This is a genomic window from Rathayibacter sp. Leaf299, assembly GCF_001423055.1.
Lineage (GTDB): Bacteria > Actinomycetota > Actinomycetes > Actinomycetales > Microbacteriaceae > Rathayibacter > Rathayibacter caricis.
In genome coordinates this window covers 628,399-736,853 of sequence record NZ_LMNT01000001.1, presented here as the reverse complement: position 1 = coordinate 736,853, position 108,455 = coordinate 628,399, and the positions used below count along the sequence as shown (strand labels likewise).

Sequence of the window (108,455 nt, the reverse complement as noted above, 5' to 3'; positions counted from 1 at the left end):
GTGACGGCCGCGGCGGCGGCGAAGAACGCGGCGCCGGCGGCGGCGACGTCGAGGGCGACGGAGTACTCGGTGCGCTGCTCGGGCGTCTCGGGCTCCGCCGTCTTCGAGGCCTTCGCGGGCTTCGGGGTCTTCGCCGCTTTCGCCGTCGAGCGCGGGCTCAGCGCGAAGAGGGCGAGCACGAGCGCGCCGATCATGGCGGCCGCGCCGAGGTTGACCGCGAGCTTCGCGATCGGGAGGCCGTAGCGGACGACGGGCCCCGGATCGTTCAGCAGCGGCGCGGCGGCTCCGCGGCCGAAGGCGAGGGCCGCGAGGAGGGCGACGAGCGCGGCTGCGACGAGCAGCAGCGCGGGCCCCGCGATCCGGACGGTTCGATTCACCCGTCAAGCCTACGTTCCCCGGCTGATCGGCAGCCGCGGGGACGACGAAGGCCCCGGCGCGGACGCCGGGGCCTTCGTCGGAGGACCGGTGCTACTTCGCAGCGGCCTTGAGCTTGGTGCCGGCCGAGACCTTGACCGAGTGGCCGGCCGCGATCTGGATGGTCTCACCGGTCTGCGGGTTGCGGCCGGTGCGCGCGGCGCGGGAGGTGCGCTCGACGGCGATCCAGCCGGGGATGGTGACCTTCACGTCGTTGGAGACGGAGTCGGCGAGGGTCGAGAAGAGCGAGTCGAGGACGCCGTTGACGGCGGCCTGGCTCTGGCCGGAGTCCGCGGCGATCTTCGCGACGAGCTCGGTGCGGTTGAGCGACTTGTCAGCCATTGGAGTGTCCTCCCAGGACGTTCGCGCTGTTGAGAACAGCTGGTGGTTGTGGATCGTCCTCGGCCGGGGACGGACTCCCTCTAACCGGTCGGACCGTCGGTAACCTACCAGCACGACCCGCCAAAGCACGTGATTCCGGGGCGCAGAAGCCCGGAATGACGCTGATCCGGGCCGTCCGGAGGCCCCTGGTGCCCCTCCAGCCCTCCCCAGGCGCGGATCGGGGCGCTCCTCCACCGATGCGCGGACAGGCGGTCCACCCGACCGTCCGGGTGGTCAGGATCGGCGCATGTCGATCACCCTCCTCCCCCTCGTTCCCTCCTCCGCGACCTCCTCGGCGCCCGCCCGGCCGTCCTTCCTCCGCTCCGCGGTGCTCGCCCGGCGCCTCCGGTCACCGCGCGAGCCCGGCCTGACCGCGGTCGCGGTCGGCCTGCTCGCTCTGACCTCGGCCGTCCACCCGGTGTGGGCGCTCCCATCGGTGGGAGTGGCCGCGGCGGCGCTCGTCGTCGCGGTCGCCGCCCTCCTCCGGCCCGGGGAGCGCCGCCTCGGAGCGGCGGGCGCGGCGGCGGCCGTGCTCGCGCTCGCGGTGGCGACGGTCACCGTGCCCGCGACCCTCCGTGGTGCGGGTGATCTGCTCGGCTGGATCGCGGGACTGCGCTCATGAGCGAGGCGGCGGTCGGCCGCAAGCCCTCGGGCACGACCGGTCCGTCTCACTACACTCGGCCCGACGCGTGCCCGAGCGCGCAGGGAAGGCGGCCGGGATGGCGCACACGACGGACGGCTGGATCACGACGGCGATCTGGTGGCAGGTGTACCCGCTGGGGTTCACCGGCGCCGAGACCTCGGCGGCCGACGCGCCAGGGGAGGTGCAGCACCGGCTGCCCGCGCTCCTCCCCTGGCTGGACGACCTGCTCGCGCTGGGCTGCAACGGCCTCCTGCTGGGCCCGGTGTTCGCCTCGAGCACGCACGGCTACGACACGGTCGACCACTTCCGGGTCGACCCGCGGCTGGGCGACGAGGGCGACCTCGACGCCCTCATCGCCGCCTGCCGCGAGCGCGGGATCCGGGTGCTGTTCGACGGCGTGTTCAACCACGTCGGACGCGAGCACCCGTGGTGGCGCGAGGCGGTGGCGGCGGGCCCCGGGTCCGCGGCGGCCGCGCGGTTCTCGCGCAGCGACTCCGCCCGCGAGGTCGACGGGCTCCGTGTCGACGTCTTCGAGGGGCACGAGGCGCTCGTCGAGCTCGACCTCGCGAATCCCGAGGTGTCCGCCTACGTCTCCTCCGTCCTCGCCCACTGGCTCGAGCGCGGGATCGACGGGTGGCGGCTCGACGCCGCCTATGCGGTCGCGCCCGCCTCCTGGCGCGCGGCGATCGATCCGGTGCGCGAGCGGTTCCCCGAGGCGTGGTTCGTCGGCGAGGTCATCCACGGCGACTACGCCGGCTACGTGCGCGACTCGGGCCTCGACTCCGTCACCCAGTACGAGCTGTGGAAGGCGGTGCGCAACTCGCTCGAGGAGCGCAACCTGTTCGAGCTCGCCTGGTCGCTGACGCGGCACGGCGAGTTCCTCGACTCCTTCCTCCCGCTCACCTTCATCGGCAACCACGACGTGACCCGCCTCGCCAGCGCGGTGTCGGACGAGCGGCACCACGGCCACGCCGTGGCGGTGCTCGGCTTCGTGGGCGGCGTGCCCAGCATCTACTCCGGCGACGAGCGGGGCCTGCGCGGAGTGAAGGAGGAGCGCGTCGGCGGCGACGACGCGATCCGTCCGGCGTTCCCGGCGGATCCCTCCGACCTGCCGGGCGGAGAGGCGTACCGCGCGCACCAGGAGGTGATCGCGTTCCGGCGCAGGCACCCGTGGCTCGCGCAGGCGCGGACGAGCGCGGTCGACCTGGCCAACACCTCGGTGCTGCTGATCGCCGAGGGACCGGGCGGCGAATCGGCCCGGCTGGCCCTCAACATCGGCGACGAGCCGGCGACCGTGGGCGGCGTGCAGGTCGACGGCCACACCTGGCTGCTCCTCGACTGATCGGCGCACCGCGTCCTATCCTCGTCGCAGGACGGAGCGCGCCCGGAGATCGGAGCGCCCGAGGCAGGAGCGAGCGGTGCAGGACACGACATCGGGGCCCGGTTCATCCGGGCCCGACGCACCGGAGGGCAGGACCACGGGACTCGACGAAGCTCTCGACGCACCGATCGACCCCCGGGGCGACCCGGGCCCGGGCGAGCGCAGCGGGCTGTCGAGCAGGATCGCCGAGGAGCTGCTCGACGGGAGCCCCGAAGATCTCGCGGGCGCCGGAGCCGGACCGGCCGCGGCCGCCCCGGACCTCGCGCGCGCGGTCGAGATCGACGATCCGTCGCGTGCGGTCGGCGACGACCCCGCCCGGCCGATCCACGGCTCCTTCGCCGAGGAGTTCGAGCGCAGCTGAGCCTCCCCGGGGTCGCGGACCCGCCCGGCCTCAGCTCGCGGCGGTCGCGAGCGGTTCTCCCGCCGGCACCAGCGAGGAGTGCAGGAAGCGCAGGAGCGACAGCAGCAGCAGCTCCTTCGAGTCGGCGCGGCGGTACTCGTGCCCCTCGCCGTCGAGCTGGAGGAACGACACCGGACGGTCCAGCGCCTCCAGGGCGGCGACGATCTGCGTCGCCTCGCCCAGCGGCACGTTCGTGTCGAGCTCGCCGTGCACGACGAGGAGCGGCACGTCGATCGCGAAGGCGCGGCCCAGCGGCGACAGCTCCTCGAGCAGCTCCGCGTCGTGCTCCGGGTGCCCGTACTTCGTCACCGCGGCCGAGGCGATCCACGGCTCGGTGTCGCGGTAGAAGGTGAGCAGGTGCGACATGCCGCAGATGTCGACGCCGGCCGCGAAGACGCCCGGGGAGAACGCGAGCGACGCCAGCGTCAGGTAGCCGCCGTAGGAGCGGCCGGTGACGGCGATGCGCGAGCGGTCGGCGACTCCGGACTCGACCAGGAACTCGGCGGCGGCGAGCACGTCGTCGAACGCGCCGTACCGGCGCTCGACGTCGTCGGCGTGCACGAAGTCGCGGCCGAAGCCGGAGGAGCCGCGGACGTTCGGCGCGAAGACCGAGACCCCGGAGGCGGCCACGGCCTGGTGCTGCGCCGAGAAGGTCGGCCGCTCCTGCGACTCCGGCCCGCCGTGCAGGCTGAGCATCGCCGGCCCGGGGCCCTCCACGCCCGGAGCCCGGTACAGCCAGCCCGAGAGCGCCAGACCGTCGCGGCCCGTGAAGCGCTCGAGCGTGGGCACGACGAGCGGGGCGGCCGGCAGGACAGGCACCTGCGTGATGCGCGACCACTCGTGGGTCGCGGTGTCCATCCGCCACAGCTCGCGCGGCCGCTCCGGGCCCTCGACGCCGAGCACCACCGAGCTGCCGTCGCGGGAGAGGACGGGGGTCGTGGCGACGAGGCCGGGCAGCCCGGTGACGGGGACGCGCTCGCCGGTCAGGGTGTCGAAGAGCTCGATCTCGCTCGAGCCGGCCACGTTCCAGACCAGCATCAGCAGGTGCCCCGCGTCGTCCGCGTCCAGGCCCTCGAGCTCGGCGTCGTCGCGGGCGGCGAGACGGCGGATGCGCCCGCGCCAGCCGTCGGGGCCCAGCGGCATCGCGACGAGCTGGCGCCGGGGCAGGTCGACGTCGGTCGCGAGGTAGGCGACGATCGGGCTCTCGTTGTCGTTCAACGGTGCGGGCCGCAGGAACGCGACGTCCGTCGATCCGGTGCCCGAATCGGGCAGGAGGGCGTGGTTCTCGTCGGTCAGGCGGTCGACCACCGAGCAGTACTGGTGACCGCGCTGGCCGTCGCGGACCACGACGAGGCGCTCCTCCGTCGACAGGTCGAGCACCGAGATGAGGTCGCCGTCGACGAGCGGGCGCCGCTCGGCGGTGACCGGATCGACGAGGAACGACCGGGTGGGCTGCTCCGGCTCGGCCGACGGCACGGTGACCACGACGTGGTGGCCGCTGCGGGTCCACGGCCCGAGCTCGGCGTGCGCGTCGCGCGAGCCGGCGATGCGCTTGGCGTCGGAGCCGTCGGGCCGGACCACCCAGACCTGCGTGCGCACGCCGCCGTCGGTCGCGACCAAGCAGGCGAGCCACGCGGAGTCGGCCGACCACGAGACCGAGAGCACCGGATCCTCCGTGAAGCGGATGCAGTGCGCCTCGGGCAGCTCGCCGTCGACGACGACGTCCTGCACCCAGACCTCGGGAGCGCCTCCGCGATCGCTGATGAAGGCGGCTCGGGCGGCGTCGGGAGTCATCGACGGGCCCCAGCTGCCCCAGGCGTGCACGAGGTCGAGACCGAGCTGCTCGGCGGCGAGGAGCCCGGAGGTCGCGGTGGAGGTCATGGTCTCCATCCTCCGGCACCGGTCGGGGCCGGTGTTCCGCGGGACGCGAACGCGGGACGAACGTCAGCCGACGCCGTGCTCCTGCAGCCACATCTCGAGCAGGGCCAGCTGCCACAGCTCGTTCGAGCCCAGTCGCGTGCGGGTCTCGTTGGGCGAGGCGAGCAGGGAGTCGACCAGGGCGGGGTCGAAGATCCCGCGCTCCCGGGCCGACGGGTCCGTCAGAGCTGCACGGACGCGCTCGAGGTACGGGCCATCGAGCTGGCGGATCGCGGGCACCGGGAAGTAGCCCTTCGTGCGGTCGATCACCTCGTCGGGCACGATGCCGCGGACCGCGCGCTTGAGCACTCCCTTGCCGCCGTCGGCGAGCTTGAGCTCGGGAGGGATCCGCCCGACCAGCTCGACGAACTCGTGGTCGAGGAACGGCACGCGGGCCTCGAGCCCCCACGCCATCGTCATGTTGTCGACGCGCTTCACCGGGTCGTCCACGAGCATCACCGTGGTGTCGTTGCGCAGCGCGGCGTCGACGGAGGTGTCGGCGCCGGGCCGGGCGAAGCGCTCGGCGATGAAGGCGGTCGCCGCGTCCTCGCCGCGCCACTCCGGTCGCAGCAGCGCCTGCAGCTCGGGGAAGCCCCGGTCGAAGAACACGGACGCGTACGCCTGGGGCGCCCGCTCTCGCGGCACCCCGGCCAGCGGCGGGTACCAGTCGTAGCCGCCGAGCACCTCGTCGGCGCCCTGGCCGGACTGCACCACCTTCACGTGCTGCGAGACGTCCTGGCTCAGCAGGTAGAAGGCGACGGCGTCGTGCGAGACCATCGGCTCGCTCATCGCTCCGATCGCGCCGTCGATGCCGGGGAGCAGCCGCGAGGAGTCGATCCGGATGCGGTGGTGGTCGGTGCCGAAGCGCTCGGCGACCAGGGTCGAGTACTCGAACTCGTCGCCCGACTCTCCGCCCGCGGAGTCGAAGCCGATCGAGAAGGTCTGCAGTCCGGTCTGACCGGCCTCGGCCAGGAGCGCCACCACGAGGCTCGAGTCGATGCCGCCGGACAGCAGCACGCCGACCGGCACGTCGGCGACCATCCGTCGCTCGACCGCGGTGCGGAACGAGGCGATGAGCGCCTCCTGCCAGTCCTTCTCGGACCAGTCGGCGCGCGCGGGGTCGCGGGTGAAGACGGGCTCCCAGTAGACGCGCTCGCGGCTCGTGCCGTCGGGCTCGATCACGCGGACGGTCGCCGGGGGCAGCTTCGTCACGCCGGCCAGGATCGTCCGCGGCGCGGGGACGACGGAGTGGAAGCTCAGGTAGAACATCAGGGCGGTGCGGTCGATCGAGGTGTCGGCGACACCGCCGGCCAGCAGCGCCTGCACGGTCGAGGCGAAGCGGATCCGCTCGCGCGTCTCGTCGAGGTACAGCGGCTTGATGCCGAGCCGGTCGCGGGCCATCACCACGCGCCCCGACTCGTGCTCGACGATCACGAAGGCGAACATGCCGAGGAAGCGGTCGACGCAGTCCTCGCCCCACTGGGCGTACGCCTTGCCGATCACCTCGGTGTCGGAGTGGGAGAAGAAGCGGTGGCCCTTGCCCTCCAGCTCCGTCCGCAGCTGCTCGTAGTTGTAGATGCAGCCGTTGAAGACGATCGAGAGGCCGAGCGCGGAGTCGATCATGGGCTGGGAGCCGGCGACGGACAGGTCGATGATCGAGAGCCGGCGGTGGGCCAGCGCGACCGGGCCGCGCGCCCACAGACCGTCGCCGTCCGGGCCGCGGTGCGTCTGGCAGCCGCTCATCCGATCGACCGCCTCCACGTCGGCCCGGCGGCCGTCGAGTCGGATCTCCCCCGCCACTCCGCACATCTCAGGCCCTCACGATCCAGGTGTCCTTCGCGCCGCCGCCGCGCGAGGAGTTGACGATCATGCTGCCCTCGGCGGCGACGCGGGTCAGCGCGAGAGGCGCGAGGCGCACGTCGGCGGCTCCGGTGCCGGTGACGAAGACGAAGGCGCGCAGGTCGACGTGCCGCGGCTGCAGCTCGGTGCCCGAGAACGACGGGAGCGACGACAGGCGCACGACCTCCTGAGCGACCCAGCCCTCCGGCTCGGCGGCGATCGCCGCGCGGCGCTCGGCCACGCGGGCGGCGGGAGCGGACGGGCCGATCATGACGCCGCGGCCGCCGTAGCCGTCCACCGGCTTGGTCACCAGCTCGCCGACCCGCTCGAGGACGATGCGGCGCTCGGCCTCGTCCTCGGGCCGGTAGGTGGGGACGGACTCGAGCAGCGGGCGCTCGTCGAGGTAGTAGCCGATCAGCTCGGGGACGGCGCAGTAGAGCGCCTTGTCGTCGGCGATGCCGTTGCCCGGCGCGTTGGCGAGGAACACCCCTCCGGAGGCGGCGACGTCGACGATCTCGCGACCCAGCGGCCGGTCGCCGACGCCGAGCTCGGCCAGCTCGTCGTCCAGGCGCAGGTAGAGCACGTCGATCTGCGTGCCGGAGGCGAGGACGCGCCCGCCCTCGACCTCGAGGTCGCCGAGGTCGAGCAGCAGCAGTCCCGCGCCCTCGGCCAGGCGGCGGTGCTCGAACCAGGCCGAGCTGTCCGCTCCGCTCGAGAGCAGTGCGAGCACGGGCTCGCGGCCGTCGGTGCGCCGGGCGCCCGCCGCGAGGGTGCGGCGGAGCGCGTCGAGGGTGTCGGAGGGGTCGAGCAGCCCGGTCGGCCGGGGCAGGTCGGGCAGGACGTCGTCGAGCAGGGAGCGGATGCCCATGGCGTACGCCATTCCGCTGGGGTTCCGGAGGTTGTCCTCCAGCACGCGCCAGCCGCCGAACTCGTTGCGCACGAGGTCGAAGCCCATGACCGGTCCGCGCACGACGCCGCGCGGCAGGCGGGTCGCCTCCTCGCGCCAGCCCGCGGTGCCCGCCGGACGACGGACGACTCCGTCGCGGACGGCGCGGCCCTCGCCGTAGACGTCCTGCAGGAAGCACTCGAGGGCGCGGGCGCGCTGCTCGAGCCCGGCGGCGAGTTCGCTCCACTCGTGCGCCTGCAGCACCCGCGGCACGAGGTCGACCGGGAACGGGCGGTCCTCTCCGTCGAGTCGGAAGGAGATGCCCGCGTCGAGCACCGTCGCATCGCGCGCGGCGTGCAGCTCGCCCAGCCGCTCGGGGCCGAGGCCGCGGAAGTGCTCGAGGATCGGCTGGTAGGCGGTGCGCGGCCGTCCACCGGTCGCCACCGCCTCGTCGCCCGCGCGCACGCGGTAGGTGCGCAGGCTCGGCGCCGGCAGGATCGGCCCGCTCGCCGGCCCGTGGGTCTCGGCGACGACCGCGTCGACCACGGCGTCGAGGGTGCCGTGCTCGGCGAACACCGCGCGCTGGCGGTCGGCCGAGTTGCCCCGGGCGATCAGCGCCTCGGCCAGCTCGCGCACCTGCTCGAGGTCGCCGAGCTCCTCGAGCGCCGGCTGGAGGCGCGCGATCATGCTGCGCAGCGCCTCGGCCGCCGGGACGGGCCGCGGATGCTCGGTGTGGTCCAGGAGCGACCCGGCGAGCCCGCCGCGCGCGGCCTGCCAGGTGGCCGCGCGCTGGATCGGCGGCGGGGTGGAGCGGAAGGGACGCCCCGCCTCGATGTCGAGCTCGGCCGAGCGCACGAGCCCGCGGAACAGTCCCGCCACCAGGACGGCGTCGTCGACGATCGGCATCGCGTCGCAGACGCGCAGCTCGAGCGTGGGCGCGTGGGAGGAGGGACGGACGTCGAAGTAGGCCATCTTGGAGTCGGCGATGACCCCCGTGGCGATCAGGTCGTCGAGGAGGCGGTCGTACTCGGCCGCGGAGGCGAGCGGACCGGTGGCCCCGGCGCTCGGCCAGCGCTGCCAGATGATCGTGCGGATGCTCGCGTAGCCCGTGTCCTGGCCGTTCCAGTAGGGACTGCTCGCGCTCGCCGAGAGAAGGACGGGGAGGTCGCGCGCGATCCGCTGGGCGATCTGGACCGCGAGCTCGCGATCGGAGACACCGACGTGGATCTGCGTGCCGCAGATCAGCTGCTCGTCCACGAGCATCCGGTACTGCTCCTGCATGCGGCCGTAGCGGCCGGTGCTGGTGAGCTCGAAGTCCTTGTGCTCGGATCGCGGGGCCGTGCCGACCGCGGCGATGCCGATGCCGTCGGGCGCCGCGGCGTCGATGACGGCCTTGCGGAGGGTGATGAGCTGCTCCCGCAGACCGTCGAGCGAGTCGACGACCGGCGTGTTCGTCTCGACCGTGGTCCGCTGCAGCTCGGCCGAGAAGTTGTCCTTCGGCAACCGCGCCAGCACCTGGGGTGCGTGCGCGGCGAGCTGCTTCGTCTCGAGATCGATCAGGTGGAGCTCTTCCTCCGCGCCGAGTGTGAGTTCTGCGCGCATGCGCCCACCGTACGGCGCTCATGTTTCGGGGAGGTACGGGTTGCCCGGGCGGATCGTGAGTGCAGGGGCACGGCCACCTCGCCTCAGAGGGACGTCGGCAGCCCGAGGCCCTCGACGATCTCGACGCCCGCGAGGCGCTCGAGCGCGGAGCCGGGCAGCACGATCTTGGAGCGGCGCACCCCGCTGCCGATCACGACGAGCGGGCGCAGGAGCACGCGGGCGTCGACGAGCAGGCGCCAGCCGGAGGGCAGTCCGATCGGGGTGATGCCGCCGTACTCCATCCCCGACTCGGCGACCGCGCGGTCCATCGGCAGGAACGAGGCCTTCCGCACGTCGAGGAGGCGGCGGACGGCGCCGTTGACGTCGGCGCGGGAGTCGGCGAGCACGACGCACGCGGCGATCCGCTCCTCCCCTCCGCGCGAGCCGGCGACGACGACGCAGTTGGCGAGGTCCGCGTCGTCGAGGCCGTAGTGCTCCTTCGTCGCCGCGGTGTCCGAGAGGGCGGGATCGAGGTCGACGACACCGAGGTCGGCGAGCACGCCGTCGCGCTCGGCGGCGGCGAGGACCGCCTCGGGGAGCAGCTCCGGGTGCTCCGAGGCGGGAACGGGGACGAGCGAGCCGAGCGAGGCGGTCATGGGGGCTCCGGAGGGTCGGGAACGGGTGGGATCCATCGTTCCAGGAACACGGGAGCGGGAGGGCGGCGCGGCGCCGTCCCGGGCCGGTCAGTGCGAGGCGGACTCCCCGCGAGCGGCGGCGCGCTGGGACTCCTCCCGCGCCAGGACCTCGGGGTCGGGCACGACGCGGCCGCGGTGCACGTCGGTGAAGAACTCCTCGCTCAGCACCCGCGTCTCGATCTCGTACCAGCCGGTGCTCCAGCCCGAGCCCAGCGGGTGCTCGGCGTCGAGGAGGACGTGGCCGGGCGTCGCGCCGCGACCGAGCAGCGCCGCGACCGAGCGGTCGGGATCGTAGAGCGCGTGCTCGACCAGCGGGGCGAACACCTCGTGCACGGCGAAGTCCTCGGGCCGGCCCAGGAGGACCGGGACGAGGTCCTCGCCCGCGCGCAGGCCGTTCGGCCACCAGCGGAACCGGTCGACGAGCTCGTGGCACGAGATGCACGAGGGCGAGAAGAAGACGAGGTGGGTCGGCGGCTCGGTGAACTCGGCGAGCGCGATGCGGTCGCCCGAGGCGGTGAGGAGGACGGGCCCGGAGGAGGGTGCGGGAGCGGACGTCGATGCGGGAGCGGAGGGAGGTGCCGCACGGCGCTGCAGGCGGTCGCGCACGAGCACCAGGACGAGGGCGAGCAGCACCGCGGCGAGCGCCGGGAGCCCGGGCGCCAGCGCGGCGGGCGGCACGGGACCCGCGAGCCCGGCGACCGCGAGGGCGACGAGAACGCTGTTGCGCAGGACCGTGCGGCCGCTCATCCGTGCCTCGCCGAGACCGCCGAAGCACTCGCAGTCGACGGGCTCCGGCGCCCGGGCCGCGCCGATCGCGACCACCAGGAAGACCACGAGCACGGCGAGCGCCGCCAGCAGGGCGAGCCGGTGCAGCGGAGCCGGAGCGAGGAGCACGGCGAGGCCGAGCACGATCTCGACGACGGGGAACGAGCGGGCGAAGAGGGTGCCGCGAGCGACCACGGCGGGGAGGCCGAGGGCGCCGAGCGACTCGCGGAACCGCTCCGTGCGGCCGAGCTTCAGCGCCCCGCTCACGACGAGGACGGCGCCGGTGGCCCAGCCTGCGATCGCGAGCAGAACCTCGAGCATCCTTCCCCCTCGTGCACCGGCGGCGGGTGCTCCGCACCGGACGCTACCCGAGGCGCCGCGCGACGCGGGGTCGCCGGCGCGGAACGAGACGCGGTCAGGAGTCGAAGCCGAGGCCCAGCGCGTCGAGGGTGCGCAGGAGCAGGTTGCGCCGCCCGCCGTCGTGGTCGGCGCGGTCGAGCGACCAGCGGGTGGCCTGGATCCCCGCGGTGGCGAAGGGCTCCGGCGGGAAGGGCAGCGGGCGCGAGCGCACCATCTCGAGCTCGGTGCGCTCGGTCCGCTCGCCTGACAGCAGGTCGAGGACGACGTCCGCCGCGAACGCCGTCGTGCCGACTCCGAGCCCCGTGTAGCCCGCGGCATAGGCGACGCGGCCTGAGAGGGCGGTGCCGTAGAACGCGGCGAACCGCGTGCTGGTGTCGATCACTCCGGCCCAGCGGTGGCTGAAGCGCACGCCCTCGAGCTGCGGGAACGTGGTGAGGAAGTGCGAGGCCAGCGCGCGGTAGGTCTCGGGCCGCTCCTCGTAGCGCGAGCGGATACGGCCACCGGGGTGGTAGACCGCGTCGTAGCCGCCCCACAGGATCCGGTCGTCGGCGGTCCGGCGGTAGTAGTGGAACTGGTTCGCCGTGTCGTTGACGCCCTCCCTCCCCCGCCAGCCGATCGACTCGAGCTGCCCGGCGTCGAGCGGCTCGGTCATCAGGACGTAGTCGTAGACGGGCACGGTCATCAGCCGGGTGCGGGCGAGGAGGGAGGGGAAGGCGCTCGTGCCGAGGATCGCGTGCGACGCCTCCACGGCTCCCCGGGCCGTGCGCACGAGCACCCCGGATGCCGTCGACTCGAGACCGAGCACCCGGCTGTCCTCGTGGATCTCGACGCCGAGCTCCTCGGCGACGCGGGCGAGCTCGCGCACGAGCTCGCCGGGGTGCACGAGCGCGCACTGCTCGGCGGGCACGACGAGTCCGGCGAGGTAGGTGGGCGAGTCGACGAGGGCGCGGATGCCGTCGGCGTCGAGGAAGCGCGCGCCCGCTACCCCGTCGCCCTCGGCGAGCTGCGCGATCTGGTGCTCCTCGACGGCCACCGCGAGCGAGCCTGTGCGCTCGAAGCCGCAGTCCATGCCGTAGCCGGCGATCGTCTCCTGGATGCCGTCGAGGTTCTCGACCCCCATGCGCTCGAGTCGGTCGCTCTCCTCCGGCCAGCGGGCGAGGCCGTTCTCGCGGCCGTGGGTGAGGCTCGACTCGACGAAGCCGCCGTTGCGTCCGGAGGCCGCCCAGCCGATCGAGCGGGCCTCGAGGAGGACCACGCGGCGGCCGGGATCGCGCTCCTTCGCGCGCAGGGCGCTCCACAGGCCGGTGTAGCCGCCGCCCACGATCACGAGGTCGGCGCGGACGGAGCCGACCAGCGGCGACCGCGGGGCCGGTGCGTGCTCGAGCCAGAAGACACCGCGCCGGGAGTCGGCGAGGGAGGCGTCGACGGCCGCGGAGGACGGGGCGAGACGTTCGAAAACAGTGGCGTGGGTCGGCATGATGTCTCCATTACGCCAGTGTTCTGATGATTCGGCAACCGGATCCGTCGTCGACGGCGCCCGTGACCGCTCTCGGTGCGCTCCCTGCCCCGGCCGCGCGCCCCGCCGTACACTGCGAGGGAACGGGGAGGGGTCATGCGAGGACGCCGGACGCAGGAGCGACTGCGGGGAACCGCGGCGACCGCTCCCGTTGTCGTGCTCGAAGAGCCCGAGGCCGACGACGTCTCGCCGGGCATGCGCATCGCGGCCGCGTGGTCGTGGCGGGTGCTCGCGGTCGCCGCGATCCTCTGGCTCATCGTGCAGCTGGTCTCGATGGTGCCGGTCGTGGTCGTGCCGGTGCTCGTCGCGCTGCTGCTGACCGCGCTGCTGACTCCGCTGCGCGACCGGCTCGAGGCCTGGCGCCTGCCCCGCGGACTCGCGGTGCTCGTCTCGATCCTGACCCTGCTGCTCGCGATCAGCGGCCTCGTCGCTCTGGTCGTCGTGCAGACCCGGGCCGGGTTCGGCGGCATCGGGCAGCGCACGCTCGACGCGGTCGACGACGTGGAGGAGTGGATCCAGGGCCTCGGCTTCACCCAGGTGCAGCTCACCGACTGGGCGCAGAGCGCGATCACGTGGGCCGACGCGCAGGCCGCGACGATCGCCTCCGGAGCGCTCGCGGTGGGCTCGCAGGTCGCCGAGGTCGTCGCCGGCACGCTGCTCACCCTCTTCTCGCTGATCTTCCTGCTGCTGGACGGGCGGCGGATCTGGTCGTGGTTCCTCCGCCTGCTGCCGCTGCCCGCCCGGGCGCCGCTGCTCACAGGTGCGGCGGCGGGCTTCGAGGCGCTCACGCAGTTCGTGCGGGCGCAGCTCGGAGTGGCGGCCATCAACGCCACGGGCATCGGCATCGGGGCGCTCGCCCTGCAGCTCCCGCTGGTCGTGCCGATCATGGTCACGGTGTTCCTGGGCTCCTTCGTGCCGTTCCTCGGCGCGATCGTCACCGGGGCGCTCGCGGCGCTGATCGCCCTGCTGTTCATCGGGCCGGTGGCGGCGCTGATCATGGTGGGCGTGGTGATCGTCGTGCACCTGCTCGAGGGGCACGTGCTGCAGCCGCTGATCCTCGGATCAGCGGTGAAGGTGCATCCGCTCGCCGTCGTGCTGGGCGTGGCGATCGGCCTCGAGGTCGCGGGCCTCGCCGGCGCGCTGTTCGCGGTGCCCGTGATCGCCACGGTCAACTCCGGAGTCACGGCGATGAGGGACCGCTCGGCCGCCCTGCACGACCGGACCGCCGCGTGAGCGCGCACCCCCTCGATCCGTCGGAGGTGCCCGGATCGAGGGTGCTGCCGGCGCTCGCCTGCCCCGTCTGCGGCGCCGCACTCGCTCCGGACGCGCTGCCGCGGCCCTCGCTCCTGCGCTGCCCGAACGGGCACAGCGCCGACGTCGCGAGGCAGGGCTACGTGTCGCTGCTGCGCGGGCGGCACGCGACCTCCGGCGACACCGCGGCGATGGTGCAGGCGCGCGAGGAGCTGCTCGGCTCGGGGCACTACCGCCCGATCCAGGACGCGGTGGCCGCGGCGGTGCCCGCGGACGCCCGGCTCGTCGTCGACCTGGGCTGCGGCACGGGCGCGTACCTCACGGCGGTGCTCGACGCGCATCCTGAGGCCGCGGGTCTCGGACTCGACCTCTCGGCCCCGGCCGCTCGGCGCGCCGCCCGCGCGCACCCCCGTGCCGCGATCGCGACGGCGGACCTCTGGCAGCCGCTGCCGCTGGCCGACGGCTGCGCCGACGCGCTGCTGACCGTGTTCGCCCCGCGGAACGCCCCCGAGATGCTGCGCGTGCTGCGGCCCGGCGGGACCGCCGTGGTCGTGACGCCGCGGGAGCGGCACCTGCACGAGATCCGCCCGGTCTTCGGCATGCTCGGGATCGACGCGGGCAAGGCGGAACGCCTCGACGAGCAGCTCGCCGGCTTCGCGCTGACCGAGCGGCGGGAGCTCGACTACGCGGTCGCGATGACGCCCGCGGAGCTGCGCGCGGAGGTGCTGATGGGTCCCAGCGCGCACCACGTCGACGCCGGGGCGCTGGTCGCGGTCCTGGCGGAGCGCGAGGGGACGACCGACGTGACCGTCGCGGTGACGGTGTCGGTGTTCACCCGCGCCTGACGCGCGGTGCTCAGTACGACTCCCGGTTCCGCTCCTGGTCGACCACGGCCGCGCGGTCCGAGAGGCGCCGCAGCCCGGCGAGCGGCTGCGCCATGCGGTGGTTCGTGCGCAGCACCGGCTCCACGCGGTCCAGGAACGCCCAGTAGCCGGCCGTCACCGGGCAGGCGTTCTCGCCCAGGCGCACCTTCGGATCGAAGCGGCAGCCGCCGCAGTAGTCCGACATCCGGTTGATGTAGGCGCCGCCGGACGCGTACGGCTTGGTCGCCACGACGCCGCCGTCGGCGTGCTGCGACATGCCGATCACGTTCGCCGGCATCACCCACTCGGTGCCGTCGACGAAGACGTCCACGAACCAGTCGTTGAGCTCGGCCGGATCCCAGCCGCGCTGCAGGCCCCAGTTGCCCAGCACCATCAGGCGCTGGATGTGGTGCGCCCAGCCGTGGCGCCGGACGTCGTCAAGGGTCTCGTGCAGGCAGTTCGCCTCGATGCCCGAGGAGTCGAGCTCGAGCAGCGCCGAGGGCAGCGGGGCGGAGGCGCCGAGCGCGCGGCTGCGCGTGCGGTACTCCGGCCCCAGGTGCCAGTAGAGGTGCCAGACGTAGTCGCGCCAGCCCATGATCTGCCGGACGAAGCCCTCGACGCCCGCGAGCGGAGCGCCTCCGGACGCGTGCTCGGCGACGACGGTGTCGATCACCTCGCGCGGGTCGAGCAGGCCGAGGTTCATCGGAGCGCTCAGGAGCGAGTGCGCCATGGTCCAGTCGCCCGAGAGCATGGCGTCCTCGTAGGGGCCGAAGTCCTGCAGGCGCGAGGACGCGAAGTCGGCGAGCGCCTCCTGCGCCTCGGCGGGAGTGGCGGCGAAGCGCCGCGGACCGTCCTCGCCGACGAGGTGCACGGCTCCCTCGCGCTCCCAGCGGGCGAGGTCCGCGCGGACCTCCTCGTCGATGTCGTCCTCCACCGGCCACCACGGATCCGGCAGCCCCAGCCGGGCCGCACCCTTGGGCGGCGGCTGGCGGTTGTCGTGGTCGTAGTTCCACCTGCCGCCCTCGGGCTGGTCGCCGCGCATCAGCACGCCGGTGCGCTCGCGGCTCCAGCGGTAGAAGTCCTCGAGCAGGAGCCGGGAGCCGGCCCGCGCGAGCGCCCACTCGCGGAAGTCCTCCTCCTCCGTCACGAAACCGCGGCTGGGCAGCACGCTCATGCCCAGGCGCCGGGCGAGGCGGCGGCCGCCGCGGGTGGGCGGATCGATCACCTCGAGGTCGTCGCGGCCCTCGAGCGCTTCGGCGAAGGTCTCGGTGCGGACGTACTCGACGCGGTCGCCCAGCTCGCGGGCGCGGTGCCGCAGCGCCGAGAGCCACAGCTGCGCCTTCGCGCGGTGCATCGGCCGCCGCCCGAAGGCCGAGCGCGCCTCGACGAGCAGCATCGGTCCGCCGTCGTCGAACAGCGGGCCGAGCTGGCCGATGACGCTCCAGCGGGTGCGGGTGGGGATGCTCATGCCCGTCACGCTAGGCGGGAGCGGCCGGGCCGGGTAGGAGTTGCGCCGCGCGGGAGGAGGTGCGGGGAGCGGGAGGGACCGGCACGGATGTGCAGCCGCAACGCCTTGCACCGCGGGGCGTGATGCAGTTCTCTCGAGTGGGGGCCGCCGTTCGGCGTGCCCCGGAACCCGACGCGATGAAGCGAGGAACCCGCCATGGCACACGACGACGAGACTTCCCCCGGAACGACCTCCGACGGCGCGAGCGAGGCGCCGCGCCGCGGCCGCCACGCCGCCGAGACGACCACGACCGAGACCCCGGACGGCGAGTACACGTCGACCGACGGCGTCTCGCACACCGCCACCGACGAGCAGGGCAGCTACATCGACACCTCGGTCCACGAGGAGACCTCCACCGAGAAGGGGAGCTACGTCGACTCCGACTCCGCAGGACCCGACTCGGACGCCGAGGGCGAGTACACCGACCGCGACGAGTGAGCCGTGTGCGGCCGGGGGCTACTCCCCGGCCGCGCGGCCCCGCAGGCGGGCGAGCCGGTACACGGCTCCGACCGCGAAGACCGCGATGCCCGTCAGGATCGACGGCAGCGGCAGGGTGAGCACGAGCAGCACGCAGCCGATCACCCCGCCCATCGCGACGAACCGCGGGTACAGGCGGTAGTGCCGCTCCTGCTTGAGCGCCGACACGTTCGCGACCAGGTAGTAGAGCAGCACGCCGAACGACGAGAACCCGATCGCCGAGCGCAGGTCGGCCACGAGCACCAGCACGATCACGACGGCGCCCAGGGCGGTCTCGGCCCGGCGCGGGACCTGCCGCACCGGATCGACGTGCGCGAGCATCCGGGGCAGGTCGCCCTCGCGGGCCATGGCCAGGCTCGTCCGCCCGATGCCCGCGATGAGCGCGAGCAGAGCGCCGAGCGAGGCGGCGGCCGCTCCGATCCGGACGACCGGTCCGGTCCACGGCCACACCGCGGCCGCCTCGGCGAGGGGCTCGGTCGACGCCGCGAGCCGCTCCGGACCGAGCGCCACGAGGAGCGCCGCCCCGACCACGGCGTAGACGACGACCGCGAGCGCGAGGGCGCCGAGGATCGCGCGCGGGATCGCCCGGGACGGATCACGCACCTCCTCCCCCATCGTGGCGAGGCGGGCGTAGCCGGCGAAGGCGAAGAAGAGCAGCCCGGCCGACTGCAGCACGCCGAGCGGGCCGATGGTGCTGACGCCGCCCTCCGCGGAGGCGACGGCGGGACCGGAGGAGACCGCGGCGGCGACGACCAGCGCGAGCACCGCCAGGACGATCGTCACGATGACGCGGGTGGCGAGAGCGGTCCGGGTGACCCCGAGCGCGTTGACGCCGACGAGGGCCGCGACGGCGAGGACGGCGACGGGGCGCTCCCACCCGGAGGGGGCGGCGTAGGCCGCGAAGGTCAGCGCCATCGCCGCGCAGCTCGCGGTCTTGCCGACGACGAAGCCCCAGCCCGCGAGGAACCCGGGCCACTCGCCCAGGCGCTCGCGGCCGTACACGTAGGTGCCGCCCGAGCGCGGGTACTGCGCGGCGAGCTGCGCCGAGGAGGAGGCGTTGGCCCACGCGACGAGGGCGGCGACTGCGAGCCCGGCGAGGAGCCAGGGGCCCGCCGCGGCGGCCGCGGGCGCGAAGGCCGCGAAGACGCCGGCGCCGATCATCGAGCCGAGACCGATCACGACGGCGTCGCCGGTCCCGAGACGGCGGGCGAGGGAGGCGGGCGGAGTCACCCGACTCTTCTACCGCATCGAGGGGAACGGGCGGTGCTGCAGGGCTTCAGGGCGGCTTCAGCAGGATCGTCCTAGCCTGGGGCGAGCCGCGCTCGCCGCGGGAGGAGCCCGGGAGGACGCCATCCGCATCCTGGTCGTCGACGACGAGATCAACCTGCTGCGCGCCCTCGAGACGGGCCTGGAGGCCGAGGGCTTCGCCGTCGACACGGCCACCACGGGCACGGACGCGCTGTGGCTCGCCCAGGAGGCCGAGTACGCGGCGATCGTGCTCGACCTGATGCTCCCGGACCTCAGCGGCTTCCGCGTCTGCGAGCGCCTGCGCGCGGCCGAGGACTGGACGCCGATCCTGATGCTGACCGCGAAGGACGGCGATCTCGATCAGGTGGAGGCGCTGGACACCGGCGCCGACGACTACCTCACCAAGCCGTTCTCGTTCCCGGTGCTCATCGCCCGGCTGCGCGCACTGATCCGCCGCGGCGCGACGGAGCGGCCGGTCGTGCAGGTGGTCGGCGACCTCGTCCTCGACCCCGCGTCGCGCCGCGTGGAGCGGGGCGGGGTGCCGATCCCGCTGACGGCGCGGGAGTTCAGCGTGCTCGAGTACCTCGTGTCGCGGGCCGGCGACGTCGTCCCGAAGCGGGACGTGCTCGGCGCGGTCTGGGACTTCGACTTCGACGGCGACCCGAACATCGTCGAGGTCTACATCCGCACGCTCCGGAACAAGATCGACCGGCCGTTCGGCGTCGACACGATCCGCACGCAGCGCGGGGCGGGCTACTCGCTGGTGGCCGGATGAGCCGCCTGCGCACCCGGATCACGCTCGCGGCCGCCGCCGTGGTCGCCCTCGCCTCGGTGCTCGGCGGAGTCGGGTTCGTGCTGGTGCTCTCCTCCGTGCTCGCGGCGAGCGCCTCGAGCACCGCCGAGGCCGAGGCCGAGCGCCTCGGAGCGCTGGTCGAGTCGGGCGGTGCCGACGTGGTCCGCGCCTCGGAGGGGGTCGTGCAGCTCGTCGTCGACGGCCGCGTGGTCGCGGCGGGCGAGGACGCGGAGGACCTGCCGGCCCTGGCGCAGGAGGAGGGCGACGACCCCGTCACCGTGCAGGTCGAGGACGAGGGGCCCGTGGTCGTCGCCGCTCAGGAGCTCGACGACGGGTCGCTCCTCGTCGCAGGGATCCCCGACGAGGGGCGGGCGGAGGCGGTCGCGACGACCACGGCGCTCCTCGCCGTCGCGGTGCCGCTGCTCGTGGCCTTCGTCGCGGTGGTCTGCTGGGTGGTGGTCGGGCGGGCGCTGCGCCCCGTCGACCGGATGCGCGCCGAGGCCGACTCCGTCACCGCGGCCGCCCTGGACCGCCGGGTCGCGGAGCCCGGCTCGGGCGACGAGATCGACCGCCTCGCGCGCACGCTGAACCGCATGCTCGACCGGCTGCAGGACGCGCAGGAGCGGCAGCGCCGCTTCGTCTCGGATGCGTCGCACGAGCTGCGCTCCCCCGTCGCGGCCCTGCGGCAGACGGCCGAGGTGGCCCTCGCGCACCCGGACCGCCTCGACTCCGCCCGCCTGGCGCGGACGGTGGCCGAGGAGTCGGTGCGGATGGGCGGGCTGATCGAGGGACTGCTGCTGCTCGCGCGCGCCGACGAGGCGCGACTGGCGATCGCGGCGGCTCCGGTCGACCTCGACGACCTGGCGTTGCGCGAGGTGCGGCGGCTGCGCGACTCCGGGATCGAGGTCGACGCGAGCGGAGTCTCACCCGTGCAGGTCGTCGCCGACGAGGCGCTGCTCGCGCGGGCCGTGCGGAACCTGGTCGACAACGCGGTGCGGCACCGGTCGTCGCGCCTCGCCCTGGCCACCCGGGCCGACGGGGACGGGGCCGTGATCGTCGTCGACGACGACGGGCCGGGCATCGCGGCGGCCGACCGCTCGCGCGTGCTCGGGCGGTTCGTGCGGCTCGACGAGGGCCGCGCCCGCGACGCCGGAGGATCGGGGCTGGGCCTCGCGATCGTGGCCGAGATCGCGGCGGCGCACCACGGCGCGGTGTCGATCGAGGACGCTCCCCTGGGCGGCGCGCGCGTGGTGCTGCGGCTCCCGCTCTAGACGGGGGTCGTCGAGGCGTCCCGCTCCCGTCGAGACGTCCCGCTGCTGCTGGACGTCTCGACGATCCGAGGACGTCTCGCGGCCCGGAGCGCTTCAGGGTGGCTTCAGCGGCCGGACGCGAGAGTGGTCACGGCGTCGAGGACCGGCGCCGGAGTAGGAGCGGATCATGCAGAAGAAGACGAAGATCATCACCGCCGTCGCCGGAGTCGTCGTGCTCCTCGGAGCGGGCACCGGGATCGCCTACGCCGCGACCGACGGCTTCGAGGGATCCGACCGCCTGACCGGAGCGGACCTCGAGCGCGCGAGCGACGCGGCCCTCGAGGAGATCGGCGGGGGCACCGTGACCTCGGCCGAGCGCGACGACGACGGAGCCCCCGGCTACGAGCTGGAGCTGCGCGGCGAGGACGGACTCGAGTACGACGTGCGCCTCGACGACGCGTTCGCGGTGCTGTCGGTGGACGCCGACGACGACGGGCGCCCCGCGAGCGGATCCGCCGAGGGCGGAGCGTCCCAGGGCGGCGACGACACCTCGACCTCGGGGGTCGTCGACCCCGACGACCTGACCGGCGACGACCTGGCGCGCGCCTCGGAGGCGGCCCTCGCGGCGGTCGGCGGCGGCACGGTGACCGAGGCGGAGCGCAGCGACGACGCCGACCACGCCTTCGACGTGGAGGTCACGCGCGAGGACGGGACCGACGTGGACGTCGATCTCGACGCGGACTTCGCGGTGGTCGCGACGAACGACTGACGGCCGGACGCGGGAGCGGCTCAGCCGTTCCCGGAACCGTTGCCGTTGCCGCCGTTCCCGTTGCCGTTGTTCCCGTCGTTCCCGGTGCCGCTGTTCCCGTTGCCGCTGTTGCCGTTGCCGCTGTTCCCGTTGCCGTTGTTCCCGTTCGCGGGAGCCTCCTCGGCCGGCTCCGACTCCTCGGGCTCCGGAGCCTCCTCCTCGACGGGTGCCGTCTCCTCGGGACTCGGAGAGGGCGCCTCCTCCTCGGTCTCGACGGGAGCCGGAGTCTCCTCGACCGGGGCCTCCTCGACCGGGACCTCCTCGACCGGCTCCTCCTCGACGGGGGTCTCCTCGACGGGCTCCTCGGGATCCGGAGCCTCCTCGGTCTCGACGGGAGCGGGCTCCGGAGCCTCGCCGGCCGCGGTCGCCGCCTCGAGGTCGCCGCGCACCACGTCCACCTCGGCCTGGATCGACGCGGCCCGCTCCTGGGTCACGGAGCCGGACGTCAGGGCCGCGGCGAGGGCGGCCTGCAGGGCCTCGAGCTCGGTGAGGGCGCCGGCGAAGTCGTCGGCGGAGGCGCGCTCCGCGACCGCGACGACCGCGTCGTCGAGGGTCTGCGCGGTGGCGTCGTCGATCGACGGGTCGGCGGCGGAGCAGCCCGAGAGCAGGAGGACCGCGGTCACGACGGCGGCCGGCCAGGTGCGGCGCGTGATCACGAGCGGATGCTCTCGCGCAGGCGCTGCAGGTGCTCGCCGAGCTCGCCGTCGACGGCGGGCAGCGGCGTCTGCTGGTCGCCGCCGAGCAGGACGACGGCGAGTCCCACCGCGATCGCGACGAGCGCGAGCACCAGCACGAGCAGCCACGGGTTGGGCCCGCGGCGGCGCTCGGGCTCGCGCCGGAGAGCGGTCGTCGCAGTGGCGGGGGCGGTCGGAGCCACGGGAGCCGCCGCGGTCTCGGCCGGCAGGAGGGTGGTCGCCGCGGTGCCGTGCTCGGGGACGGGGTACACCGCCGTCGCCTCGGCGGTCGCGTCGAGCAGCTGCGTCCGGGCGGCCGTGAGGGGCACATCGGGCACGACGATCGCCGTCGGCGGTCCGTCGCGGCGCGGGTCGATCAGCTTGCGGGCGGACTCGGCGACCTCGAGCGCCGACGGGCGCTCCTCCGGCTCGCGCTGCGTCATCGAGCCCAGGAGCGCGGACCAGCCGCTGCCCAGCGACGCCGACACCTCGGGGTCGCGCAGCAGCCGCGCGAGGGTCACCTCGATCGCCGAGCCCGTGAACGGGCGCTTGCCGGTCAGCGACTCGAGCAGCACCAGGCCGAGGGAGTAGATGTCGCTCGCGGCGGTCAGCGGATCGCCGTGAGCCTGCTCGGGGCTGAGGTACGCGGCCGTGCCGATCAGCGTGCCGGGCGAGGTGATGCGGGTCGCGTCGATGAGGTAGGCGATGCCGAAGTCGGCGAGCTTGGGCCGGAACTCGCGGCTGGTCAGCGGACTCGGCACGAGCAGGACGTTCGACGGCTTCACGTCGCGGTGGACGACTCCGGCCGCGTGCACCGTGTGCAGGGCCTCGCCGAGATCGGCGGCCATCGACGCGACGTCGTTGGGGGCGACGGGCCCCGAGGCGAGTCGCTCCGACAGGCTCGGCCCCTCGGCGAGCTCCATCACCATGTACGCCTGGCCGCCGGTGTCGTCGCCGCCGTCGTGCGCGTCGTACAGCGTGACCAGGGCGGGGTGGTTGAGGGCCGCGAGCAGCCGGATCTCGGAGGACTTGCGCTGCAGGTCCTGCGCGTCGTCGATGCCGGCCGCGAACATCTTCAGCGCCACCGACCGGCCGAGGATCTCGTCGCGGGCCCGGTAGACGGTGGCCATGCCACCCCGGCCGATGAGCTCCTCGATCGTGTAGCGGTCGCCGACCGTCGAGCCGATGACTCGGGTCTCGCCCGTCCGGTGCGATGCCACGGGGTTCCTCCTCGCGCGGTGGGTGCTGCGGCGTGTGCCGCGCCCCCCGGTGCGACCGTCGCTCCAGGGTAGTACGTCGGGCGACCCCTCCGTAGGGGCCGAGAGGCGCTGTCAAGCGGGTGTCCCACCTCCGGGGCGCACGTAGCGTGGGGGCATTCCAACGGAGGGAACAGACATGACGGACCACGCGGATCAGGGATCGACTCTCGAGGACCAGGGCTCGACCATCGGGAAGCCCGACGGCGCTGCGGCGCCCACGTCGAGCGAGAGCGAGACGATCGAGAAGGACATGACGGAGTCGCCCGGCAGCGAGCGCGAGACCGCGGCGAAGCAGGACAGCGCCCCGGATGCGAGCGCGACCGAGGTCTCGGGCGACGCCGAGGTCAAGACGGTGCCCGGCACGGGCGGACCGGACGACGTCGGAGACGTCGAGGTGCCGCCGGGCGAGGTGCACCTGAACGGCAAGCCGTTCCCGGGACACGCAGGAACGGCGTAGTCGCCTGATGGCACGACCCCGTCGGGACTAGAGCTCCACAGGCTCCAGGACCGACGGGTCGCGCCGATCGACCGTGCGGGAGTTGTTGACGCGCCGGTCGACCGGGTACGCCGTGATCGTCGAGGCCATCGCGGCCGAGGCGCCGTCGAGCGTCGCGAGCATCTCCTCCGCGGAGTCGAGGGGCTCGGGCGACAGCCACACGTCGCGGACCTCGTCGGTGAGGAAGACGGGCATCCGGTCGTGCACCTCGCCCGAGGCGTCGCGCGCCTCGCGGGTGATGATCGTGAACGACACCCGCCAGGCCTCGCCGTCCTTCTTCGCCGTGTAGAGACCGGCGGCCGCGAGGATCGGCTCCTCGCCGTGCAGGAACCACGGCTGCTTGCCGTCGGCGAGCGTCTGCCACTCGTAGTAGCCGCGCATCGGGACGATCGCCCGCTGCTTCGCGAAGGCCCCGCGGAACAGGCCGTTCGAGGCGACCGTCTCGAGCCGGGCGTTGATCGGCGACGGCCCCTTGCCCTTCGCCCACGAGGGCGTGAAGCCCCACGAGGCCAGTTCGACCTCGCGTTCGACCGCTCCGTCGTGGAGGCGCTCGCGCACGATCGGCGCGGAGTCGGTGGGGGCGACGCTGAAGTCGGGCGCCCAGTCGGCGGCCCTCCCGCCTGCCGCGACGAACTCGCGGATCAGCTCATCGGTCTCGGAGTCCATCGCGAAGCGGCCGCACATGGGAGGAACGCTACGCCGGAGGACCGACAGCGGCCAGCAGCGGATCCGGACGCACCCGGCGGATCGTCGCGACGGCGAGTCCCGCGACCATCACCGCCCCTCCGACCAGCTCGCCGGCCGAGGGCGCCTCGCCCAGTAGCGCCCAGGCCGACAGGACGCCGACGACCGGCACCAGCAGAGTGAACGGCACGACCGACGCCGCCGGGTACCGGGCGAGCAGCGAGTTCCAGATGCCGTAGCCGACGAGCGAGGCGAACACCGCCGTGTAGAGGGTGCTGAGCACCGCCGCCGGAGTGAGGCCCGACAGTGCGCTCGCGACGGCGGGGCCTCCGTCGACGAGGAGCGAGAGCAGCAGCGCCGGCACCGGGACGACGAGCGCCGACCACACGACGAGCGAGAGTCCGGAGGCGCCCTTCGCGCGGCGGGTGAGCACGTTGCCGATCGCCCACGACAGCGCTCCGCCGAGGCAGACGACGAACGGCAGCCACGGCGCGGTCGTGCCGTGGGCGATGCCGACGATCACCAGGCCCGCCACCCCGACCCCGAGACCCGCGAGCTGGCGCGGCGTGGGCCGCTCGCGCAGGACGACGGCGGCGATCAGCACCGTCAGCACGATCTGCGCCTGGACCACGAGTGAGGCGAGACCCGCGGGCATGCCGAGGGCGAGCGCCAGGTAGAGAAGAGCGAACTGCCCCAGGCTCATGAAGGCGCCGATGACGAGGACGGTGCGCAGCGGAGCCTCGGGACGCGGCACGAAGAAGACGGCCGGCACCGCCACCACCGCGAAGCGCATCGCCAGGAACAGCAGGGGCGGCACGTCGGCGAGGCCGACGTCGATTACGACGAAGTTCAGCCCCCACAGCAGGACGACGACGAGGGCGAGGAGGCTGTGGCGACGGGACATGCCTCGAGACTGTCCGACGCGAACCGACAGCACCAGCGCAGGTCGCTACCGCCGACCCGGTAGCGTTCGTTCATGATCGAGCCCTCGGCCCTCCGCGCCCTGATCGCCGTGCGCGACTGCGGGACCGTCGCCGCGGCCGCCGAGGCGCTGGGCTTCACTCCGTCCGCCGTGTCGCAGCAGCTCAAGCGGCTCGAGCGCCAGTCCGGCGGGCCGGTGGCGCAGCGCGCGGGCCGCTCGGTGTTCCTCACCGAGCACGGGCGCACGCTCGCCGAGCGCGGCGAGCGCCTCCTGGCCGAACTCGAGGCGCTCGAGCACCTCGGAGCGGCGCCGGCGGAGGAGATCACCGGCACCCTGCGGGTCGCCGCGTTCTCGACGGCGATGCGCGGGCTGCTCGTGCCGGCCCTCGCCGTGCTGCGCGAGCGCGCGCCCCGACTCCGGATCACGCTCGACGAGCTCGACCCGTGGGAGGCGGCGCAGCGGCTCGAGCGCGGAGCGGCCGATCTGGCCGTGCTGCACGACTGGCCCGGCCTCTCGCTCGATCTGCCGTCGACGATCGAGACCGCGACGCTGCTCGAGGACCGCGCCGACATCCTGATCCACCGCGACCACCCCCTCGCGGGGAGCCCGACGCTCGCGCCGAGCCGGCTCGCCGACGAGACCTGGGTGAGCATCCCCGCCGGGGCGATCTGCCACGCCTGGCTCCTGCGCACCTTCGCCGGCACCGGGCGACAGCCCGTCATCGCCTACTACGACGAGGACTTCAGCACGCACATCGCGCTCGTCGAGGCGGGCGCGGCCGTGGCGCTCGTGCCCCGCCTGGGCCGCGAGCCGCTGCCGGAGCGGGTCGTCGCGGTGCCCGCGGTCGATCCGGTGTCGACGCGGGTCGTCTCGGCCGCCTGGCGCCGCTCGAGCCGCGGCAGCCCGGCGCGGACGGCGGTGCTGGGCGCGCTGCGCGCGGTGGTGTGAGCGGAGTGCGCTGCGCGCGGTGGTGCGAGCGGGACCTGTCAGACCGACGCGTGCTCCGGGCTCCGCACCCGGCTCTTCGCCGACCAGAAGCGCATGAGAGCGCCGGCCAGGATCGAGCCGAGGGCGCCCGCCGCCAGGTCGGCGAGGGTGTCCTCGTAGGCGACGAAGATCGCGCCGTCGATGAACGTGTGGCCGGCCCACTCGCCCCACTCCCACAGCACGCCGGCGGTGGTGCCGAAGCACGCGCAGAGCACGATCGCGGGGGCGAGCGGTCCGCGCTCCCCGGCGACCGTCGGTACGACTCCGGCGTGCGCGGCGACGACGTAGGCGACGGCCGCCGCGAGTCCGTTCAGGGTGAAGTGCACGACCAGGTCCCAGGCCGCCCAGGCCTGGTAGAGCTCGAGAACGCTGCTCCAGGAGGCGACCAGCAGCGAGACTCCGAACGCCGCGTCGAGCGCGGGGCGGACGCCGAGGAACCGGGTGAGGACGAGGCCGATCGACGAGAGGGCGAACACCGCGACGTCGACGAAGCCCCAGCCGATGCCGGCGGCGACGATGCTGGCGACTCCGAGCGCCCGGACGATGTCGGCGAACCACTCGCCCCGGGTGCGGGGCGGCTCGAGGAACGTCTCGACGAGGACGGCGGCGCTCACGGCGCCGTGAACCGCAGCACGGCCTGGACCGGCTCGTGGTCGGACGGGGCCGCTCCGTCGTAGCGGACCGCGTTGATCCCGGCCGAGACCACGTCGAAGGCTCCCGCGGTGACGGTCAGCCAGTCGATCCTCCGTCCGGAGCGCGGCGCGCGGTAGTTGGAGTAGGTGCCCCACGCGGGCGTGAGGGTGCGCTGCGCGACGACCCACGAGTCCGCGAGACCCCCGCCGTCGAGCAGGGCGCGGTAGGGATCGGATCCGACGTCGGTGTTCGCGTCGCCCATCACGATCGCGGGCCGGCCGAGCGCGGTGACCCGCTCGGCCAGGAGCTGCGCCGAGCGGAGCCGGCTGCTGCGCGAGAGGTGGTCGAAGTGGGTGGCGACCACGGTCAGCTCGCGGTTGACCGCGTGGTCGACGAGCTCGGCGATCACGGCCGTGCGCGGGATCCGGTTGCCCCAGCTGCGCGAGCCCGCGACGTCCGGAGTCTCGGACAGGGCGATCTGCGACCAGTGGCGCACCGCGAAGCGGCTGCGGTCGACGAAGAGCATCACGCGCTCGCCGCTGCGATCGGGGTCGCGGCCGAAGCCCATCCCCTCGAAGGAGGAGCCGAGCACCTCCTGCACGAACTCCGCCTGGTCGGGCATCGCCTCCTGCACCGCGAGGATCGACGGGCGCTCGGCCTCGAGCAGGCGGCGGATCAGGGGCTGCCTCCGGTCCCACAGGTCGACGGCGCGCGAGGTGAGGCGGGGCATGCGGCGACGGATGTTGTAGCTCATCACGTGCAGCTCGGGCGCCTCGGTCGGACCGATCAGGGGCGTCGGGTCGGTCATGCCCCCACCCTACGGCGCTCCCCCTGGACCGACCCGGAGGCGCCGCAGGCTTGCGGAGACTGGCCCGCGCGCACCTACTCTTCGAGGATGACCCTCTCCCCCGCACTCGCGGACCTCGCCGGTGCCTCGTTCGTCTCGCTCACCACCTTCCGCAGGACCGGGGTCGGGGTATCGACCCCGGTGTGGATCGCCCGCGACGGCGACGACCTGATCGTGACCACGCCCCGGAAGAGCGGGAAGGTCAAGCGCCTGCGCAACGACCCCCGCGTGACGCTCGTGCCGTGCGACCGCCGCGGCCGTGTGCAGGAGGGAGCGACCGTCGTCGAGGGCACGGCGCGCATCGTGTCCGACGAGGACACCGTCGAGCGGCTCGGGCGCGTGTTCCTCGGGAAGTACCGCCTCGAGTACCGGATCTTCATGGTGATCGAGCGCCTCGTCAGCCGCGGGGACCGGACCCGGGTGATGCTGAGGATCTCCTGAGTCCTACACCTCCGGGCTCGACACCGGAAGGCCCTCCGGACAGGACCCGCCGGGGTCTACCGTGGGGCGATCGCACGCCGGTGCCCTCGTGCGCCCCCGCGCCGACCGGCGGCACGCAGAAGGAGCACTCATGAGCATCGGAGCAGGGATCTTCCTCCTCGTCGTCGGAGCGGTACTCGCGTTCGCCGTCGACGTGCAGGTGTCGGGGATCGATCTGGCGCTGATCGGCTACATCCTGATGGCCGCCGGTGCAGTGGGGCTCGTCCTCGGGCTGGTCCTGATGACCCGCCGCCGCCAGGCGGTCTCGACGACGCGCTCGGCGGTCGACCCGGCCAGCGGCGAGCAGGTCACCCGCCGCACGAGCGAGAGCGACGGACCGCTGGTCTGACGCGGACCCTCGCGGAGACGACGAGAGGGGCGGGCCGGTGATCCGGCTCCGCCCCTCTTCCCGTTGAGGGATCGGTGCGACTACTCGTCGTCCGGCTCGCCGCCCGAGACGGTGTCGGTGTCGCCGCCGCCCTCGGAGGTGTCGGTGCCGGTTCCGTCGGGGAGGTCCTCGGTCTTCTCGGTGTCGTCACCGGTGGTGCGGTCGCTGCTCATGCTGCTCTCCCTTCGCCCGGCGCTCTGCCGGCCGATCTCACTCTGCTCCTGGAGCGCGCCGTCCGGCAGGGGGTAGCGGCGGCCTGCGGGGAGGTGACAGGAGCGGGCGTCAGGCCGGCTCGCTCCCACCGAGGTTGCCGGCGATGGTCTGCAGCGTGCGCACCGTGATCTCGTACTCCTCCTCCGCGACGCCCGCGGTCGCGCTCGCGCGCTGCGAAGCGACGACCTCCTCGAGCCGCGCGGTCGCCACCTCGCCGCGCTCCGTGAGCGCGTAGAGCTCGGACCGCGCCTCGACCCAGCCGCTCTCGAGGAGCTCCGCGAGCTGCTCCGCCGCCGACTCCCCGGCCGGGTCCGCCGCGGTGGGCGCCCGGAGGAACGGGGCGAGGGCCCGGTCGAGCTCGGCGAGCGGCGAGGGCCCGCGCTGCAGCTGCTGCAGCAGCTGCCACTGCCGCCGGGTCACTCCGTGCTCCTCGAGGGTGACCGAGAAGCGCTCGTCGACGAGGCGCTCCACGAGGGTCAGCCAGTATCCGATCGGTCGTTGATCAGCCATGGCGTCACGATACGCCCGGGCGCAGCAGGAGGCACCCGGTCCGCGGTCAAGGGCCTGAGATCCGACCCCGTCCTCCGGTTGACTGGGGTCACCGCTGAGAGACGGCGGGTTCTGGGGAGGTCACATGGCGAACCACCGTTTCGAGCTGCGGTCGGGCCGGGGCATCGGAGTCTCGGCGGCGGGCGATCCCGTCGCCGATCGGCTCGTCGTCTTCTGCCATCCCACGCCCGGAGCGGGCGGCTTCGACCCCGATCCGCTGGTGACCGGGCCCTGGGGCCTGCACCTGCTCATCCTCGACCGACCGGGGTACGGCGCCTCCGACCCCGTCGATCCGCGGCACGCCCGCGTGCAGGACCGGGCCGACGACCTCGCCGAGTACCTGCGCCGCTCCGAGCGGACCGCACGGGTCATCGACGGCGCCGAGTTCGGCAGCGTCGGCGTGGTCGGCTGGGGGTCCGGAGGCGCCTTCGCTCTCTCGCTCGCCGCCCGCCACCCCGATCTCGTCGACCGCATCGCGCTCGTCGGCACGCCCGCTCCTCCGCAGGCCGGCGTGCTCGTCCAGCGGACCGGAGCGTGGGAGCGCCGCGAGGTGCTGCCCGGCGAGGACGCGGGGACCCTCGCGGGCACGCTGCCGGAGGGTCCTCCCGGGCTCGACGCGCTCGGCATCGATCCCGAGGACCCCGTTCTCGCGGGCACCCGCGGACTGCGCAACCGGCTCGAGCGGATGCTCGGCGAGGGCTGGCGGCAGGGCCCACTGGGCGCCGCGACCGACCTCGCGGCCCTGCGCGACGGGAGCTGGGCCGACGAGCTCGACGCGGTGACCGCCTCGGTGCTCGTCGTGACCGGCGAGGACGACCCGGTCGCCGGCACGGAGGACGGCCGCTGGTACCGCGGTCGTCTCGCCGATGCGCGCACCGCGAGCGTCGCCGGGACGGGACGACTGGCCCTGGTGCGCGAGTGGCGGCGGATCCTCGACCACGTCGCTCCGCTCGAGCGCGGGGCGCAGGGCCGATGAGCCGCCCGGTGCCGCTCGGCGCGGGCCCGCGGATCCTGGTGGGAGCGATGGCGGTCTCGGGAGTCGTGCACCTCGTGCATCCGCGGACCTTCGACGCCGTGGTCCCCCGCGGGATGCCGGGCTCGGCGCGCGGGTGGGTCCTCGTCTCCGGAGTGGCGGAGCTGGCGTGCGCCGCGGCCACCGCCTGGCCGCCGACGCGCGCGATCGGTGGGATCGCCTCCGCCGCCCTGATGGCCGCCGTGTTCCCCGGCAACGTGCAGATGGCCCGCGACGCGCGGCGGCCGCGGACGCGCGCGATCACGCTCCTGCGCCTGCCGCTGCAGGTCCCGCTGGTGCTCTGGGGGCTGCAAGCGGCCCGGTCGCAGGGACGGTGACGCCCCTGCGCAAGCCCGCGCGCGTGCAGCTGACGTCCTGCTAGCTTCCGGGGATGAGCGACCAGACGGCGGACGATCGCCGAGACCAGCTGACCAGTGCCCCGCAGGCCACCGAGGCGGACGCGGCGCCGCGCATCGACGTGTCGACGACCGAGGCGGGCGACACGCGCATCGACATCCGCGAGGACGCCGCCGTGCGTCCCGGACGCGTCGAGGACGACGAGAGCGGCTCCGATGTCTGAGCCCCGCCGCGCCGCACTCGTCTACAACCCGGTCAAGGTCGACCTCGACTCGGTGAAGGCCGCGGTGTCGCGCGCCGAGGAGGCCGCCGGCTGGGCCGAGACGCTGTGGCTCGAGACCTCCGTGGAGGATCCCGGAGCCGGGCAGACCCGCGAGGCGATCGAGGCCGGCGTCGACATGGTGATCGCGGCCGGCGGCGACGGAACGGTCCGCGTCGTCGCCGAGGCGCTGCACGGCTCCGGCATCGCGCTCGGGCTCCTGCCCTCCGGCACCGGCAACCTGCTCGCCCGGAACCTGAACCTCACCCTCGACGACATCGACAACGCGCTCACGGTCGCCTTCTCGGGCGCCGACCGCGCGATCGACATCGGGATGATCGACATCGAGACCGACCACGGCCGCGACCGCCGCGCCTACGTGGTGATGGCCGGGCTCGGCATCGACGCGAAGATGCTCGCGAACACCGACGACGACCTGAAGAAGCGGGCCGGCTGGCTCGCCTACGTGGATGCGCTGCGGAAGGCCCTGCTGGACAAGAACCAGCTCGAGTTCCGCTACCGCCTCGACGGCTCGAAGGTCCGCAAGGTGCGCGCGCACACGATCATCGTGGGCAACTGCGGCGCACTGCCGGCGAACATCCTGCTGCTGCCGGATGCGGCCGTCGACGACGGCGAGTTCGACATCGTGCTGCTGCGGCCCGAGGGGTTCTTCGGCTGGGCCCAGATCATCTTCAAGGTGGTGTGGGAGAACGGTGTGCTGCGGCGCAGCGGAGTCGTGGGCCAGAAGCTCATGGGGCTCACCAAGGAGGTCTCGGCCCTGCGCTACGTGAAGGGCCGCGAGCTGGTCGTGCGCCTGGAGAAGGCGCAGGAGATCGAGCTCGACGGCGATCCGTTCGGGTCGACCTCGGCGTTCCGCACCTGGATCGAGCCCGGCGGGCTCACGGTGCGGGTCCCCGCGTAGGCGCCACGGAGGCCGCCCGTCCCTCCGGGGGCGGGCGGCCTCCGGCGTTCCTACCGGCGGACCGGGTCGGCGTTCGGAGCCGACGCCTCCCCGACGAGTCCCGAGGCGACGACCGGGACGACGTACTCGAGCTGCGGAGTGGAGCGGCCGGGCTCGAGGGCGGGGCCGGACCAGGTGAAGACGTAGTCGACCGACCCGTCGGCCAGCGGGACCGCGGCGACGAAGCGCCAGCCCGATCCCGAGACGGCGGTGGGAGCGGCTCCGGCGTGCGCCGCGGCCGGATAGCAGATCCGCACCGAGAGGACGGGGACGGGCGCTCCGACCGAGGAGGCGTGCCAGTACTGGTTCTGGATCTGCACCTGCGTGACGGTGGCGGTCGGAGTGCTCCCGACCCACTGCGCGGACCAGCTGACGAAGGTGTCGAACGAGAGGGTCGCATCGGAGGTGCGCTGATCCGGGAGCGGCGCGGGCGGCACCTCCGAGGCGGCCGCCGCCGGCGTCGCGAGGGCGACGGCGACGACGGGAGCGCTCCAGACGGCGGCGCGGACGAGGGAGCGGCGGGTCGAGTGCGCGGGCGCGCCGGAGTGCTTCGGAGCGCGCGACGGCGCGCCGGAGTCACCCCTCACGGGGGTGCTGGGCATGCGGGATCTCCAGGGAAGAGGGTGTCTCGGGGGTGAGTGATCGCCGATCCGCGGCCGGGAGTTTCGGGTTCCCGGCCGCGGCACGCGAGAGGTTCGGGTTCTCGCGGTGAGGCGGTGCGCTCCGGCGCGGGCGGGGATTCGGGTTCCCGCCCGCGGGAGGCTGCTCAGCAGGTGCGGATCTGCAGCGCGGCTTCGGGTGCCGCACCCCATGCACCTGCATGGACATGGCGACCCTAGTGCGCGATCCGTCGCGGCGGCAAGGGAAAGGCGCGGTCCTGCCCCCGAATCGTCGCGTTTCTGGTAACTTTCCCGCCCTTGCGGCGAGATTTACGACGGAATCAGCAGTTCTGAGTGCACTCGGTGAGTCGAGTCGGGAGGACGACCCTGTGCCGCGCGCCCGCCGTCAAGCCACCGCGGACGGAAGCCCCCTTCCCGTACCTTTCCCCCATGGGCATCTTCGACCGGCGCGCCACCGCGCGCCCCGCCACCGCGCACACCGCACCCTCTCCCGCAGCCACGTCCGCACCCGAGCCGGCTCCCGTGCCGGTGCCGCGCCGGACGGTGTGGTCCGACGGGCTGGGCCGGTTCGCCCTGCGCTGCCTCCAGGTGATCGTGATCCTCGCGCTCGCCTCGATCCTGGTCTTCGCGATGACGCAGCTCACCCTGGTGCTGATCCCGGTGATGATCGCGATCATCCTGGCGTCGGCCATCCATCCGCTGCTGGCGTGGCTGCGGCGCAAGGGCGTGCCGTCGATCCTCGCGACGTGGCTCTCGCTCCTGGGGCTGCTCGCGGTCCTCGGCGCGGTGGGCTGGCTCATCACGGTCGCCGTCCGCAACCAGTGGGACGATCTCGTGAACCGCGCCTCCGACGGCATCGCGTCGCTCCAGGACTACGTGCAGCACCTGCCGTTCGAGATCGACGAGCAGCAGATCGAGGACGCCCGCACGACGGTCGTCGACTTCCTCACCTCGAGCAGCTTCGGCTCCGGCGCTCTTGCGGGAGCCGCGGCCGCCGCCAACTTCGTCACCGGACTCGTGCTCATGATCGTCGTGCTCTTCTTCTTCATGAAGGACGGACCGAAGATCTGGGAGTTCCTCCTGCGCCCGTTCGTCGGCGAGAGCTACGACCGCGCCAAGCGCGTCGGCACCAAGGTGGTCGACGTGCTCGGCGACTACGTGCGCGGCACGGCGACCGTCGCGGCCGTCGACGCCGTCGGCATCGGCATCGCGCTGGCGATCATCGGCGTCCCGCTGGCGATCCCGCTCGCGGTGATCGTGTTCCTCACGGCCTTCATCCCGATCGTCGGAGCGACGGCCGCCGGCATCCTCGCCGCACTGGTCGCGCTCGTGGCCAACGGTCCGATCCCGGCGCTGATCGTGATCCTGGTCGTCATCGCCGTCAACCAGCTCGAGGGCAACTTCCTCCAGCCGGTGCTGATGGCCCGCTCCCTCAAGCTGCACCCGCTGATCGTGCTGGTCGCCCTGACCATCGGAACCGTGCTCGCGGGCATCGTGGGCGCCGTCCTGGCGGTGCCGATCGCCGCGGTCGTCTGGGGCGTGATCTCGGTCTGGAACGGCCACGACCGCCCGGCGGAGCCCGCGCGGCAGAAGCGGCGCGAGACGGTATGAGACTCCGCGTCAGGGCCGTCCGATGATGCCGTCCCGCAGCGCCTGACGCCGCAGGGCGATCCGCGTGCCCGCGTCGACACCCGCCTCGCGGTACTTCGCGCGGGCGCTGCGGAGGCAGCTGCGCGCCGCGTCCTGGGTGATGCGCAGCTGGGTCGCGACCTGCTTCAGCGACACACCCTCGACGAACAGGCCGATGACCTGGCGCTCGCGCGGGGTCAGGGTGCCGATCCCCTCGCCCTCGAGCAGGGCGCGGGTGCGATCGGTGGCGAACACGCCGCCGGCCGCGGCCGTCCGGATCGCCTCGATGATCACCTCCGTCGGCTCGCTCTTGACGACGTAGCCGCGAGCGCCCGCCTGCAGCGCCCGGCCGATGGTCTCGGCCCCGGCGTGCGTGCTGATGATGACCACCGCCGCTCCGGCCGCACGCAGCGTGCGGATCTTCATCGCGAGGTCGAGATCGTCGCCGAGATCGATGTCGAGGAGCACGACGTCGCTCGGGAACGCGGGATGACCCAGGAGCGCCGTCCAGCTGGCCGCGGTCGCGACCACGTCGATCTGCGCCTGGGACCGACGGATCCACTCCGACAGCGCGCGGAGCAGGATCGGGTGGTCGTCGAGGATCGCCAGGGTGATCGGCGGGGCGTCCTCGGGGCGGCTCGCGGGAGTGCTCACGGGGTCCTGCTCCTGTCGCGGGGGTTCTGCTCGAGCGAGTGCTCGAGGTGGACGGCGGTGCCGACGGTGTCCTGGTGCACGCGGTAGGCGCCCAGCTCGCCGAGGATGCCCCAGACCGCGGAGTCCAGCTCGCGCGGACGCGTGCCGAGCGCGGTCACTCCGATCGAGAGGATCGTCGGTCGCGGCGGGTCCCCTGCGCTCCGCACCGTGCGGAACACCGCCTCGACGCGCGGGCGCGACGGCGCGCTCGGCTCGGTCAGGAGCCACAGGACGGACAGCAGCCGCGCCCGGTCCGGCGGCAGGAGCGACGCGGCGAGCCGGTCCGGGTCGTCGAGCACGACCGCGCCCGAGAGGTGCGCGGACTCGTCCAGGGCGATGCGGAGCCACGTGCGGTCGTGGCTGCGGGCGAGGGCGCTGCGCAGCTCGTCGCCCAGCAGCCGGCCCTGCTCGCCCGTCCGCTCGTCGAGGTCTCCGGGCGCCGCCCCGCTGATCCGGGCGAGGAGCTCCTCCACCCGGCCGTCGATGCTCGCCAGCTCGGACGCCGCGAGGCTGCCCGGCCCGGTGCCCGGCGCGTCGATCATGCTGTCGGTGAGGGTGCGGTCGAGCTTGCGGTGCACGTGCTCGTCGACGGTCGAGAGGATCATCGCGCAGAACACGGTCGGGGCGACCGCCAGCAGCGTGATGGTCGTGCCGATCCCGGTGCCTCCGGGAGCCGTGACGCTCTGCACGGCGAGGGTCGCGACGCTCAGCCCGAGCAGGAGCCCCAGCGCCCCGTAGGTCCGCGACAGCGGGTGGAAGGCCATCAGCCCGAGCAGCGTCGCCCCGATTCCCACGCAGATCGACGGGTAGTAGACCCCGGAGGAGCCCGGCCGCGCCGAATCGGCGATCTCGAGGGCGAAGGCGGCCGCGTCGACGATCATCACCGCCGTGAAGGTGCGCAGCCCCAGCTCGCCGCGGCGGAGCAGGGCGCTGACCGCCCCCGCGACGAACGCCGCGATGACGGCGAGCCACGCCGCTCCGGTCAGCACACCCGCCGAACCGGCGTTCCACGACCAGGAGTAGGAGAAGACACCGCGAACCATCACGAGGCCGGCGACCGTGAGGAAGCCCAGGCCCAGGTAGCTCGCGGTCAGCTGGTGGGTGCGCTGGATCTGGGTGCGCACCGCGCGCAGTGATCCCGGCCCCGTCTCGGCCGCGCGGACGAGGGCGAGGAGCGTGCCGGCGGGGCGCTCCGGCCCGCTCATCGCGGCACCCGCATCAGGACCGTGGTGCCGGCGCCCGGGGCGGAGAACACGCGGGCGGACCCGCCGACCGCCTCGAGGCGCCCGCGCACCGACTCCGCGAGGCCCAGCCGGCCCGCCGGGACCGCGCGCGGGTCGAAGCCGGCCCCGGCGTCCGAGACGGCGACGCGGACCTCGCGCTCGTCCTGCTCGACCGTGACGTCGACCGCGCGGACCCCGGAGTGCCTCTGCACGTTCTCGAGGCACTCGCCCGTCGCCCGCGCGAGCGGCTCGAGGGCGTGCGCGGGGACGCCGCCGTCGCCCGCGTGCCACGAGATCTCGAGGCCGAGGGCGCGGTACCGGCGGTCGACCGCGGCGAACCGCTCGGGCAGCAGAGTGCAGGGCAGGTCGCCCGGCGCGTCCTGCGGCGGCTCCTCCGAGCGCTCGAGGCGCTGCAGGAGGTCGAGGTCGGCCGCGGCCCGCTCGCGCAGGGTCTGCGCCGGGACGCCCTCGCCCCGGTGCGCGACGAGGGTGAGGGTCGCCAGGATCGTGTCGTGCATCAGCCGGGCGTCGTAGCGGCGGCGGGCCTCGTCCTCGCTCGACCGCCGCTCCGCGTCGTGGGCGGTGCGGAGTCGCCGGGTGCCGATGTCGGCGCGCTCGACGCTGGCGGCGATCCAGCGCGCGATGGCCCAGCAGCCGGCCCAGCTCACGACGACGGCGAGGGCGACGAAGAAGGCGCGGCCGGACTCCCAGGTCGCGGCCGTGCTGAGCGCGAGCACCGGCACGAGCCCGGCGAGGGCGAACACGGGGAGCCGGCGGGAGGCGCCGAGCGCGAGCATCGGAGTCGGCAGGGCCATCGACGCCAGCATCGTGATGCAGCCGAGCACGGTCGGCGCGCGGAGGTCGAGGTCGGAGAGCACGAACATCACGAGGGCGGTGAGGCTCAGGGCGCAGGAGAGTGCCACGAGGCGGGCGCTGCTCGTGGAGCGCGCCCGACGGGGCAGGAGGACCACTCCGGCGGCGAGGACCAGCACGAGGAGGATCGGCACAGCGCGGAGGGCCTCGGCGGGCTCGAGCACGAGCAGGTGCACGGCGGAGGCGCCGGTGAAGACGCCCTGGGCCCGGCGTGCGCAGCGCAGACCCACCTCGGACTGCTCGCGGCGCAGGGCCGCGCGCTCCGGGGGCGCGGGCGCGCCCGGGTCCGTCGAGGGGAGCATCGCCGTCGGGCCTCGCCGCTCTGCAGGCTCCCGATCGCGCGGGGGCCGCGCGGGACGGGGGCGGTGGAATGGGAACTCGAGGCCGCCGACGGCCCCGTGGACTGCATCGTCGCATACAGGAGGCGCTCCGTATCGGCCTCAGTTGTCGGGTTCCGCGCCGTGGAACGTCTCCTCCCGTCACGTTTCGGCCGCGGCGGTCGCGCCCGGCGCCTCCGATCCCGTAGGCTGAGGACATCTCCTGGGCGATCGCCCGAATTCCACGGCTGAGAAGTCGCCACCACCAGCACGCACTCGCTGGAGACGACGAAGAGACTCAGCCCCTGATAGAGACCGCGCTCCCCCTCCAGATCGATCTGGTCCGGGAAGCACCGATCGACGGCATCGACCTCGATCCAGCGGTTCGAACGCCCGCCTCGCCGGCGGGTACCGCCCTTCACAGGACGCCGCGGAAGCCGCGACGTTCCTCGTTCGACCCCCGCCCCTCCGACTCCGTCGGAATGCGGGACGTTCTCCCCCGCGGAGGTCCCCTCCGCCCCCAAGACGACCCGAGCTGTTCCCGATCGACGCGTGTTTCATCCGCGCGGAGGAGGAACCGTCCGGGTACCGCACGCTCGTGCGGAATCTGACGACGCCCGCTCCGGCAGGCGTCATTAACACATAAGGAAAAGAAATGCCTACTGGCACCGTTAAGTGGTTCAACTCCGAAAAGGGCTTCGGCTTCATCGCTCCCGACGACGGAGGCGCCGACGTGTTCGCGCACTTCTCCGCCATCGCGAAGCAGGGCTACCGCGAGCTCGTCGAGAACCAGCACGTCGAGTACGACGTCGAGCAGGGCCGCAAGGGCCCGCAGGCCGCAAACATCCGCGGCGTCGGCGAGTAATCACCGACTCCTGACTTCTCCGGAGTCCGGTTCGCCGGTTCCTCAGAACTCGCAGCGCCCCGTCGGCCGTGATCCTCGGATCCGGTCGGCGGGGCGTTTCCGCGTCCCCCGCGTGTCCGGATCCTCCGCGGTCACGCGTCCCCTGAACGGTGGGTAGGCTCTCTCCGGGGCTCCCGTGGCCGAGCCCCGGCCCCCGTGAACGCACCGGGCGCCGCACGAAGGCAAGGTGGAGACCATGGGACGACTGATCTACGGACCGCAATCGCTCGAGATCGACTTCGAGGACCGGATGCTCGCGCACCTCAAGGTGGCGATGTTCACCAAGATGCGCCGCAACGAGTCGTTCAGCCTCTCGTGGGCCGAGCCGGAGTCGAGCGGCTACGGGCGCAGCTCGGTCTGGATCCACCCGGCCACTCCGCTGCACTTCCGGTTCTTCGGCAGCAAGAGGCCCGCGCTGAACCGCGCCTGGATCGAGCAGTTCGTCTCGAGCGCGAACAACACGGGCGAGATGCTCGTGGTGCCGGAGCCGCAGGAGGGCTGAGGGCCCTCCCCCGCTCGCGCGACGCTGCTCCGACGACCGCGGCTCAGAGCACGCGGCTCAGACCACGCGGCTCACACCACGCGCGGTCGCGCCGTGTGCACCAGCTCGTCGTGCGGCAGACCCGCCAGGCGTGCGGCGACCTCGGCGCAGGCCGCGTCGTCCGCGCTCGCCGAGGCGTACTCCTCCGGCCACAGCGGCGTCAGGGTGACCAGTTCGACGTCGCCCGTGGCGAGCTCCATGCGATCGGGCAGCCGCGGGCTGCGCAGCCCCAGCAGCACTCCGACCGCGCCGTCGGCGTCGGCCCAGGCCGGCGGGGCGGCGGCGCCGTCGAGCCGGGCGACGTCGACGCCGGTCCGGCAGCAGACGCCCTGCAGTGCCGCGCGGCGGGCGGCCTCGTAGAGCAGGCGGAACTGCCAGTGGTTCCACAGATCGGCAGCCGGCACACCGCGCAGCGCCGAGCTCTCGAGGCAGAGCTCCAGGCCCAGCCCGGTGCCGGGGCGGCTCAGCCGGTCGAACGGGTCGCTCAACCCGTCGGTGGCGAGCACCACGGAGGAACCCCGCTCGACCCGGAGGAAGGCGCGGTGGTCGGTCGGCCAGCGGGCGCCGCCTCGCGTGCCCGGGTCCTCGGTCGAGACGACGACCGTGCGGTCGAGCTCGCCGATCCCGCGCCACACCTCCGCGCGGTCCTCGGCGACGGCCTCCGCCAGCGCCCGCCGCTCGTCCGGGGTCCAACGGACCTCGCGGGTGCGGTTCAGGAACAACGACATGGGACTCCCCGTCCGCGCAGGAGGTCCCTGCGCTCCCGGCACGCTACGGGGCCAGCCGGGACGCGACCTCCGAGCAACCGGGGGAGAAGCTGGGTGTCGCTCCTGCGGGGGTGAGAGGTCAACCCCCTCCGCGTGCCGTCAGCCCAGCGGGTTCACTCCGTTGGTGCGCCAGCGCTCGTCGGCGAGCTGGCCGGGAGTGCCCTCGCCGTCGTGCTCGCCGAGGGGCTCGGCCTCGCGGGCGGCCTCGGCGGGCACGGCGCCGAGCGAGGTCCCGCTGCCCTCCGCGGTGCTGCCGGGGGGCAGCAGCCCCTCCTCGTCCTCGGAATCGGAGACCTCGTCCTCGGCGGCGTTCTCGGTGCCGCTCTCGGCCATCGCGTCGTAGCCGTGGTCCGGGTCGCGGCTCTCGTCCGCGCTCGTGCTCTCCTCGACCTCGGCGTCCGCGGGGCGGACGTCGTCGGGTCGATCCGCGTCGGTCACCGGACCGGAGGGGTCGGCGCCGCTCTGTCCCTCGCCGGTCCAGCCGGAGAACTCGGGGCTCGTGTCTGCGCTCATGGGCGCCACGGTAGCACCGGGGCCCCCGGCGGCCGGAGGCCTTGCGGATCACCGGGAACCGCTCCCTCCCCGGCGCCCGGGGCGTGTCGGACACGGGATCGCCGTCGCGAGCACGCGAGGTCGTGATCGACACGACCTAGGCTCGAACGACGCGGCGGGCGCCGCACGGACGACGGGAGCACGATGCGACGACTCGGATACGATCGGTTCGGCGGACCGGACGTGCTCTCGTGGCGGGACGCCCCGGTGCCGATGCCCCGGCGAGGCGAGGTGCTCGTGCGCACCCGCGCGGCGAGCATCAACGCCACCGACGAGAAGATCCTCTCGGGCTCGGCCCGCGTGATGGCCGTCGGGCGGCCGCGGCCGCTGGGCTTCGGGCTCGACATCGCCGGGACCGTCGAGGCCGTCGGTCCCGGCCCGAGCAGCGTCTCGATCGGCGATCGCGTGGTCGGGATGACCCGCCACGGCGATGCCTTCGCCGATGCGTCCCTGGTGCGCGGCGGCTCCCTGGTGCCCCTGCCCGCCTCGCTCGACCTCGTGCAGGGCGTCACCCTCGCCATGTCCGGAGGAACGGCCGTCGGGCTCGTCGACGCCCTGCGCGTGCGCGCGGGGCAGAAGGTGCTGGTGGGCGGCGGCTCCGGAGCGATCGGCCAGCTGACCGTGCAGCTGCTCGTCCGCGCGGGCTGCGAGGTCGCAGCGACCGGCTCCGCCGCCTCCGCCGACGTGCTGCGCGGGCTGGGTGCCGAACCGCACGACTACCGGGCCCTCGATCTCGGCGTGCTCTCGAGCCGCTTCGACGTCGTCGTCGACGTGTCGGGGCACCTCGCGGTCCACGACGCCGCGATCCTGCTCGCTCCGGGCGGGCGCGTCGTCACCCTCGTGCCGAACGGACCGGCGCTCGGCGCCCAGGCCGTCGGAGCGCTCCGCCGCGACCGGCCGAGCGTGCGGAACCTGATCGTCGTGGCGACCGCCGAGCGGATCGGGCGGGCGCTCTCGCTCGCCGCCTCCGGCGAGCTGCGCGCGGAGGCCGGCGCCGTGCATCCGCTCGAGGAGATCGTCGACGTGCTGACCCGGCGCGCGGCGGGCACCGACCGCACGATCGGGAAGGTCGTCTTCACGGCCGACGGGTCGGCTCCGCTGGTCTGACGGACCGCAGCGGCCGGAAGGGCGCAGAACAGTACCGGGAGCGCGGGCGCTCGACAAGCACCCCGAGGTCTCGGGCGGGCCCCGTCAGGATGGTCGCATGCCCGCAACCACCCGCTCTTTCCCGTACCCGCTCGGCGTCTCCCTCCGCGGCGACGACGGCGCCAACGTCGCCCTGTACTCCGAGACCGCGGACAGCGTCGAGGTCTGCCTCTTCGACGAGTCCGGAGCCGAGACCCGCGTCGCCCTCACCGACCGCACCGGACACGTCTTCCACGGCATCGTCCCCGGTATGAGCGTCGGCACCCGCTACGGCTTCCGGGTCGACGGCCCGTGGGACCCCGCGAACGGCCTGCGCCACAACGCGCACAAGCTGCTGCTCGACCCGCACGCGACCGCGATCGAGGGCTCCTACGCGTGGAGCGAGGACGTCTTCGGCCAGTTCTACGAGGACGCCGAGACGCGCAACGACGCGGACTCCGCCGCCTCCGTGCCCAAGTGCGTCGTGACGGACCCCTCCTCCTTCGACTGGTCGGGCGACACCGCCCCGCGCATCCCGCTCGAGGACACGGTCGTGTACGAAGTGCACGTGAAGGGCTTCACGCAGCTGCACCCCGACGTGCCCGAGGACGTCCGCGGCACCTACCGCGGCCTCGCGCACCCCGCCGCGATCAAGCACTTCACCGACCTGGGCGTCACCTCGGTCGAGCTGCTCCCCGTGCACCAGTTCGTGCAGGACTCGCACCTCGAGGAGAAGGGCCTGCGCAACTACTGGGGCTACAACTCCATCGGCTTCTTCGCCCCGCACAACGAGTACTCGCACGCCGGCGACGACGGCTCGCAGGTCGACGAGTTCAAGGCCATGGTCAAGGCGTTCCACGAGGCCGGCCTCGAGGTGATCCTCGACGTGGTCTACAACCACACCGCCGAGGGCAACGACAAGGGCCCGACGCTCTCGTTCAAGGGCATCGACAACGGCTCCTACTACCGCCTGGTGGAGGAGGACCGCGCCAACTACTTCGACACCACGGGCACCGGCAACAGCCTCAACGTGAGCCACCCGGCCGCGCTCGGGCTCATCATGGACTCGCTGCGCTACTGGGTGACCGAGATGCACATCGACGGTTTCCGCTTCGACCTCGCCACGACGCTGACGCGTCAGACCGGCGAGGCCGAGGTTCACAGCGCGTTCCTCGACCTCATCGCGCAGGACCCGGTGCTCGCCCCCGTCAAGATGATCGCCGAGCCGTGGGACACCGCGGGCTACCAGGTCGGCGGCTTCCCCGCCGACTGGTCGGAGTGGAACGGGAAGTTCCGCGACGACGTGCGCGACTTCTGGCACGGCGCCGACTCCGTGCTCGGCACGACCGCGCAGCGGATCCTCGGCTCGCCGGACGTGTACGAGGCCGACAAGCGCTCGCCGCTGTCGAGCGTCAACTTCGTCACCGCCCACGACGGCTTCACCCTCGCCGACCTCACCGCCTACTCGCGCAAGCACAACGCGGCCAACGGCGAGGACAACAACGACGGAGAGAGCGACAACCGCTCCTCCAACAACGGCGCCGAGGGCCCGACCGAGAACGAGGCGGTCAACGAGCGGCGCGACCGCATGCGCCGCAACTTCCTGGCGACCCTGCTGCTCTCGGCCGGCGTGCCGATGATCCTGGGCGGCGACGAGATCGCCCGCACCCAGGGCGGCAACAACAACGCCTACTGCCAGGACGACGAGATCTCGTGGTTCGACTGGGAGAACGCGGACCGCGAGCTGCTCGCCTTCACCCGCGAGCTGATCGCGCTGCGCGCCGCCGAGCCGGCGCTGAAGCCCAAGTGGTTCCGCCGCGCCCCGGGCGACGGCGGCCCCGACACGGTCGACATCCTCCGCTCGGACGCCGAGGGCTTCGCCGACGAGGACTGGGACAACCCGGATGCCCGCTCGATCACGTTCGTGTTCACGCACGAGGGCAGCGCCTCCTTCGCCCTGCTGCTGAACGCGGCCGAGAACGGAGTCGAGTTCACGATTCCCCAGGCGCCCGGCGCCGAGTGGGAGCTCGCCTGCTCGAGCGACCCGGACCAGGTCGTGGCGGGCGAGGTCACGACGCTGATCGTCCGCGACGCGTCGTTCACGCTGCTCCGCTCGGCCTGATGAGCACCGCCGGCAGGGCCTCGCGACGCCTCCGCTTCCGCGGGCGCATCGCGGGGTTCGGCACGGCGTCGGGCACCCGCCTCGTCCTGGGGCTGTGGGAGCGCACGCCGCTCGGCGCGTTCTCGGACGCGATGGTCGAGCGGGCCGACGGGCACCGGATGCTCATCGCTCCGACCCGCGATGTCGCGGACCTGATCTCGGCGACGTACACCTTCGACGAGATCGTGGTCGCGCCGGTCAGTACTCGGCGGATCGCCGGCGGCCTGGCGGTCACTGCAGGTGGCCTGGAGGTCGCGCTGCAGCTGGGCGGAGTCACTCCGCTGGGCCGGCTGCTCCGGATCGTGCCGCGACCGGTCGCCGAGAACCCCGTCTGGCTGACCGCGATCTCCCCCGTCGCGTCCCTGCTGGTCCGCGGTGTCCGCACCGCCGGCTCCGCGGGCGGCGGGCGGCGCGAGTACTACGGCGTGCGGACGATCCGGCGGGTGCGGGGAGTCACCGCGTCGCTCGACGGGAGCGATCTGGGGGGCCTGCGCCCGCTCACTCCGCCCGTGCGCTTCGGCTTCTCGTCGGCGCCGGCCGAGCCCGCGATCGTCGACGTCACCACCACCATCGTGCTGCCGCGCGGTGGCGAAACCGCGCCCCGGCGCGACGAGGAGAAGGGAGCCGCTTCGTGAAGAAGGGCGACAAGATCAGCTGGAACACCTCGCAGGGCGAGACCCACGGCGAGCTGGTCGAGAAGAAGACGAAGGAGTTCCACTTCGAGGGCCAGAAGTTCAACGCCTCGGACGACGAGCCCTACTGGATCGTGCAGAGCGACAAGACCGACGCGAAGGCCGCGCACAAGGAGTCGTCGCTGACGAAGAAGTGAGCGCGGGCGGGCGGCGGTGCCGACAGGACCGCCGCCCGCGACCGGGCTACTCGGCCCGGCGCACCAGCTCGTGCACCCAGGCGAGTTTCTCGGCGATCACCGGAGTGATGACGAACGGGTAGAGGTCGTCCTTCCCCATCGAGCGGTTCACGCTGTTCAGTGCGAGCGAGAAGCCGTGCCAGCGGTGCAGGATCTCGGGCATCTCGAGGCTGGCGACCCGATCGGCGCCCCTCGAGTGCACGCTGTGCGCGAGCGACTCCGGCAGTCGGCCGCGGGGGCCGTCGATGCTCATGCCGACCGCCTCGGTGGTCTCGAGCGCGTCGGCGATGTGCAGGTAGTGGGCGAAGGTCTCGGCGAAGTCCTCCCACGGGTGCGTCGTCGCGTACTGCGAGATGTGATCGCTCGCCCAGTCCGCTCCCGACGCCCCGCCGTAGTGCGCGTCGAGTGCGTCCGCGTAGTCGGCGCGCTCGTCGCCGAACAGCGCGCGGAACGCCGGCAGCAGGTCGGTGCCCTCGACGAGCTGCTGCCAGTAGTAGTGGCCGATCTCGTGGCGGAAGTGGCCGAGGACCGTGCGGTACGGCTCCCCCAGGCGCGCCTTGAGGGCCTCGCGGTGCGCGTCGTTGCCCTCCGAGAGGTCGACGGTGACGACTCCGTCGGCGTGCCCGGTGGTCACGGAGCCGAGCTGCGCCGAGGACAGGAGCCAGAAGGAGAGTCCGACGCCGTTCTCGCGGCGGTGCACGGGCAGGTCGAGGTGGCGGAGCTGACGGATCAGGCGGCGCTTGGCGAACTCGGCGACCGTCAGCTGGCTGAGCACGGCGGCGTCGTAGACGACCGGCCGCTCGCCGGTGAGGGCGCAGGAGGCGCAGGCGCCGCCGGTCAGCTCCTCCTGCAGCCAGGTGCAGCCGATCGTGTCGCGGTAGCGGCAGAGCAGCCGGCCCGCGGCCCCGACGAGCTCGTCGGTCTCGAGCGCGTAGGCGAGAGCGGTGCCGCAGCGCAGGCACGCGGCGTCCTCGAACTCGACACGGGCCTCGCAGTGGGGGCAGCCGAACACGCGCATGACGGGCGGACCTTCCGGGTGGGCGGCGGCGTGTGCCGCCCCTCGACCCTAGTGAGCGCGCCGAGCGCCCGCTCGGGGTTGCCTGGGAGGGGATGCGTCAGGCGCCGACGAGCCGCGTCGCCGCCAGGCTGTTCAACGAGACCTGCTGCTCGGCCGCCTCGATCACGAGCTGCCGGTGGAGCTCAGGCGGGATCCGCACGAGGAAGCGCCCGGAGAAGGTCCGATCGCCCAGCGCGGACGGCGGCTCCTCCCCCGTCTCCGCCATGTCGGTCAGAACGTCCGCGACGAGATCGTGGATCCCCGAGAACGCAGCGGACGAGGTGTCCGCCGCCCAGGAGAGAGAGGGGAATTCGGCAGCGGTTCCGAGGAACTGCCCGTCCTCCGCCGACCAACGGACCCGGTACGTGTAGTGCTCCGCATCGCTCACCGCTTCTCCTCTCCCCTTCTCCCGATCGCCGCCAGCACCTGCTTCACCTGATACGGCTTCGCTCGACCGTGATCGTCCTGAATGGTGACCCGGGGATCGCCGGGCCACGGTGTGCGGTACACGCGATGCGACGAACGGCTCTGGCGCGGTTCACCGAAACAGTGCTCGCACACTTTCGCCAGATCCTCGAAGCGGACGCCCTGCGGGCTGCTGCGCATGCGCTGGAGGATCTTGGACACTGACGGCATTCCGATAGTATCACTGGCGGTATCGGTCCGCCCTCGATCCGGCGCCATCGAGATCGCTCGTCCGCCGTCGACAGGAGTTGCGACCGTCCGACTCGGGGATCTCGATACGCCCGCTGCGCGGGCTACTCGATCAGCAAGGGTGTCCCGCTGGTCGAGCAGCGCCGCAGGGGCGTCTCGAGACGGCTACGCGATGCGGATGAGCTTCTTGTTGACGAACTCCTCGAGGGCGCTGCGGCCCATCTCGCGGCCGGTGCCCGAGCGCTTGACGCCGCCGAAGGGCAGCTCGGCGGCGTCGCCGAGGACCAGGTTGATCCAGACCATGCCGGCGTCGATCCGGTCGGCGAGACGCAGGGCCTGCTCCTCGTCGGTCGTGTAGAGGTAGGAGCCGAGGCCGTAGGGGGTGTCGTTCGCGAGCGCGATCGCCTCGTCCTCGTCGTGCACGCGGTAGAGCGCGGCGACGGGTCCGAAGAACTCCTCGCGGTAGGCGTTCATCTCGGGAGTGACGTCCTCGAGGACCGCGGGCGGGAAGAAGTTGCCGGTCACCTCGCCGCTCGCGCGCACGGTCGCGCCCTGCTCGCGGGCGGTCGCGAGCTGCTGCTCGAGGCGCTCGGTGGCGGCGGAGGAGGAGAGCGGGCCGAGCAGGGTCCCCTCCGCGAACGGATCGGCCGGCTGCGCTTTGGTGAAGGCCTCGGTGAACTTCGCCGCGAACTCCTCGTAGAGGTCGTCGATCACGATGAAGCGCTTGGCGGCGTTGCAGGACTGTCCGTTGTTGTCCAGGCGGGCGGCGACCGCGTCCTCGACCGCCTTGTCGAGGTCGTCGGTCGACAGCAGCACGAACGGGTCGGACCCGCCGAGCTCGAGCACGACCTTCTTGAGGTTGCGGCCCGCGATCTCGGCGACGGCCGCTCCCGCGCGCTCGGAGCCGGTGACCGAGACGCCCTGCACCCGCGGGTCGGCGATGACGTCGGCGGCCTGGTCGTTGCTCGCGTAGAGGTTCACGTAGACGCCGGCGGGCGCTCCCAGCTCACCTGCGGCGGTGGCGAAGATGTCCGCGATGGCGGCGGCCGACTCCGGGCACTGCGGCGCGTGCTTGAGCAGGATCGTGTTGCCGGCGACGATGTTCGGGCCGGCGAAGCGGGCCACCTGGTAGTAGGGGAAGTTCCAGGGCATGATGCCCAGAAGCACGCCCAGGCCCGCGCGGCGGACGAACGCCGATCCGGTGCCGTCGGAGAGCTCGATGGGCTCGTCCGCGAGGAACGCCTCGCCGTTGTCGGCGTAGTAGCGGTAGATGTCGGCCGCGAAGCCGACCTCGCCCTGCGCCTGGTCGAGCGGCTTGCCCATCTCGCGCACGATGATCTCGGCCAGCGCGTCGGCGCGCTCGACGTGCAGGTCGGCCACCCGGGCGATCAGCGCGGCCCGGGTCGCGACCGGCACGGTGCGCGACCACGTGGAGTACGCGTCGTGCGCGGCTCCGATCGCCCCGGTCAGCTCGGCGTCGGTGATCGACGGGTACTCGCTCAGGGTCTGCCCGGAGGCCGGGTCGATGACGGCGTAGTGGGTGCTCATGCGGGGAGTGCTCCTTCGCGGTGGGGAACGGTGGTGAGTGCGTGCTCGTCGAGGATCTCCTGCGCCAGGCGGCGGCCGACGCGGATCGCGCCGTCGACGTGCTGGTAGCCCTCGGCGGCCAGGTCGCTCGTGCCGAAGCGGAGGGGCCCCACGGGCTCGAGCTGCAGCGCGCCGTAGCGGGTCAGGCCGCCGAGGTCGAAGCTGGCGGCGTAGGCGCCCTGCGTCCACTCCTGCGCGGCCCAGTCGCTCTCGTAGTAGACGACCGGATCCAGCGCCGCAGGCCCGTAGTAGGCGGCGAGGGAGTCGAGGATCGCGGCCTTGCGCTCGGCCTCGGGCAGGCGGAGCACGCGGTCGGCCTTCTCGTCCGAGACGAAGCCGACGAGGGTGCCGCGCTCCTCCCCCGCGTTGGAGTTGTCGTACGCCTCGTGCACGAGCGCGTGCGGGCTGAACGCCGTTCCCGAGAGTCCGTCGGCGCGCCAGAACGGGGTCGCGTAGGTGGCGTGCACCTTGATGACGAGTCCGAGCGACTGGTGCTGGAGGGCCTGCTGGCGCAGGTGCGGCAGGGGCGGGTCGAAGCGGATGCGCCCGACGAGGTTCGGCGGGACGGCCACGATCGCGTGCCGGGCCGCGACCACGACGTCGTCGGTGCGGACCTCGACTCCGTCCTCGCTCCAGTGCACCGAGCGCACGGCCTGCTCGAGCAGCACGCGCTCGTGTCCGAGCCGCTCGGCGAGCAGCTCCGGCACCCTCTGGAGGCCCCCGAGCACGCGCTTGTCGAGGATGAAGTCGGCGTCGACGAGGTGGCTGAAGGATCCCGCGCTGGCCGCCATGAGCAGCGCCTGCAGCAGCGAGAACGAGTGCGCGGGCTTGGTGAGCATGGCGTCGGCGACGAACAGGGCGACGTTGGCGCGCGCCTCCGGATCGTCGGTCTGCTGCTCGAGCCAGGCGCTGAAGCTGATGCGGTCGTAATCGGCGGCGAGCGGATGCGCCCACGGCGCGGCCGGGTCGGTCTCGGCCACGAGGCGGTCGAGCAGCTCGATCAGGCGGCCGATCTCGGCCTCGGTGCGCTCGCCGCCCGGGAAGATGTCGCCGGTGAAGCGGCGGGCGCGGCCGTCGGAGCCGATGTAGACGCTCTCGCCGTCACGGTAGCGGGAGTAGGTGGACAGGCCCAGATCGTCGAGCGTCTCGAGCAGCGCGGTCTGGTCGGGCGAGACCCACTGGCCGCCGAGCTCGAGCATCTGGCCGTCGATCTCGCGGGTCTCGAGGCGGCCGCCGACGCGGTCGCGGGCCTCGAGGATGACGACGTCGCGCCCCGCCTCGTGGAGCCGCAGGGCCGCGCTGAGCCCGGTGGCGCCTGCTCCGATCACGACGACGTCGCGCTCGATTCGGGACATGACAACTCGTTCCGTCGGTGATCCCGGGCATTCGCGAGGGATTGCGGATCATTTTGCCACAGGGACGGTGGAAAAGGGTGGTGAGGTGGAGCGATCTCGGAAGCAAGGCTCCACGATGCGATCCGGTGATTCCCGCTCGGATCTCTGTACTCAGCCTTCGTTCTGCGGGCCGAGCCGTTCGCAATCGAGGTCAGGAGCCGCGCGGACGACTCGCCCCGACTCCGCGGGCCGTTCGGACCTCGGTTGCAGACGGCATGACAGCTCCGACCGGACGAGCAGACGGGGCGGTGATCCCCCCTCGGTGGTCGAGTAACCCCGCACGGGCGTCCCGAGACCTCCGATCTGTACCCCGCTCATTTTATATAGGCGTGCTATGTTTATCCCCGTGCCCACCCCCTCCGCCCCCGTGCGCCTCGCCTCCGCCGCCACCGCCCTCGCGCGGTACGCCGGTCGCTCCAGCGGAGCCGCCGGGCTCGGCGCGCAGTCCGGCGCCGTCTGGTCGACGCTCGCCGAGCTGCGCATCTCCGCCCCGCTCCGCCTCGGCGAGCTCGCCGAGCGCGTGCGCGTGACGCAGCCCACGATGACCGGGCTGATCGCCCGGCTCGACGAGGCCGGCTGGATCCGCCGGGTGCACGACGAGAGCGACGGCCGCGCCTGGCTCATCGAGGCCACCGACGCGGGCCTCACCGCCCTCGGCGAGCACCGCCTCCGCCTCGACTCCGCCCTGGCGCCCCTGTTCGACGACCTCGACGACGACGACCGGCGCGTGCTCGAGCGCGCGGCCGCCCTCGTCGAGGAGCGCGTGCGGCGCATCTCCTGATCCCCTCCCCGAAAGGACCCTCCGTGTCCACTCCCGCCCACTCCCCCGCCGGCGGCTCGATCCTCCGGCAGCCGCTCGCCGTCTGGGCCGTGGCCTTCGCGGCCGTCATCGCCTTCATGGGCATCGGCCTGGTCGATCCGATCCTCCCGGCCATCGCCGAGAGCCTCGAGGCGACCCCGACCGAGACGTCGCTGCTGTTCACCAGCTACCTCGTGATCACCGGCGTCGTGATGTTCTTCACCAGCTGGCTCTCGAGCCGCATCGGCGCCAAGAAGACGCTGATGATCGGGCTCGTGCTGATCGTCGTGTTCGCCGCGCTGGCGGGCACGGCCGGCAGTGTCGAGGGGGTCATCGGCTTCCGCGCGGGCTGGGGCTTCGGCAACGCGCTCTTCATCTCGACCGCGCTCTCGACCATCGTCGGGGCGGCGAGCGGAGGCAGCTCCGCGGCGATCGTGCTCTACGAGGCCGCGCTGGGAGTCGGCATCGCGATCGGCCCGCTGCTGGGCGGCCTGCTCGGCAGCGTCTCGTGGCGCGGTCCGTTCTTCGGCACCGCCGTGCTGATGGCCGTCGGCTTCATCGCCATCGCGACCCTGCTGCGCGAGGACGGTCCCCGGCCGGCCCCGACTCCGCTCTCGGCGCCGTTCAGGGCCCTGAGGGTCCCCGCGATCCGCACGCTCGCGGGCGCCGCGCTCTTCTACAACATCGGCTTCTTCGTGCTGCTCGCCTACACGCCGTACCCGCTGGGCCTGGACGAGTTGGGACTGGGCTTCACGTTCTTCGGCTGGGGCCTGGGAGTCGCGATCACGTCGGTCTTCGCCGCCCCGCTGCTCACCGCTCGTCTGCCGCGCACCGTGGTGCTGCGCTCGGTGCTGGTGCTCCTGGCGCTCGATCTCATCGCCGGCGGTCTCGCGATCTCGTCGCGCATGGGCCTGATCGTCTGCATCATCGTCGGCGGCCTGCTGCTGGGCGTCGTCAACACAGTGCTCACGGAGTGCGTGATGGAGGCGACCGACCTGCCCCGCTCGGTCGCCTCCTCCGCCTACTCGGGTGTGCGGTTCCTGGGCGGAGCGATCGCGCCGCCCGCCGCCTCGGCCCTCGCCGCCGCGATCTCGCCGGCGTTCCCGATGTACGCCGCCGCCGGCGCCGTGCTCGTGGCCGCGCTGATCGTGCTGCTCGGCCGCCGGACGCTGGCCCGCGCCGATGCGCACGGCGAGGAGCCGGAGCTGGTCGAGGCGCAGGCGATCACCCTCGGCGAGTAGCCGACCACGACCTCAGCCGGGAGCGGTCCTCAGCCACCATCGTGCGCGAGGACCGCTCCCGGCTGACGTTCTGCAGGCGTCAGGCGCCCGTGAGCTGGGGGTAGACCGCCTCCAGCGGCGCGGTCAGACCCGACTTCACCTGGCGGCTCGTCTCGTCGGCCAGCACCTCGAAGCTGCCCGATTCGAGTCCGTCGTAGGTCTGGCCGACCACGTCGACCGGGCTCGCCTTCGGCCCCTCGGCGCCCGCCGCCATCGGGGTGTCGACGTAGCCGACGTGCAGACCGAGCACGTGCACGCCCTGCGGCGCCAGCTCGAGGCGGAGCGAGTTGGTCGCCGACCACAGCGCCGCCTTCGAGGCGCTGTAGCCGCCGGCCACCGCGAACCAGCTGAGGGCGGAGTGGACGTCGATGATCGCCGCGCCCGAGGCCTCGGACAGCCGCGGCGCGAACGCCTTCGCGAGCAGCACGGGGGCGAAGAAGTTCGTCTCCATCACGTCGCGGAGCTCCTGGGTCGAGAGCTCGAGCAGGCTGTAGCTCGCTCCGGAGACGCCCGCGTTGTTGACCAGCACCGTCACGTCGGACGCCGCCTCGACGGCTGCGGCCACCGACTCCGCGTCGTTCACATCGAGCACGAGCGGCACGATGCGCTCGTCGCCCCACTCCTTCGGGCGGCGGGCGGCGGCGTAGACCTTGGCCGCGCCGCGCGCGAGGGCCTGCGCGACGAACTCGGAGCCGAGTCCGCCGTTCGCTCCGGTGACGAGGACGACGGCTCCGTGGAGTGATGTCATGGTGGGATCTCCCGATTCTGCGGGTCGCGGCGGTCGCGACCTCTGCATCGGGCAACATCGGAGTAGTGGGTTGGGATTCCCAACTCACAGGACCCGGGCGCTCGGCGCCGGAGTGGAGACCCCGTGACCACCGTCGGCATCACCCCCCGCGCCTGCCCCATCGCCGCCGGGCTCGAGGTGCTCGGCGAGCGCTGGAGCCTGCTGGTGCTGCGCGAGATCGCGTTCGGCGAGCACCGCTTCGACCGAATCCGGGCCTTCACCGGCGCCCCGCGCGATGTGCTGACCGCGCGGCTGCGCACCCTGGAGGAGCACGGCGTGATCGAGCGCGTCGCCTACTCCGAGCGGCCGCCCCGCTTCGAGTACCGCTTCACCGAGGCGGGGCGCGACGCCGTACCCGTGCTGATCGCCCTCGCCGCCTGGGGCGAGCGCTGGGCCCGCGAGCCGTCGGAGCGGCAGCCGTACCAGCACCGCTGCGGCGCGCGCCTGGATCCGGTGCTGCACTGCGCCGAGTGCGGCGAGCGGATGGACGCCGACTCGGTGTCGCTCGCGGGCGAGGGCGCCTAGGGCGCCACCTCGAACATCCGGGCCCGCAGCGCCGCCGTCCGCGGATCCGCCGCGCACGCCCGCAGCGCCGCCGCCAGCACCCCGGGAGCGGGATGCGCCTCGCGCACGTACACGTCGACGCCCGCCGGAGTGAACGGCGTGCGCGCGAACCGGGTGAGCGCCCAGCCCGCCTCCTCGTCGGCCGCCACGAACGACCAGCGGCTGCGCGCGAGCAGCGTCAGCGGCTCGACCCCGCGCCAGCGGAAGCCGTCGGGGTCGAGCGGATCGGGGGCGTCCAGACCGACGACGTAGCGCGTCGCGCGTCGGCCGCGCCAGCTGACGACATCGGCGACCTCACCGCTCGGCAGCGGCGCGTAGGTGATCGCGACCCCCTCCCTCCCCCGCCACAGCGGCAGGCTCGAGCCGCGCACGAACCAGGTCCCCGACGCCAGTCCCCTCACGGCAGCGCGTGCTTCACGTTGGAGCGGGCGAGGGCGATCGCCTCGCCGGCCCCGCCGTTCATCACGATCTTCGACATCGCCAGCGCGAAGCCCTTCACCTGCGCGCCGGTGACGGTCGGCGGCAGAGACAGGGCGAGCGGATCCGTCACCACGTCGACCAGGACCGGGCCGTCCTCGGCGAGCGCCTCGCGCAGCGCACCCTCGACGTCCTTCGGATCCTCGACGCGGATCCCGCGGATGCCGACCGCCTCCGCCACCTTCGCGTAGTCCACCATCGGCACGTCCACCGCGAAGTCCGGGAAGCCGTCCACCAGCATCTCGACCTTCACCAGCCCGAGCGTGGAGTTGTTGAAGACCACGATCGTGACCGGCAACCGGTACGCGGTCACCGTCACGAGCTCCCCCATCAGCATCGAGAGCCCGCCGTCACCGCTGAGCGAGACGACCTGCCGTCCGGGGTGCGAGAGCTGCGCGCCGACCGCCTGCGGCAGGGCGTTCGCCATCGAGCCGTGCAGGTACGAGCCGATCAGGCGGCGGCGGCCGTTGGGAGTGATGTACCGCGCCTGCCAGACGTTGCCCATGCCGGTGTCAGCGGTGACGATCGCGTCCTCCGACAGCAGGCCGTCGAGCGTCGAGGCGACCAGCTCGGGGTGGATCGGCCGGCGCTTCTCGACCTCGGTGTACTTCCCGACGACCCCGGTGACGAGCTTCTCGTGCTTCTTCAGCGTCTTCTCGAGGAACCGGTGGTTCTTGCGCTGCACGAGCGGAGTGAGGGCGCGCAGGGTCGCGCCGACGTCCCCGTGCACCGGATGCGCGACGCTCACGCGGCGCCCGAGCTTGGACGCGTCGGTGTCGACCTGCGCGATGACGACCTCGGACGCGTCGGGCAGGAACTGCTCGTAGGGGAAGTCGGTGCCGAGCAGGATCAGCAGGTCGGCGTCGTGGATGCCCGCGTGCGCGGCTCCGTAGCCCAGGAGGCCGGTCATGCCGACGTCGTACGGGTTGTCGTACTGGATCCACTCCTTGCCGCGGAGGCTGTGCCCGACGGGCGCTCCGACGAGCTCGGCGAAGGCGACGACCTCGTCGTGCGCGTTCCGCACCCCGGCGCCCGCGAAGATCGCGACGGTCTTCGCCGAGTCGATCGCGGCAGCGAGCGCTCGCACGTCGCCGTCGTCCGGCACGAGCACGGCCGGCGCGGGCAGAACGAACGCCGGGAACTCCCCCACGGCCTCGAACTCGGCCACGTCGCCGGGCAGAGTGACGACCGCCACGCCGCCCAGGGCCACCGCGCTGCGCATCGCGGCGTTCACCACGCGCGGCGCCTGCGCGGCGGTCGACACCAGCTCCCGGTAGTTCGAGCACTCGACGAAGAGGCGGTCCGGATGCGTCTCCTGGAAGTACGAGGAGCCGATCTCATTGCCGGGGATGTGGCTGGCGATCGCCAGCACCGGGGCGCCCGAGCGGTGCGCGTCGTAGAGGCCGTTGATCAGGTGCAGGTTGCCGGGGCCGCAGCTGCCCGCGCAGACGGCCAGCCTCCCGGTCAGCTGGGCCTCGGCGCCGGCCGCGAAGGCCGCGGCCTCCTCGTTGCGCACGTGGATCCAGTCGATCCCTCCCTTCGCCGAGCCGCCGCTTCTGCGCACCGCGTCGACGATCGGATTGAGGGAGTCCCCGACGATGCCGTAGATCCGGGAGACCCCGGCATCGATGAGCTGGGCGATGAGCTGGTCCGCGACCGTCTTCTGAGCCATGCCCCCATTCGACTCCTCCTGCCTGGACGTCCCCTCCCGCATCCCCCTGCAGTCGGAGTCGCCCGAGCCCTAGGTTGGGGGAGTCCGTTGTCCCGTGGACGCGATCCGTCCTCGCAGAACCAGGAGTGCTCCATGAACCGCCGTCGTTCCTCTCTCGTCCTGGTCGCGGCAGCGGCCCTCGCGCTCGGCCTGGGCGGCTGCTCCGGCCTGAACAGCCTGGCCGGCGGGGAGACCCGCGACGAGGAGTCGGGCGAGATCACCGAGGGCGGCACCACCGACGTGTTCCAGCTCCGCGTCGGCGACTGCCTGAACGACGAGCTCACCGAGGAGGCCACGGAGGTCACCGACGTGCCGACCGTGCCGTGCACCGAGCCGCACAGCTACGAGGTCTTCCAGAACGTCACGATGGCCGAGGCCGACGAGTACCCCGGCGAGGAGGCGACCACGCAGCAGGCCGAGGACGAGTGCGTCGCCGCGTACGACGCCTTCGTCGGCCTGACCTACCAGGAGTCGAAGTACGACTTCAGCTACTACTACCCCACCGCCGAGAGCTGGGGCGGCGGGGACCGCACGATCAACTGCCTGATCACCGACCCCGAGGGCCTCACCACGGGCAGCCTCGCGGGCGTCGCGGCCTGATCCGCGCGCAGAACGTCGGCTGACGAGGGGGTCTCTCGGCTGTCAGCGGAGACACCCCCTTCTCAGCCGATGTCCTGCGGCGAGGAGACGGTGCCGGGCCGCGGGAAGGCCCGGAGCAGCGCTCCCGAGACGATCCAGATCGCCGCGATCCCGATCACGAGCCAGCCCGCGTCGAGTCCCGAGGCCGCGCCCGCGAGCGTCGCGCCCACTGCGGCGGCGGCCGCCCGCAGTCCCGCGCCGATCGTGAACACCTGCGAGCGGACGGCCGCCGGGCTCTCCTGGTCGCGCAGCATCAGCATCGCCGCGTTGGCGGGGGCGGTGAACACCCCGGCCACCGCGAACGCGACGATCACGACGACGATGCCCAGATCCGGAGCGGCGAGCAGGAGCGAGGCGCCGGTCGCGGCGAAGCCCGCGCCCATCACCCACGACGGCGGGCGCTGCGTCCAGCGGCGGGCGGCCACGGCGACCGCGCCCAGCAGTCCGCCGATCGCGAAGGCCGTCAGGATCCACGCCGCTCCGGCTGTGGAGCCCAGCCGCTCGATCGACAGCGCGATCGCCGCGACCCCCGCCGCGCCGCCTCCGATCTGGCTCAGCGTGCCCGAGAGGGTGACGACCGCGATCGGGCGGTGGCGGACGAGGTGGGTCACTCCCGCCGCGATCGTGCGGCGCACGCCGATGGTGGGAGCCGGGCGGGCGTCCATCCGCAGGGCCAGCGAGCCGAGCACGCCGACGAGGGCGAGCCCGGCCATCAGGAGCATCGCGGCCCGCGCGTCGGCGACGGCGATCGCAAGCCCGGCGAGCGCCGGCCCGCCGATCGACGCCACGTTGTACGAGAGCGAGTCCTGGGCGTAGGCGCGACGCGCATCCGGGATCGCGCTGGTCACGAAGCTCGACATGCCGCCCATCGAGACCGGCGTCGAGAGTCCGGCGAGCACGAGGAGCAGCGCGATCAGGAGGGTCGGCACGTCGCCGAGGAACGCGGCGAGCGCGAAGGCCGCCGCCGTCGCGACGGCCGACGCCACCAGCAGCCGGCGCGGGTGCCGCACGCGGTCGAGCACGGTGCCGACGAGCGGCGCCGCGACGACGCTCGGGAACAGCGCCGCGCCGGTCAGCAGACCGCCGAGCGCGACGTCGTCGAGGCGCTCGACGGCGAGGACGGGGAGGGCGACGACCATCCCGGCACTCGCGAGGCGGAGGGGGATCGACGCGGCCTGGTAGGTGAACGCGCTCATGCGACTCGAGGTGACATCGCTACCGATTCTCCCCCGTTCCGGTGACTCCGGAGTGCCGCCGAGGTAGCGTCGCCCTGCCGGGACGCTCCCGGCACGACGGGGGACGAGTCATGACCACTGCACCGACGGCACCTCCTCGACCCGATCAGCGCTCGTCCCGCCACGCCGTCCTCCTCGGCGTCCTGGCCGTGATCGTCGTCCCGCTCGCGATCCTGCTCGCGACGAACTCGTGGTCGTCCCCCGGCCCCGAGGACCACGTGCGGATGGCGCTCGGCTCGGTCATCGCGGCCTGCGTCTCGGTCGTCGGCGCCTGGTGGCTCGCGTTCGACCGCCGCAGCGCCGGGGCTCCCGGTCGCACTTGGTTCTGGGGCGTCGCGTGCCTGGTGACGCTCAGCGCGGTCTCGAGCGTGACCGCGGTCGCCGATCGGCTCACGGCACTGATCGCCGGCTGACCGCTCAGGCCATCGGCGCGCGCCGCGCCTGCGTCGCGGCCGCCGCCACTCCGAGGCGCCACGGCTCGCCGTGCCCCGGCAGCAGGGTCTGCGCCCCCGTCGCCGCGAGCACGTCCAGCGAGGCGAGCGAGCGGTCGGTGTCGGCCGTCGCCGCGCGCGCCACCAGATGCGGACCGGTGCGCGCCGAGTAGGGGTCGAGCGTCACGAGGGCGTCGCCGCCGATCACGGCTCCGCGGTCGGCGACGTGCAGCGAGACGTGGCCGTCGGTGTGCCCCGGAGTCGCGAGCACGGTCGGCGATCCCGGCACGTCGAGCGTCTCGCCCGCGCGCAGGGCGACCGTGGTCGTCAGCGGAGGGACGGCCAGCGCGCCGGCGCGCGCCATCGCTCCCAGCACGGGGATCGCCGACGGGTACCGCAGCGGGTAGACGAACGGGGTGCGCTGCCTCCGGTACGAGTACGGGTGCGCGGCCAGCGGCGCATCGGCCGGGTGCAGGAGCACGGGGACGCCCCGCTCGGCGAGGCGCCGGGCGACGCCGACGTGGTCGAAGTGGGCGTGGGTGAGCACCAGGGCGTCGATGTCCGAGACGTCGCGCCCGAGCACCTCGAGGGCGCGGAGCAGGTGCAGCCAGGTGCGCGGAAGTCCCGCGTCGACGACCGTGATCCGGCCGCCCTCCTCGAGGAGGTACAGGTTCGTGTACGCGTGCTCGATCCGGTGGAGGCCGGGTGCCTCGTTCCGGAAGAACGCGGGCCCTCCCCGGGGCGCGCTCCGCTGCCCGCCGTCCGCGCTCCGCTGTGAGCCGTCCACGCTCCCCCGTGCGCCGCCCGCGCTCCGCCGTCCGCCGTCCGCGACCGCCATGGGGTCCCTCCGCTCCCGGCGCCCGCCCGCCGGACCGCCGTCGTCAGGACGCTAGAGCCGCGCCGCCGACCGCGAGAAGGGCGTTGACGGCGGGGCCCGCCATCGGGCAGGGGCGCACGACGATCAGGCGCGCCGCCGCGCCTTCAGCGCCAGCTGCAGCGCGGCCAGCAGGAGCAGCGCCGCGAAGAGGATCCCCGACAGTCGCGCGGGCAGGAGGAACGACAGGGCCACTCCGGCGAACGAGGACGCGGTCGCGGCCAGGCCGACGACCAGACCCGCCCGCACGTCGAGCAGTCCGCGGCGGGCGTTGGCGATCGAACCGCTGATCGCGGTCGGGATCATCGCCGCCAGCGAGGTGCCCTTGGCGAGCAGGTCGGCGAGTCCGAAGGCACCCACGAGCACCGGCACCGCGATCGCGCCCCCGCCGATCCCGAAGAGACCGGAGGCGACGCCCATCGCCGCGCCCAGCCCGACGAAGCCGGGCCACACGCCCCAGCCCTCCGCCACGTCGCCGGTCTCGTTCGAGCCGAACACGGCCATCCGCACCGCCGCCGCGACCAGCAGGGCGACGAAGAGCCAGCGCAGCACGCCCAGCGGCAGCCGCGCGAGCAGCCACGAGCCGAGAACCGCGCCGAGCATCGCCGCCGCGGCGATGACCGCCGCCGGGATCCAGGCGACCTGCCCGGCCAGCGCGTAGCCGAAGGCGCCGGCGACCGAGGTGGGCGCGATCGCGAGCAGCGAGGTCGCGGAGGCGCGGCGCTGGTCCATCCCGGCCCACGCGACCAGCATCGGCACCATCACGATGCCGCCGCCGACTCCGAACGCGCCCGAGAGCACCCCGCCGATCACTCCGATGAGGCCGAGCAGCAGGTACTGCCGACCGCGCCGCTCGGTGGGCAGCACCGGGGCCTTCGCGTCGTCCGTCACCGTCCCATCGCACCACGGCGGCGCTCTGCGGCACGAATCGCGTCGCACGGTCGAAACATCGAGTGCGTAGCCTTCCTCCTGCAGCGACGCGGCGGCACCGAGCGGGGGCTCGGGGCGGACGTCGCAGCGGAGGGGGACCAGCATGAGGCGCACAGCCGCGACCACCGGGGCGATCGTCGGCACCGGAGGCGTCCTCGCGGCGGCCGGAGCGGCAGCGGGAGCGGCACTCGGGGCGACGCCGTGGCCGGCGGCCCTCGCGATCCGCACCGTGTTCGAGCGCGAGGCGCGGCGCACCGCCGACACCATGCGGCCGTTCGTGCCGGAGGGGGTCGGCCGCGTCGCCGAGATCGTCCCCGCTCGCGACGGCGCGCCCGCCACCTCCGCCGACGTCTTCCGCTCCGCCGGCGCGGGCGCGCGGCCGACCGTGGTGTGGATCCACGGCGGAGCCTGGATCTCGGGGCACCGGCAGGACGTCGAGCCCTACCTGCGCATGCTCGCCGCCGCCGGCTACACGGCGGTCGGCCTCGACTACGGCCGCGGTCCCGAGTCGACCTACCCGACGGCGCCGCGCCAGCTGCTCGCCGGGCTCGAGCACCTCCGCCGCCACGCCGGCCGCCTGGGCATCGCCCGCGACCGCATCGTGCTGGCGGGCGACTCCGCGGGTGCGCAGCTCGCCAGCCAGCTCGCCACCGCGATCACGAACCCCTCCTACGCCCGCGACGCCGGGCTGGTGACCAGCCTCCCCGTCGACGCGCTGCGCGCCCTGATCCTGCACTGCGGCGTGTTCGACCTGACCGGGGTGTCGAAGGTGACCGGAGTCGCCGGGTGGGCGTTCCGCGCGGCGCTCTGGGCCTACACGGGCCGGCGCAACTGGTCGGAGTCGACCGCGGGGCTGCACATGTCGACCATCGACCACGTCACTCCGCGGTTCCCGCCGGTCTTCCTCAGCGGAGGGAACGCCGACCCGCTCACGGCCCGCCAGTCGCGTCCGTTCGCCGCGCACCTCCGCACGCTCGGCGTGCCGGTGACCGACCTCTTCTGGGGCGAGGGCCACGAGGCGCAGCTGGGGCACGAGTACCAGTTCGACTTCGACCTGCCGGAGGCGCGGGTGACGCTCGAGCGGACCCTGGAGTTCCTGGAGCGCACGACGGCGCGATGAGGCCTCACGGTGCTTCTCTGGCAGTTCCCTGGATGAGCCGCCGAGCACCGTGACGTTCACGGACGTCGTCGCGTCCTATTCGCATACCGCCCCGATCGACCGGATCGGGCACCACGCGAAAGAGGAGATCATGGCCGACAGCAACGCGACCACCACGACGGGCACCGGAGTCGGACGCACCGTCATCGACGACGCCGTCATCGCGAAGGTCGCGGGCATCGCCGCCCGTCAGGTCCCCGGCGTCCACGCCCTCGGCGGAGGAGCGGCCCGCGCGATCGGCGCGCTCCGCAGCGCCATCGGCAACGACGACCGCGGCCAGGGCGTCAAGGTCGAGGTCGGCGAGCGCCAGGTCGCCGCCGACGTCGTGATCGTCGCCGAGTACCCGGCCGCGCTGCAGAGCGTCGCCGAGGGCGTGCGCTCCGCCGTCGCCGAGGCGATCCGCGAGATCGTCGGCATGGACGTCGCCGAGATCAACGTGACCGTCCAGGACGTGCACATCCCCGAGGACGACGCCCCCGAGGCCGAGCCCCGCGTCGCCTAGGCGCCCCGCACCACCGCACCCGCACACGAACACCGACGGAAGGACACCCTCATGGGACTCGACGACAAGATCAAGAACGCCGCTCAGGACCTCGCCGGCAAGGCGAAGGAGGCCCTCGGCAACGTCCAGGGCGACGAGCGCAAGGCCGAGGAGGGCCGCCGCGACCAGCAGGCCGCCGACCTGAAGAAGACGGGCGAGGACGTCAAGGACGTCTTCAAGAACTGACACTGCCCTCTCCGGACGCCCCGCCCCTCGCGGCGGGGCGTCCGTCTGCACGATCATCGACCGGATCCCCGGACCCGGATCGCGAACAGGAGCATCGAATGCAGAACGCCTGCACCCGGCCGCTCGACGTGGACGACGCCGTCGCCCTCGTCGCGGTCCTCGCGACACTCGAAGGCCTGCTGGCCGCCCGACGGCTGCCCGACGCCGAGATCGAGCTGATCCGCCGCAGCCTCGAGCAGGGCGGCGGCGTGCTCGCGGGAGCCGACCACGAGGAGCTCGCCGCGGCCCTGAGCGCCCTGAACGGGCGCCTCCGGGCCACCATCGGCTGACCCGCGACGACCCCACGGGATCCGCGAGGGCGCTAGCGTGGCCCCATGCCCGGCGCCCACTTCGTCCTGTCGACGGCCTCCCCCTGGGAGGACCGCACCGAGGTCATCGGCGTCTACGCCTCCGAGGCATGGGCGCGCGAGGCCGCGACGGTGTGGCTCCGCTCACCCGATCGCGAGGCGTTCCCCCGCTGCATCATCGAGTGCTGGAGCGGGGCGCACCTGCTGCAGCGCGAGGTGATCGAGGGCGTGCCCGCCGACGACGACTCCGACGGCACCGGGATCAGCGGAACACCGACGGACGGCTGAGCGCGTCGGCCCAGGGCTCGCGCTCGGTGACGACATCTGCGCCCGCCTGGGCCGACTCCCGGATCGCGAGGCCCAGCAGGTGGTCCTGCAGCCCGTCCGCGAGCGGATACGGCGCCGGCCCCTCGCCCCTCGCCCAGGCCCCCGTCGCGCCGACGAGCGCGTCCACGGCGATGTCCTCGTCGGACTGCCGCGCGCCCGGGTGCGGGTTCTGGAACAGCACCTCGCCGTCGAGCGCGATCGTGTCGAGGTGGAAGCCCTCGAGGTTGTGGTCGATCCCCGTCTGCCGGCGGGTGATCCGCGACTCGACGACCGACCGCGGCGCCGCCATCCGCACCACGCTGTCGCCGTCGATCTCGCCGTGCGAGCCGCGCACCGTCAGCCGGCGGTGGCGCAGCGGGGTGAACCACTGGTTGTCGGTGAAGTCGTAGAGCCCCGAGCGGCCGTCGCCGAAGTCGAGGGTCGCCAGGGTGGTCGTCCGCTCCCGGGCCTCGGTCGCGTCGGTCCAGCCGTGCGTCGTCAGTGGATCCAGGAGCGGCGCGCGGAGATCGCGCGCGCTCACGCGGGTCGGCCCGCCCCGGTCGCCGAGCAGCCCACGCATGATCGAGACCGCGTGGTACAGGTGGTTCGAGCAGACCTGCACCTGGGTCGGCGTGCCGATGAGGCCCGAGCGCACCGCCTTCCAGCGCGCGGAGTGCGCGGGCATGAACAGGCTCTGATCGGCCACCTGCACCAGGTCGGAGCCGCCGACCTCGTCCCACATCCGCCGCATCGCGGGCACGTCGAGGGCCGGAGGCGTCTCCTCGAGCACGCGGATCCCGCGACGGACGAGGTCCGCCGTGATGTCGGACGCCACCTCGACCGGCACGGCGACGAGCACGAACTCGGGGTCGCCGTGGGCGACGAGCTCGTCGACGCTCGCGAATGCGGGCACGCCCCACTCGGCGGCGACCGCGTCGCGGCGCGCGGACCGCGAGTGGATCCCGGTGACCATGAACGACTCCGGCACGTCGCGGGCGAGGCGGAGGAAGAAGCCGGTGCGCCAGCCGGAGCCGACGATCGCGAAGCGGATCGGGGAGGAGGTCATCGGCGTCGTCCTGTTCTGCGGGGTCCCGTGGGGCGTCGTCCCGACGCGCGCGGGCGGTCGGGGGCGGTCGTGCTCGACCAGTGCGAGGGCCGCTCGAAGTGCGGAGGGAGCACGGTCGCCGCGTCGCCGCGCGTGCTCGAGACCTGCGCCTGGGTGAGGTAGAGCGCGCCCGAGAGGTCGGCGCCGGACACGTCCGCGTCGCGGAGGTCCACTCCGAGCACGTCGCAGCGGTGCAGGTCGGTGCGGCGCAGGTCGGCCGCGATCAGCAGCGCTCCGCGGAGGTCGGTGCCGCGGAGGTCCGCTCCGCGCAGGTCCGCTCCGAGCAGGTCGGCGCCCGGGACGAGGCGGCGGTCGGAGCCGGTGCCCACCCCGGCGCGCGCCGCCGCGCTCGCGGCGATCAGGAGCGGGCGGGACGCGGCGAACTCGGCGTCCACGTCGGCCGCGAGGATCTCCTCCGGCGAGGCGAGCGTGAGCGCGTGCACGGCCTCGAAGCGGCGGCGGACGGCGTCGCCGTCAGCGGCGTCGACCTCGAGCGCGACGTCGAGGTACCAGAGCAGCTCGTGGAGGCGGCGGACGAGCGGGAACACGGCGAACATCCGCTCGCGCACGGTCGCGTCGCTCCGCCACGAGACGCCGCCGAACGTGTGCGTCGACACCTTCTGCCCCGCGCCGAAGCAGTCGAAGACCGTGCAGCCGACGAAGCCCTCGGGGCGGAGGCGGCGGTGGATCGTGCAGGCGTCCTCGGAGTCGAGGTTCGTGCACGGATCGCCCGCCGGCTTGTCGACGGGGAAATCGCTCGAGCGCGAGAACGCCAGGGCGACGCAGCAGAGCCCGAAGCAGTTCGCGCAGTCGGCGCCCAGATCCTCGCGGCGGCCGAGCTCGACCCGGGTGCGTGACGACATCGCTCCCGAGCCTACGCCCGCCTCGACGCCCGGGTCAGTGCGCGAGGGCGAGCACACCCACGACGAGCGCGCCCAGGCCCAGGAGGATCGCGAGCGAGATCACGCGCTGCCGCCAGGTGAGGCCCGCCCGGCCGACCGCGATCAGCGCGACGGCGGCGAGCACCGCGGCGTACACGCCGACGCCGATCCACAGGGCCGTCGTGGACTCGATCCAGCCGAGCACCGCCGCGAGCAGGGCGAGCACCGGGAGCGACGCCGACGCGAGCGCGCCCGCCGCGATGCGGAGCATGACGCGCAGCTCCGACCGTGACGGGAGCGCCGCGTGGGTGACCTGGTGCGCGATGACCTCGGCCGTGAACCCGGCCGCCGAGATGCCGATGATCGAGATCACGAGGCTCCGCAGGGCGTGGCCCGCGTCGGGGTGGTCGTCGACGGCGTAGATCATGACGACCGCGAGGCCCGTGAACGTCGCGTAGACCCGCTCCTTGAGGGCGCGGGCGCTCTCCTCGAGCGGACGGCGGGTGTACTCCATCCACCGGGAGACGGGCCCGGCGGCGCGGCGGGCCACGGTCAGTAGGAGGCGGAGTCGACGCGCGCGGCCGAGGCGTCGCCGTCGAGGCGCGCGGCCAGGTCGCCGAGGATCGTCGCCGATCCGCTCGTGCCGAAGCGGGTGACGCCGAGCTCGCGGTACGCGAGCAGCGTGTCGAGGTCGCGGACGCCTCCGGAGGCCTTCACCTGGACGGCGTCGGACACCGCGCCGCGCATGAGGCGCAGGTCGTGCTCGTTGGCGCCGCCGCCCGCGAAGCCGGTGGCGGTCTTGACGAAGTCGGCGCCGGCGCGCTCGGACGCTTCGCTGCCCGCGACGACCTGCTCGTCGTCGAGGAGGCTCGTCTCGAGGATCACCTTGACGACGTGGCCGTCGGCGGCGTCGACCACCGCGCGGACGTCGTCCTCGACGTCCTGCAGCAGGCCGCTGCGCAGGCGGCCGATGTTGACGACCATGTCGAGCTCGCTCGCACCGTCGGCCAGGGCCTGACGCGACTCCGCGACCTTCGCGGCCGTGGAGGTGGTGCCGTGCGGGAAGCCGATGACGGTGCCGACGAGGACTCCGGAGCCCTCGAGGCGGCGCACCGCGTGCGCGATGTCGGAGGGGCGGACGCAGACGCTGAACACGCCCGAGGCGGCGGCCTCGTCGAGCTGCGCGTCGACCTCGGCGCGGGTGAGCTCGGGCTTCAGGATCGCGTGGTCGATGAGCGCCGCGATCTCGGCGACGCTGGGCAGGCTGGGGGTGGTCATGCACTCGATTTTACCCGGCGTGCCGGGCCGCGCCGATCCGTCGAGAACGGCCGCGCGGAGTCGCGCGGGGCGGCCTCCCGCGACGGATCGATCGGGTTGCGTCGGGCCGGACGGAAGCACGGCTCCTTGCTGATCGAGCAGTCCGCGCAGCGCGGCGTATCGAGATCCCCCACCGACCGGACGAGAGCGCCGGAGCCACGACTCCGGCGATGGTGGGTCTCGATACGCCCCTCCGGGGCTACTCGACCAGCAGCGGGCGGGGGGCCGAGCGGGCGGACCTTCGGCACCCACTGCGGATCGAGTAGCCCGCGCAGCGGGCGTATCGAGATCCCCCACCGCACGGACGAGAGCCGACGGCGCCGCGACTCCGGCGGTGGTGGGTCTCGATACGCCCCTGCGGGGCTACTCGACCAGCAGCGTGCGGGGTGGGGGGGACCGCGACCTCACCGAGCGACGCGGAACGCGAGCTATGAACGTGTACCCCGTCGCGCAAGGCCGAGCGCATCGCGGAATCGCGTGCCAAGCGATTCCGCGCAGCGGACGCAGGACGCTCTGCGGAACGCGGCCACCTCGAGGAGCCGACCGCGGCGAGGAGTGCCGCAAGGCACTCCGAGCACGGAAACACCGAAAGGGGCCCCGCGATCGTCAGATCGCGAGGCCCCTTCGGTGTGAGCGCAGTGGTACTGACTACCAGCTGGACTTCGTGATGCCGGGCAGCTCGCCGCGGTGCGCCATGTCGCGGAAGCGGACACGCGAGATGCCGAACTTCGACAGGTTGCCGCGGGGGCGGCCGTCGACGGCGTCGCGGCCGCGGACGCGGACCGGCGAGGCATTGCGGGGGAGCTTCTGGAGGCCGACGCGGGCGGCCTCGCGGGACTCGTCGGTGCCGGCCGGGTCGACCAGAGCCTTCTTGAGCTCCAGGCGCTTGGCGGCGTAGCGGTCGACGATCACCTTGCGCTGCTCGTTGCGGGCGATCTTGCTCTTCTTGGCCATTTCTAGCGCTCCTCGCGGAAGTCGACGTGCTTGCGCACTACGGGGTCGTACTTCTTCAGCACGAGACGGTCGGGGTCGTTGCGACGGTTCTTCTTGGTCACGTAGGTGTAACCGGTTCCAGCCGTCGAACGGAGCTTGATGATGGGACGGACGTCCTGCTGCTTTGCCATTAGATCTTCACCCCACGAGCGAGAATGTCCTTGACGACGGACTCGATGCCACGGGCGTCGATGACCTTGATGCCCTTGGCCGACAGCGTCAGGGTGACGTTACGGCGGAGCGAGGGGACGTAGTACGTCTTCTTCTGCACGTTCGGGTCGAAGCGGCGCTTGGTGCGCCGGTGCGAGTGCGAGATGGCGTGTCCGAAGCCGGGAACGGCTCCGGTCACCTGGCAGACTGCTGCCATGGTTTCCTCCATGTGTGGTTACCGTGGGGCGCACGCGGCACTCGGCCCCGCTCGACCCACCCAAGGTCACTTGTCGGCATGCGGCCCGCTCGTCGCGGAGATCGGAACCTCCGCCGCTCGGGCAGCGCGCAAGCGCGTGCAGATGCACGCAACCTGAGTAGCTTAGGCGACGCGGCCCGCGGGCTGCAAGAGCACGGGAGGCACGAGCCCCTCACCCCGACTGCGCCGCGTGCATCCGCGCGTAGTGCCCGCCGACGGCGAGCAGCTCGTCGTGCGAGCCCCACTCCGCGATGCGCCCGCGCTCGAGCACGACGATGCGGTCGGCCGAGCGGATGGTCGAGAAGCGGTGCGCGACGACCAGCGTGGTGCGTCCCGCCGTCAGCCGGCCGAGCGCCTCCTTGATCAGCGCCTCCGACTCCGGGTCGAGGGCGCTCGTCGCCTCGTCCAGCAGCAGCACGCGGGGGTCGCGGATGAGGGCGCGGGCGATCGAGAGCCGCTGGCGCTGGCCGCCCGACAGGCGGGCGCCGCGCTCCCCCACGACGGAGTCCCAGCCGTCGGGCAGCGACTCGACGATCTCCCACGCGTTCGCGTCGCGCAGCGCCGCCTCCATCCGCTCGTCGGACACGTCGCCGAGGCCGTAGGCGATGTTGTCGCGGATCGTGCCCTCGAAGAGCACCGACTCCTGCGGCACCACCGAGACGGAGCGGCGGAAGGTGCGGAGGTCGAGCGATTCCATGTCGACCCCGTCGAGCAGGATCCGGCCCTTCGTGGGCCGGAGGAAGCCCAGCACCACGTTCAGCAGGGTCGACTTGCCCGATCCGGAGGCGCCGACGAAGGCGACCGTCTCGCCCGGGCGCAGATCGAGGTCGATGCCGTGCAGGGCCGCTCCGTCGTCGCCGTAGCGGAAGTCGACGCCCTCGAGAGTGATGCGCCCGGCGACCCGGCCGACCGCGCGCTTGCCCTCGTTGTGCTCGAGGTCGGGGTCCTCGAGGACCTCGGCGATGGAGCGGACCGACTCGGAGCCGCGCGCCGCGAGCGGGAGCAGCATCAGCAGGTTGGTCATGGAGGAGGTGAGGAGCGCGAAGTAGCTGCTCAGCAGCACGACCTGACCCGGAGTGACGGGGAGCCATCCCGAGATCGAGACCCACGCGGCGAGCACCAGGCAGCCGACTCCGAGCAGCTGCAGGCTCACCCACGACAGCGAGGCGAAGCGCCCGTTGAGCAGGTCGAGCTCGAAGCCGGCCTCGCGCACACCCTCGGCGCCGGTGGCGACGGTGCGGACCGCGGTCTGCTCGAGGCCGTGCGCGCGGGTGACGGGCATGAGGGTGGCCATCGCTCCGACGGTCGCCGAGAAGCGCTCGACCTCGCGGCGGAACTGCTCGTTGCGCTGCATGCTGCGCCGCTGCAGGATCCGTCGCAGCAGCACCGCGAGCGGGATCGCGAGGGCGTAGACGGGGAGGAAGGCCGGCACGTTGAGCGCCGTCATCGTGACGGCTCCGATCAGCACCATCACCGCCGAGAGCAGCGGATTCGCGGTCTGCTGCAGCATCGTCTCGATGTTCTCGACGTCGCGGACCACCTTGGTCTGCACGATCGCGCTGTTCGCCCGGGCGTGGAAGCCGATCGAGAGCAGCTGCAGGCGGTTCGCGATGGCCTTGCGCAGATCCGCGCCCATGTCGCGGACCGTGCCCATGAACAGCCGCACGAACATCACGTGGTTGGGGTAGTTCTGCGCGAGCAGCACCAGGGCGATCACCGACCACAGCAGGAGTCCACTGCTCGGCCCGCCCGCGACGACGATGTCGATCACCTCGGCGGTGACGACGGGCAGGAACCAGAGCGGGGTGTCCTTCACCGCGAAGAAGGCGACGGCGGCGAGGATGCGGCGCGGACGCCTCCGCAGCAGGCCGACGACGCTGCGCAGCGGATGCCGCCCGTCGACGATCTCCTCGACGGAAAGTGCTTTCCCAGACATTGCTCCATCCTCCCGCCGAGCGCGCGGAGGCACCACCCCGCCGCGCCGCGCGCTGCTCGAGCGGCGGCGTGCGGCGGCACGGTACGGTCGCTCGGGCGCTCCGGGGGGATCGGCGCGCCGTCGAGGGGGGACCATGGAATCGCTGAGGCGCCGCGCGCTGCTGCTGGGCATCGCGTCGGCCGCGGTGGGGCTGAGCGGCTGCACCGCCGACCCGAGACCCGCGCCGCTGACGGCGGTGCCGGTGGCGGCCACTCCGACTCCGACTCCCCCGCCGCGCCCGGTTCCGACCGCGACCGCGACGCCCGTGCCGGTGCGCGCCCGGGTGCCGCTGCCCGAGGGGATCATCACCGAGCTGCCGGCCGGCGTCGGGAACGCGATGGCGTGGACGGTCGACGACGGCGCCGACACCGAGGTCGTCGCCGCCTACGCGCAGTTCGCGAAGGACACCGGCACGCGCCTCACCTTCTTCCTCAACGGTCAGTACGACTCGTGGACCGTGTGCGCGCCGGCGCTCGCTCCGCTCGTCGCCTCGGGCCAGGTGCAGCTCGCGAACCACACCTGGTCGCACGTCGACCTCACGAGCCTGGGCTCCGACGGGGTGCAGGAGGAGCTCGGCCGGAACGGCGAGTTCATCCGCTCGACCTACGGGGTCGAGGCCGCGCCGTTCTACCGGCCGCCGTTCGGCTACACCGACGCCGCGAGCCGGGCCGCCGCCGCGGGGATCGGCTACACGGCGACCACCCTCTGGTACGGCTCGCTGTCCGACTCCGGCCGCATCACGACGGACCAGGTGCTGGCCTTCGCCGACGAGTGGTTCCAGCCGCAGCGCATCGTGATCGGGCACGCGAACTTCGATCCCGTCACGCAGGTCTACGCGCAGCTGGTCGACCTCCTCGTCGCGCGCTCGCTCGAGACGGTGACGCTGAGCGACGTGTTCGCGGTCTGACCCGCGCTCAGCGCAGGCTCGCGCGGGCGGCCTCGGCGATCGCCGCGGCGACCGCGTCGAGGCTCGGCGTCCGGAGCGACCACTGCTGCCAGTAGAGGGGGATGTCGACCGGGTCGCCGCCCAGCGCGACGAGGCCGGGATCGCCCACCGGGGCCTGCAGCTCCGGCAGCATGCCCCACCCCAGGCCGAGCCGCACGGCCGCTTCGAAGTCGGTCGAGCCGGGCACGCGGTGCCGGGGCGGAGCGGCTCCGGGCGCGTGGGCGGCGAGGAACCGCTCCTGCAGGCGGTCCTTCTCGTCGAAGACGACGACGGGCGCCTCGGCGAGCCCCTCGAGCCCGCCCGAGGGGAACCAGCGCTCGGCGAACGCGGGCGCGGCCATCGCCCGGTAGCGCATGACGCCCAGCGGAGCGACGGAGCAGCCGAGCACCGCCTCCGACTCGGCCGTGACCGCCGCGATCACCGTGCCGTCGCGGAGGAACGCGGTCGTGTGCTCCTGATCCTCGCGGTGCAGCTCGAAGACGGCGCCGGGCACGCCGGCGAGCGCCGGGAGGACCCAGGTGGCCAGCGAGTCGGCGTTGACGGCGAGCGCGAGGGGCACCGGGCCGGCTCCCTCCGCCTCGTCGCCGCCCAGCGCGCGCACGGCGTCCTCGGCGAGCAGCTCGATCTGACGGGCGAGCCGGAGGAGCCCGGCTCCGGCCTCGGTGGCGACGACCGGGCGCGAGCGCACGAGGAGCACGCGCCCGGCCGCGGTCTCGAGCGCCTTGATCCGCTGGCTGAGCGCCGAGGGGGTCACGTGCAGGGCGCGGGCGGCCGCGTCGAAGGAGCCGTGCCGCACGGCGGCGGCCAGCGCGCGCAGGCGGGAGAGGTCGAGGTCGTCGGTCAGCATCAGTTCTGCTTACGGTAGTGAAGGAGCATGAGCTGGTCTACACAAACGGGACGTTCTACCGTCGAACCGTGTCCCCCCTCCTCGCCGCCGTGTCCGGCCTCGGCTTCGGCCTCTCGCTCATCATCGCCATCGGCGCTCAGAACGCCTTCGTGCTCCGGCAGGGGCTCCGGCGCGAGCACGTCCTCGCCGTGGTGGCGATCTGCGCGCTCTGCGACGCGGCGCTGATCGTGCTCGGCATCGCGGGCATCGGCGCGGTGCTCGAGTCGGCGCCGTGGCTGCTGGTCGTGATCCGCTGGGGCGGCATCGCGTTCCTGCTGGGCTACGCGGTCCTCGCTGCGAAGCGCGCGCTCCGCCCCGGCACGCTCGACGGTGACCCGGCGGGCGCGTCCACCTCGCTGCGGACGGCCATCACGACCTGCCTGGCGCTGACGCTCCTGAATCCGCACGTCTACCTCGACACGGTGGTGCTGCTGGGGTCCGTCGCGAACACGCACGGCGACGAGCGCTGGTTCTTCGGGGTCGGGGCGGTGGTGGGCAGCGTGCTGTGGTTCACGGCGCTGGGCTTCGGGGCTCGGGTGCTGCGTCCGCTGTTCCGGAGCCGGACGGCCTGGCGGGTGCTGGATGCGGGAGTCGCGGTCGTGATGGTCGTGCTGGCGGTGTCCCTGGCGCTGTCCCACTGAGTCGCGACCTGGCGGCGGCGGTACTTGTTCTACTAACATTGCGAACATGTTGTTCCGCGTCGACCACTCCTCGCCGCGCTCCCTGGCCGATCAGCTGGAGTCGCAGGTGCGCACGGCCGTCGCCGAGGGCGCGCTCTCGGCGGGCGACCGCCTGCCTCCGGCCCGCGAGCTGGCCGAGTCGCTCGACATCAACATGCACACCGTGCTCCGCGCCTACGCGGCGCTCCGCGACGACGGCCTCCTGCAGATGCGCCGCGGCCGGGGCGCCTGGATCGCGGAGTCCGCCGGCCCCGGCCTCGTGCGCGTGACCGCGCTCGTCGACCAGCTCGTCGCCGAGGCCCGCCGCAGCGGGATCGGCCCCGCCGAGCTCATCCGCCTGATCGAGAGGACCACCCCGTGACCGACCGCACCCGCTCCCTGCTGGCCGCCGCCTCCCTCCTGCTGCCCGCGATCGCCGTGCTCGTCTCGCGGGTCGTGCTCGACGTGCCGCCCGTCCTCGCCTCGCACTGGTCCTCGACGGGCGCCGCCGACGAGACCGCCCCGGTCGGCGCGCTGCTGGCCCTGGCGCTCGTCCTCTCCGGCGCCCCGGCGGTGGCGGGGATCGTCGCCGCGCTACTCGGTCACGGCTCGCGGATGCTGCTCTCGTGCCTCGGACTGGTCGCCGGCCTCGGCGCCTCGGCCTGGGCGACGTCCGTCGGCACGACGCTCGCGGCGGGCTCGGCCGAGGGCGCGCAGCTGGGCGCCTGGCTGCTCGTGCTGCTCGGCGGCCTCGCCTACGCGGTGGTGCCGGGCGCCGTCGCTCCGCGCAGCCGCTCGGAGTCGAGCACGCGCGTCGAGCGGATGGCGCTCGGCGATTCCGAGTCGGGCGCCTGGTCGCACACCGTCACCGGGCGGGTCTTCGCGGTCGTCGGAGTCGTCCTGGCGCTCGCCGCGGCCGTCGCGGTGTCGACGCTGCTGGCCGAGGGCTCGACGGGCCCCGCGATCGCGATGGCCGTGGTCCTCGGCGCGAGCGCGATCGTGGTCCTCGGCTTCACCCGACTGCGCGTCACGGCCGACCGCCGCGGGCTCCGCGTGGTGTCGCGGGTGCTCGGGATCCCGCTGCGGCGCATCCCGCTCGAGACGATCGCCTCGGTCGGCACGGCCGAGCTGCGGCCGGCGGAGTGGGGCGGCTGGGGCTACCGGATGATGCCGGGCCGCTCGGCGCTCATCCTGAACGCGGGCCCGGGTCTCGTGGTGCGGACCACCCGCGAGCGCGAATTCGCGATCAGCCTGCGCGACCCGGAGACGCCGGCGGCGCTGCTCGAGGCGCTGCGGACGCGCTGAGCCCGGCGGAGACGGTCAGGACCCCGGATCCGGCGCGAAGGTCAGCGTGCTGAGACGGCCCGACGGCCAGATCCGCCGGGCGTAGGCGAGGACCGCGGCCGCGACCAGGAGCAGCGCGAGCATCCCGACCAGCCCGGCCTCCGGCCCGTACGATCCGCCCGAGAGGACGCCGCCATCGGTCGGTCGGGTGCTGAAACGGCCGGGCACGACGGAGATCCCGCTGATCGGGAGGCCCCAGACGGCCAGGCTCAGGTTCCACGACGCGTGCAGGGCCAGCGGTAGCCAGAGCGATCGGGTGACCACGAAGGCGATGCTCCAGAGCGCCCCGCCGAGGGCCGTTCCGAGGGCGCCGACGATCGTGGCATCGGGGTTGCCGAGGTGCAGGAGTCCGAAGACGATCGAGGTCGCGCCGACTCCGATCCACCGGCCCGCCGGCAGGCTGCGCACGACCTCCAGCACGCCGGTCAGGAGCAGGACTCGGAACATCAGCTCCTCCATCAGCGCCATCGCACCGATGACAGCCGTCCACATCCCCAGCTCCGGCAGGGACGGCTCCACGGCCCGGACGTCGATGACTCCGAGCGCTCGCTCGACGAGGAACACGACGGCGACCGCGGAGAAGGACACTGCGATCCCGACCACGACGTGCATCGGCGTGCGGCGATCGACCGCGAGACCGAAGCTCCTGAGCACCGGGCGGCCGGACCGGCGGAACCGGAGGGCTGCGACGAGCGCGAGACCGACGGCGACGAGCAGGACGAGCAGATCCACATGACTCCTCACGAACATGACGACCACTCGACTTTAGGGATCGACAGTGACCGAGGGAGTCGCCGGGCGGCTCGGTGACGGCGTTTCGCGCCACGCGCCCCGCCGCCACGCCTCCTCGGGCAGGCTTCCGTGGTCCGACCGAGGGAGAGCGCGCGCCGGACCGCGGCGATCGGCATCGCCCTCGACTCGCTCTGCCTGCTCGTGTACCTCGGCGCACTGACCCTGATCCTGCTGACCGTCGTCGAGCGTCTCACTCTGCAGAACATCGGCGGTGCCCTCTCCTGATCAGCGCAGTCTCCGCTCGGGCATCGGGCCGAAGGCGGCGCCGTCCGACGCGGGCTCGCGGACCGACGGCGCTCAGAAGGCGGGACGGCTTCCGCGCTTCGCACGAGTGCCCGTCGGCCGCAAGGGTCAACATGGGCGGCGGCGCTGTGGTCGCATGGAGGTCCGGCGCCGCTCCGAGCACGCCGGCCCCCTCCCCCTCCGTGCCCTCCGCACGCCCGCTCACCTGGAGCCCCATGCCGTCGAGCGACCTCGCGCGTCCCGCCCTGTTCGTCGTGCGGGAGCGGGGATCGGCGGTCGCCGGCCCCCTCGCCCCGGAGCTCGAGGACGTGCTCGACGTCGTGCCGCTCGAGCCGGGCGATCCGGACTCCGCGGTCCAGGACGTCGTGCGGGCCGTCGCCTTCCACGGCTCGACCCGCTGGCTGATCGCCGGAGAGGGCCGCGGAGGCGAGGTCGCCGCACTCGTCGCCTCGCGCACGCTCGCGGGGCGCTCGGGACTCTTCGGCCTCGCCGGGCTCGTGCTGATCGGCGGCGCCGCGGGCGAGGTCGCCGGGCGGATCCCGACGCTGCGGCTCGATGACGCGACGGGCGCCGCCACCGCGATCCGCTCGTTCTGGGTCGAGCGGGCGGGCATCGGACCCGCCGTGCCCGTGAACGCCTCGCGCGCCATCGCCTCCGCCCGCACCACCACCCGCGTGCGGGCCCTGCTGGCCGAGCGGCTGCTCGCCGACGACCCGCACTACGCGCCCCGGGTCCTCACTCCGACCCGGCTCGCGACGCTGCGCGCGATCGCCGACCGCGTCGTGCCGCAGGACGGCGGCAGGATCGACCTCGCGGCCCGCGTCGACGCCCAGCTGGCCGACGGGCAGGGCGACGGCTGGCGGAACGCCGCGCTGCCCGCCGACCCGATCGCGTACGGCCTGGGCCTGGACTCCCTCGACGGATTCGCGGCGCTGACGCCTGCGGAGCAGGACGACCGGCTGACCGCGGTGGCCGACGGCTCCGCTCCCGTCGGCGCCCTGACTCCGGAGCAGCTGACCGCCTGGTTCGAGGACTGCCGCGTCGACCTCGTGCGCCAGTGGCTCGCCCACCCGGCGAGCATGGCCCGCGTCGGCTACGACGGCTACGCGTCCGGCGGCGACACCCTCCCCCTCGCCGGATTCCGCTCGCTCGGAGCGGATCAGCGCGAGGACTGGGAGCCCACGGCGAGGAGCCCGCGATGAACACCGCAACTATGCGCCGGTTCGACCTCGACGAGACGGTCGACGCCGTCGTTGTCGGCACCGGCGCGGGAGGAGCGCCGCTGCTGGCCTCGCTCGCGGCCCGCGGCCTGCGGGTCGTCGCACTCGAGGCCGGCCCGCACTTCGACGCCCGGAGCCACACGTCCGACGAGACCGTCGCGACCGAGATCAACTGGATGCAGGAGCGCCTGAGCGGCGGCGACGCCCCCACCGCCTTCGGCCCGAACAACAGCGGCCGCGGTGTGGGCGGATCGACGCTGCACTGGGGCGCGTTCACCCCGCGGCCAGACCCGCGCGACCTGCGCCTGCGCGCCGAGTCGGGGCTCGGCCGCGACTGGCCGATCGCGCACGCGGAGCTGACCTCCTACATCGAGACCGTGGAGGCGTTCATCGGAGTCTCGGGGCCGGCCGAGTACCCGTGGGACCCCTCGCGCCGCTACCTGCAGGGTCCCGTCGACCGCAACGCCTCGGCCGACATGATGCTGCGCGGCTGCGCCGCGCTCGGGATGCGGGCCGTCGACGCCCCCGCCGCGGTGCTCAGCGCAAGCCGCCACCAGCCGGACCACGGCGAGCGGCCCGCCTGCATCAACTGCGGCCAGTGCCACCAGGGCTGCCGCACCGGTGCCAAGGCGAGCATGGACACGACCTATCTCCCCGCGGCCGTCCGCGCGGGAGCCGAGATCCGCGCGGAGTCGTTCGTGCACGGGATCGAGCTGGACGCGGCCGGTCGCGTGAGCGCGGTCCTCTACACGTCCGAGGGCGTCGAGCGGCGGCAGCGCTGCTCCGCCCTGTTCCTCTGCGCGGGCGGCGTCGAGACGCCGCGGCTGCTCCTGCACACCGGAGTCGCGAACAGCAGCGGCCAGGTCGGCCGCAACTTCCTCGCGCACGGCGCGACGCAGGTCTGGGGCACCTTCGAGAGCGAGATGCGCAGCTACCGCGGCTACCCCTCCTCCGTCATCTCGGAGGACACCGTGCGGCCGGCCGACGCCGACTTCGCGGGCGGGTACCTCATCCAGAGCCTCGGCGTGATGCCGCTGACCCTCGCCACGACGCTCGTGCGCGGCGGCGGACTGTGGGGGCGCGAGCTGATGGACGCGCTCGACGGCTACCGCTTCCTGGCCGGGGTCGGCATCAACGCCGAGTGCCTGCCCTCGGACGGCAACCGCCTCGAGCTGACCGACGAGCTCGACGAGCAGGGCGTGCCCAAGGCTGTGATCTCGTTCTCCCCGGGCTCCAACGAGGACGCGATCGACCGGCACGCGATCCGCACCCTGACCGCGATCGTCGAGGCCGCCGGAGCGACGAGCACGAGGGTGCTCGCCCGCACCGCGCACACCCTCGGCACCTGCCGGATGGGCGAGGACCGCGACGACGCGGTCGTCGACGCCGACGGGCGCAGCTTCGACGTGCCGAACCTCTGGATCTGCGACAACTCGGTGTTCCCGAGCGCACTGATCGCCAACCCGGCGCTGGCGACGATGGCGCTGTCGCTGCGGACGGCGGACCGCTTCCTGGCGGCGTGAGGGGGCGTCGGGCGGCACCCGGGAGAAGTGGGGCCCGCTCGACCTTGCTGGTCGAGTAGCCCCGCCGGGGTGTATCGAGACCCGCCACCCCGAAAGGATCGGCACGCCGACCCTTCCTTCAGGAGCCGCGGATCTCGATACGGCCGCTCCCGCGGCCTACTCGATCAGCACGCGGGCCGACTGTGCGGGCCGTCCCGCGACCCGCAGACCGCACACCGAGGCCCACCTTCAGGTAGCGCCGCTCAGGCCTGGGTCCAGCGGTACACGTCGACGACACGGACGGCGCCCAGCTCGTGCAGGTCGCCGTCGACGGCGGCGCGCAGCGCCTGGGCGTCGGCGGGCAGGCCGACCTCGGCCGCGCGCGGGAGCGGCAGGATCTCGACCACGACCGCCGAGTCGGCTCCGACGCCCAGGTCGTCGAGGTCGAGCACCCAGCCGTCGGCGTTCCAGAAGCGGTCGGCGCGCAGGACGCCGTCCACGAGGACGCGCGCGACGTCCCCCGCCCAGTCGATCTCGAGCTCGCGGCGGACGGCGCGCCCCGACGCGGGCGGCAGCAGCAGCCGGTGCGCCGAGGCGTGGGCGGCGAACTCGGCGTCCCGGGGAGCCGCGGCCCGGCCGTCGAGGCCGCCGATGGAGTCGGGGGGCGATCCAGCGGCGCGCAGCTCGCGCACCTCGACCGGGCGCACCGAGTCGGCCCCCGCGGGCGCCGCGATCGAGCCGGGCAGCTCCTCGAACGCGCCGTCGCGGTACTCGCGCGGGGCGGGGCGCACCGCGGCGCCGTCCGAGACGAGCCGCCCGTCGGCGTCCGTCCACACCGGCTCGGCGCTGAGCACGAGCCGCACACCGGAGTCGCCCTCGAGCGCCCACGCGTCCGCTCCGACCGCGGCGGGCAGCACGAGCACGTCGAGCGCTCCGGCGGCGGTGACGAGCACGGGCTCCGTGCCGTCGAGACGCACGAGCGGGCCGTCGACCGCGGCGCCGTCGACCACGAGCGCCGTGCCGTCCGCGAAGCGGAGTCGCGGAGGGATCCTCTCCTCCGCGATCAGCACCAGGGTCGGCCGCTCGCCGCCCAGCACCGTGAACAGCGACGCGGTCGCCCACTCCACCTCCACGCCCGCGATCACGAGCCCGACCGGCCAGTGCGCGATCGTGCCCACGGGGATCCGCACCGGCTCGTCCGGGAACACGACCGTCCGCTCGTCGAGGACCACCTCGAACCGCACGCCCGGGTGCTCCTCGAGGGGCTCGTACGGCTGGTGCCAGGTGACGAGGACCACTCCGCTCGTGCCGTCGCTGCGCAGCGCCCAGCGGAGCGTCGTGGAGTCGCGCACCCCGTCGGGACGGACCTCGGGGAGGCTCGAGGGCATCTCGGCGAGCGTCGCGCCGAAGGCGGCGAGGAACGCGTGCTGGCGGCGCAGGAGCCCGAAGCTCGCGGCGGTGCGGCCCGTCGCTCCGACCGGCGCGCGGAAGTCGTAGTCGTAGACCGCCATGTCGTTCGGGTAGCCGGTCGCCTGCGACTCCTGCAGGTCGGGGCCGGGGTTCCGGCCGCCGGCGAACATGTAGTAGCCCTGCCAGGCCGAGCCGTTGCCGATCTTGTCGTGCGCCACCGCGGCGACGTCGAGCGCCTCGACGCGCGGCCGGCGCTGGTAGGCGAGCGCCATGCCGCCGCCGAGCTCACAGGTAGCGGCGGGGTACACCTCGGACGGGGTGCGCGGAGCCTCGAGGGCGACGCCCTGACGCAGGTCCGCGCCGATGCCCGGGTCGTCCCAGACGTGCGAGAAGAGGAAGTGCTCGCGGAACGTGTCGTCCCACGGCTGGTCATGATCGAGCCAGAAGCCGTCGGGGTAGCCGCCGAAGACCGGCAGCACCGCATCGGTCGGCAGGTCGGCTCCACCCCAGCCGGTCGCGGTCCAGATCGGAGCCGAGAGGCCGGCCGCGCGCGCCATCCGCTTGAGGGTGCGCAGGTGCTCGGGCTGGTCGTAGAGCTCGTTCTCGAGCTGGATCGCGACGACCGGGCTGTCGGGTCCGCAGCGCGACGCGAGCTGCTCGCCGATCGCCGCGTACCAGGGCTCGACGAGCGCCAGGTACTCGGGATCGTCGGTGCGGTGCCGCACGGGCGCCTCCTGCACCCAGTCGGGGAAGCCGCCGTTGCGGACCTCGCCGTGCGCCCACGGGCCGATCCGCAGGATCACGTCGAGCCCGACCTCGGCGCAGAGGTCGACGAACGCGGCGACGTCGCGGTCGCCGTCGAAACGGCGCTCGCCCCGCGAGGGCTCGTGGTGGATCCAGATGACGTAGAACGAGACGACGCTCACTCCACCGGCGCGCATCAACCGCAGCCGCTCCTCCCACCGCTCGCGCGGGACGCGGGTGAGGTGGAACTCGCCCGAGACGGGGACGAAGGGCACACCGTCGCGGAGGACGTACCGGTCGGTCAGGCGGTAGCGCGAGTGGGGGTCCTCGACGGTGCTCATCGGCGGTTCGCGCCGCTCGTGCTCCCAGGGGGTGTGCCGGGCGGTGGCGGTCACGGCGCGGTCGGCGGGCGCGTCGGCGGTTCCGGGCATCGAGGAGGCTCCTTCGGATCGGGCGGCGGCGACCGGTGAGGTGCGCCGCGCGGACAGGCTAGCTGTAATCGCTCCCAGCCGTGAAGTCGTTGCCGTGAGTGACCGCAAGACATAGCTCGGCGTCTCGTCCTGTGATCGTTTCCAGTCGCCCGCCTACACTGGGCCCATGTCCTCCCCCGGCGAGCCCCGGCGCCGCCCCACCATCGACGACGTCGCCCGGGCGGCTGGCGTCTCGCGCGGCACCGTCTCGCGGGCGCTGAACGGCGGCAGGTGGGTCAGCCCCGAGGCGCAGCACGCCGTGGACGCGGCCGTCCGCCGCACCGGGTACCGCGCCAACGCCCACGCGCGGGGCCTGCGCCTGCAGCGCGGCGGGGCGATCGCGTTCGTGCTCGGCGAGGACGTCGAGCACCTGTTCGCCGACCCCAACGTGGCCGTCCTGCTCACGCACGTCTCGAAGGCGCTGGCGGAGCAGGGCCACGCGATGGTCCTCCTCCTCGCCGCGGACACCGCCACCCGTCAGCACGCCCTCGACTTCCTCGGCACCGGTCAGGTCGACGGCGTGATGCTCGTGTCGTGGAGCCGCGACCTCACCCTCCTCGACGAGCTGCGCGCGGCGGGCCTGCCCGTCGTCTGCTGCGGCACTCCGGAGCGGCGCGGCGGCGACGCGGGCTGGGTCGCCGCCGACGACCGCGAGGGCGCGCGCCGCATGACCGAGCACCTGCTGAGCCTGGGTCGCCGCTCGGTCGCCATGATCGCCGGGCCGGACGACCGGCTGGGGGCCTCGCTCCGGGTCGACGGATTCCGCGACGCGCTCGGCGACGTCGCCGCGCAGCCCGCCCCCGTGGAGTTCGGCGACTGGTCCGAGCGCAGCGGCGCCGAGGCCATGGCCCGACTGCTCGACTCCTCCCCCGGCGTCGACGCCGTGTTCGCCGCGAACGACCGGATGGCCGCCGGCGCGATCTCGACGCTCGTCGCCGCGGGTCGCCGCGTGCCCGAGGACGTCGCCGTGGGCGGCTTCGACGACAGCCCCGCGGCGAGCGCCGCCTCCCCCGCCATCACCACGATGCGCCAGCCGTTCGAGCGGATCGCCCGCGAGATGACCCGGCTGCTGCTCGCCGAGATCGACGGCGAGCAGCCGGCCCACGTGCAGCTCGCCACGGAGTTCGTCCGGCGGGAGTCCGCGTAGACCCGGCCGACCCGGCGTAGGGTCGCGACGGCCACGTCGACGCTGCTGGTAATACCCTTCGCTCAGGCGGCGGGCTGAGGGTCGCCGCGTCAGTCGAAGTCGGTGCTCCGGCCGAGCTCCTCCCACTCGTCGGCGTCCGTCCGCAACGCGTCGAGCGCGGCGCGGAACGCGTCCTGCGCGTCGTTCCCGAGCAGGAGGAGCGACGGGGTCGATCCCGACTCGACGACGCGGATCAGCGCGGCCGCCGCCCGCTCCGGGTCGCCGGCCTGCGTGCCGTGCGCCGTGTCGACCTCCTTGCGCCGGCGCCCCGCCGTCTCGGCGTAGTCGGCGATCGGCTCGGCCGACTGCGTGAGCGAGCGCCCCGCGAAGTCGGTGCGGAACCCTCCGGGCTCGACCGAGAACGCGCGGATCCCCAGCGGAGCGACCTCCTTGCGGAGCGACAGCGTCAGCGCCTCGATCGCGGCCTTCACCGCGGCGTAGTAGCCGGACCCCTCCGGCGAGATCCGCGCGCCGATCGACGAGAGGTTCACGATGGTGCCGGAGCGGCGCGAGCGCATCCCGGGCAGCACCGCCTTGATCGTGCGGACGGACCCGAAGAGCTGCGTGTCGAACAGACGCTGCACGGCCTCCTCCTCGCCCTCCTCGACGGCGGCGCGGTAGCCGTAGCCCGCGTTGTTGACCAGCACGTCGACCCGGCCGAACCGCTCCTCGGCGGCGCGCACCGCGGCGGCGACCTGCGTCTCGTCGGTGACGTCGAGGGCGACGGCGAGCGCGGTCTCCGGGTACGGCTCGACGATGTCGCGGACGGAGTCGACGTCGCGCGCGGTCACCACGACGTCGTCGCCATGAGCCAGGACGGCCTGCGCGAGCGCGCGTCCGAGCCCGGTGGAGCAGCCGGTGATGAGCCAGGTGGTCATGCGGTCCTTCTTCCTCGCGGTGCCCGCACGGTGCGCGGGACGTCGTCAGTCCACCGGGTGAGCGCCGGGAGCGACAGGGGTGGACGGCGGCTCCTCGCGGACCGACCGGATCGTTATCCGCGCCCGGGCGTGTGCGGACCGGCTCGGCCCGACACTGAGCGGAGGGGGACGATCAGCGCCTCCGTCGTCCGCTCGTCGTCCGCTCTCCGGGGGTCCTCCACCATGCACGTCCGTTCCCGCACGCTCCTCGGAGTCGCCGCTCTCACCGCCCTCGCCGCACTCTCCGGCTGCACTCCCGCCGATCCGGCGGCCGAGCCGACCGCGTCCGCCGGAGCCCCGACCTCGGCGCCCGAGGCGACCATCACGCCCTCGAGCGACCCGGCGACGCCGACCCCCACGGCGACTCCCACCGCGGCTCCCACCGCCGCCGACGCCACGAGCCTCCTCGTCGGTCCGACCTCCTTCTCCCTGGTCGACGACTCCGGCACAGAGCTCGGCACGTGGGAGTACCGCGACGCCACCGGCGCGGTGGCCGCCCTCACCGAGGCGTTCGGCAGCGCCCCCACGGAGTCCGACGACGTCCCCTACGAGGGCTACCGGACCCGCAACTCGAGCTGGCCGGGCTTCGACTTCAAGGACACCGAGGTCTACGACGCGGGCGGGCCCGAGTCCCAGTACCCCGAGCCCGACTTCCTGCTCGCGGTGAACGCCCCCGCGGTCGGCGACGTCGCGATCAGCACGCTGAGCGGAGTGGCGGTGGGCGACGCCGCCGTCGAGGTGCGCGACGAGCACCCCGAGGCCGTGCAGGGCGACTCCCTCGGCATCTTCGACTTCGACCGGACGCCGGTCGGAGTCCTGGACGGCACCGAGCTGACGAACTCCGTCGGGGTGCTCGCCGACGACGAGATCACCGTCTCGGGCCTCCGCGCGCCGTTCGTGAACTGGGGCGTCTGACTCTCGGTGCTCGACCGGGGCGGAGGCTCAGCCGGCGCCCGACCCCGAGCCGACGAGCGGATGCGTCGCCACCACGACCGCGATCAGCGCGACAGCGGCGACGCAGACGCCCAGCCCGGCCCGGGAGAGCGGCCGACGCGTGGCGAGCAGCGCGACGGCGAGGATCCCGAGCAGTCCGGACCACACGAGCAGCGCCCAACCGAGGATCCAGGACAGGGCGAACGCCTCGTCCGAGACCGTCTCGAGCGCGTCGCCGAGGCCGAAGGACAGGGCCGCGGCGGCCGCGAACGCGAGTGCGGCGACGGGCAGAGCCACCGCTTCGCGCCGTCGCACAGTCGCCATGCGGTGACCGTACCCGCCGACGGGCGCACGAAGAAGGGACGGAGGATGACGGGCCGGGGCCGCGCGGGTGAACAGGCGCGGGTTTTACACGTCCGAAACCCCTCAGAAACCCCCCAGCATCTGCGCACGGTTGAGTAGGAGTCGACCCGGCCGCCCCGCCGACAGCACGGCGGGCCGCAGCCATCCCCCACCCTCACGGAGCCCGACCATGCGCCCGACCACCTCCCGCACCCGCACCGCCGTCCGCGCCCTCGCCCTCGGCAGCGCCCTCGCCGCCACCCTCTCGCTCGTCGCCTGCTCCGGCGCGAGCGACGCCGACGCGGGATCGGGCGGCGACGCCGAGAGCGTCACCGTGACGGTCGGCACGCTGCGCGGGCAGCCGCACTTCTACCAGCCGTTCCTCTACGAGCAGTTCGCCGAGGAGGGCGTGGAGTTCGAGGTGATCACCCTCGACACCACTCCCGCCCTGTCGGACGCGCTCGTCGCCGGCACGATCGACTTCGCGATCTCCGGAGTCACCCCCACCATCTCCTCCGTCGCCCAGGATCGCGACCTGAAGATCGTCGCCTCGGCGGCCGACGGCGGCTCGGGCTTCCTCGGCGGCGAGGGCATCTCCTCCGTGGAGGACCTCGCCGGCAAGAAGGTCGGCTACATCCAGGGCAGCGCCCAGGAGGTCGCCCTCCGCTACTACCTCGAGGAGGCGGGCCTCACCGACTCCGACCTCGAGCTGACCACGATCCCCGTGCCTGAGATGGCCTCGGCGTACACGAGCGGCTCGATCGACGCGTTCTTCGGCGTCGAGATCGGGGTCTCGATCGCGGAGGCGGCCGGCGCGACCGAGATCGCCGACCCGTACGCGACTCCGATCGGCCGCGTGAACATCGGCCTCGTCACGACCGGCGCGATGATCGAGGAGCAGCCGGAGGTCGTGCAGAAGGTCGTCGACACGCACGCCGCGACCACCGAGTACATGGCCGACAACGTCGACGAGTGGCTGCCCGAGATGATCGCCGAGTTCGGCGGCGACCAGGACGTGCTCGAGTCGGCGCTCGAGAACTTCTGGCTCCGCTCCGACCTGACCGAGGAGTACCAGGGCCAGCTCGAGGCGCTCGCCGGCCAGATGCAGCAGCTCGGCTTCATCGACGAGGCGCCGGCGATCGAGGACGTCGTCGACACGACGTTCGCGCCCACCTCCTGATCGGCCCGGCGATGACCACGACCCTCGAGCCCTCGACCGCCACCGAGCGGCTCGCGACCGCGAAACGGCGACGCCGACCCGGGCGATCCGGCTGGACCACGTTCCTGCTCGGCCTGCCCGTCCCGATCCTTTTCGTCCTGCTCTGGCAGTTCGGGCGCGCCGGCGAGTGGGAGCTGCCGTTCGGCATCCGGATGGCGTTCCTCCCCTACCCGGGCGACGTCCTGGTCTCGCTGATCGACTACGCGTTCGCGGGCCTGCGGAACGACGCGTTCAGCGGGCTGCTCTGGACCGACCTGGGTGCGAGCGCCGGACGCGTGTTCGGCGGCTTCGCGCTGGCGACGGTCCTCGCAGTGCCGCTGGGCGTGCTGATGGGCCGCTACTACGTCGTGAACTCGCTGTTCGACCCGTTCATCAACCTGTTCCGCCCGGTCCCCGCGACCGCGTGGGTGCCGCTCGTGGCTCTCCTCATCGGCTACGGCGACCAGGCGTCGATCTTCCTGATCACCCTGTCGGCGTTCTTCCCGATCGTGCTGGGCACCATCAGCGGCGCCCGCCAGGTGCCGCCCCGGCTGATCGAGGCGGCGCGGATGCTGGGCACCGGCACCGCGGGCGTGCTCGCGCGGGTCGTGCTGCCCGCCTCGGCCGCCGCGATCGTCAACGGCATGCGGGTGGGGCTCGGGCTGGCGTGGGTCGTGCTCGTGCTGAGCGAGACCACGGGCGTGAGCACCGGGCTGGGCTCGACGATCTTCCTCGCCCGCGACGTGGTCCGGACCGACCTGATCGTGGTCGGGATGATCTGCATCGCGATCGCCGGCTTCGCCTCGGACCGGCTGCTGCTGCTGGTGTTCCGCCTGCTGTTCGGCCGCCGGCCGCTGATCTCATGACCGCGTCACCTCTGAACAGGAGCGTCCGATGACCGTCGCGACCCCCACAGTCCGCACCGCGGACGTCCACGTGCTCGACCTCGTCAAGCGCTACGAGACCGCGGGCGGCGGCGTGCTGGCCATGGCCGACGTGACGCTGGACATCCCCTCCGGCGAGTTCGTGGCCGTGGTCGGAGCGAGCGGCTGCGGCAAGTCCACGCTGCTGCGGATCCTCGCCGGGTTCGAGGAGGCGACCGAGGGGGTGGTCGAGGTCGGCGGCACCCCGGTGTCGGCGCCCGGACCCGACCGCGGCGTCGTGTTCCAGGACTACGGCCTCTTCCCGTGGTTGAGCGTGCGCGAGAACGTGGCGTACGGACCGCGTCGCAAGAAGCTGCCGAAGGCGGCCGTGACGGAGGTGACCGACCGCTTCATCGAGGCGGTTCGGCTCACCCGCTTCGCCGACCGGTACCCGGGCGAGCTCTCCGGAGGCATGCAACAGCGCGTCGCGATCGCCCGGGTGCTCGCGAACGAGCCGTCGGTGCTGCTGATGGACGAGCCGTTCGGGGCGCTGGACGCGCTGACCCGCTCCGATCTGCAGATCGAGCTCAAGCGCATCCACCGCGAGACGCGCACGACCGTGCTCTTCGTCACGCACTCGATCGAGGAGGCGGTGTACCTCGCCGACCGGGTGGTCGTGATGACGGGCGGCGCCTCGCACGGGGTGCCGGGCCACATCAGCGAGATCGTGCCGATCGACCTGCCGGAGGAGCGCGACGTGACGGCTCCGGAGTTCAACGAGTACAAGCGCCGGATCTCGGAGCTGGTGCACGCGCCGGCGTGAGCCTCGGGCGCGAGACCCGTCAGCAGAATTGTCTCGAGCCACCGGCGCCTGCAGCCGTCGGGCGGCGGCACGCAGAGCGGCCTCTCCCTCGTTCCGAACCGGTCAGAGAGCCGGCGGGTCCTGGCCGGCGCCGGCAGAATCGTCCGACGGAACGCGCGGGGCGTCCGGCGTCGGCCGCAGCCCCGGCGGTCGGGTGATGACGCGGCGGCCGGTCGGAGTGGTCCAGTCGGTGGTGCCGTCGGGATGGAGGACATACGTCCAGCGATCACCGTGGCGGACGTGGTGATGCGCGGTGCAGAGCGAGGCGAGGTTGTGCGGCCCTGTCTCGCCGCCGAAGCGCCATTCGACGGTGTGATCGGCCTCGGCCGACGAGGCGGGCCGAGTGCAGCCGGGGAACCGGCAGGTCTCATCGCGCAGCTGCACGAAGAGCCGCATCCGCTCGGGCGGAAGCCGGTGCGTGCGCCCGACCGAGAGCACCACGCCGGTGTCCGGCTCGGTCACCACGCGCGTGAGTGTCGAGACGAGCAGCGCCCGAGCGGAGTCGGCGGGCACGGGGCCGTAGCCGTCGAGTTCGACCGGCGCGTCGTCGAGGCCGAGCGCGGTGCTCGCCGTGAGGGTGAGGCGCACGTGAGCGCGGATCCCCGGCACGTAGGCCGCCTCCCTGCTCTCGAGGTCGGTGCGGGGGATCGTTCCGACGAGATCTCCGTCGCAGACGAGGTCGGTGAGGGCGTCGGCTCGCAGCTGCGCGAGGGTCCGCTGGTCGCCGGGGGCCCCGTCGGGATCGGCGCCGTCGCGCAGCGTCCGGGCGATGCGGTCGAGCCGGCTGTACATCCCCAGCGCGGCTGTGGCGGGCAGATGAGCGCACAGCATCGCCATGCCGTCGGCCTCCGGGGCGATCCACACGGCCCGGTCCTCGCGCGCTCGAGCGTGACGCTCGGTCAGTGGCTCCGGGTGGAGTTCCTCGCGCAGGCGGGCGAGCGCGCGCCGCAGCTGAGTCGGGGTGATCGCCACGGCCAGGTCGGCGGCCTGCTCGTCGAAGGCGGGGCGGGACCCGACGGGCAGAGTCGCTGCGATCGCGCAGACGATCTGGCCCGCCTCCCAGCGCATCCGGGCCGCTGCGAGCGCCGCCCAGGTGAGCGGGAGATCCTCGATCAGGATCGCCGCGTGATCGAGCTCCCGCGCGACCGCCCGCTCGGATATCCCGAGGGCGACGGCGAGTTCGGCCCGGACGGATCTCGCAGCGAGGTCGCCGGAGCCGGGATCGGCGAGCCCACGGGCGAAGGACTCCGGCTGCGCCATCGCCGTCCGGTACCCCGCGTACAGCTCCTCCGCGGAGGCGAGCAGGATCGGGGACGCCGCGCGCGCCAGTTCGGCCGCCCGGTCGCCGCGGTCGCGCACCTCACCGAGCAGCGCCTCGTGCGCCGGGGTCTCTCCGTCCGATGTCATCTCCGCAGTGAAGCAGCGACCGGTGCTCCGCGCGTCCGGTCCTCCGAGATCGGTGGAGAGAGCTCGGATCGAGCGGATGGGGAGGAGCAGCCCCCGTCACGCGTACGCACGCGCCGCCTCCTCCAGGCACTCCCGGAACACCCGGACCGCCGGTGACGCGAGCCCCGCCTCGCGCTGCGCCGTGAAGATCGTGCGCCGGGGCGCTCCCGGCAGCTCGAGCAGGCGGCAGTCCGGCTCCCCGCCCGCCCAGACCAGGTCGGGCATCAGTGCGACCGCGTTGCCGGAGGCGGCGAGGCGGATCTGCGCCTGCAGGTCGGCCGTCTCGAAGCGCACGTCGGGCTCGAAGCCGGCGACCCGGCACAGCTGCTCGGCGAAGTGGCGGCTCGCGGTGCCGCGCGGCTCCATCACCCAGGCCTCGTCGCGGGCGTCGGCGAGGCGCAGCACGGCGGAGTCGCGGCGCACCGCGAGCCGGATCGCGTCGCTCGTGAGGTCGGCCCGCACCAGACCCGGCAGCCAGGACGTCGAGTGGCCGGGGTACTGCTCGGCGACCACGAGGTCGAACTCGCGCGCCCAGGTCTCGTGCAGCGCCCCCTCCGGTTCTCGCTGCACCATCTCGACCCGCACCTCGGGGAACCGCTCGGCGGCGAAGCGCAGCGCCCGAGGCATCAGCGCCAGGGCGGCCGACTGGAACACCGCGACGCGCACGCGTCCGGTGACCGACTCCCCCGACGCGGCGAGCGCCGCCTCCGCCCGCTCGAGCAGCGCGAGCACCTCCCCCGCCGCCTCGACGAGGATCTCGGCCTGCGGGGTGAGCTGCACGCGCCTCCCGACCTTGCGCAGGAGCTCCACGCCGGTCTCGCGCTCGAGCACGCTCAGCTGCTGCGAGACGGCGGACGGACTGTAGGCGAGGGCCTCGGCGGCGGCCGCGAGAGTGCCGCGGACGGCGACCTCGCGCAGCAGGACCAGGCGGCGGACGTCGAGCACGGGAGGCTCCTCCGATTCATCAGCTCAGCTGACCGGTACCGGTCACGAATCATCGCTTCTGCTCAACGGTACCGCGTCGAATACTGAGGGGAGACGCCGCTCCGACCGCGCGGCGCACGAGCCGAAGGACACGACCGTGACCGACCTCGCCGCACGCCCCGCCACGAGCGGAGCGACCACCTCGACCGCCCCCTCCCCCGACTCCGTCGCCCCGGCGCTCGTCGACGCGAGCGTCGCCCTCGTGCGCCGCTGGCTCCGCGAGGCCGCGGACATCCCGACCGACGCGTCCGGGGCGCAGCTCGCCGGCGTGCTGAAGGACCCCTCCGGGCTCGACTTCACCGTCGGCTTCGTCGACGGCGTCGTCCGCCCCGAGGACACCCGGGTCGCCGGCGCGGCGCTGCGCTCGATCGCGGGCGGCGTGCCCCGCTTCCTCCCCGCCCCGATGCGCGGCGCGGTCGCCCTGGGCGGAGTGATGGCCCCGATCCTGCCCGACGTGGTCGTGCCGATCGCCCGCCGAGTGCTGCGGAGGATGGTCGGCCACCTCATCATCGACGCGACCGACGCGAAGCTCGGCCCCGCGATCGCGAGGATCCGCCGCGAGGGCGTCCGTCTCAACATGAACCTGCTCGGCGAGGCGGTGCTCGGCCGCAAGGAGGCGCAGCGCCGCCTCGAGGGCACGCACCGCCTCCTCGCCCGCGACGACGTGGACTACGTGTCGATCAAGGTCTCGTCCACCGTCGCCCCGCACAACCCGTGGGCCTTCGATGCCGCGGTCGACGACATCGTCGACGAGCTCACTCCGCTGTTCGCCCGCGCCGCCGCCGCGACTCCGGCGAAGTTCGTCAACCTCGACATGGAGGAGTACAAGGACCTCGACCTCACGATCGCGGTCTTCACCCGCCTGCTCGACCGCCCCGAGTTCCACGACCTCGAGGCCGGCATCGTGCTGCAGGCCTACCTGCCCGACGCGCTGTCGGCGATGATCCGCCTGCAGGAGTGGAGCGCCGCGCGTCGCGCCCGCGGCGGGGCCGGCATCAAGGTGCGCGTCGTGAAGGGCGCGAACCTGCCGATGGAGCAGGTCGAGGCCTCGGTGCACGGCTGGCCGCTCGCGACCTGGAGCACGAAGCAGGACTCGGACACGAACTACAAGCGCGTGCTCGACTACGCCCTGCACCCCGAGCGCATCCGCAACGTGCGGGTCGGCGTCGCCGGCCACAACCTCTTCGACGTCGCCTACTCGTGGCTGCTCGCCGGGGAGCGCGGGGTCCGCGACGGCATCGAGTACGAGATGCTGCTGGGCATGGCGCAGGGCCAGGCGGAGGCGGTGCGCCGCACCGTGGGCTCGCTCCTGCTCTACACGCCGGTCGTCGCCCCGGCCGAGTTCGACGTCGCGATCGCCTACCTCATCCGCCGACTGGAGGAGGGCGCGTCGAGCGAGAACTTCATGTCGGCCGTGTTCGAGCTCGAGGCGCAGCCGGAGCTGTTCGCGCGGGAGGAGTCGCGGTTCCGCGCCTCCGTCGCCGCCCTCGACGGAGCCGTGCCGCCCGCCCACCGCGTCGCCGACCGCTTCGCAGCGAGCGGCCGACCGGGCTTCGGCGACTTCCGCAGCACGCCCGACACCGATCCCTCCGTCGCGGCGAACCGCAACTGGGCCGACGCGATCCTCGCGCGGGTCCCCTCCTCCCGGCTCGGCGTCGACAGCATCGAGGCCGCGACGCTCACCGCCCTCAGCGACCTGGAGTCGGCGCTCACCGCGACCCGCGACGCCGGCTTCGCCTGGGGCCGCGTCCCCGCCGACGAGCGAGCGCGGATCCTGCACCGTGCGGGCGAGGAGCTCGAGGCCCGCCGTGCCGATCTGCTCGAGGTGATGGCGGCCGAGGCCGGCAAGACGATCGACCAGGGCGACCCGGAGGTGTCCGAGGCGATCGACTTCGCGCACTACTACGCCGAGCGCGCCCGCGAGCTCGACTCGGTCGACGGCGCCGAGTTCCACCCCGCGCAGCTGACGCTCGTCGCACCGCCGTGGAACTTCCCGGTGGCGATCCCGGCCGGTGGCGTGCTCGCCGCCCTGGCCGCGGGGTCGGCCGTCGTGCTCAAGCCGGCCGGACCGACGGCGCGCTGCGGCGCGGTCGTCGCCGAGGCGCTCTGGGCCGCGGGGGTCCCCCGCGAGGCGCTGCTCCTGCTGCGGGTCCCGGAGGAGGAGCTCGGCGCGGATCTCGTCGCCTCGCCCGCCGTGGACCGCGTGATCCTCACCGGCGCCTACGAGACGGCCGAGCTGTTCCGCTCCTTCCGCCACGACCTCCCCCTGCTCGCCGAGACGAGCGGCAAGAACGCGATCATCGTCACTCCCTCGGCCGACCTCGACCTGGCGGTCAAGGACGTCGTGTCGAGCGCGTTCGGCCACGCCGGCCAGAAGTGCTCGGCCGCGTCGCTCGTCGTGCTCGTCGGCTCCGTCGCCCGCTCGAAGCGGTTCCGCGCGCAGCTGCTCGACGCCGTCGCCTCGCTGACGGTGGGATATCCGACCGACCCCGCCACGCGGATGGGACCGGTCATCGAGCCCGCCGCCGGCAAGCTGCTCCGCGGACTCACCGAGCTCGGCGCGGGCGAGAGCTGGCTGCTGCAGCCGCGGACGCTCGACGACTCCGGCCGCCTGTGGAGCCCGGGTGTCCGCGACGGCGTGCGCCGCGGGTCCGAGTACCACCGCACCGAGTACTTCGGACCGGTGCTCGGCATCATGACCGCGCCGACCCTCGAGGACGCGATCGCGATCGTGAACGAGGTCGACTACGGCCTGACCTCGGGGCTGCACGCGCTCGACCCGGCCGAGATCGGCACATGGCTCGAGAGCATCCAGGCGGGAAACCTGTACGTGAACCGCGGCATCACGGGCGCGATCGTCGAGCGCCAGCCGTTCGGCGGCTGGAAGAAGTCGGCGGTCGGGCCGGGCACGAAGGCGGGTGGGCCGGACTACCTGCTGGGGCTCGGCATGTGGACGCCCCGTGCGTCGACCGCGACGGCGGAGGTGCCCGCTGCGGCGGCGAGGCTCGTCGCCGCAGCGCGGGCGGAGCTGTCGGCCGGTGAGGCGGGAGCCGTCGAGCGGACGGCGCGCAGCGCGGCCGAGGCGCTCGCCGAGCACGCGCCCCGCGACGTGACGGGGCTCGCGGCCGAGCGCAACGTGTTCCGGCGGCTCGCGTACGGCTCCCCCGTGCTGGTGCGCCTGGCCGAGGGCGAGCCGGTGGGCTCGCTCGTGCAGGTCGTCGCCGCGGCGGCGGGCGTCGGCGGAGCGGTGGCCGTGTCGAGCGCGACGTCGCTGCCTCCGCAGGTCGCCGCCGCAACGGCCGCGGTCGCCGACGTGGTCGTGGAGGACGAGGCCGCCTGGTCGCGGCGGGTCCGGGCGCACGGAGCGGGCCGGGTGCGGCTGATCGGCGCACCGGCCTCCGACGTGACCTCGGTCACCGACGGCCGCCCCGACCTGGCGGTGTACGCCGGCGCCGTGACGGAGTCGGGTCGCCTCGAGCTCCTGCCGTTCGTCCGCGAGCAGGCCGTCTCGATCACCGCGCACCGCTTCGGCACGCCGGACCACCTGACGGACGCCCTGCTCTGACCCGCCGGGTCTCGATACGCCGCTCCGCGGCTACTCGACCAGCAAGGATGCGCCCCGCAGGTGGCACCCTCGCAGAGAGCCCGCCCCCTGCTGATCGAGTAGCCCGCAGAGCGGGCGTATCGAGATCCGCCACGTCCGGACACGTCGGTCTCGATACGCCGCTCCGCGGCTACTCGACCAGCAACTCCCTGCTGATCGAGTAGCCCTCGCAGAGGGCGTATCGAGATCCACGACAGCCGGGCACGTCAGTCTCGGAACGCCGCTGCACGACCGGCTAGAACAGCCCGCGCGGCGACTCCACCGAGGCGAGCACGCCGGGCGCCGCCACGACGGTCAGCTGCCCGACCTCCTCGGGGGTCAGCTCGGGCAGCCGCTGCGCGAGGTCGAGGAAGCGCTCGATCTCGCGCTCCTCGAGCACGTCGGCCGCGAGCGTGCGGAACTTCGACACGTACTGCTCGCGCGAGAACGGGTGGGCGCCGAGCGGGTGCGCATCCGCCACCGCGATCTCATCGACGATCGTGGTGCCGTCGGTGAGCAGGATCTCGACGCGCGCGCCGAACGCCTTCTCGGCCGGGTCCTCGGAGTGGTAGCGGCGGGTCCACTCCGCGTCCTCCTCCGTCGTCGTGCGGTGCCAGAGCGCGATGGTGTCGGCCCGGGCCGCGCGCTCGGGGGCGTAGCTGCGCACGTGGTGCCAGGCTCCGTCCTGCAGTGCCACGGTGAAGATGTAGGGCACCGAGTGGTCGAGCGTCTCGCGCGACGCCTGCGGGTCGTACTTCTGCGGGTCGTTCGCGCCCGAGCCGATCACGAAGTGCGTGTGGTGCGAGGTGTGGATCACGATGCGCTCGACGCGCTCGGGGTCGGCGGCCTCGGGGTGGGAGTGGTGCAGGCGGCGGGCGAGGTCGATCAGCGCCTGCGCCTGGTACTCGGCCGAGTGCTCCTTCGTGTACGTGTCGAGAATCGCGCGCTTGGCCTCGCCGCGGTCGGGCAGCGGCACGTCGTACGACGCGTCGGCGCCGTCGAGCAGCCAGGCGATCACGCCGTCCTCGCCCTCGTAGATCGGCGACGGGCTGGTCTCGCCGCGCATCGCCCGGTCGACGGCCTCGATCGCCATCTTCCCCGCGAAGGCCGGCGCGTACGCCTTCCAGGTCGAGATCTCGCCCTTGCGGGACTGCCGGGTCGCGGTGGTGGTGTGCAGCGCCTGCGCGATCGCCTGCTCGACCGTCGCCACGTCGAGCCCGAGCATCGTGCCCAGGCCCGCGGCGGCCGACGGGCCGAGGTGCGCCACGTGGTCGATCTTGTGCCGGTGCAGGCTGATCGCCTTGACGAGGTCGACCTGCACTTCGTAGGCCGTGACGATGCCGCGCACCAGCTGCGCGCCTCCGATGCCCGCGTGCTGGGCGACGGCGACCAGGGGCGGGATGTTGTCGCCCGGATGCGAGTACTCGGCCGCGAGGAAGGTGTCGTGATAGTCGAGCTCTCGCACGGCGACTCCGTTGGCCCACGCCGCCCACTCGGGCGACACGCGACGGGAGAGGTCGGTGCCGACGACGACGGCGCCCTCTCCCCCGATCGAGGCGGGATGCGCGAGCGCCTGCGAGCGGGCGGCGACGACGGGGCGGCGCAGCAGCGAGGCGGTGGCGACGGCCGCATTGTCGATGACGCGGTTGACGACCATCTCGGCGACCTCGTCGTCGACGGCGACCGGGTCGACGGCGATCTCGGCGAGCGCGTGGGCGAGCTGGCCGGCGCGCTCGAGGTTCTCGTCGCTGCGGTGGACGCGGACGTGGTGATCGTGCACGGGGGGCTCCTTCGGCTCGTCCTCCCAGGCTAGGACCTGGTCTCGCGTGCTCGCGACGGCGACCTCCTCGCCGCCAGGCCCTAGCGGGGCCGCGATCCCGGCGCCGGGTCCTGGAGGATGGCGGCATGCCTCGCACGCGCGTCGCCGCCTTCGACTGCGGCACCAACTCCCTCCGCCTCCTGATCGCCGATGTGGACGGCGACCGCGTGACCGACGTGGTGCGCCGTACCGAGCTCGTCCGCCTCGGCCACGGCGTCGACCGCACCGGCCGCTTCGACCCGGAGGCGCTCGAGCGCACGCTGGCCGTCACGCGCGAGTACGCCGAGCTGGTCCGCGATGCCGGAGCGACGCGGCTGCGCTTCGCCGCGACCTCCGCCACCCGGGATGCGAGCGACCGCGAGGAGTTCCTCGACGCGGTCGAGCGGATCATCGGGGTGCGTCCCGAGACGATCACCGGCGAGGAGGAGGCCGCGCTCTCCTTCCGCGGCGCCACCGGAGTCGTCGAGACGGACCGGCCCGTGCTGGTCGTCGATCTCGGCGGCGGATCGACGGAGCTGGTCCTCGGCGACGAGGCGCCCGAGCAGGCGCACTCGATGGACGTCGGCAGTGTCCGCCTGACCGAGCGCCACCGCCGGGCCGCGGCGCCGACGGAGGAGGAGCGGGAGGCGATGCGGGCGGACGTCCGCGCGGCGCTGGCCGCTTCCTCCGTCGACCTCTCGCGCGCCCGGAGCGTGGTCGGCGTCGCCGCGACGGTGCTGACCGTCGCCGCGCACGCACTCCGGCTCCGCGCCTACGACCGCGAGGCGCTCGAGGCGGAGCTCCCCCTGGCCACCGCGCTCGCCGCCTGCGACGACCTGGCCCGCCTCTCCCCGGCCGACGCCGCGGCGCTGCCCTACCTGCGCTCCGGCCGCGAGGACGTCATCGCCGCCGGCGCGCTGATCTGGGGCGAGGTCCTGCGCGCCGCGAGCAGCGCCTCGCCCGGACTCGACTCCGTCACCTCGACCGCGCACGACCTCCTCGACGGCATGGCGCTCGGCCTCGGCGGGGGCGGCGACCGAGCGGAGTAGCGTGGAGGGCTCCGCCCCGCCCACCGTGAGGAACCCCGCCATGACCGCTCCCGTCGTCGTCCACGTCGTCTTCACCCCCGCCGAGGGCGCCCGCGAGCGGATGGTCGACGCCCTGCGCGCGGGCATCGCGGAGGTGCACGGCGAGCCTGGCTGCGAGCTCTACTCGATCCACGACGCGCCCGACGGCACCGTCGTGATGATCGAGAAGTGGACCAGCGCGGCCGAGCTCGACGCCCACGGCGCGGGCGAGCCCGTCGCGCGCCTCAACGCGTCGCTCGAGGGGCTGCTGCAGGAGCCGCCGCGCATCGTGCGCCTCGCTCCGATCCCCGCCGGCACGCCGGAGCAGGGCGCCCTCTGACCTTCGCCGTCGGCGGCCTTCCTCGTCAGCGGCCCCTCCGTCAGCGGGTCAGCTCGCTGCCGGAGTCCCGGGTCAGGCGCGCCGCCGCGACGAGCGGCACCAGGGTCAGCACCGCGATCACCAGGAACGCGAACCGGTAGGGCACGAGGCCCGGGCCCAGCGCGGTCCCGACCGCGAGGGCGACGCCGCCCACCGCGACTCCGAAGCCCGCCGCGACCTGCTGCGTGGTCGCGCTCAGCGTGTTCGCGCCCGACATCCCCTCGGCCGGCACCTCGGCGAAGGTGACGGTGTTGTAGGCGGTGAAGCCCGCCGATCGGGCGACGCCGCTGAGCACCAGCAGGGCGACGACCGCGGCGATCGGCACCTCCGGGGTGAGGAACGCCATCGCCGCCATGCACGCGACTCCGATCGCGTTCGCGACGACGAGCACGGTCCGGAAGCCCAGGGTCCGCAGCAGCCACGTCGTCGCCGGCTTGATCGCGAGGTTGCCGACGAACAGGGCGAGCACGACCGAGCCCGCCTGCACCGGGCTCCAGCCGAACGCGTCCTGGAACAGCAGCGGCAGGAGGAACGGGACGGCGTTGATCGTCGCCCGGTACAGCGATCCGCTCGCGTTCGCCACCCGGAACGTCGGGAAGCGGAAGGCGTCGAGTCGGACGAGCGGATGCGGCGCACGGCGCAGGTGCCGCACGGCCACCGCCGTCACGGCTACGCCGGCGACGGCGAGCGTCAGCGCCCGCGGGTCCGAGACGGACGCGGCGACCAGTCCCGAGGCGCCGACGAGCGCGCCGAGGCCGACGGCGACGAGCACCAGGCCGACGACGTCCAGGGGCGGCGGGGCCTGCTCGCGCCCGCCGGGCACGATGCGCAGCGCCAGGACGAACGCGACCGCCCCGAGCGGCAGGTTGATCAGGAAGATCCAGTGCCAGGACGCGTAGGTCGTCAGCAGTCCACCGACGAACGGAGCGACGATCGGCGCCACGAGGCCCGGCCAGACCAGGATCGCGATGGCCTCGATGATGCGCTCGCGCGGCGTGACCCGCAGCACCGCGAGGCGGCCGACCGGCACCATGAGCGCTCCGCCGACACCCTGGAGGACGCGCGCGGCGATCAGCACGGGCAGCGTCGGGCTGAGCGCGCACAGCAGGGACGCGATCGTGAAGACGGCGATCGCCAGGGTGAACACGCGGCGCACGCCGAAGCGCTCGCTCAGCCAGCCCGAGGCCGGGATCAGCACCGCGACGGTGAGCAGGAACGCGGTCACGGTGATCGCGATCGCGGCGGAGTCGACGCCGAGGTCGGCCGCGATCGCGGGCGCCGCGGTGGTCACGATCGTCGCGTCGAGGTTCTCCATGAAGAAGCAGCCGGCGACGAGGAGCGCGAGGGCGCGGTTGCGGCGGGGATCCAGGGAGTGCCTCCTCGGGGGCGGACGGGCGGTGAGTGCGTGAGCGGGCGAGCGGGCGGGAGCGGTGTCCGCGACTCCGGTACCGTCGAGCGCATGAGCGACGCTGCCGAGACCAGGACCATCCAACTCCGACGCTACGAGCTGGTGGACGGGGTGATCGACGAGTTCCTCGCCTGGTTCCGGGCGAGGATCGTGCCGGCGCGCGAGGCGCTGGGATTCCGGATCGAGTTCGCCTACGCCGACCGCGAGGTGAACGAGTTCGTCTGGGCGGTCAGCACGCCGGGAGACGCGGAGTCGTTCCTCGCGATCGAGAAGACCTACATGGACTCCCCGGAGCGGGCGGCCGCGTTCGCGGGCGAGCCGAAGCGGGTCGCCGTGCACCACGTGCGGCTCGTCGAGCGCATCGTCTGACCCCGCCGCGGGCCCGCGGTCAGCTGCGGATGCGCCGGATCGCCACCGCCGCGGCGCGCAGCACGAGCGACCCGACGGCCACCGAGGCGAGGGTGCCGATCGTCCGCGACACCAGGTGCTTCGGGGTGTCGACGCCCTCGCGGTCGCGGGGCGAGGGCAGGGCCCGGGGCTCGAGCACCCGTCCGCCCGCGCCCGCCTCGGCCATGTGCGCGAGGCGCTGCAGCGCCTCGATGTTGCGCAGCCAGAGGAACGAGTGCAGCAGCGGCTTCGGGATGAGCGTGCCCGGGCCCTTCACGGCCGTCTCGTGCATGCGCACGCGGCAGCCGCTCTTGTGCGGCTCCACCTCGATCCGGACCCGCGCCTCGCCCATCGGCCAGCCGGCCGCCTGGATGATGAACCGGCGCGGCGGGTCCCACTCGAGGACGGTGGTGCGGTCGTCGATGACGAGCGGCCAGAGCCCGAACGAATGGTGCAGCTGCGATCCGACGTGCGGGAAGTCCTCGTCCACCTTCCGCATCCGCGAGGCGCCGACCACCCACGAGGGGAACAGCCATCCGGAGGAGAGGGCGGCGAAGACGGACTCGGGCGGGCAGTGGAAGACGCGGGTGTTGCGGGACATCGCGGGCTCCTTCGGAAGGCGGTCGGTGCTCGGGAGCGGGGTCGCCCCTCCCCTCAGGGTGCCAGATCGGGCGCGCGGGTGATCCCGAACTCGTGCCGCAGGGCGCTGCGGGCGGCGTGCCAGCCGGCCATGCCGTGCACTCCCGGGCCGGGCGGAGTCGACGACGAGCAGAGGTACAGGCCCTTCGCGGGCGTCCGCCACGGGTCGGGCGAGGGCACCGGTCGCGACAGCAGCTGGACGACGCTCGCCGCTCCCGCCGCGATGTCGCCGCCCAGGTAGTTCGGGTTGTACTGCTCCATGTCGCGGGCTGTCATCGACGAGACCCCGATCACGCGGTCGCGGAAGCCCGGAGCGAAGCGCTCGATCTGCGCGGTGATCGCCTCCTGCTGGTGCAGCGGGGAGTAGCGCGGCACGTGCGTGTAGGCCCACAGCACGTGCTTGCCCTCGGGCGCTCGGCCGGGATCGGCGATCGAGGGCTGCGCGACCAGCACGTAGGGGTTCTCGCTGTGGCGTCCGCGGGCGACGTCGCGCTCGGCTTCGGCGATCTCGGCCCGGGTGCCTCCGACGTGGAGGGTGCCGGCGCGGCGGAGCTCGGGGTGCGACCAGGGCACCGGTCCGTCGAGCGCGAAGTCGACCTTGGCGACGCCGTTGCCGTAGCGGAACGCGCGGAGGGCCTTCGCGTAGGCGCGCGGCAGCCGGTCGCCGGCGAGCGCGAGCAGCGCCTTCGGAGTGAGGTCGACGAGCACGGCCCGGGCGCGGGGCAGCTGCGCCATCGAGGTGACCTCGACCCCCGTCTCGATGGTGCCGCCGTGGGCGAGGAGGTCGTCGGCGAGGGCGTCGACGATCGACTGGCTGCCGCCGATCGGCACCGGCCAGCCGCGGGCGTGCGCGTAGGTCCCGAGAGCGAGAGCGGCGGCGGCGGTCGACGGGCTCGGCATCGGGCGGATGGAGTGCGCCGCGACTCCGGTGAGCATCGCGGGGGCGACGTCCTCGGCGAAGCGCAGGTTCCAGAACGGCGAGCCCTGCTCGAGGACCCGGAGCCCGAACCGCACGAGCACGCTCGGATCGGTCGGCACGCGCAGCAGTGGGTCGTTCGTGAAGCCCGAGACGCGGTCCGCGCGCTCGGACAGCGGGCCCATGAGCGCGCGCCACGCGGCTCCGTCGCGCCCGAGGGCCTGGGCCGTGCGGTCGAGATCGCGGTAGGCGATGCCGGCCCGGCCGCCGTCGAGCGGATGCGCGTACGAGATGTCGGGCACCCGCAGGTCGATCCGCTCGTCGAGCCGGAAGCGCCGGAAGAACTCGGACGCGAGCGCCATCGGGTGCACGGCCGAGCAGACGTCGTGGTGGAAGCCCGGCAGCGTGAGCTCCGCCGTCCGCGCACCGCCGCCGATCCGCTCGTTGCGCTCGAGCACCGCGACCGACAGCCCCGCCCGCGCGAGGACGACCGCCGCGGCGAGGCCGTTGGGCCCCGCCCCGACGACGACGGCATCGACGTCGGCCACGGTCACTTCCTCCGCAGGGCCGCGACGACGCCGACGACTCCGGCCGCCGCGGCGACCGCCGCTCCGGCGTAGCTCGCCGCGCGGTGCCGGATCATCCAGATCTGCGGAGTCATCGTGTGGGCCTTGTCGCTGAAGAGACCGCGGGCGCCGTGGTCGCCGGGCACGGGCTCGTAGACGTTGTTCGGGAGCATCGGCTCCTTCTTGTCGGGCGCCTGCTGGCCGTCGAAGGCGCTGCGCGCGAGGTACCAGTCCATGAACGCGCCGGCGAAGCGATCTCCCAGGATCGTGCCCGCCGTCGGCTCGCCGACCCAGGTGCGACGGCGCGGCTTGTCGGCCACGTCGGCGATCGCGATGGCGCCCACCTCGGGCTCGTAGATCGGCGGGACGGGCTGCGGGTGGTGCGGCAGCTGCGACTTCACCCAGTTGAACTGGATGGTGTTCAGCGCCGGCATGTCGACCTCGGAGAGCCGGATGCGGCTCTTGGAGTGCAGGAGCTCGGCGGTGACCGCCTCGGTGAATCCGCGGGCTCCGAACTTCGAGGCGCAGTACGCCGCCTGGAGCGGGATGCCGCGGTGCGCGAGCGCCGAGCCGACCTGGATCACGTGACCGCGGCCGCGCGGGGTCATCCGTGAGAGCGCGGCCCGGGTGCCGTTGACGAAGCCGAAGAAGTTGACCGCCACCGCGCGCTCGAAGTCGGCGGGCTCGGTCGAGAGGAACTCGCCGAACACCCCGACCATCGCGTCGTTGACCCACAGCTCGATCGGGCCGAGCTCGGCCTCCACCCGGTCGGCCGCGGCCTCGACGGCCTCGCGGTCGGCGACGTCGGTCGGCACTCCGAGACCGCGTCGGCCCGCCTGCTCGATCTCGGCGACCGTGGCCGCGAGCCCGTCCGCTCCGCGCGCGAGCACGGCGACGTCCCATCCGCGCTTCGCGAGCTCGCGCACCGTGGCGCGGCCGAGCCCGGCGGTGCCTCCGGTGACGACGGCGACTCCGCGGCTCATGCGCGGGCCTCGCGCTCGGGAACGACGGGGAGGGGGATCTGCATCATGGTTCGGGCTCCTTCGTGAGGGCGCGGTCTGCGTGTCCTGCGCGTTCCACGGTAGGCGGGTCGGCGCGGCGGCGCGCGGGCTTGCGCGGGCGCCGGGGAGCGTCCGGAGGATCGACTCCTGGGGAGGACGGCAGGCTTCCCGGCCGTCCAGGAGGCATCCAGCAAGCGTCCAGAACAGGAGTCGACACTGTCGCCTGCCGCCTCTCCCGACGGCCCTACGACCGGATCGACGCATGAACGCACTCCTCGGGCTGAGCCTCTCCTCCGGGCCCCTCGTCGTGACCGTCTACGCGGTCGCGGCCCTCGCCTTCGCCGCGCTCGTCGTCGCGTACGCCCGCTCGCGCCCGGAGGGACGCGTCCGGCGCGCGGCGGTCCTCGCAGCCGTGCTCCTCGTCGGCGTCGTGGGCGGGGCCTCGCTCGCCGCCCTGCTCGACGGCGCGGACGAACCCCTCGGCGTCGACCTGACACCGGTCACGCGGCTCTGGACCGGACTCGCGCTCGGCGGTCTCGGCGTCGCGCTCGTCGTCCTGGTGCACGCCCTCCGGCACCGGCGCATGCGACGCGCCCTCGCGTCCGTCGGGGTCGCCGTGCTCGTCGTCACCACCGCCGCGATGACCGTCAACCTCGACTTCGGCCAGTACCCGACGCTGCGCAGCGCCCTCGGACTCAGCGCCTACCCCGTGGTCGGGGCGCTCCCCGCCGTCGCCGACGGCAGCCGCACCCCGTTCTCCGACTGGACCGCGCCCGCCGGCATGCCGGCCGTCGGCACGGTGCAGTCGATCCCGATCCCGGCCACCGTCTCGGGCTTCCGCGCCCGTGACGCCGTGGTCTACCTCCCGCCGGCCGCCCTCACGGCGGACCCGCCGCTGCTGCCCGTGATGGTGATGCTGTCCGGTCAGCCGGGCTCCCCCTCCGACCCGCTGTCGACCGAGAAGCTGCAGCAGGCCCTCGACGCCTACGCGGCGGACCATGCGGGGCTCGCGCCCATCGTCGTCTCGCCCGATCAGCTCGGCGACCCGACCGCGAACCCGATGTGCGTCGACTCGCCGCTGGGGAACTCCGCGACCTACCTCACGGTCGACGTCCCGGCCTGGATCCGCGCGCACCTGCCCGTCCTGCCGGATCCGGCCGACTGGGCGATCGGCGGGCTGTCGCAGGGCGGCACCTGCGCGATCCAGCTCGGCGCCGCGCATCCCGAGCTCTTCGGCGGCATCATCGACGCCTCGGGCGAGCTGGCACCGAGCCTGGGCGACGAGGCGACGACGATCCGCGAGGGCTTCGGAGGCAGCGCGAGCGCCTACGAGGCGGCGGAGCCTGCGAGCATCCTCACCGCGCACGCCCCCTACTCCGACACGGTCGCGGTGTTCGGAGTGGGCGCCGACGACACCGCGTTCCGCGCCGGGGTGCAGACGCTGCACGCCGCCGCCACGGCCGCCGGCATGCGGACCTCGTACCTCGAGGTGCCCGACAGCGCGCACGACGCGACCGCCTGGTCGGCCGTCTTCGACGAGGGCCTGCGGGTCCTCACGGCGCGCTGGGAGCTCGTGCCGGCGTCCTGACTCCGGGGTCGGCTCCGGGCGGCGGCGGCCCGGGGTCAGCTGCGCGCGGCGGTCTCCGCGGCCTCGACCGCTGCGGCCACTCCGTCTCTCCACGGAGCGCCGTGCCCGGGCAGCACCCACGCGGCGCCGGTCGGCAGGAGGAGGCGGAGCGACGCGAGCGCCTGCTCCGGATCGTCGGTGAACGGGGCGGGCTGCGGGCCCGAGCGGCCGGTGAGCACGTGCCGCGTCGTCAGGCCGTCGCCCACGAAGACGGCGTCGACCGCCGGCACGTGCACGGCGACGCTGCCCGCGGAGTGGCCGGGCAGGCCGATGATGCGCGGCGACCCGGGCAGCTCGAGCACGTCGCCGTCGGCGACCTCGACCACCTCGGTCAGCGGAGGGACGCGGAGTCCGCCCTTGCGCGCGAAGTAGGCGAGGAACCCCGCCATGGCGCCGAGCCGCATCGACTGCTTCCCGTTCGCGGGCTTCTTCCCGCCCTTCGCCCGCTCGGCGTCGGCGGCGTGCACGAAGACGGGCACCCCGTGCTCGCGGCGCAGGCGCTCGGCGAAGCCGATGTGGTCGGAGTCGCCGTGGGTGAGGACGACGCCCTTCACATCCCCGATCCGACGGCCGAGCTCGGCGAGCGCGGCGAGCAGATCGGACCAGTGGCCGGGGAGCCCGGCGTCGATCAGGGTGACGCCCTCGGGGGTCGCGACCAGGTAGGAGGCGACGACGTCGGAGCCGAGGCGGTGGAGCGCAAGGGTGAGTTCCATGATGGCTACGCTACTTAGCCATCATGGCTACTGTCAATAGCTATGCTGGAGGCATGCCCACTCCGGACCGCACCACCCACGACGCGATCGTCGCCGCCGCCGCCGCACTGCTCGAGGAGGAGGGACTCGCCGGCGTCACCATGCAGGCCGTCGCCCAGCGGGTGGGCGTGCGCGCCCCCTCCCTCTACAAGCGCGTCGAGAGCCGCGACGCGCTGATCCGCTCGGTGGCCGAGGCGACGCTGCGCGACTACGCCCAGCGGCTCGGCGCCGAGGACGACCCCGCGCGCATCGCGGCCGAGCTCCGCCGCTCCGGCCACGAGCGGCCCGCCGCGTTCCAGCTCGTGATGACCCCGGCGGCCGGGACGCCCGTGGCGGCGCAGGAGTACCGGGTCGCGGCGAGCGCCTCCCTCCTCCGGGCGGCCGAGGAGCTCGCCGGTGCCGAGCACGCCCTCGAGGCCGCCCGGACCCTCACGGCCTGGGCGACGGGCTTCATCAGCATGGAGATCAACGGCGCGTTCACCCTCGGCGGCGATGTGGACGACGCGTGGGAGTTCGGTCTCGAGAACCTGCTGGCCGCGCTCGGGCGCGGCAGGACCTGAGCCGAGTCCCTCCGGCCGACGTCACGGACGCCGCGTCGACCACAGCGCCCAGGCCACCAGCACCGGCTGGAAGAGCAGCCGCACCGCGCGCTTGCGGTCGGTGTCGAGGCCGAACGCGCTGGTCTTCGTGAGGTACTGCGAGACGTTGCCCGGGAAGATCGCGGTGAAGAAGGCGGCGGCCGCGTTCCCCACGAGAGGTGCGGTGCGGCGGGAGAGGACGAGTGCCGCTCCCAGGCCGATCTCGACGACTCCCGACGCCAGCACGACCGTGTCCTTGTCCAGCGGCACCCACTCCGGCACCTGCGCCTGGAACTCCTCGCGCGCGCGGGTGAGATGGCTCACCCCGGCGAAGACGAGGGCGGAGCCGAGCAGCAGCTTGGCCCCGGTGCGGGCGACGGACAGGGCGGAGACGCGGGACATCCCTCCATCGTGCCGCGCCGGGGCGGCGGGAGGCGCCTCCGGCCGCAGGATCACGTCCGGCTCGCAGGAACCGCCGCCCTCGTCCCCAGCACCAGGACGCCGTCGACGCGGCGCGGGATGTCCGACTCGCCGTCGCGCAGCTCCACCGGCAGCTCGCTGGTCGGGGCGTTCTGCCAGGCGACCGGCCGGAGGAAGCGGCGCACCGAGGTCGCTCCGACGGACGTGTGCGTGGAGTCGGTCGAGGGCCAGGGGCCCCCGTGGTTCTGCGCCCAGGCCACGGCCACCCCGGTCGGGAAGCCGTTGTAGAGGATCCGGCCGGCACTCGCCGAGAGCGCGGCGCGGGCGAGCGGGACGCCGTCGTCGCCGTCCGCGACGAACAGCGACGCCGTCAGCGTTCCGGGCAGGGTGCGCGCGATCGCCGCGGCGTGCGCGTCGTCGCGGTAGCGCGAGACGACGGCCACCGGACCGAAGCACTCCTCGCGCAGCAGGGGCGGGAGGTCGCCGCCCGGGACCTCGAGCAGGGCGGGGCCGGTCGACCCCTCCGGCGCGGGGGTCCGCAGGAGCAGCTCCGCGCCTCGCTCGGACGCTCGCTCGCGAACGCCCTCCGCGTACGACGCCGCCATCCCCGGCGTCAGCGCGGGGTGCGGCTCGACGGCGGCGAGCGAGTGCCGGAGCCGGTCGACGAGCGCATCGCCCGCCGGACCGGCCGGGACCAGCACGACCCCGGGCTTCGTGCAGAACTGTCCCCCACCGAGGGCGACGGAGGCGGCGAGCCCCTCCCCGATCGATTCCGCCCGGGCCTGCGCCGCCGCGGGCGTCACGAGCATCGGATTCACGCTGCCGAGCTCTCCGTAGAACGGGATCGGAGCCGGTCGCGCCGCGGCGAGATCGGCGAGCGCGCGACCGCCGGCGAGAGAGCCCGTGAAGCTCGCGGCGCGGATCTCCGGCGCCCGGACGAGGTCGAGACCCGCCTCGAATCCGTGGACGAGTCCGACGGCGTCCTCCGCCGTCGCCGTGAGGACCGCGTGCACGAGCTCGCTCGTGCGGCGGTGAGCGGGATGCGCCTTCACGACGACGGCGCAGCCCGCCGCGAGCGCCGCGGCGGTGTCCCCTCCGGCGACCGAGAAGGCGAGCGGGAAGTTGCTGGCCGCGTAGACCGCCACCGGGCCGAGGGGGACGAGCATCCTCCGCAAGTCGGGTCGGGGACCCATCGGGGTGTCGCCCTCGTGGTCGATGATCGCCTCGAGGTGCGCTCCGTCCCGCACGACGTCCGCGAAGAAGCGGAGCTGGTAGACGGTGCGGGTCAGCTCGCCGTTCAGGCGTCCCGCCCCCAGGGCGGTCTCCTCATCGGCGGTGCGCACGATGTCGGGGCGCCGCTCCTCGAGGCCGTCGGCGATCCGCTCCAGGAGCCGCGCCCGGTCCGCGCGCGGCATGCGGGCGAGCCGCTCGCTCGCCGCGACGGCCGTCGCGACCGCTCGGGCGACCGCTGCGCTGTCGTCGTCGCCGGGCCGCAGTCGAGTGCGGTCGTCGATCGTGGTCGGTGCAGTGCTCATGGTTCTCCTCACATCCACGCCGTCGAGCCGTCGGGCTTGACGGGTACTCGGCGGTCCCAGCGGATCCAGTCGTCCGTTCGCAGGGCGTCCTCGTCGATCTCGATCCCCCAGCCGGGCCGGTCCGGCCGGAGCTCGAGGTGGCCGTCGACCGGCTCGTACGGGTCCCGGCACCACGACACGGGGTCGGGCTTGAACTCCAGGATCGAGAAGTTCACGGTCGCCGCCGCGAAGTGGAGGTTCGCGGCGGTGGCGAGCGGGCCGAGCGGGTTGTGCGGCGCGACGGGCACGTAGTGCGCCTCGGCGAGGTGGGCGATCCGGATCATCTGGGTCAGCCCTCCCACCACGCAGATGTCCGGCTGCACGATGTCGGCGCCCTGAGCGGTGAGCAGACCCAGGAACTCGTGCGGCGTGTAGAGCGACTCGCCCGTGGCGAGCGGCACGGCGATCTCGGAGCGCAGCCGGCTCCAGGCCGGCAGGTGCTCAGGACGGATCGGCTCCTCGAGGAAGAGCGGCTCGTTCGGCGCCAGCGCGGCTCCCAGCTCCACCGCCTGCCGCGGCTCCCACAGGCAGGCGTGGGCGTCGAAGGCGAACTCCCAGTGGTCCGGATGGCTCTCCCTGACCTCGCCGAAGTAGCGGCCCAGTTCGGCTGCGACCAGCCCGAACCGCGTCGAGTGCAGGTCGACGCGGTAGGGACTGAGCTTGAAGGCGGTGAAGCCGTTCTCGGCATGGAGGCGCTGCGTGCGGTCGAGGAGCTCGGCGGGGTCCGGGGCGGAGTACAGCCCCGCGTAGACGCGGACTCGGTCGCGCACCGCTCCTCCCAGCAGCTTGTAGACGGGGAGACCGGCAGCCTTCCCCGCGATGTCCCACAGCGCGTGGTCGATGGCGGCGATGGCGGCGAGTCCCATCGCTCCCGGCGGGAAGCGGGAGGACTGAAGGAGGAACTGGTTCACGGCCGAGGTCCGGGTGGCGTCCCAGCCGCGCAACTGGTGCGCGAAGTACTCGATCATCGGCGGGAACGCGAGGTCGGGGCCGTGGTTGTAGACCTCCGACCACCCGTCCAGCCCGTCGTCGGTGGTGATCCTGACGAGGACGCGCGGCCGGTCCCCCACCCGCTGCAGATACGTGCGGATGCGGTCGATGCGGGTCATCGCGGGGTCCTTCCGTCGGTGGTGGGGGCGGGGTTCGGGACGAGCGGCCGGATGCGCACCCAGAACCCGTAGATCGCCGCGCTCACGAGGCAGCTGGCCGCCGCGAACACGAGCGGCCCGACGTAGGAGCCGCCCGTCGCCGCCAGGGCGACTCCGATCGCGATCGGGCTGATGAGATTGCCGAGCTGGGATCCGAAGTTCTGGAAGCCGGCGACGGAGCCGACGGTGTCGGGCGATGCGGCCACCTCGGCGGGCAGGCTGAGGATCGCCGCACCCGCGAACGAGTGCGCGGCGCTGGACGCGGTGAGCACCACCATCACGAGCACGTTGCTCTCGAGGAACGGGCTGAATCCGATGCAGGCGCTCAGCACGAGCCCCGCGAGGATCGGCACCTTGCGGGCGACGTTCGTCGACAGTCCGGCGGCGAGCATCCGGTCGGACACGACGCCGCCCGCGATGCCTGCGGCGATGGCGATCAGCGCGGGCAGCGCTCCCACCAGGCCGAACTCCTCCTTCGTCAGACCGCGGTCGTTCAGGAGGTAGCTGGGGTACCAGGTGAGGAAGAACGCACCGGCCAGCGAGCGGAAGACGTAGCCGAGGGTCAGCGCCCAGACCTGGTTGTCGCGCAGCAGCGCCCGCCACGGCCGGCCCGCCCCGTCGCCGGTCGACGCCTCCCCGCGATCGGAGACGATGTGCGCGAGCTCCGCCGCGTTCACGCGCGGGTGCTTCTCGGGAGCCCGGTACACGGTCAGCCAGCCGACGATCCAGAGCAGTCCCGCGACTCCGATGACCACGAAGGCGAGCCGCCAGCCGCCGAACAGCGCGAGGGCGGTGACCAGGGGCACCGAGAGCGCCGTGCCGATCTGCTGGCCCATGTCGAACAGGCTCGACGCGAAGGCCCGCTCGCGCCGCGGGAACCACTTCGACACGATCGTGATGTTCGCCGGCTGCACGGGCGCCTCGCCGATGCCCAGCCCGAGGCGGAACACGATCACCGACCCGACACCGGTCGCGAGGGCGGTCAGGGTGGTCCAGACCGACCACCAGCCGACCGCGAGCGGGTAGATCACCCGGGGTCCGAAGCGGTCGAGCAGCCACCCCGACGGCAGCTGGAACAGCGCGTACGTCCAGAAGAACGACGAGAGGAGCAGGCCCTGGACCGCCGGGCCGATGGCGAACTCCTCGGCCATGAACGGGAGGGCGACGCTGAGAGCGGCCCGGTCGAGGTAGGCGATGGTGAGTCCGAGCGCCGAGAATCCGACGATGGTCCAGCGGTAGCGGGTCCTGCGCTCGGAGGCGGCGGTAGCCGGCTCCGTCGAGCGGACGGCGAGGTCGTGGGGAAGCAACGCTGCTCCTTCCGGGTCGAGGATCGGGTCAGGTCGTGGCGAGGGCGCGCGCGCCGGGGGCGAGGAGCGAGCGCTCGAGCGCCCACTCGGCGAGGATCCCGCTCACGGCCTCCCGGCCGGCCGGAGTCAGGGGCGAGCTGGGGGCGCGCACCTCGGCCGAGGCGAGGCCGAGCTGCTCGAGCGCCTCCTTGATGACGCTGACGTTGTCGGCGTTGGTGTTCGCGGCGCGCAGCTCCTCGAAGGCGGCGATGCTGTCGACCATCGTGCGAGCGGCCTCCAGGTCGCCGCGTCGCAGGGCGTCGCGCAGGTCGAGCGACAGGTGGGGGTTCACGGTGACGAGCCCCGAGGTGAAGCCGGTCGCCCCGTGCGCAGCGTAGGACAGGGCGTACGGCTCGGCGAGACCGGCGATCCAGGTGAAGCGCTCGGCTCCCGCCTCCCGCCGCACCTTCGCGAAGTGCACCGGATCGGGCACGGCGTACTTCACGCCGATGACGCTGCAGGCCCGCTCGCCGAGCTCGCGGATCATCCCGCCGTCCACGGTCGCGCTCTTCACGTAGAGGACGATCCCGAGATCGGGCACCGCCGCCGCGATCTCGGCGTGGTAGTCGATCCAGCCGGCGCGCGAGACGTAGGGATGGACGGGCTGGTGGATCATCGCCATCGTCGCGCCGTGCTCCGCGGCGAGCCGCGCGTCGGCGACGGCGGTCGCGACATCGAGACCCACTCCCGCGAGGACCGCCGCGCGGCCGCGGGCGAGCTCGCCGGTGACGACCAGCAGCTCGCGCCGCTCCTCGGGCCGGAGGGCGTAGAACTCGCTGGTGTTCCCGTTGGGAGTGAGGACGCCCACTCCCGCGTCGAGCAGCCGCTCGAGGAGTGCGGCGTAGACGTCGAGCGCCAGCACCCCGTCGCGGAACGGCGTGACGGGGATCGCGACGACGTCCGAGAGGCTCGCCCGTGCGGCGAGCAGCCCGGCGTCGAGCGCGCTCACGACTGCACCTCCAGCTGGGCGAGGGCACGCGTCGCGAAGCTGTCGACGTGCGACTCGACGAGCCGGCGCGCCTCGTCGGCGTCGCCCCGCTCCGCCGCCTCGAGCATCGCGAGGTGCTCGCCCGCCTCGTGCCGCCACGAGATGGAGTTGCGCCACGCGGTGACGGTGATCAGCGCGGTCTGGTCGCGCAGACCGTCGAGGGTCGCGATGAGCAGCGGATTGCCGCAGGCGCTGTAGAGGAGCCGGTGGAAGTCGCGGTTCTCGAGGCTGCGCTCCCCCGCGCCGTCCGCCTCCTGGGCTCGGGTGAGCGCCGCGCGGGCGGGAGCGGTGTCGAAGCCCGCCTCGACCGCACGCTCGACCGCCGCGGGCTCGAGGAGCAGGCGCATGTCGAACACCTGGCGCGCGAGCGCGGCGTCGACGACCCGGACGGAGGCGCCGCGGTACTCGTTCATCGTCACGAGCCCGGCCCCGGCGAGGGTCTTCAGCGCCTCTCTGACCGGTGTCTTGGACATGGCGAAGGTCGAGGCCAGATCGGCTTCGACCAGGGCCTGCCCTGCGGACAGCTCCCCGGCCAGGATCGCGCGGCGCAGCTCCTGCGCGACGAAGGCCGTGCGGGAGAGCGGTGCCTGAGGCGACTGCTTCGGTGCGGTGTTCATGGATTTCCCTTCGACGTCTTCCGCCAGAGTAGCGCATTGTGTCTAATATATGATGTTCCAGCGGCGCCGATGTCGCTCGATGAAAGGAATTCGCAATGATGCGTCTGTCTCCCCGACCCCGACCCCGCGTTCTCGCGGGCCTCGCGCTGCTCCCGATCCTCGCCCTCACCGCCTGCGCGGGAGGAGCCTCCACCGGCGCGACCGGCTCCCCCGACGACCCGATCGTCCTCGAGCTCTGGGACACCGACACCCGCCCCGAGCGGACGGCGAACCTCGAGGAGCTCATCTCGATGTTCGAGGCCGAGAACCCGGGCATCACCGTCGACTACCTCGGCCTGCCGACCGACTCGTACATGCAGAAGATCGGCACCGCCCTCGCGACCGACTCGACTCCGGATCTCCTCACGCCCAAGGCGTCCGACCTGTCCGCCCTGGTCGCGCAGGGCGCCCTCGCGCCGCTCGACGACCGCTTCGAGGAGGGCGGATGGGCGGACCGCATCGACGAGACGATGGTCGCGTCGACGAAGGCCGCGTCACCCGACGGCGCCCTGTACCTCGCTCCCGCCACGAGCCTCGCCGACACCGTCTACTTCCGGAAGGACTGGTTCGAGGAGGCAGGGCTGGACACCCCCGAGACCTGGGACGACTTCTTCGAGGCGGCGCAGACCCTGACCGACGCCGGCTCGGGCCGGTTCGGCTACACGCTGCGCGGCGGCACCGGGTTCTTCTCGCAGTTCGTCGAGATGGTCTACCCGCAGGCCGGGGTGTCGACCTTCTTCGACGAGGACGGCGTGTCCACGCTCGACGACCCGGCCGTGGTCGACGCGGCGCAGAAGTACGTCGACCTCTACCGCGCGACGACCGCCGAGAGCGACCTCACCGCCGACTTCAAGACGATGGTGGCCCAGTTCGGCGCGGGGAGCACGGCGATGCTCAGCCACAGCATCGGCTCCTACCCGACCCTCGTCGCCGCCGTCGGAGCCGACGCGATCGGCGCCGCGGTCCCGTTCCCCGCGGAGGACGGCACGCAGGTCCTGACCGGGCGCATGACGACCGGCTTCGCGATGTTCCAGGCCAGCGAGCACCAGGAGGCGGCCTGGAAGTTCCTCG

115 protein-coding genes (2 of these 115 only partly in view) are annotated in these 108,455 nt (G+C 73.5%); 53 read left to right on the top strand and 62 right to left on the bottom strand.

Annotated features, from left to right (window positions below; all coding sequences use genetic code 11):
• Together ASF48_RS03345 and ASF48_RS03340 are read right to left on the bottom strand one after the other, a co-directional pair.
• Positions 1–377 carry the start of a cytochrome c oxidase assembly protein gene (locus ASF48_RS03345; RefSeq protein ID WP_200930959.1) on the bottom strand. 1,669 nt of this gene lie to the left of the window's left edge, so the window shows 377 of its 2,046 coding nt (coding positions 1–377); the start codon lies at positions 375–377; its stop codon lies off the left edge, out of view.
• A 91-nt stretch (positions 378–468) separates the two neighbouring features.
• Positions 469–756 (bottom strand): HU family DNA-binding protein, encoded by a 288-nt coding sequence (locus ASF48_RS03340; protein ID WP_055786347.1) that lies wholly within the window; start codon positions 754–756, stop codon positions 469–471.
• 286 nt (positions 757–1,042) lie between these two features.
• On the opposite strand from ASF48_RS03340, the gene ASF48_RS03335 reads away from it, so the two are divergent.
• The 3 genes from ASF48_RS03335 to ASF48_RS03325 all read left to right on the top strand — a co-directional run bounded on the left by ASF48_RS03335 (position 1,043) and on the right by ASF48_RS03325 (position 3,180).
• Positions 1,043–1,417, top strand: a complete 375-nt coding sequence (locus tag ASF48_RS03335; protein WP_055786344.1) for a hypothetical protein — start codon at positions 1,043–1,045, stop codon at positions 1,415–1,417.
• Between the two features lie 97 nt (positions 1,418–1,514).
• The gene (locus ASF48_RS03330; RefSeq protein WP_055786341.1) at positions 1,515–2,780 is read left to right on the top strand and encodes an alpha-amylase family glycosyl hydrolase; all 1,266 of its coding nucleotides are present in this window, start codon (positions 1,515–1,517) and stop codon (positions 2,778–2,780) included.
• 76 nt (positions 2,781–2,856) lie between these two features.
• Complete coding sequence (locus ASF48_RS03325; protein ID WP_055786338.1) at positions 2,857–3,180, top strand: hypothetical protein; 324 nt, start codon at positions 2,857–2,859, stop codon at positions 3,178–3,180.
• Positions 3,181–3,210: 30 nt separating this feature from the next.
• On the opposite strand, the gene ASF48_RS03320 is transcribed toward ASF48_RS03325, so the two are convergent.
• From ASF48_RS03320 to ASF48_RS03295, 6 genes are all read right to left on the bottom strand, one after another.
• Positions 3,211–5,100, bottom strand: coding sequence for a S9 family peptidase (locus ASF48_RS03320; protein WP_157603034.1), 1,890 nt, complete (start codon positions 5,098–5,100; stop codon positions 3,211–3,213).
• A gap of 63 nt (positions 5,101–5,163) precedes the next feature.
• Positions 5,164–6,945 (bottom strand): N-acetylglutaminylglutamine amidotransferase, encoded by a 1,782-nt coding sequence (locus ASF48_RS03315; protein ID WP_055786332.1) that lies wholly within the window; start codon positions 6,943–6,945, stop codon positions 5,164–5,166.
• 1 nt (position 6,946) lies between these two features.
• Positions 6,947–9,463: a carboxylate--amine ligase/circularly permuted type 2 ATP-grasp protein gene (locus ASF48_RS03310; protein WP_055786329.1), complete on the bottom strand. Its 2,517-nt coding sequence runs from the start codon at positions 9,461–9,463 to the stop codon at positions 6,947–6,949.
• Between the two features lie 83 nt (positions 9,464–9,546).
• The gene (locus ASF48_RS03305) at positions 9,547–10,098 is read right to left on the bottom strand and encodes a YbaK/EbsC family protein (protein ID WP_055786325.1); all 552 of its coding nucleotides are present in this window, start codon (positions 10,096–10,098) and stop codon (positions 9,547–9,549) included.
• A gap of 87 nt (positions 10,099–10,185) precedes the next feature.
• Positions 10,186–11,223, bottom strand: coding sequence for a MauE/DoxX family redox-associated membrane protein (locus tag ASF48_RS03300; protein ID WP_055786323.1), 1,038 nt, complete (start codon positions 11,221–11,223; stop codon positions 10,186–10,188).
• A gap of 94 nt (positions 11,224–11,317) precedes the next feature.
• A complete protein-coding gene (locus tag ASF48_RS03295) occupies positions 11,318–12,739 on the bottom strand; it encodes an NAD(P)/FAD-dependent oxidoreductase (RefSeq protein ID WP_055786320.1) in 1,422 nt (473 codons plus the stop codon).
• Positions 12,740–12,874: 135 nt separating this feature from the next.
• Between ASF48_RS03295 and ASF48_RS03290 the strand changes: the two genes are divergently transcribed.
• Together ASF48_RS03290 and ASF48_RS03285 are read left to right on the top strand one after the other, a co-directional pair.
• Positions 12,875–14,011 carry an AI-2E family transporter gene (locus ASF48_RS03290; protein ID WP_055786318.1) on the top strand — a complete coding sequence of 379 codons (1,137 nt, stop codon included), beginning with the start codon at positions 12,875–12,877 and terminating at the stop codon, positions 14,009–14,011.
• Complete coding sequence (locus ASF48_RS03285; RefSeq protein ID WP_200930958.1) at positions 14,008–14,874, top strand: methyltransferase domain-containing protein; 867 nt, start codon at positions 14,008–14,010, stop codon at positions 14,872–14,874. The genes ASF48_RS03290 and ASF48_RS03285 overlap by 4 nt, the downstream gene beginning before the upstream one ends.
• Before the next feature lie 10 nt (positions 14,875–14,884).
• Here the strand turns inward: ASF48_RS03285 and ASF48_RS03280 are convergent, their stop codons facing one another.
• The gene (locus ASF48_RS03280; RefSeq protein ID WP_055786315.1) at positions 14,885–16,360 is read right to left on the bottom strand and encodes a cryptochrome/photolyase family protein; all 1,476 of its coding nucleotides are present in this window, start codon (positions 16,358–16,360) and stop codon (positions 14,885–14,887) included.
• A gap of 195 nt (positions 16,361–16,555) precedes the next feature.
• Here ASF48_RS03280 and ASF48_RS03275 point away from each other — a divergent pair, with 195 nt between their 5' ends.
• A complete protein-coding gene (locus ASF48_RS03275) occupies positions 16,556–16,837 on the top strand; it encodes a hypothetical protein (protein WP_055786312.1) in 282 nt (93 codons plus the stop codon).
• Between the two features lie 18 nt (positions 16,838–16,855).
• On the opposite strand, the gene ASF48_RS03270 is transcribed toward ASF48_RS03275, so the two are convergent.
• Positions 16,856–18,106 carry an APC family permease gene (locus tag ASF48_RS03270; RefSeq protein ID WP_055786309.1) on the bottom strand — a complete coding sequence of 417 codons (1,251 nt, stop codon included), beginning with the start codon at positions 18,104–18,106 and terminating at the stop codon, positions 16,856–16,858.
• Positions 18,107–18,227: 121 nt separating this feature from the next.
• Here ASF48_RS03270 and ASF48_RS03265 point away from each other — a divergent pair, with 121 nt between their 5' ends.
• From ASF48_RS03265 to ASF48_RS03255, 3 genes are all read left to right on the top strand, one after another.
• Positions 18,228–18,899, top strand: coding sequence for a response regulator transcription factor (locus ASF48_RS03265; protein WP_055788854.1), 672 nt, complete (start codon positions 18,228–18,230; stop codon positions 18,897–18,899).
• Complete coding sequence (locus ASF48_RS03260) at positions 18,896–20,188, top strand: sensor histidine kinase (RefSeq protein ID WP_055786306.1); 1,293 nt, start codon at positions 18,896–18,898, stop codon at positions 20,186–20,188. The genes ASF48_RS03265 and ASF48_RS03260 overlap by 4 nt, the downstream gene beginning before the upstream one ends.
• 166 nt (positions 20,189–20,354) lie before the next feature.
• A complete protein-coding gene (locus ASF48_RS03255) occupies positions 20,355–20,936 on the top strand; it encodes a PepSY domain-containing protein (RefSeq protein ID WP_055786303.1) in 582 nt (193 codons plus the stop codon).
• Between the two features lie 20 nt (positions 20,937–20,956).
• On the opposite strand, the gene ASF48_RS03250 is transcribed toward ASF48_RS03255, so the two are convergent.
• Both ASF48_RS03250 and ASF48_RS03245 read right to left on the bottom strand, forming a co-directional pair.
• Positions 20,957–21,631: a hypothetical protein gene (locus ASF48_RS03250; RefSeq protein WP_055786300.1), complete on the bottom strand. Its 675-nt coding sequence runs from the start codon at positions 21,629–21,631 to the stop codon at positions 20,957–20,959.
• Positions 21,628–22,869: a serine/threonine-protein kinase gene (locus tag ASF48_RS03245; RefSeq protein ID WP_055786297.1), complete on the bottom strand. Its 1,242-nt coding sequence runs from the start codon at positions 22,867–22,869 to the stop codon at positions 21,628–21,630. The genes ASF48_RS03250 and ASF48_RS03245 overlap by 4 nt, the downstream gene beginning before the upstream one ends.
• A 175-nt stretch (positions 22,870–23,044) precedes the next feature.
• Between ASF48_RS03245 and ASF48_RS03240 the strand changes: the two genes are divergently transcribed.
• Positions 23,045–23,365: a hypothetical protein gene (locus ASF48_RS03240; protein ID WP_055786294.1), complete on the top strand. Its 321-nt coding sequence runs from the start codon at positions 23,045–23,047 to the stop codon at positions 23,363–23,365.
• A 27-nt stretch (positions 23,366–23,392) separates the two neighbouring features.
• On the opposite strand, the gene ASF48_RS03235 is transcribed toward ASF48_RS03240, so the two are convergent.
• Both ASF48_RS03235 and ASF48_RS03230 read right to left on the bottom strand, forming a co-directional pair.
• Positions 23,393–24,088, bottom strand: a complete 696-nt coding sequence (locus tag ASF48_RS03235; RefSeq protein ID WP_082480955.1) for an SOS response-associated peptidase — start codon at positions 24,086–24,088, stop codon at positions 23,393–23,395.
• A 10-nt stretch (positions 24,089–24,098) separates the two neighbouring features.
• Complete coding sequence (locus ASF48_RS03230; RefSeq protein WP_055786291.1) at positions 24,099–24,992, bottom strand: EamA family transporter; 894 nt, start codon at positions 24,990–24,992, stop codon at positions 24,099–24,101.
• A 72-nt stretch (positions 24,993–25,064) separates the two neighbouring features.
• Between ASF48_RS03230 and ASF48_RS03225 the strand changes: the two genes are divergently transcribed.
• Positions 25,065–25,958 carry a LysR family transcriptional regulator gene (locus ASF48_RS03225; RefSeq protein WP_055786289.1) on the top strand — a complete coding sequence of 298 codons (894 nt, stop codon included), beginning with the start codon at positions 25,065–25,067 and terminating at the stop codon, positions 25,956–25,958.
• A gap of 38 nt (positions 25,959–25,996) precedes the next feature.
• On the opposite strand, the gene ASF48_RS19245 is transcribed toward ASF48_RS03225, so the two are convergent.
• Both ASF48_RS19245 and ASF48_RS03215 read right to left on the bottom strand, forming a co-directional pair.
• Positions 25,997–26,611 carry a hypothetical protein gene (locus ASF48_RS19245; protein ID WP_055786286.1) on the bottom strand — a complete coding sequence of 205 codons (615 nt, stop codon included), beginning with the start codon at positions 26,609–26,611 and terminating at the stop codon, positions 25,997–25,999.
• Positions 26,608–27,438, bottom strand: coding sequence for an endonuclease/exonuclease/phosphatase family protein (locus ASF48_RS03215; RefSeq protein WP_055786283.1), 831 nt, complete (start codon positions 27,436–27,438; stop codon positions 26,608–26,610). The genes ASF48_RS19245 and ASF48_RS03215 overlap by 4 nt, the downstream gene beginning before the upstream one ends.
• An 87-nt stretch (positions 27,439–27,525) precedes the next feature.
• Here ASF48_RS03215 and ASF48_RS03210 point away from each other — a divergent pair, with 87 nt between their 5' ends.
• Entirely contained in the window at positions 27,526–27,918 is a 393-nt protein-coding gene (locus ASF48_RS03210) for a PPOX class F420-dependent oxidoreductase (protein WP_055786280.1), read from the top strand.
• Between the two features lie 130 nt (positions 27,919–28,048).
• Positions 28,049–28,306 carry a DUF6458 family protein gene (locus ASF48_RS03205; RefSeq protein ID WP_055786276.1) on the top strand — a complete coding sequence of 86 codons (258 nt, stop codon included), beginning with the start codon at positions 28,049–28,051 and terminating at the stop codon, positions 28,304–28,306.
• Between the two features lie 80 nt (positions 28,307–28,386).
• On the opposite strand, the gene ASF48_RS20005 is transcribed toward ASF48_RS03205, so the two are convergent.
• The gene (locus ASF48_RS20005) at positions 28,387–28,518 is read right to left on the bottom strand and encodes a hypothetical protein (protein ID WP_268788495.1); all 132 of its coding nucleotides are present in this window, start codon (positions 28,516–28,518) and stop codon (positions 28,387–28,389) included.
• Between the two features lie 109 nt (positions 28,519–28,627).
• A complete protein-coding gene (locus ASF48_RS03200) occupies positions 28,628–29,068 on the bottom strand; it encodes a hypothetical protein (RefSeq protein ID WP_055786273.1) in 441 nt (146 codons plus the stop codon).
• Between the two features lie 124 nt (positions 29,069–29,192).
• Between ASF48_RS03200 and ASF48_RS03195 the strand changes: the two genes are divergently transcribed.
• The 4 genes from ASF48_RS03195 to ASF48_RS03180 are packed head-to-tail and all read left to right on the top strand — an operon-like array spanning position 29,193 to position 31,657.
• Positions 29,193–30,083 carry an alpha/beta fold hydrolase gene (locus ASF48_RS03195; RefSeq protein ID WP_055786270.1) on the top strand — a complete coding sequence of 297 codons (891 nt, stop codon included), beginning with the start codon at positions 29,193–29,195 and terminating at the stop codon, positions 30,081–30,083.
• Positions 30,080–30,457: a DoxX family protein gene (locus ASF48_RS03190; protein WP_200930957.1), complete on the top strand. Its 378-nt coding sequence runs from the start codon at positions 30,080–30,082 to the stop codon at positions 30,455–30,457. Before ASF48_RS03195 ends, ASF48_RS03190 begins: the two co-directional genes overlap by 4 nt.
• A gap of 53 nt (positions 30,458–30,510) precedes the next feature.
• On the top strand, positions 30,511–30,699 hold the full coding sequence (locus ASF48_RS03185; protein WP_055786268.1) for a hypothetical protein: 189 nt from the start codon (positions 30,511–30,513) through the stop codon (positions 30,697–30,699).
• Positions 30,692–31,657 carry a diacylglycerol/lipid kinase family protein gene (locus ASF48_RS03180; RefSeq protein ID WP_055786265.1) on the top strand — a complete coding sequence of 322 codons (966 nt, stop codon included), beginning with the start codon at positions 30,692–30,694 and terminating at the stop codon, positions 31,655–31,657. Before ASF48_RS03185 ends, ASF48_RS03180 begins: the two co-directional genes overlap by 8 nt.
• Before the next feature lie 50 nt (positions 31,658–31,707).
• Here the strand turns inward: ASF48_RS03180 and ASF48_RS03175 are convergent, their stop codons facing one another.
• Positions 31,708–32,298: a hypothetical protein gene (locus ASF48_RS03175; RefSeq protein WP_055786260.1), complete on the bottom strand. Its 591-nt coding sequence runs from the start codon at positions 32,296–32,298 to the stop codon at positions 31,708–31,710.
• Between the two features lie 447 nt (positions 32,299–32,745).
• On the opposite strand from ASF48_RS03175, the gene ASF48_RS03170 reads away from it, so the two are divergent.
• Positions 32,746–33,927 (top strand): AI-2E family transporter, encoded by a 1,182-nt coding sequence (locus tag ASF48_RS03170; protein WP_055786258.1) that lies wholly within the window; start codon positions 32,746–32,748, stop codon positions 33,925–33,927.
• A 9-nt stretch (positions 33,928–33,936) separates the two neighbouring features.
• Here ASF48_RS03170 and ASF48_RS03165 read toward each other — a convergent pair whose 3' ends face one another.
• From ASF48_RS03165 to ASF48_RS03155, 3 genes are read right to left on the bottom strand one after another with little or no spacing between them, the layout of a single operon-like run.
• Positions 33,937–34,599 carry a response regulator transcription factor gene (locus ASF48_RS03165; protein WP_055786255.1) on the bottom strand — a complete coding sequence of 221 codons (663 nt, stop codon included), beginning with the start codon at positions 34,597–34,599 and terminating at the stop codon, positions 33,937–33,939.
• Positions 34,596–35,843: a hypothetical protein gene (locus ASF48_RS19610; RefSeq protein ID WP_055786252.1), complete on the bottom strand. Its 1,248-nt coding sequence runs from the start codon at positions 35,841–35,843 to the stop codon at positions 34,596–34,598. The genes ASF48_RS03165 and ASF48_RS19610 overlap by 4 nt, the downstream gene beginning before the upstream one ends.
• Positions 35,840–37,036 carry a sensor histidine kinase gene (locus ASF48_RS03155; RefSeq protein WP_055786249.1) on the bottom strand — a complete coding sequence of 399 codons (1,197 nt, stop codon included), beginning with the start codon at positions 37,034–37,036 and terminating at the stop codon, positions 35,840–35,842. The genes ASF48_RS19610 and ASF48_RS03155 overlap by 4 nt, the downstream gene beginning before the upstream one ends.
• Positions 37,037–37,706: 670 nt before the next feature.
• Here ASF48_RS03155 and ASF48_RS03150 point away from each other — a divergent pair.
• Positions 37,707–37,916: a cold-shock protein gene (locus ASF48_RS03150; protein WP_055786246.1), complete on the top strand. Its 210-nt coding sequence runs from the start codon at positions 37,707–37,709 to the stop codon at positions 37,914–37,916.
• 235 nt (positions 37,917–38,151) lie between these two features.
• Positions 38,152–38,457 carry a DUF7882 family protein gene (locus tag ASF48_RS03145; protein ID WP_055788845.1) on the top strand — a complete coding sequence of 102 codons (306 nt, stop codon included), beginning with the start codon at positions 38,152–38,154 and terminating at the stop codon, positions 38,455–38,457.
• A gap of 71 nt (positions 38,458–38,528) precedes the next feature.
• On the opposite strand, the gene ASF48_RS03140 is transcribed toward ASF48_RS03145, so the two are convergent.
• Both ASF48_RS03140 and ASF48_RS03135 read right to left on the bottom strand, forming a co-directional pair.
• Positions 38,529–39,224: a hypothetical protein gene (locus ASF48_RS03140; protein ID WP_055786242.1), complete on the bottom strand. Its 696-nt coding sequence runs from the start codon at positions 39,222–39,224 to the stop codon at positions 38,529–38,531.
• A gap of 138 nt (positions 39,225–39,362) precedes the next feature.
• Entirely contained in the window at positions 39,363–39,776 is a 414-nt protein-coding gene (locus ASF48_RS03135) for a hypothetical protein (RefSeq protein WP_055786237.1), read from the bottom strand.
• A gap of 183 nt (positions 39,777–39,959) precedes the next feature.
• Here ASF48_RS03135 and ASF48_RS03130 point away from each other — a divergent pair, with 183 nt between their 5' ends.
• From ASF48_RS03130 to ASF48_RS03115, 4 genes are all read left to right on the top strand, one after another.
• On the top strand, positions 39,960–40,922 hold the full coding sequence (locus tag ASF48_RS03130) for a quinone oxidoreductase family protein (protein ID WP_055786234.1): 963 nt from the start codon (positions 39,960–39,962) through the stop codon (positions 40,920–40,922).
• 97 nt (positions 40,923–41,019) lie between these two features.
• Positions 41,020–43,062 carry a glycogen debranching protein GlgX gene (gene glgX / locus ASF48_RS03125; RefSeq protein WP_055786231.1) on the top strand — a complete coding sequence of 681 codons (2,043 nt, stop codon included), beginning with the start codon at positions 41,020–41,022 and terminating at the stop codon, positions 43,060–43,062.
• Positions 43,062–43,736 carry a hypothetical protein gene (locus tag ASF48_RS03120; protein ID WP_055786228.1) on the top strand — a complete coding sequence of 225 codons (675 nt, stop codon included), beginning with the start codon at positions 43,062–43,064 and terminating at the stop codon, positions 43,734–43,736. The genes glgX and ASF48_RS03120 overlap by 1 nt, the downstream gene beginning before the upstream one ends.
• The gene (locus ASF48_RS03115; RefSeq protein WP_055786225.1) at positions 43,733–43,930 is read left to right on the top strand and encodes a DUF2945 domain-containing protein; all 198 of its coding nucleotides are present in this window, start codon (positions 43,733–43,735) and stop codon (positions 43,928–43,930) included. The genes ASF48_RS03120 and ASF48_RS03115 overlap by 4 nt, the downstream gene beginning before the upstream one ends.
• Positions 43,931–43,976: 46 nt before the next feature.
• Here the strand turns inward: ASF48_RS03115 and ASF48_RS03110 are convergent, their stop codons facing one another.
• The 5 genes from ASF48_RS03110 to ASF48_RS03090 all read right to left on the bottom strand — a co-directional run bounded on the left by ASF48_RS03110 (position 43,977) and on the right by ASF48_RS03090 (position 48,622).
• A complete protein-coding gene (locus tag ASF48_RS03110) occupies positions 43,977–44,987 on the bottom strand; it encodes a zinc-binding metallopeptidase family protein (RefSeq protein ID WP_055786222.1) in 1,011 nt (336 codons plus the stop codon).
• 97 nt (positions 44,988–45,084) lie between these two features.
• On the bottom strand, positions 45,085–45,414 hold the full coding sequence (locus ASF48_RS03105) for a type II toxin-antitoxin system HicB family antitoxin (protein ID WP_055786218.1): 330 nt from the start codon (positions 45,412–45,414) through the stop codon (positions 45,085–45,087).
• Entirely contained in the window at positions 45,411–45,662 is a 252-nt protein-coding gene (locus tag ASF48_RS03100) for a toxin HicA (protein WP_055786216.1), read from the bottom strand. The genes ASF48_RS03105 and ASF48_RS03100 overlap by 4 nt, the downstream gene beginning before the upstream one ends.
• Positions 45,663–45,845: 183 nt before the next feature.
• A complete protein-coding gene (locus tag ASF48_RS03095) occupies positions 45,846–47,228 on the bottom strand; it encodes an NAD-dependent succinate-semialdehyde dehydrogenase (RefSeq protein ID WP_055786213.1) in 1,383 nt (460 codons plus the stop codon).
• Positions 47,225–48,622 carry a flavin monoamine oxidase family protein gene (locus ASF48_RS03090; RefSeq protein ID WP_055786210.1) on the bottom strand — a complete coding sequence of 466 codons (1,398 nt, stop codon included), beginning with the start codon at positions 48,620–48,622 and terminating at the stop codon, positions 47,225–47,227. The genes ASF48_RS03095 and ASF48_RS03090 overlap by 4 nt, the downstream gene beginning before the upstream one ends.
• A gap of 385 nt (positions 48,623–49,007) precedes the next feature.
• On the opposite strand from ASF48_RS03090, the gene ASF48_RS03085 reads away from it, so the two are divergent.
• Positions 49,008–49,442: a MarR family winged helix-turn-helix transcriptional regulator gene (locus ASF48_RS03085; RefSeq protein ID WP_162238019.1), complete on the top strand. Its 435-nt coding sequence runs from the start codon at positions 49,008–49,010 to the stop codon at positions 49,440–49,442.
• Positions 49,443–49,465: 23 nt separating this feature from the next.
• Entirely contained in the window at positions 49,466–50,701 is a 1,236-nt protein-coding gene (locus ASF48_RS03080) for an MFS transporter (protein WP_055786203.1), read from the top strand.
• A gap of 79 nt (positions 50,702–50,780) precedes the next feature.
• Here the strand turns inward: ASF48_RS03080 and ASF48_RS03075 are convergent, their stop codons facing one another.
• Positions 50,781–51,488 (bottom strand): SDR family oxidoreductase, encoded by a 708-nt coding sequence (locus tag ASF48_RS03075; RefSeq protein WP_055786201.1) that lies wholly within the window; start codon positions 51,486–51,488, stop codon positions 50,781–50,783.
• A gap of 123 nt (positions 51,489–51,611) precedes the next feature.
• On the opposite strand from ASF48_RS03075, the gene ASF48_RS03070 reads away from it, so the two are divergent.
• Entirely contained in the window at positions 51,612–52,052 is a 441-nt protein-coding gene (locus ASF48_RS03070) for a winged helix-turn-helix transcriptional regulator (RefSeq protein ID WP_055786198.1), read from the top strand.
• Here the strand turns inward: ASF48_RS03070 and ASF48_RS03065 are convergent.
• Both ASF48_RS03065 and ASF48_RS03060 read right to left on the bottom strand, forming a co-directional pair.
• The gene (locus ASF48_RS03065) at positions 52,049–52,492 is read right to left on the bottom strand and encodes a hypothetical protein (RefSeq protein ID WP_055786196.1); all 444 of its coding nucleotides are present in this window, start codon (positions 52,490–52,492) and stop codon (positions 52,049–52,051) included. The two genes, ASF48_RS03070 and ASF48_RS03065, sit on opposite strands and share 4 nt — an antisense overlap.
• On the bottom strand, positions 52,489–54,240 hold the full coding sequence (locus tag ASF48_RS03060; protein ID WP_055786193.1) for a pyruvate dehydrogenase: 1,752 nt from the start codon (positions 54,238–54,240) through the stop codon (positions 52,489–52,491). The genes ASF48_RS03065 and ASF48_RS03060 overlap by 4 nt, the downstream gene beginning before the upstream one ends.
• Before the next feature lie 132 nt (positions 54,241–54,372).
• On the opposite strand from ASF48_RS03060, the gene ASF48_RS03055 reads away from it, so the two are divergent.
• Complete coding sequence (locus ASF48_RS03055) at positions 54,373–54,879, top strand: septum formation family protein (protein WP_082480949.1); 507 nt, start codon at positions 54,373–54,375, stop codon at positions 54,877–54,879.
• Between the two features lie 62 nt (positions 54,880–54,941).
• Here the strand turns inward: ASF48_RS03055 and ASF48_RS03050 are convergent, their stop codons facing one another.
• Positions 54,942–56,114 (bottom strand): MFS transporter, encoded by a 1,173-nt coding sequence (locus ASF48_RS03050; protein ID WP_055786190.1) that lies wholly within the window; start codon positions 56,112–56,114, stop codon positions 54,942–54,944.
• Positions 56,115–56,224: 110 nt separating this feature from the next.
• Here ASF48_RS03050 and ASF48_RS03045 point away from each other — a divergent pair, with 110 nt between their 5' ends.
• The gene (locus ASF48_RS03045; protein WP_055786187.1) at positions 56,225–56,566 is read left to right on the top strand and encodes a hypothetical protein; all 342 of its coding nucleotides are present in this window, start codon (positions 56,225–56,227) and stop codon (positions 56,564–56,566) included.
• A gap of 4 nt (positions 56,567–56,570) precedes the next feature.
• Here the strand turns inward: ASF48_RS03045 and ASF48_RS03040 are convergent, their stop codons facing one another.
• Together ASF48_RS03040 and ASF48_RS19240 are read right to left on the bottom strand one after the other, a co-directional pair.
• A complete protein-coding gene (locus ASF48_RS03040) occupies positions 56,571–57,371 on the bottom strand; it encodes an MBL fold metallo-hydrolase (protein WP_235577174.1) in 801 nt (266 codons plus the stop codon).
• A gap of 174 nt (positions 57,372–57,545) precedes the next feature.
• Complete coding sequence (locus tag ASF48_RS19240; RefSeq protein ID WP_230673110.1) at positions 57,546–58,610, bottom strand: sulfite exporter TauE/SafE family protein; 1,065 nt, start codon at positions 58,608–58,610, stop codon at positions 57,546–57,548.
• Between ASF48_RS19240 and ASF48_RS03030 the strand changes: the two genes are divergently transcribed.
• The 5 genes from ASF48_RS03030 to ASF48_RS03010 all read left to right on the top strand — a co-directional run bounded on the left by ASF48_RS03030 (position 58,492) and on the right by ASF48_RS03010 (position 60,909).
• On the top strand, positions 58,492–59,508 hold the full coding sequence (locus ASF48_RS03030) for an alpha/beta hydrolase (RefSeq protein ID WP_082480946.1): 1,017 nt from the start codon (positions 58,492–58,494) through the stop codon (positions 59,506–59,508). The genes ASF48_RS19240 and ASF48_RS03030 overlap by 119 nt on opposite strands.
• A gap of 130 nt (positions 59,509–59,638) precedes the next feature.
• Positions 59,639–60,049 (top strand): Asp23/Gls24 family envelope stress response protein, encoded by a 411-nt coding sequence (locus ASF48_RS03025; protein ID WP_055788833.1) that lies wholly within the window; start codon positions 59,639–59,641, stop codon positions 60,047–60,049.
• 51 nt (positions 60,050–60,100) lie between these two features.
• Entirely contained in the window at positions 60,101–60,274 is a 174-nt protein-coding gene (locus ASF48_RS03020) for a CsbD family protein (protein ID WP_055786180.1), read from the top strand.
• 98 nt (positions 60,275–60,372) lie between these two features.
• Positions 60,373–60,603, top strand: a complete 231-nt coding sequence (locus ASF48_RS03015; RefSeq protein WP_055786176.1) for a hypothetical protein — start codon at positions 60,373–60,375, stop codon at positions 60,601–60,603.
• A 45-nt stretch (positions 60,604–60,648) separates the two neighbouring features.
• Entirely contained in the window at positions 60,649–60,909 is a 261-nt protein-coding gene (locus ASF48_RS03010; protein WP_055786173.1) for a hypothetical protein, read from the top strand.
• Here the strand turns inward: ASF48_RS03010 and ASF48_RS03005 are convergent.
• The 8 genes from ASF48_RS03005 to ASF48_RS02970 all read right to left on the bottom strand — a co-directional run bounded on the left by ASF48_RS03005 (position 60,884) and on the right by ASF48_RS02970 (position 67,565).
• Positions 60,884–61,993, bottom strand: coding sequence for a Gfo/Idh/MocA family protein (locus ASF48_RS03005; RefSeq protein ID WP_055786169.1), 1,110 nt, complete (start codon positions 61,991–61,993; stop codon positions 60,884–60,886). The genes ASF48_RS03010 and ASF48_RS03005 overlap by 26 nt on opposite strands.
• Entirely contained in the window at positions 61,990–62,895 is a 906-nt protein-coding gene (locus ASF48_RS03000; protein ID WP_082480945.1) for a pentapeptide repeat-containing protein, read from the bottom strand. The genes ASF48_RS03005 and ASF48_RS03000 overlap by 4 nt, the downstream gene beginning before the upstream one ends.
• Before the next feature lie 34 nt (positions 62,896–62,929).
• Positions 62,930–63,463 carry a hypothetical protein gene (locus ASF48_RS02995; protein WP_055786166.1) on the bottom strand — a complete coding sequence of 178 codons (534 nt, stop codon included), beginning with the start codon at positions 63,461–63,463 and terminating at the stop codon, positions 62,930–62,932.
• Between the two features lie 2 nt (positions 63,464–63,465).
• Positions 63,466–64,191 (bottom strand): deoxyribose-phosphate aldolase, encoded by a 726-nt coding sequence (gene deoC / locus ASF48_RS02990; RefSeq protein WP_235576830.1) that lies wholly within the window; start codon positions 64,189–64,191, stop codon positions 63,466–63,468.
• Positions 64,192–64,878: 687 nt separating this feature from the next.
• On the bottom strand, positions 64,879–65,184 hold the full coding sequence (rpsN, locus tag ASF48_RS02985) for a 30S ribosomal protein S14 (RefSeq protein WP_055786161.1): 306 nt from the start codon (positions 65,182–65,184) through the stop codon (positions 64,879–64,881).
• A 2-nt stretch (positions 65,185–65,186) separates the two neighbouring features.
• The gene (gene rpmG, locus ASF48_RS02980) at positions 65,187–65,354 is read right to left on the bottom strand and encodes a 50S ribosomal protein L33 (protein ID WP_027692168.1); all 168 of its coding nucleotides are present in this window, start codon (positions 65,352–65,354) and stop codon (positions 65,187–65,189) included.
• The gene (gene rpmB, locus ASF48_RS02975) at positions 65,354–65,590 is read right to left on the bottom strand and encodes a 50S ribosomal protein L28 (protein WP_055786157.1); all 237 of its coding nucleotides are present in this window, start codon (positions 65,588–65,590) and stop codon (positions 65,354–65,356) included. The genes rpmG and rpmB overlap by 1 nt, the downstream gene beginning before the upstream one ends.
• Positions 65,591–65,801: 211 nt before the next feature.
• Positions 65,802–67,565, bottom strand: a complete 1,764-nt coding sequence (locus ASF48_RS02970; RefSeq protein WP_055786152.1) for an ABC transporter ATP-binding protein — start codon at positions 67,563–67,565, stop codon at positions 65,802–65,804.
• 133 nt (positions 67,566–67,698) lie between these two features.
• Here ASF48_RS02970 and ASF48_RS02965 point away from each other — a divergent pair, with 133 nt between their 5' ends.
• Entirely contained in the window at positions 67,699–68,511 is an 813-nt protein-coding gene (locus ASF48_RS02965; RefSeq protein WP_157603032.1) for a polysaccharide deacetylase family protein, read from the top strand.
• A gap of 7 nt (positions 68,512–68,518) precedes the next feature.
• Here ASF48_RS02965 and ASF48_RS02960 read toward each other — a convergent pair whose 3' ends face one another.
• Positions 68,519–69,397 (bottom strand): LysR family transcriptional regulator ArgP, encoded by an 879-nt coding sequence (locus tag ASF48_RS02960; protein WP_055786149.1) that lies wholly within the window; start codon positions 69,395–69,397, stop codon positions 68,519–68,521.
• Positions 69,398–69,465: 68 nt separating this feature from the next.
• Here ASF48_RS02960 and ASF48_RS02955 point away from each other — a divergent pair, with 68 nt between their 5' ends.
• The 3 genes from ASF48_RS02955 to ASF48_RS02945 are packed head-to-tail and all read left to right on the top strand — an operon-like array spanning position 69,466 to position 71,400.
• Positions 69,466–70,077 carry a LysE/ArgO family amino acid transporter gene (locus ASF48_RS02955; RefSeq protein ID WP_055786146.1) on the top strand — a complete coding sequence of 204 codons (612 nt, stop codon included), beginning with the start codon at positions 69,466–69,468 and terminating at the stop codon, positions 70,075–70,077.
• Positions 70,078–70,123: 46 nt separating this feature from the next.
• Positions 70,124–70,477, top strand: a complete 354-nt coding sequence (locus ASF48_RS02950; RefSeq protein WP_055786142.1) for a GntR family transcriptional regulator — start codon at positions 70,124–70,126, stop codon at positions 70,475–70,477.
• A complete protein-coding gene (locus tag ASF48_RS02945; RefSeq protein ID WP_055786138.1) occupies positions 70,474–71,400 on the top strand; it encodes a hypothetical protein in 927 nt (308 codons plus the stop codon). Before ASF48_RS02950 ends, ASF48_RS02945 begins: the two co-directional genes overlap by 4 nt.
• Positions 71,401–71,415: 15 nt before the next feature.
• Here the strand turns inward: ASF48_RS02945 and ASF48_RS02940 are convergent, their stop codons facing one another.
• On the bottom strand, positions 71,416–72,171 hold the full coding sequence (locus ASF48_RS02940) for a CPBP family intramembrane glutamic endopeptidase (RefSeq protein WP_055786135.1): 756 nt from the start codon (positions 72,169–72,171) through the stop codon (positions 71,416–71,418).
• A gap of 129 nt (positions 72,172–72,300) precedes the next feature.
• Here ASF48_RS02940 and ASF48_RS19235 point away from each other — a divergent pair, with 129 nt between their 5' ends.
• The 3 genes from ASF48_RS19235 to ASF48_RS02930 all read left to right on the top strand — a co-directional run bounded on the left by ASF48_RS19235 (position 72,301) and on the right by ASF48_RS02930 (position 75,217).
• Positions 72,301–72,456: a hypothetical protein gene (locus ASF48_RS19235; protein ID WP_157603031.1), complete on the top strand. Its 156-nt coding sequence runs from the start codon at positions 72,301–72,303 to the stop codon at positions 72,454–72,456.
• Between the two features lie 200 nt (positions 72,457–72,656).
• A complete protein-coding gene (locus tag ASF48_RS02935) occupies positions 72,657–73,676 on the top strand; it encodes a gluconate 2-dehydrogenase subunit 3 family protein (RefSeq protein ID WP_157603030.1) in 1,020 nt (339 codons plus the stop codon).
• Positions 73,673–75,217, top strand: a complete 1,545-nt coding sequence (locus ASF48_RS02930; RefSeq protein ID WP_055786129.1) for a GMC oxidoreductase — start codon at positions 73,673–73,675, stop codon at positions 75,215–75,217. Before ASF48_RS02935 ends, ASF48_RS02930 begins: the two co-directional genes overlap by 4 nt.
• A 242-nt stretch (positions 75,218–75,459) precedes the next feature.
• Here the strand turns inward: ASF48_RS02930 and ASF48_RS02925 are convergent, their stop codons facing one another.
• Positions 75,460–77,781 (bottom strand): beta-galactosidase, encoded by a 2,322-nt coding sequence (locus ASF48_RS02925; RefSeq protein WP_055786126.1) that lies wholly within the window; start codon positions 77,779–77,781, stop codon positions 75,460–75,462.
• Positions 77,782–77,947: 166 nt separating this feature from the next.
• On the opposite strand from ASF48_RS02925, the gene ASF48_RS02920 reads away from it, so the two are divergent.
• Positions 77,948–78,967: a LacI family DNA-binding transcriptional regulator gene (locus ASF48_RS02920; protein ID WP_055786124.1), complete on the top strand. Its 1,020-nt coding sequence runs from the start codon at positions 77,948–77,950 to the stop codon at positions 78,965–78,967.
• Positions 78,968–79,056: 89 nt separating this feature from the next.
• On the opposite strand, the gene ASF48_RS02915 is transcribed toward ASF48_RS02920, so the two are convergent.
• Positions 79,057–79,884: an oxidoreductase gene (locus ASF48_RS02915; protein ID WP_055786122.1), complete on the bottom strand. Its 828-nt coding sequence runs from the start codon at positions 79,882–79,884 to the stop codon at positions 79,057–79,059.
• Positions 79,885–80,106: 222 nt separating this feature from the next.
• Between ASF48_RS02915 and ASF48_RS02910 the strand changes: the two genes are divergently transcribed.
• A complete protein-coding gene (locus ASF48_RS02910) occupies positions 80,107–80,838 on the top strand; it encodes a hypothetical protein (RefSeq protein WP_055786119.1) in 732 nt (243 codons plus the stop codon).
• A gap of 27 nt (positions 80,839–80,865) precedes the next feature.
• Here the strand turns inward: ASF48_RS02910 and ASF48_RS02905 are convergent, their stop codons facing one another.
• Entirely contained in the window at positions 80,866–81,180 is a 315-nt protein-coding gene (locus ASF48_RS02905) for a hypothetical protein (protein ID WP_157603029.1), read from the bottom strand.
• Positions 81,181–81,388: 208 nt separating this feature from the next.
• Between ASF48_RS02905 and ASF48_RS02900 the strand changes: the two genes are divergently transcribed.
• From ASF48_RS02900 to ASF48_RS02890, 3 genes are read left to right on the top strand one after another with little or no spacing between them, the layout of a single operon-like run.
• On the top strand, positions 81,389–82,378 hold the full coding sequence (locus ASF48_RS02900; protein WP_055786111.1) for an ABC transporter substrate-binding protein: 990 nt from the start codon (positions 81,389–81,391) through the stop codon (positions 82,376–82,378).
• 11 nt (positions 82,379–82,389) lie between these two features.
• On the top strand, positions 82,390–83,262 hold the full coding sequence (locus ASF48_RS02895; protein WP_055786107.1) for an ABC transporter permease: 873 nt from the start codon (positions 82,390–82,392) through the stop codon (positions 83,260–83,262).
• 28 nt (positions 83,263–83,290) lie between these two features.
• Positions 83,291–84,082 carry an ABC transporter ATP-binding protein gene (locus tag ASF48_RS02890; protein WP_055786104.1) on the top strand — a complete coding sequence of 264 codons (792 nt, stop codon included), beginning with the start codon at positions 83,291–83,293 and terminating at the stop codon, positions 84,080–84,082.
• A gap of 102 nt (positions 84,083–84,184) precedes the next feature.
• Here the strand turns inward: ASF48_RS02890 and ASF48_RS02885 are convergent, their stop codons facing one another.
• Positions 84,185–85,528 carry an HNH endonuclease signature motif containing protein gene (locus ASF48_RS02885; RefSeq protein WP_055786101.1) on the bottom strand — a complete coding sequence of 448 codons (1,344 nt, stop codon included), beginning with the start codon at positions 85,526–85,528 and terminating at the stop codon, positions 84,185–84,187.
• 96 nt (positions 85,529–85,624) lie between these two features.
• On the bottom strand, positions 85,625–86,512 hold the full coding sequence (locus tag ASF48_RS02880; protein WP_055786098.1) for a LysR substrate-binding domain-containing protein: 888 nt from the start codon (positions 86,510–86,512) through the stop codon (positions 85,625–85,627).
• 136 nt (positions 86,513–86,648) lie between these two features.
• Here ASF48_RS02880 and ASF48_RS02875 point away from each other — a divergent pair, with 136 nt between their 5' ends.
• Positions 86,649–90,116 carry a bifunctional proline dehydrogenase/L-glutamate gamma-semialdehyde dehydrogenase gene (locus ASF48_RS02875; protein ID WP_055786095.1) on the top strand — a complete coding sequence of 1,156 codons (3,468 nt, stop codon included), beginning with the start codon at positions 86,649–86,651 and terminating at the stop codon, positions 90,114–90,116.
• A gap of 274 nt (positions 90,117–90,390) precedes the next feature.
• Here the strand turns inward: ASF48_RS02875 and ASF48_RS02870 are convergent, their stop codons facing one another.
• On the bottom strand, positions 90,391–91,914 hold the full coding sequence (locus ASF48_RS02870; protein ID WP_055786092.1) for an MmgE/PrpD family protein: 1,524 nt from the start codon (positions 91,912–91,914) through the stop codon (positions 90,391–90,393).
• 125 nt (positions 91,915–92,039) lie between these two features.
• On the opposite strand from ASF48_RS02870, the gene ASF48_RS02865 reads away from it, so the two are divergent.
• Together ASF48_RS02865 and ASF48_RS02860 are read left to right on the top strand one after the other, a co-directional pair.
• Positions 92,040–92,981: a Ppx/GppA phosphatase family protein gene (locus ASF48_RS02865; protein ID WP_055786088.1), complete on the top strand. Its 942-nt coding sequence runs from the start codon at positions 92,040–92,042 to the stop codon at positions 92,979–92,981.
• 40 nt (positions 92,982–93,021) lie between these two features.
• Positions 93,022–93,339, top strand: coding sequence for a putative quinol monooxygenase (locus ASF48_RS02860; protein ID WP_055786085.1), 318 nt, complete (start codon positions 93,022–93,024; stop codon positions 93,337–93,339).
• A 40-nt stretch (positions 93,340–93,379) separates the two neighbouring features.
• On the opposite strand, the gene ASF48_RS02855 is transcribed toward ASF48_RS02860, so the two are convergent.
• Entirely contained in the window at positions 93,380–94,693 is a 1,314-nt protein-coding gene (locus ASF48_RS02855) for an MFS transporter (RefSeq protein WP_082481083.1), read from the bottom strand.
• A 144-nt stretch (positions 94,694–94,837) separates the two neighbouring features.
• On the opposite strand from ASF48_RS02855, the gene ASF48_RS02850 reads away from it, so the two are divergent.
• Positions 94,838–95,155 carry a hypothetical protein gene (locus ASF48_RS02850; RefSeq protein ID WP_055786080.1) on the top strand — a complete coding sequence of 106 codons (318 nt, stop codon included), beginning with the start codon at positions 94,838–94,840 and terminating at the stop codon, positions 95,153–95,155.
• Between the two features lie 19 nt (positions 95,156–95,174).
• Here ASF48_RS02850 and ASF48_RS02845 read toward each other — a convergent pair whose 3' ends face one another.
• The 3 genes from ASF48_RS02845 to ASF48_RS02835 are packed head-to-tail and all read right to left on the bottom strand — an operon-like array spanning position 95,175 to position 98,277.
• Complete coding sequence (locus ASF48_RS02845) at positions 95,175–95,774, bottom strand: SRPBCC family protein (RefSeq protein WP_082480943.1); 600 nt, start codon at positions 95,772–95,774, stop codon at positions 95,175–95,177.
• Positions 95,775–95,827: 53 nt separating this feature from the next.
• On the bottom strand, positions 95,828–97,276 hold the full coding sequence (locus ASF48_RS02840; protein WP_055786077.1) for a phytoene desaturase family protein: 1,449 nt from the start codon (positions 97,274–97,276) through the stop codon (positions 95,828–95,830).
• A gap of 2 nt (positions 97,277–97,278) precedes the next feature.
• Positions 97,279–98,277 carry an SDR family oxidoreductase gene (locus ASF48_RS02835; protein ID WP_055786074.1) on the bottom strand — a complete coding sequence of 333 codons (999 nt, stop codon included), beginning with the start codon at positions 98,275–98,277 and terminating at the stop codon, positions 97,279–97,281.
• A 280-nt stretch (positions 98,278–98,557) separates the two neighbouring features.
• On the opposite strand from ASF48_RS02835, the gene ASF48_RS02830 reads away from it, so the two are divergent.
• Positions 98,558–99,883 carry an alpha/beta hydrolase gene (locus tag ASF48_RS02830; RefSeq protein ID WP_055786070.1) on the top strand — a complete coding sequence of 442 codons (1,326 nt, stop codon included), beginning with the start codon at positions 98,558–98,560 and terminating at the stop codon, positions 99,881–99,883.
• A gap of 35 nt (positions 99,884–99,918) precedes the next feature.
• On the opposite strand, the gene ASF48_RS02825 is transcribed toward ASF48_RS02830, so the two are convergent.
• Positions 99,919–100,635, bottom strand: coding sequence for an MBL fold metallo-hydrolase (locus ASF48_RS02825; RefSeq protein ID WP_055786057.1), 717 nt, complete (start codon positions 100,633–100,635; stop codon positions 99,919–99,921).
• A gap of 53 nt (positions 100,636–100,688) precedes the next feature.
• Between ASF48_RS02825 and ASF48_RS02820 the strand changes: the two genes are divergently transcribed.
• Complete coding sequence (locus ASF48_RS02820; protein WP_055786054.1) at positions 100,689–101,234, top strand: TetR-like C-terminal domain-containing protein; 546 nt, start codon at positions 100,689–100,691, stop codon at positions 101,232–101,234.
• A gap of 21 nt (positions 101,235–101,255) precedes the next feature.
• On the opposite strand, the gene ASF48_RS02815 is transcribed toward ASF48_RS02820, so the two are convergent.
• The 6 genes from ASF48_RS02815 to ASF48_RS02790 are packed head-to-tail and all read right to left on the bottom strand — an operon-like array spanning position 101,256 to position 107,345.
• Positions 101,256–101,654, bottom strand: coding sequence for a DoxX family protein (locus tag ASF48_RS02815; RefSeq protein ID WP_055786051.1), 399 nt, complete (start codon positions 101,652–101,654; stop codon positions 101,256–101,258).
• A 50-nt stretch (positions 101,655–101,704) separates the two neighbouring features.
• Complete coding sequence (locus ASF48_RS02810) at positions 101,705–103,207, bottom strand: aldehyde dehydrogenase family protein (protein WP_055786046.1); 1,503 nt, start codon at positions 103,205–103,207, stop codon at positions 101,705–101,707.
• An 8-nt stretch (positions 103,208–103,215) separates the two neighbouring features.
• Positions 103,216–104,355, bottom strand: coding sequence for a mandelate racemase/muconate lactonizing enzyme family protein (locus ASF48_RS02805; RefSeq protein WP_055786042.1), 1,140 nt, complete (start codon positions 104,353–104,355; stop codon positions 103,216–103,218).
• Positions 104,352–105,701: an MFS transporter gene (locus ASF48_RS02800; RefSeq protein ID WP_162238018.1), complete on the bottom strand. Its 1,350-nt coding sequence runs from the start codon at positions 105,699–105,701 to the stop codon at positions 104,352–104,354. Before ASF48_RS02800 ends, ASF48_RS02805 begins: the two co-directional genes overlap by 4 nt.
• A 28-nt stretch (positions 105,702–105,729) precedes the next feature.
• Positions 105,730–106,689 carry a dihydrodipicolinate synthase family protein gene (locus ASF48_RS02795; RefSeq protein WP_200930956.1) on the bottom strand — a complete coding sequence of 320 codons (960 nt, stop codon included), beginning with the start codon at positions 106,687–106,689 and terminating at the stop codon, positions 105,730–105,732.
• Positions 106,686–107,345, bottom strand: coding sequence for a GntR family transcriptional regulator (locus tag ASF48_RS02790; protein ID WP_055786039.1), 660 nt, complete (start codon positions 107,343–107,345; stop codon positions 106,686–106,688). The genes ASF48_RS02795 and ASF48_RS02790 overlap by 4 nt, the downstream gene beginning before the upstream one ends.
• A 95-nt stretch (positions 107,346–107,440) precedes the next feature.
• Here ASF48_RS02790 and ASF48_RS02785 point away from each other — a divergent pair, with 95 nt between their 5' ends.
• Positions 107,441–108,455, top strand: partial view of an ABC transporter substrate-binding protein gene (locus ASF48_RS02785; RefSeq protein ID WP_055786035.1) — the 5' portion only. Its footprint extends 320 nt past the window's final position; only the first 1,015 of its 1,335 coding nucleotides appear in the window; its start codon is at positions 107,441–107,443; its stop codon lies off the right edge, out of view.

Bases quoted from the DNA above. Each gene is read 5' to 3' on its own strand.
- ASF48_RS03340 (WP_055786347.1), bottom strand. From the start codon at position 756: ATGGCTGACAAGTCGCTCAACCGCACCGAGCTCGTCGCGAAGATCGCC.
- ASF48_RS03335 (WP_055786344.1), top strand. From the start codon at position 1,043: ATGTCGATCACCCTCCTCCCCCTCGTTCCCTCCTCCGCGACCTCCTCG.
- ASF48_RS03330 (WP_055786341.1), top strand. From the start codon at position 1,515: ATGGCGCACACGACGGACGGCTGGATCACGACGGCGATCTGGTGGCAG.
- ASF48_RS03320 (WP_157603034.1), bottom strand. From the start codon at position 5,100: ATGACCTCCACCGCGACCTCCGGGCTCCTCGCCGCCGAGCAGCTCGGT.
- ASF48_RS03315 (WP_055786332.1), bottom strand. From the start codon at position 6,945: ATGTGCGGAGTGGCGGGGGAGATCCGACTCGACGGCCGCCGGGCCGAC.
- ASF48_RS03310 (WP_055786329.1), bottom strand. From the start codon at position 9,463: ATGCGCGCAGAACTCACACTCGGCGCGGAGGAAGAGCTCCACCTGATC.
- ASF48_RS03305 (WP_055786325.1), bottom strand. From the start codon at position 10,098: ATGACCGCCTCGCTCGGCTCGCTCGTCCCCGTTCCCGCCTCGGAGCAC.
- ASF48_RS03300 (WP_055786323.1), bottom strand. From the start codon at position 11,223: ATGCTCGAGGTTCTGCTCGCGATCGCAGGCTGGGCCACCGGCGCCGTC.
- ASF48_RS03295 (WP_055786320.1), bottom strand. From the start codon at position 12,739: ATGCCGACCCACGCCACTGTTTTCGAACGTCTCGCCCCGTCCTCCGCG.
- ASF48_RS03290 (WP_055786318.1), top strand. From the start codon at position 12,875: ATGCGAGGACGCCGGACGCAGGAGCGACTGCGGGGAACCGCGGCGACC.
- ASF48_RS03280 (WP_055786315.1), bottom strand. From the start codon at position 16,360: ATGAGCATCCCCACCCGCACCCGCTGGAGCGTCATCGGCCAGCTCGGC.
- ASF48_RS03275 (WP_055786312.1), top strand. From the start codon at position 16,556: ATGGCACACGACGACGAGACTTCCCCCGGAACGACCTCCGACGGCGCG.
- ASF48_RS03260 (WP_055786306.1), top strand. From the start codon at position 18,896: ATGAGCCGCCTGCGCACCCGGATCACGCTCGCGGCCGCCGCCGTGGTC.
- ASF48_RS03255 (WP_055786303.1), top strand. From the start codon at position 20,355: ATGCAGAAGAAGACGAAGATCATCACCGCCGTCGCCGGAGTCGTCGTG.
- ASF48_RS03240 (WP_055786294.1), top strand. From the start codon at position 23,045: ATGACGGACCACGCGGATCAGGGATCGACTCTCGAGGACCAGGGCTCG.
- ASF48_RS03235 (WP_082480955.1), bottom strand. From the start codon at position 24,088: ATGTGCGGCCGCTTCGCGATGGACTCCGAGACCGATGAGCTGATCCGC.
- ASF48_RS03230 (WP_055786291.1), bottom strand. From the start codon at position 24,992: ATGTCCCGTCGCCACAGCCTCCTCGCCCTCGTCGTCGTCCTGCTGTGG.
- ASF48_RS03225 (WP_055786289.1), top strand. From the start codon at position 25,065: ATGATCGAGCCCTCGGCCCTCCGCGCCCTGATCGCCGTGCGCGACTGC.
- ASF48_RS03215 (WP_055786283.1), bottom strand. From the start codon at position 27,438: ATGACCGACCCGACGCCCCTGATCGGTCCGACCGAGGCGCCCGAGCTG.
- ASF48_RS03210 (WP_055786280.1), top strand. From the start codon at position 27,526: ATGACCCTCTCCCCCGCACTCGCGGACCTCGCCGGTGCCTCGTTCGTC.
- ASF48_RS03205 (WP_055786276.1), top strand. From the start codon at position 28,049: ATGAGCATCGGAGCAGGGATCTTCCTCCTCGTCGTCGGAGCGGTACTC.
- ASF48_RS20005 (WP_268788495.1), bottom strand. From the start codon at position 28,518: ATGAGCAGCGACCGCACCACCGGTGACGACACCGAGAAGACCGAGGAC.
- ASF48_RS03200 (WP_055786273.1), bottom strand. From the start codon at position 29,068: ATGGCTGATCAACGACCGATCGGATACTGGCTGACCCTCGTGGAGCGC.
- ASF48_RS03195 (WP_055786270.1), top strand. From the start codon at position 29,193: ATGGCGAACCACCGTTTCGAGCTGCGGTCGGGCCGGGGCATCGGAGTC.
- ASF48_RS03190 (WP_200930957.1), top strand. From the start codon at position 30,080: ATGAGCCGCCCGGTGCCGCTCGGCGCGGGCCCGCGGATCCTGGTGGGA.
- ASF48_RS03185 (WP_055786268.1), top strand. From the start codon at position 30,511: ATGAGCGACCAGACGGCGGACGATCGCCGAGACCAGCTGACCAGTGCC.
- ASF48_RS03180 (WP_055786265.1), top strand. From the start codon at position 30,692: ATGTCTGAGCCCCGCCGCGCCGCACTCGTCTACAACCCGGTCAAGGTC.
- ASF48_RS03175 (WP_055786260.1), bottom strand. From the start codon at position 32,298: ATGCCCAGCACCCCCGTGAGGGGTGACTCCGGCGCGCCGTCGCGCGCT.
- ASF48_RS03170 (WP_055786258.1), top strand. From the start codon at position 32,746: ATGGGCATCTTCGACCGGCGCGCCACCGCGCGCCCCGCCACCGCGCAC.
- ASF48_RS19610 (WP_055786252.1), bottom strand. From the start codon at position 35,843: ATGAGCGGGCCGGAGCGCCCCGCCGGCACGCTCCTCGCCCTCGTCCGC.
- ASF48_RS03155 (WP_055786249.1), bottom strand. From the start codon at position 37,036: ATGCTCCCCTCGACGGACCCGGGCGCGCCCGCGCCCCCGGAGCGCGCG.
- ASF48_RS03150 (WP_055786246.1), top strand. From the start codon at position 37,707: ATGCCTACTGGCACCGTTAAGTGGTTCAACTCCGAAAAGGGCTTCGGC.
- ASF48_RS03145 (WP_055788845.1), top strand. From the start codon at position 38,152: ATGGGACGACTGATCTACGGACCGCAATCGCTCGAGATCGACTTCGAG.
- ASF48_RS03140 (WP_055786242.1), bottom strand. From the start codon at position 39,224: ATGTCGTTGTTCCTGAACCGCACCCGCGAGGTCCGTTGGACCCCGGAC.
- ASF48_RS03135 (WP_055786237.1), bottom strand. From the start codon at position 39,776: ATGAGCGCAGACACGAGCCCCGAGTTCTCCGGCTGGACCGGCGAGGGA.
- ASF48_RS03130 (WP_055786234.1), top strand. From the start codon at position 39,960: ATGCGACGACTCGGATACGATCGGTTCGGCGGACCGGACGTGCTCTCG.
- glgX (WP_055786231.1), top strand. From the start codon at position 41,020: ATGCCCGCAACCACCCGCTCTTTCCCGTACCCGCTCGGCGTCTCCCTC.
- ASF48_RS03120 (WP_055786228.1), top strand. From the start codon at position 43,062: ATGAGCACCGCCGGCAGGGCCTCGCGACGCCTCCGCTTCCGCGGGCGC.
- ASF48_RS03110 (WP_055786222.1), bottom strand. From the start codon at position 44,987: ATGCGCGTGTTCGGCTGCCCCCACTGCGAGGCCCGTGTCGAGTTCGAG.
- ASF48_RS03100 (WP_055786216.1), bottom strand. From the start codon at position 45,662: ATGCCGTCAGTGTCCAAGATCCTCCAGCGCATGCGCAGCAGCCCGCAG.
- ASF48_RS03095 (WP_055786213.1), bottom strand. From the start codon at position 47,228: ATGAGCACCCACTACGCCGTCATCGACCCGGCCTCCGGGCAGACCCTG.
- ASF48_RS03090 (WP_055786210.1), bottom strand. From the start codon at position 48,622: ATGTCCCGAATCGAGCGCGACGTCGTCGTGATCGGAGCAGGCGCCACC.
- ASF48_RS03075 (WP_055786201.1), bottom strand. From the start codon at position 51,488: ATGACATCACTCCACGGAGCCGTCGTCCTCGTCACCGGAGCGAACGGC.
- ASF48_RS03060 (WP_055786193.1), bottom strand. From the start codon at position 54,240: ATGGCTCAGAAGACGGTCGCGGACCAGCTCATCGCCCAGCTCATCGAT.
- ASF48_RS03055 (WP_082480949.1), top strand. From the start codon at position 54,373: ATGAACCGCCGTCGTTCCTCTCTCGTCCTGGTCGCGGCAGCGGCCCTC.
- ASF48_RS03050 (WP_055786190.1), bottom strand. From the start codon at position 56,114: ATGAGCGCGTTCACCTACCAGGCCGCGTCGATCCCCCTCCGCCTCGCG.
- ASF48_RS03045 (WP_055786187.1), top strand. From the start codon at position 56,225: ATGACCACTGCACCGACGGCACCTCCTCGACCCGATCAGCGCTCGTCC.
- ASF48_RS03030 (WP_082480946.1), top strand. From the start codon at position 58,492: ATGAGGCGCACAGCCGCGACCACCGGGGCGATCGTCGGCACCGGAGGC.
- ASF48_RS03025 (WP_055788833.1), top strand. From the start codon at position 59,639: ATGGCCGACAGCAACGCGACCACCACGACGGGCACCGGAGTCGGACGC.
- ASF48_RS03020 (WP_055786180.1), top strand. From the start codon at position 60,101: ATGGGACTCGACGACAAGATCAAGAACGCCGCTCAGGACCTCGCCGGC.
- ASF48_RS03015 (WP_055786176.1), top strand. From the start codon at position 60,373: ATGCAGAACGCCTGCACCCGGCCGCTCGACGTGGACGACGCCGTCGCC.
- ASF48_RS03010 (WP_055786173.1), top strand. From the start codon at position 60,649: ATGCCCGGCGCCCACTTCGTCCTGTCGACGGCCTCCCCCTGGGAGGAC.
- ASF48_RS03005 (WP_055786169.1), bottom strand. From the start codon at position 61,993: ATGACCTCCTCCCCGATCCGCTTCGCGATCGTCGGCTCCGGCTGGCGC.
- ASF48_RS03000 (WP_082480945.1), bottom strand. From the start codon at position 62,895: ATGTCGTCACGCACCCGGGTCGAGCTCGGCCGCCGCGAGGATCTGGGC.
- deoC (WP_235576830.1), bottom strand. From the start codon at position 64,191: ATGACCACCCCCAGCCTGCCCAGCGTCGCCGAGATCGCGGCGCTCATC.
- rpsN (WP_055786161.1), bottom strand. From the start codon at position 65,184: ATGGCCAAGAAGAGCAAGATCGCCCGCAACGAGCAGCGCAAGGTGATC.
- rpmG (WP_027692168.1), bottom strand. From the start codon at position 65,354: ATGGCAAAGCAGCAGGACGTCCGTCCCATCATCAAGCTCCGTTCGACG.
- rpmB (WP_055786157.1), bottom strand. From the start codon at position 65,590: ATGGCAGCAGTCTGCCAGGTGACCGGAGCCGTTCCCGGCTTCGGACAC.
- ASF48_RS02970 (WP_055786152.1), bottom strand. From the start codon at position 67,565: ATGTCTGGGAAAGCACTTTCCGTCGAGGAGATCGTCGACGGGCGGCAT.
- ASF48_RS02965 (WP_157603032.1), top strand. From the start codon at position 67,699: ATGGAATCGCTGAGGCGCCGCGCGCTGCTGCTGGGCATCGCGTCGGCC.
- ASF48_RS02960 (WP_055786149.1), bottom strand. From the start codon at position 69,397: ATGCTGACCGACGACCTCGACCTCTCCCGCCTGCGCGCGCTGGCCGCC.
- ASF48_RS02950 (WP_055786142.1), top strand. From the start codon at position 70,124: ATGTTGTTCCGCGTCGACCACTCCTCGCCGCGCTCCCTGGCCGATCAG.
- ASF48_RS02930 (WP_055786129.1), top strand. From the start codon at position 73,673: ATGAACACCGCAACTATGCGCCGGTTCGACCTCGACGAGACGGTCGAC.
- ASF48_RS02925 (WP_055786126.1), bottom strand. From the start codon at position 77,781: ATGCCCGGAACCGCCGACGCGCCCGCCGACCGCGCCGTGACCGCCACC.
- ASF48_RS02920 (WP_055786124.1), top strand. From the start codon at position 77,948: ATGTCCTCCCCCGGCGAGCCCCGGCGCCGCCCCACCATCGACGACGTC.
- ASF48_RS02915 (WP_055786122.1), bottom strand. From the start codon at position 79,884: ATGACCACCTGGCTCATCACCGGCTGCTCCACCGGGCTCGGACGCGCG.
- ASF48_RS02910 (WP_055786119.1), top strand. From the start codon at position 80,107: ATGCACGTCCGTTCCCGCACGCTCCTCGGAGTCGCCGCTCTCACCGCC.
- ASF48_RS02905 (WP_157603029.1), bottom strand. From the start codon at position 81,180: ATGGCGACTGTGCGACGGCGCGAAGCGGTGGCTCTGCCCGTCGCCGCA.
- ASF48_RS02900 (WP_055786111.1), top strand. From the start codon at position 81,389: ATGCGCCCGACCACCTCCCGCACCCGCACCGCCGTCCGCGCCCTCGCC.
- ASF48_RS02895 (WP_055786107.1), top strand. From the start codon at position 82,390: ATGACCACGACCCTCGAGCCCTCGACCGCCACCGAGCGGCTCGCGACC.
- ASF48_RS02890 (WP_055786104.1), top strand. From the start codon at position 83,291: ATGACCGTCGCGACCCCCACAGTCCGCACCGCGGACGTCCACGTGCTC.
- ASF48_RS02885 (WP_055786101.1), bottom strand. From the start codon at position 85,528: ATGACATCGGACGGAGAGACCCCGGCGCACGAGGCGCTGCTCGGTGAG.
- ASF48_RS02865 (WP_055786088.1), top strand. From the start codon at position 92,040: ATGCCTCGCACGCGCGTCGCCGCCTTCGACTGCGGCACCAACTCCCTC.
- ASF48_RS02860 (WP_055786085.1), top strand. From the start codon at position 93,022: ATGACCGCTCCCGTCGTCGTCCACGTCGTCTTCACCCCCGCCGAGGGC.
- ASF48_RS02855 (WP_082481083.1), bottom strand. From the start codon at position 94,693: ATGGAGAACCTCGACGCGACGATCGTGACCACCGCGGCGCCCGCGATC.
- ASF48_RS02850 (WP_055786080.1), top strand. From the start codon at position 94,838: ATGAGCGACGCTGCCGAGACCAGGACCATCCAACTCCGACGCTACGAG.
- ASF48_RS02845 (WP_082480943.1), bottom strand. From the start codon at position 95,774: ATGTCCCGCAACACCCGCGTCTTCCACTGCCCGCCCGAGTCCGTCTTC.
- ASF48_RS02835 (WP_055786074.1), bottom strand. From the start codon at position 98,277: ATGAGCCGCGGAGTCGCCGTCGTCACCGGAGGCACCGCCGGGCTCGGC.
- ASF48_RS02830 (WP_055786070.1), top strand. From the start codon at position 98,558: ATGAACGCACTCCTCGGGCTGAGCCTCTCCTCCGGGCCCCTCGTCGTG.
- ASF48_RS02825 (WP_055786057.1), bottom strand. From the start codon at position 100,635: ATGGAACTCACCCTTGCGCTCCACCGCCTCGGCTCCGACGTCGTCGCC.
- ASF48_RS02820 (WP_055786054.1), top strand. From the start codon at position 100,689: ATGCCCACTCCGGACCGCACCACCCACGACGCGATCGTCGCCGCCGCC.
- ASF48_RS02815 (WP_055786051.1), bottom strand. From the start codon at position 101,654: ATGTCCCGCGTCTCCGCCCTGTCCGTCGCCCGCACCGGGGCCAAGCTG.
- ASF48_RS02810 (WP_055786046.1), bottom strand. From the start codon at position 103,207: ATGAGCACTGCACCGACCACGATCGACGACCGCACTCGACTGCGGCCC.
- ASF48_RS02805 (WP_055786042.1), bottom strand. From the start codon at position 104,355: ATGACCCGCATCGACCGCATCCGCACGTATCTGCAGCGGGTGGGGGAC.
- ASF48_RS02790 (WP_055786039.1), bottom strand. From the start codon at position 107,345: ATGAACACCGCACCGAAGCAGTCGCCTCAGGCACCGCTCTCCCGCACG.